Annotated in this window: 109 protein-coding genes, 5 tRNA genes and 3 pseudogenes (2 of these 117 cut by a window edge); 35 read left to right on the top strand and 82 right to left on the bottom strand. The window is 71.9% G+C overall.

Annotation, left to right across the window (positions count from 1 at the left end; translation table 11 throughout):
* Nucleotides 1-187, bottom strand: partial view of a TIGR02611 family protein gene (locus KWI83_RS07335; protein WP_218513455.1) — the beginning only. 266 nt of this gene lie to the left of the window's left edge; 187 of the gene's 453 nt are visible here — the first part of the coding sequence; it begins with the start codon at nt 185-187; its stop codon lies off the left edge, out of view.
* Nucleotides 188-378: 191 nt separating this feature from the next.
* Between KWI83_RS07335 and KWI83_RS07330 the strand changes: the two genes are divergently transcribed.
* Entirely contained in the window at nt 379-792 is a 414-nt protein-coding gene (locus KWI83_RS07330; RefSeq protein WP_004002642.1) for an SsgA family sporulation/cell division regulator, read from the top strand.
* 372 nt (nt 793-1,164) lie between these two features.
* On the top strand, nt 1,165-1,725 hold the full coding sequence (locus KWI83_RS07325) for a CGNR zinc finger domain-containing protein (RefSeq protein ID WP_218513454.1): 561 nt from the start codon (nt 1,165-1,167) through the stop codon (nt 1,723-1,725).
* A gap of 81 nt (nt 1,726-1,806) precedes the next feature.
* On the opposite strand, the gene KWI83_RS07320 is transcribed toward KWI83_RS07325, so the two are convergent.
* Together KWI83_RS07320 and KWI83_RS07315 are read right to left on the bottom strand one after the other, a co-directional pair.
* The gene (locus KWI83_RS07320; protein ID WP_189699665.1) at nt 1,807-1,959 is read right to left on the bottom strand and encodes a hypothetical protein; all 153 of its coding nucleotides are present in this window, start codon (nt 1,957-1,959) and stop codon (nt 1,807-1,809) included.
* Nucleotides 1,960-2,119: 160 nt separating this feature from the next.
* On the bottom strand, nt 2,120-2,566 hold the full coding sequence (locus KWI83_RS07315; RefSeq protein ID WP_218513453.1) for a hypothetical protein: 447 nt from the start codon (nt 2,564-2,566) through the stop codon (nt 2,120-2,122).
* Nucleotides 2,567-2,790: 224 nt separating this feature from the next.
* Between KWI83_RS07315 and KWI83_RS07310 the strand changes: the two genes are divergently transcribed.
* A complete protein-coding gene (locus tag KWI83_RS07310) occupies nt 2,791-3,309 on the top strand; it encodes a DsbA family protein (protein ID WP_218513452.1) in 519 nt (172 codons plus the stop codon).
* Nucleotides 3,310-3,361: 52 nt separating this feature from the next.
* On the opposite strand, the gene KWI83_RS07305 is transcribed toward KWI83_RS07310, so the two are convergent.
* The 3 genes from KWI83_RS07305 to KWI83_RS07295 are packed head-to-tail and all read right to left on the bottom strand — an operon-like array spanning nt 3,362 to nt 6,186.
* Nucleotides 3,362-4,186, bottom strand: a complete 825-nt coding sequence (locus KWI83_RS07305; RefSeq protein ID WP_218513451.1) for a GNAT family N-acetyltransferase — start codon at nt 4,184-4,186, stop codon at nt 3,362-3,364.
* Nucleotides 4,187-4,240: 54 nt separating this feature from the next.
* Nucleotides 4,241-5,062, bottom strand: a complete 822-nt coding sequence (locus KWI83_RS07300) for an aminotransferase class IV (RefSeq protein ID WP_218513450.1) — start codon at nt 5,060-5,062, stop codon at nt 4,241-4,243.
* Entirely contained in the window at nt 5,059-6,186 is a 1,128-nt protein-coding gene (locus KWI83_RS07295; protein ID WP_308121995.1) for a chorismate-binding protein, read from the bottom strand. The genes KWI83_RS07300 and KWI83_RS07295 overlap by 4 nt, the downstream gene beginning before the upstream one ends.
* 178 nt (nt 6,187-6,364) lie before the next feature.
* On the opposite strand from KWI83_RS07295, the gene KWI83_RS07290 reads away from it, so the two are divergent.
* From KWI83_RS07290 to KWI83_RS07270, 5 genes are all read left to right on the top strand, one after another.
* Nucleotides 6,365-6,437: transfer RNA gene (locus KWI83_RS07290), tRNA-Gly, on the top strand.
* A 38-nt stretch (nt 6,438-6,475) separates the two neighbouring features.
* Nucleotides 6,476-6,549 (top strand) — tRNA-Cys (locus tag KWI83_RS07285).
* Between the two features lies 1 nt (nt 6,550).
* Nucleotides 6,551-6,622: transfer RNA gene (locus KWI83_RS07280), tRNA-Val, on the top strand.
* 26 nt (nt 6,623-6,648) lie between these two features.
* Nucleotides 6,649-6,720 (top strand) — tRNA-Val (locus KWI83_RS07275).
* A gap of 46 nt (nt 6,721-6,766) precedes the next feature.
* A tRNA-Val gene (locus tag KWI83_RS07270) sits at nt 6,767-6,838 on the top strand.
* A gap of 81 nt (nt 6,839-6,919) precedes the next feature.
* Here the strand turns inward: KWI83_RS07270 and KWI83_RS07265 are convergent.
* From KWI83_RS07265 to KWI83_RS07250, 4 genes are all read right to left on the bottom strand, one after another.
* The gene (locus tag KWI83_RS07265; RefSeq protein ID WP_218513449.1) at nt 6,920-7,210 is read right to left on the bottom strand and encodes a zf-TFIIB domain-containing protein; all 291 of its coding nucleotides are present in this window, start codon (nt 7,208-7,210) and stop codon (nt 6,920-6,922) included.
* An 80-nt stretch (nt 7,211-7,290) separates the two neighbouring features.
* Entirely contained in the window at nt 7,291-8,229 is a 939-nt protein-coding gene (locus KWI83_RS07260) for an aminoglycoside phosphotransferase family protein (RefSeq protein WP_218513448.1), read from the bottom strand.
* Nucleotides 8,230-8,487: 258 nt separating this feature from the next.
* On the bottom strand, nt 8,488-8,694 hold the full coding sequence (locus KWI83_RS07255) for a hypothetical protein (protein ID WP_171117481.1): 207 nt from the start codon (nt 8,692-8,694) through the stop codon (nt 8,488-8,490).
* A 204-nt stretch (nt 8,695-8,898) separates the two neighbouring features.
* Nucleotides 8,899-9,168, bottom strand: a complete 270-nt coding sequence (locus KWI83_RS07250) for a hypothetical protein (protein ID WP_141309333.1) — start codon at nt 9,166-9,168, stop codon at nt 8,899-8,901.
* A gap of 196 nt (nt 9,169-9,364) precedes the next feature.
* Between KWI83_RS07250 and KWI83_RS07245 the strand changes: the two genes are divergently transcribed.
* Nucleotides 9,365-10,762: a serine/threonine-protein kinase gene (locus tag KWI83_RS07245; protein ID WP_218513595.1), complete on the top strand. Its 1,398-nt coding sequence runs from the start codon at nt 9,365-9,367 to the stop codon at nt 10,760-10,762.
* Nucleotides 10,763-10,765: 3 nt separating this feature from the next.
* On the opposite strand, the pseudogene KWI83_RS07240 reads toward KWI83_RS07245, so the two are convergent.
* The 11 genes and pseudogenes from KWI83_RS07240 to KWI83_RS07190 form a co-directional block, all read right to left on the bottom strand.
* Nucleotides 10,766-11,099: pseudogene (locus KWI83_RS07240) on the bottom strand (TrmH family RNA methyltransferase); the annotation flags it as partial.
* A 127-nt stretch (nt 11,100-11,226) separates the two neighbouring features.
* Complete coding sequence (locus KWI83_RS07235) at nt 11,227-12,156, bottom strand: thiamine pyrophosphate-dependent enzyme (RefSeq protein WP_218513447.1); 930 nt, start codon at nt 12,154-12,156, stop codon at nt 11,227-11,229.
* Nucleotides 12,157-12,336: 180 nt separating this feature from the next.
* Nucleotides 12,337-12,561: pseudogene (locus tag KWI83_RS40210) on the bottom strand (thiamine pyrophosphate-binding protein); the annotation flags it as partial.
* Between the two features lie 114 nt (nt 12,562-12,675).
* Complete coding sequence (locus KWI83_RS07225) at nt 12,676-13,506, bottom strand: RNA methyltransferase (protein ID WP_218513446.1); 831 nt, start codon at nt 13,504-13,506, stop codon at nt 12,676-12,678.
* 64 nt (nt 13,507-13,570) lie between these two features.
* On the bottom strand, nt 13,571-14,803 hold the full coding sequence (gene cobA, locus KWI83_RS07220) for a uroporphyrinogen-III C-methyltransferase (RefSeq protein WP_218513445.1): 1,233 nt from the start codon (nt 14,801-14,803) through the stop codon (nt 13,571-13,573).
* A 146-nt stretch (nt 14,804-14,949) separates the two neighbouring features.
* The gene (gene cobT, locus KWI83_RS07215) at nt 14,950-18,669 is read right to left on the bottom strand and encodes a nicotinate-nucleotide--dimethylbenzimidazole phosphoribosyltransferase (protein WP_218513444.1); all 3,720 of its coding nucleotides are present in this window, start codon (nt 18,667-18,669) and stop codon (nt 14,950-14,952) included.
* 364 nt (nt 18,670-19,033) lie between these two features.
* A complete protein-coding gene (gene cbiE, locus KWI83_RS07210; protein WP_218513443.1) occupies nt 19,034-20,245 on the bottom strand; it encodes a precorrin-6y C5,15-methyltransferase (decarboxylating) subunit CbiE in 1,212 nt (403 codons plus the stop codon).
* A 115-nt stretch (nt 20,246-20,360) separates the two neighbouring features.
* A complete protein-coding gene (locus tag KWI83_RS07205) occupies nt 20,361-20,999 on the bottom strand; it encodes a GNAT family N-acetyltransferase (RefSeq protein ID WP_218513442.1) in 639 nt (212 codons plus the stop codon).
* A gap of 135 nt (nt 21,000-21,134) precedes the next feature.
* The gene (locus KWI83_RS07200; RefSeq protein ID WP_218513441.1) at nt 21,135-21,956 is read right to left on the bottom strand and encodes a MetQ/NlpA family ABC transporter substrate-binding protein; all 822 of its coding nucleotides are present in this window, start codon (nt 21,954-21,956) and stop codon (nt 21,135-21,137) included.
* A 60-nt stretch (nt 21,957-22,016) separates the two neighbouring features.
* Nucleotides 22,017-22,754, bottom strand: a complete 738-nt coding sequence (locus tag KWI83_RS07195) for a methionine ABC transporter permease (RefSeq protein ID WP_218513440.1) — start codon at nt 22,752-22,754, stop codon at nt 22,017-22,019.
* Nucleotides 22,751-23,785: a methionine ABC transporter ATP-binding protein gene (locus KWI83_RS07190; protein ID WP_218513439.1), complete on the bottom strand. Its 1,035-nt coding sequence runs from the start codon at nt 23,783-23,785 to the stop codon at nt 22,751-22,753. The genes KWI83_RS07195 and KWI83_RS07190 overlap by 4 nt, the downstream gene beginning before the upstream one ends.
* A gap of 395 nt (nt 23,786-24,180) precedes the next feature.
* Between KWI83_RS07190 and KWI83_RS07185 the strand changes: the two genes are divergently transcribed.
* Nucleotides 24,181-24,540, top strand: coding sequence for a hypothetical protein (locus tag KWI83_RS07185; protein ID WP_218513438.1), 360 nt, complete (start codon nt 24,181-24,183; stop codon nt 24,538-24,540).
* A complete protein-coding gene (locus tag KWI83_RS07180; RefSeq protein WP_218513437.1) occupies nt 24,521-24,955 on the top strand; it encodes a hypothetical protein in 435 nt (144 codons plus the stop codon). The genes KWI83_RS07185 and KWI83_RS07180 overlap by 20 nt, the downstream gene beginning before the upstream one ends.
* A gap of 70 nt (nt 24,956-25,025) precedes the next feature.
* Here the strand turns inward: KWI83_RS07180 and KWI83_RS07175 are convergent, their stop codons facing one another.
* The 3 genes from KWI83_RS07175 to KWI83_RS07165 form a co-directional block, all read right to left on the bottom strand.
* Nucleotides 25,026-25,523, bottom strand: coding sequence for a GNAT family N-acetyltransferase (locus tag KWI83_RS07175; protein WP_218513436.1), 498 nt, complete (start codon nt 25,521-25,523; stop codon nt 25,026-25,028).
* A gap of 43 nt (nt 25,524-25,566) precedes the next feature.
* The gene (locus tag KWI83_RS07170; protein ID WP_218513435.1) at nt 25,567-26,073 is read right to left on the bottom strand and encodes a sigma-70 family RNA polymerase sigma factor; all 507 of its coding nucleotides are present in this window, start codon (nt 26,071-26,073) and stop codon (nt 25,567-25,569) included.
* 75 nt (nt 26,074-26,148) lie between these two features.
* A complete protein-coding gene (locus tag KWI83_RS07165; RefSeq protein WP_218513434.1) occupies nt 26,149-27,321 on the bottom strand; it encodes a glycerophosphodiester phosphodiesterase in 1,173 nt (390 codons plus the stop codon).
* 377 nt (nt 27,322-27,698) lie between these two features.
* On the opposite strand from KWI83_RS07165, the gene KWI83_RS07160 reads away from it, so the two are divergent.
* Complete coding sequence (locus tag KWI83_RS07160; RefSeq protein WP_218513433.1) at nt 27,699-28,373, top strand: 1-acyl-sn-glycerol-3-phosphate acyltransferase; 675 nt, start codon at nt 27,699-27,701, stop codon at nt 28,371-28,373.
* Nucleotides 28,374-28,784: 411 nt separating this feature from the next.
* Here KWI83_RS07160 and KWI83_RS07155 read toward each other — a convergent pair whose 3' ends face one another.
* Nucleotides 28,785-29,288 carry a hypothetical protein gene (locus KWI83_RS07155; RefSeq protein WP_256361902.1) on the bottom strand — a complete coding sequence of 168 codons (504 nt, stop codon included), beginning with the start codon at nt 29,286-29,288 and terminating at the stop codon, nt 28,785-28,787.
* A gap of 126 nt (nt 29,289-29,414) precedes the next feature.
* On the opposite strand from KWI83_RS07155, the gene KWI83_RS07150 reads away from it, so the two are divergent.
* The gene (locus KWI83_RS07150) at nt 29,415-29,705 is read left to right on the top strand and encodes a hypothetical protein (protein ID WP_218513601.1); all 291 of its coding nucleotides are present in this window, start codon (nt 29,415-29,417) and stop codon (nt 29,703-29,705) included.
* Between the two features lie 80 nt (nt 29,706-29,785).
* Here KWI83_RS07150 and KWI83_RS07145 read toward each other — a convergent pair whose 3' ends face one another.
* From KWI83_RS07145 to KWI83_RS07125, 5 genes and pseudogenes are all read right to left on the bottom strand, one after another.
* The gene (locus tag KWI83_RS07145; RefSeq protein WP_218513432.1) at nt 29,786-31,318 is read right to left on the bottom strand and encodes an MFS transporter; all 1,533 of its coding nucleotides are present in this window, start codon (nt 31,316-31,318) and stop codon (nt 29,786-29,788) included.
* Nucleotides 31,315-31,866 carry a TetR/AcrR family transcriptional regulator gene (locus tag KWI83_RS07140; protein WP_218513431.1) on the bottom strand — a complete coding sequence of 184 codons (552 nt, stop codon included), beginning with the start codon at nt 31,864-31,866 and terminating at the stop codon, nt 31,315-31,317. Before KWI83_RS07140 ends, KWI83_RS07145 begins: the two co-directional genes overlap by 4 nt.
* Nucleotides 31,867-31,945: 79 nt before the next feature.
* The gene (locus tag KWI83_RS07135; protein WP_218513430.1) at nt 31,946-32,917 is read right to left on the bottom strand and encodes an aldo/keto reductase; all 972 of its coding nucleotides are present in this window, start codon (nt 32,915-32,917) and stop codon (nt 31,946-31,948) included.
* A 157-nt stretch (nt 32,918-33,074) separates the two neighbouring features.
* A pseudogene (gene argH / locus KWI83_RS07130) lies at nt 33,075-34,499 on the bottom strand (argininosuccinate lyase); the annotation flags it as partial.
* Nucleotides 34,500-34,597: 98 nt separating this feature from the next.
* Nucleotides 34,598-35,791, bottom strand: coding sequence for an argininosuccinate synthase (locus KWI83_RS07125; RefSeq protein ID WP_218513429.1), 1,194 nt, complete (start codon nt 35,789-35,791; stop codon nt 34,598-34,600).
* A gap of 177 nt (nt 35,792-35,968) precedes the next feature.
* Between KWI83_RS07125 and KWI83_RS07120 the strand changes: the two genes are divergently transcribed.
* From KWI83_RS07120 to KWI83_RS07095, 6 genes are all read left to right on the top strand, one after another.
* Entirely contained in the window at nt 35,969-36,796 is an 828-nt protein-coding gene (locus KWI83_RS07120) for a hypothetical protein (RefSeq protein ID WP_218513428.1), read from the top strand.
* 113 nt (nt 36,797-36,909) lie between these two features.
* On the top strand, nt 36,910-37,491 hold the full coding sequence (locus tag KWI83_RS07115) for a pyridoxamine 5'-phosphate oxidase family protein (RefSeq protein ID WP_218513427.1): 582 nt from the start codon (nt 36,910-36,912) through the stop codon (nt 37,489-37,491).
* Nucleotides 37,492-37,558: 67 nt separating this feature from the next.
* Nucleotides 37,559-38,260: a L,D-transpeptidase gene (locus KWI83_RS07110; RefSeq protein WP_218513426.1), complete on the top strand. Its 702-nt coding sequence runs from the start codon at nt 37,559-37,561 to the stop codon at nt 38,258-38,260.
* A gap of 79 nt (nt 38,261-38,339) precedes the next feature.
* Nucleotides 38,340-39,722 (top strand): ferric reductase-like transmembrane domain-containing protein, encoded by a 1,383-nt coding sequence (locus tag KWI83_RS07105; RefSeq protein WP_218513425.1) that lies wholly within the window; start codon nt 38,340-38,342, stop codon nt 39,720-39,722.
* 28 nt (nt 39,723-39,750) lie between these two features.
* Nucleotides 39,751-40,518, top strand: coding sequence for an FMN-binding protein (locus KWI83_RS07100; RefSeq protein ID WP_218513424.1), 768 nt, complete (start codon nt 39,751-39,753; stop codon nt 40,516-40,518).
* Nucleotides 40,519-40,573: 55 nt separating this feature from the next.
* Nucleotides 40,574-41,311, top strand: coding sequence for an FAD:protein FMN transferase (locus KWI83_RS07095; RefSeq protein WP_256361939.1), 738 nt, complete (start codon nt 40,574-40,576; stop codon nt 41,309-41,311).
* A gap of 494 nt (nt 41,312-41,805) precedes the next feature.
* On the opposite strand, the gene KWI83_RS07090 is transcribed toward KWI83_RS07095, so the two are convergent.
* A complete protein-coding gene (locus tag KWI83_RS07090; RefSeq protein WP_218513422.1) occupies nt 41,806-42,642 on the bottom strand; it encodes a class I SAM-dependent methyltransferase in 837 nt (278 codons plus the stop codon).
* Nucleotides 42,643-42,724: 82 nt separating this feature from the next.
* Between KWI83_RS07090 and KWI83_RS07085 the strand changes: the two genes are divergently transcribed.
* On the top strand, nt 42,725-43,210 hold the full coding sequence (locus KWI83_RS07085; RefSeq protein ID WP_218513421.1) for a helix-turn-helix domain-containing protein: 486 nt from the start codon (nt 42,725-42,727) through the stop codon (nt 43,208-43,210).
* On the opposite strand, the gene KWI83_RS07080 is transcribed toward KWI83_RS07085, so the two are convergent.
* The 6 genes from KWI83_RS07080 to KWI83_RS07055 form a co-directional block, all read right to left on the bottom strand.
* Nucleotides 43,140-43,685: an arginine repressor gene (locus KWI83_RS07080; RefSeq protein WP_218513420.1), complete on the bottom strand. Its 546-nt coding sequence runs from the start codon at nt 43,683-43,685 to the stop codon at nt 43,140-43,142. The two genes, KWI83_RS07085 and KWI83_RS07080, sit on opposite strands and share 71 nt — an antisense overlap.
* A 7-nt stretch (nt 43,686-43,692) precedes the next feature.
* The gene (locus tag KWI83_RS07075; protein ID WP_218513419.1) at nt 43,693-44,892 is read right to left on the bottom strand and encodes an acetylornithine transaminase; all 1,200 of its coding nucleotides are present in this window, start codon (nt 44,890-44,892) and stop codon (nt 43,693-43,695) included.
* Nucleotides 44,889-45,797: an acetylglutamate kinase gene (argB, locus tag KWI83_RS07070; protein ID WP_218513418.1), complete on the bottom strand. Its 909-nt coding sequence runs from the start codon at nt 45,795-45,797 to the stop codon at nt 44,889-44,891. Before argB ends, KWI83_RS07075 begins: the two co-directional genes overlap by 4 nt.
* Nucleotides 45,794-46,945: a bifunctional glutamate N-acetyltransferase/amino-acid acetyltransferase ArgJ gene (gene argJ / locus KWI83_RS07065; RefSeq protein ID WP_218513417.1), complete on the bottom strand. Its 1,152-nt coding sequence runs from the start codon at nt 46,943-46,945 to the stop codon at nt 45,794-45,796. The genes argB and argJ overlap by 4 nt, the downstream gene beginning before the upstream one ends.
* 88 nt (nt 46,946-47,033) lie before the next feature.
* Complete coding sequence (gene argC / locus KWI83_RS07060) at nt 47,034-48,062, bottom strand: N-acetyl-gamma-glutamyl-phosphate reductase (protein ID WP_218513416.1); 1,029 nt, start codon at nt 48,060-48,062, stop codon at nt 47,034-47,036.
* 113 nt (nt 48,063-48,175) lie between these two features.
* On the bottom strand, nt 48,176-50,650 hold the full coding sequence (locus KWI83_RS07055) for an alpha-L-arabinofuranosidase C-terminal domain-containing protein (protein ID WP_218513415.1): 2,475 nt from the start codon (nt 50,648-50,650) through the stop codon (nt 48,176-48,178).
* Nucleotides 50,651-50,813: 163 nt separating this feature from the next.
* Here KWI83_RS07055 and KWI83_RS07050 point away from each other — a divergent pair, with 163 nt between their 5' ends.
* On the top strand, nt 50,814-51,257 hold the full coding sequence (locus KWI83_RS07050) for a DUF6314 family protein (protein ID WP_218513414.1): 444 nt from the start codon (nt 50,814-50,816) through the stop codon (nt 51,255-51,257).
* Here the strand turns inward: KWI83_RS07050 and KWI83_RS07045 are convergent.
* From KWI83_RS07045 to KWI83_RS07035, 3 genes are all read right to left on the bottom strand, one after another.
* Complete coding sequence (locus tag KWI83_RS07045) at nt 51,239-51,832, bottom strand: histidine phosphatase family protein (protein ID WP_218513413.1); 594 nt, start codon at nt 51,830-51,832, stop codon at nt 51,239-51,241. The genes KWI83_RS07050 and KWI83_RS07045 overlap by 19 nt on opposite strands.
* A gap of 103 nt (nt 51,833-51,935) precedes the next feature.
* Nucleotides 51,936-52,373: a GNAT family N-acetyltransferase gene (locus KWI83_RS07040; protein WP_218513412.1), complete on the bottom strand. Its 438-nt coding sequence runs from the start codon at nt 52,371-52,373 to the stop codon at nt 51,936-51,938.
* A gap of 40 nt (nt 52,374-52,413) precedes the next feature.
* Nucleotides 52,414-53,850: a PLP-dependent aminotransferase family protein gene (locus tag KWI83_RS07035; RefSeq protein WP_218513411.1), complete on the bottom strand. Its 1,437-nt coding sequence runs from the start codon at nt 53,848-53,850 to the stop codon at nt 52,414-52,416.
* Here KWI83_RS07035 and KWI83_RS07030 point away from each other — a divergent pair.
* Both KWI83_RS07030 and KWI83_RS07025 read left to right on the top strand, forming a co-directional pair.
* On the top strand, nt 53,849-54,763 hold the full coding sequence (locus KWI83_RS07030) for a DMT family transporter (protein WP_218513410.1): 915 nt from the start codon (nt 53,849-53,851) through the stop codon (nt 54,761-54,763). The two genes, KWI83_RS07035 and KWI83_RS07030, sit on opposite strands and share 2 nt — an antisense overlap.
* Before the next feature lie 89 nt (nt 54,764-54,852).
* A complete protein-coding gene (locus KWI83_RS07025; RefSeq protein WP_171113496.1) occupies nt 54,853-55,053 on the top strand; it encodes a DUF1918 domain-containing protein in 201 nt (66 codons plus the stop codon).
* Nucleotide 55,054: 1 nt separating this feature from the next.
* Here KWI83_RS07025 and KWI83_RS07020 read toward each other — a convergent pair whose 3' ends face one another.
* Nucleotides 55,055-56,278: a glycoside hydrolase family 10 protein gene (locus tag KWI83_RS07020; RefSeq protein ID WP_218513409.1), complete on the bottom strand. Its 1,224-nt coding sequence runs from the start codon at nt 56,276-56,278 to the stop codon at nt 55,055-55,057.
* Between the two features lie 170 nt (nt 56,279-56,448).
* On the opposite strand from KWI83_RS07020, the gene KWI83_RS07015 reads away from it, so the two are divergent.
* A complete protein-coding gene (locus tag KWI83_RS07015; protein ID WP_218513408.1) occupies nt 56,449-57,324 on the top strand; it encodes a 3-hydroxybutyryl-CoA dehydrogenase in 876 nt (291 codons plus the stop codon).
* Nucleotides 57,325-57,379: 55 nt separating this feature from the next.
* Here KWI83_RS07015 and KWI83_RS07010 read toward each other — a convergent pair whose 3' ends face one another.
* From KWI83_RS07010 to infC, 10 genes are all read right to left on the bottom strand, one after another.
* Nucleotides 57,380-57,943, bottom strand: a complete 564-nt coding sequence (locus KWI83_RS07010) for an NUDIX hydrolase (protein WP_218513407.1) — start codon at nt 57,941-57,943, stop codon at nt 57,380-57,382.
* 75 nt (nt 57,944-58,018) lie between these two features.
* On the bottom strand, nt 58,019-59,359 hold the full coding sequence (locus KWI83_RS07005; RefSeq protein ID WP_218513406.1) for a transcriptional regulator: 1,341 nt from the start codon (nt 59,357-59,359) through the stop codon (nt 58,019-58,021).
* A 214-nt stretch (nt 59,360-59,573) separates the two neighbouring features.
* A complete protein-coding gene (locus KWI83_RS07000) occupies nt 59,574-60,497 on the bottom strand; it encodes a PP2C family protein-serine/threonine phosphatase (protein ID WP_218513405.1) in 924 nt (307 codons plus the stop codon).
* 231 nt (nt 60,498-60,728) lie between these two features.
* Entirely contained in the window at nt 60,729-63,245 is a 2,517-nt protein-coding gene (gene pheT / locus KWI83_RS06995) for a phenylalanine--tRNA ligase subunit beta (protein WP_218513404.1), read from the bottom strand.
* On the bottom strand, nt 63,245-64,366 hold the full coding sequence (gene pheS / locus KWI83_RS06990) for a phenylalanine--tRNA ligase subunit alpha (RefSeq protein WP_218513403.1): 1,122 nt from the start codon (nt 64,364-64,366) through the stop codon (nt 63,245-63,247). The genes pheT and pheS overlap by 1 nt, the downstream gene beginning before the upstream one ends.
* A gap of 137 nt (nt 64,367-64,503) precedes the next feature.
* Nucleotides 64,504-65,640, bottom strand: a complete 1,137-nt coding sequence (locus KWI83_RS06985; RefSeq protein ID WP_218513402.1) for an ATP-binding protein — start codon at nt 65,638-65,640, stop codon at nt 64,504-64,506.
* Nucleotides 65,641-65,693: 53 nt separating this feature from the next.
* Nucleotides 65,694-66,542: an RNA methyltransferase gene (locus KWI83_RS06980; RefSeq protein ID WP_218513401.1), complete on the bottom strand. Its 849-nt coding sequence runs from the start codon at nt 66,540-66,542 to the stop codon at nt 65,694-65,696.
* A 219-nt stretch (nt 66,543-66,761) separates the two neighbouring features.
* The gene (rplT, locus tag KWI83_RS06975) at nt 66,762-67,145 is read right to left on the bottom strand and encodes a 50S ribosomal protein L20 (RefSeq protein WP_196463978.1); all 384 of its coding nucleotides are present in this window, start codon (nt 67,143-67,145) and stop codon (nt 66,762-66,764) included.
* Between the two features lie 97 nt (nt 67,146-67,242).
* Entirely contained in the window at nt 67,243-67,437 is a 195-nt protein-coding gene (gene rpmI, locus KWI83_RS06970; protein ID WP_007829094.1) for a 50S ribosomal protein L35, read from the bottom strand.
* Nucleotides 67,438-67,546: 109 nt separating this feature from the next.
* Nucleotides 67,547-68,185 (bottom strand): translation initiation factor IF-3, encoded by a 639-nt coding sequence (infC, locus tag KWI83_RS06965; RefSeq protein WP_141309452.1) that lies wholly within the window; start codon nt 68,183-68,185, stop codon nt 67,547-67,549.
* Nucleotides 68,186-68,571: 386 nt separating this feature from the next.
* On the opposite strand from infC, the gene KWI83_RS06960 reads away from it, so the two are divergent.
* Nucleotides 68,572-68,919, top strand: coding sequence for a DUF1844 domain-containing protein (locus KWI83_RS06960; RefSeq protein ID WP_256361900.1), 348 nt, complete (start codon nt 68,572-68,574; stop codon nt 68,917-68,919).
* 4 nt (nt 68,920-68,923) lie between these two features.
* Here the strand turns inward: KWI83_RS06960 and KWI83_RS06955 are convergent, their stop codons facing one another.
* Nucleotides 68,924-69,658: an SseB family protein gene (locus KWI83_RS06955; RefSeq protein WP_218513399.1), complete on the bottom strand. Its 735-nt coding sequence runs from the start codon at nt 69,656-69,658 to the stop codon at nt 68,924-68,926.
* A 149-nt stretch (nt 69,659-69,807) separates the two neighbouring features.
* Here KWI83_RS06955 and KWI83_RS06950 point away from each other — a divergent pair, with 149 nt between their 5' ends.
* Nucleotides 69,808-70,902, top strand: coding sequence for a serine hydrolase (locus KWI83_RS06950; RefSeq protein ID WP_218513398.1), 1,095 nt, complete (start codon nt 69,808-69,810; stop codon nt 70,900-70,902).
* Nucleotides 70,899-71,297: a hypothetical protein gene (locus tag KWI83_RS06945; RefSeq protein WP_218513397.1), complete on the top strand. Its 399-nt coding sequence runs from the start codon at nt 70,899-70,901 to the stop codon at nt 71,295-71,297. Before KWI83_RS06950 ends, KWI83_RS06945 begins: the two co-directional genes overlap by 4 nt.
* A gap of 147 nt (nt 71,298-71,444) precedes the next feature.
* On the opposite strand, the gene mycP is transcribed toward KWI83_RS06945, so the two are convergent.
* Together mycP and KWI83_RS06935 are read right to left on the bottom strand one after the other, a co-directional pair.
* A complete protein-coding gene (gene mycP / locus KWI83_RS06940) occupies nt 71,445-72,617 on the bottom strand; it encodes a type VII secretion-associated serine protease mycosin (protein ID WP_218513396.1) in 1,173 nt (390 codons plus the stop codon).
* Entirely contained in the window at nt 72,614-73,960 is a 1,347-nt protein-coding gene (locus KWI83_RS06935; protein WP_218513395.1) for a hypothetical protein, read from the bottom strand. Before KWI83_RS06935 ends, mycP begins: the two co-directional genes overlap by 4 nt.
* A gap of 180 nt (nt 73,961-74,140) precedes the next feature.
* Here KWI83_RS06935 and KWI83_RS06930 point away from each other — a divergent pair, with 180 nt between their 5' ends.
* Entirely contained in the window at nt 74,141-75,343 is a 1,203-nt protein-coding gene (locus KWI83_RS06930) for an amino acid deaminase/aldolase (RefSeq protein ID WP_218513394.1), read from the top strand.
* A gap of 4 nt (nt 75,344-75,347) precedes the next feature.
* Here KWI83_RS06930 and KWI83_RS06925 read toward each other — a convergent pair whose 3' ends face one another.
* From KWI83_RS06925 to KWI83_RS06910, 4 genes are read right to left on the bottom strand one after another with little or no spacing between them, the layout of a single operon-like run.
* Entirely contained in the window at nt 75,348-76,244 is an 897-nt protein-coding gene (locus KWI83_RS06925; protein ID WP_218513594.1) for a DUF2510 domain-containing protein, read from the bottom strand.
* 47 nt (nt 76,245-76,291) lie between these two features.
* On the bottom strand, nt 76,292-77,083 hold the full coding sequence (locus KWI83_RS06920) for a 3-oxoacyl-ACP reductase (protein ID WP_218513393.1): 792 nt from the start codon (nt 77,081-77,083) through the stop codon (nt 76,292-76,294).
* Complete coding sequence (locus KWI83_RS06915) at nt 77,080-78,453, bottom strand: aldehyde dehydrogenase (RefSeq protein ID WP_256361899.1); 1,374 nt, start codon at nt 78,451-78,453, stop codon at nt 77,080-77,082. The genes KWI83_RS06920 and KWI83_RS06915 overlap by 4 nt, the downstream gene beginning before the upstream one ends.
* A gap of 8 nt (nt 78,454-78,461) precedes the next feature.
* Complete coding sequence (locus tag KWI83_RS06910; protein WP_218513391.1) at nt 78,462-79,820, bottom strand: glutamine synthetase family protein; 1,359 nt, start codon at nt 79,818-79,820, stop codon at nt 78,462-78,464.
* 108 nt (nt 79,821-79,928) lie between these two features.
* Between KWI83_RS06910 and KWI83_RS06905 the strand changes: the two genes are divergently transcribed.
* Both KWI83_RS06905 and KWI83_RS06900 read left to right on the top strand, forming a co-directional pair.
* A complete protein-coding gene (locus tag KWI83_RS06905; RefSeq protein ID WP_218513390.1) occupies nt 79,929-80,663 on the top strand; it encodes a FadR/GntR family transcriptional regulator in 735 nt (244 codons plus the stop codon).
* Between the two features lie 91 nt (nt 80,664-80,754).
* Nucleotides 80,755-81,438: a gamma-glutamyl-gamma-aminobutyrate hydrolase family protein gene (locus KWI83_RS06900; RefSeq protein WP_218513389.1), complete on the top strand. Its 684-nt coding sequence runs from the start codon at nt 80,755-80,757 to the stop codon at nt 81,436-81,438.
* A gap of 117 nt (nt 81,439-81,555) precedes the next feature.
* Here the strand turns inward: KWI83_RS06900 and KWI83_RS06895 are convergent, their stop codons facing one another.
* On the bottom strand, nt 81,556-82,521 hold the full coding sequence (locus KWI83_RS06895; protein WP_218513388.1) for a LysR family transcriptional regulator: 966 nt from the start codon (nt 82,519-82,521) through the stop codon (nt 81,556-81,558).
* A gap of 70 nt (nt 82,522-82,591) precedes the next feature.
* Here KWI83_RS06895 and KWI83_RS06890 point away from each other — a divergent pair, with 70 nt between their 5' ends.
* Nucleotides 82,592-83,731 (top strand): TDT family transporter, encoded by a 1,140-nt coding sequence (locus tag KWI83_RS06890; RefSeq protein WP_218513387.1) that lies wholly within the window; start codon nt 82,592-82,594, stop codon nt 83,729-83,731.
* On the opposite strand, the gene KWI83_RS06885 is transcribed toward KWI83_RS06890, so the two are convergent.
* From KWI83_RS06885 to KWI83_RS06870, 4 genes are all read right to left on the bottom strand, one after another.
* A complete protein-coding gene (locus tag KWI83_RS06885) occupies nt 83,643-84,362 on the bottom strand; it encodes a helical backbone metal receptor (protein ID WP_218513386.1) in 720 nt (239 codons plus the stop codon). The two genes, KWI83_RS06890 and KWI83_RS06885, sit on opposite strands and share 89 nt — an antisense overlap.
* 2 nt (nt 84,363-84,364) lie before the next feature.
* Nucleotides 84,365-84,931 (bottom strand): helix-turn-helix domain-containing protein, encoded by a 567-nt coding sequence (locus tag KWI83_RS06880; protein ID WP_218513385.1) that lies wholly within the window; start codon nt 84,929-84,931, stop codon nt 84,365-84,367.
* Between the two features lie 567 nt (nt 84,932-85,498).
* Nucleotides 85,499-87,319, bottom strand: a complete 1,821-nt coding sequence (locus KWI83_RS06875) for an ABC transporter permease/substrate binding protein (protein WP_218513384.1) — start codon at nt 87,317-87,319, stop codon at nt 85,499-85,501.
* A complete protein-coding gene (locus KWI83_RS06870) occupies nt 87,312-88,388 on the bottom strand; it encodes a glycine betaine/L-proline ABC transporter ATP-binding protein (protein WP_218513383.1) in 1,077 nt (358 codons plus the stop codon). The genes KWI83_RS06875 and KWI83_RS06870 overlap by 8 nt, the downstream gene beginning before the upstream one ends.
* A 194-nt stretch (nt 88,389-88,582) precedes the next feature.
* Here KWI83_RS06870 and KWI83_RS06865 point away from each other — a divergent pair, with 194 nt between their 5' ends.
* From KWI83_RS06865 to KWI83_RS06855, 3 genes are all read left to right on the top strand, one after another.
* Nucleotides 88,583-89,512, top strand: a complete 930-nt coding sequence (locus tag KWI83_RS06865) for a 5'-3' exonuclease (protein ID WP_256361935.1) — start codon at nt 88,583-88,585, stop codon at nt 89,510-89,512.
* A gap of 127 nt (nt 89,513-89,639) precedes the next feature.
* Nucleotides 89,640-90,494 (top strand): siderophore-interacting protein, encoded by an 855-nt coding sequence (locus tag KWI83_RS06860; protein ID WP_218513382.1) that lies wholly within the window; start codon nt 89,640-89,642, stop codon nt 90,492-90,494.
* Between the two features lie 63 nt (nt 90,495-90,557).
* Complete coding sequence (locus KWI83_RS06855) at nt 90,558-91,505, top strand: RluA family pseudouridine synthase (protein ID WP_218513381.1); 948 nt, start codon at nt 90,558-90,560, stop codon at nt 91,503-91,505.
* Here KWI83_RS06855 and KWI83_RS06850 read toward each other — a convergent pair.
* From KWI83_RS06850 to KWI83_RS06775, 16 genes are all read right to left on the bottom strand, one after another.
* Nucleotides 91,499-93,013 (bottom strand): cytochrome P450, encoded by a 1,515-nt coding sequence (locus KWI83_RS06850; protein ID WP_218513380.1) that lies wholly within the window; start codon nt 93,011-93,013, stop codon nt 91,499-91,501. The two genes, KWI83_RS06855 and KWI83_RS06850, sit on opposite strands and share 7 nt — an antisense overlap.
* Before the next feature lie 70 nt (nt 93,014-93,083).
* Nucleotides 93,084-93,704, bottom strand: coding sequence for an ATP/GTP-binding protein (locus KWI83_RS06845; RefSeq protein WP_218513379.1), 621 nt, complete (start codon nt 93,702-93,704; stop codon nt 93,084-93,086).
* Nucleotides 93,685-94,140: a DUF742 domain-containing protein gene (locus tag KWI83_RS06840; RefSeq protein WP_218513378.1), complete on the bottom strand. Its 456-nt coding sequence runs from the start codon at nt 94,138-94,140 to the stop codon at nt 93,685-93,687. The genes KWI83_RS06845 and KWI83_RS06840 overlap by 20 nt, the downstream gene beginning before the upstream one ends.
* Nucleotides 94,137-94,544 (bottom strand): roadblock/LC7 domain-containing protein, encoded by a 408-nt coding sequence (locus KWI83_RS06835; protein ID WP_141309447.1) that lies wholly within the window; start codon nt 94,542-94,544, stop codon nt 94,137-94,139. The genes KWI83_RS06840 and KWI83_RS06835 overlap by 4 nt, the downstream gene beginning before the upstream one ends.
* Nucleotides 94,541-96,142: a sensor histidine kinase KdpD gene (locus tag KWI83_RS06830; RefSeq protein ID WP_218513377.1), complete on the bottom strand. Its 1,602-nt coding sequence runs from the start codon at nt 96,140-96,142 to the stop codon at nt 94,541-94,543. The genes KWI83_RS06835 and KWI83_RS06830 overlap by 4 nt, the downstream gene beginning before the upstream one ends.
* Nucleotides 96,143-96,544: 402 nt before the next feature.
* Nucleotides 96,545-99,394, bottom strand: a complete 2,850-nt coding sequence (locus KWI83_RS06825; protein ID WP_218513376.1) for an RNA helicase — start codon at nt 99,392-99,394, stop codon at nt 96,545-96,547.
* A 78-nt stretch (nt 99,395-99,472) separates the two neighbouring features.
* Nucleotides 99,473-100,435, bottom strand: coding sequence for a twin-arginine translocase subunit TatC (gene tatC, locus KWI83_RS06820; RefSeq protein ID WP_218513375.1), 963 nt, complete (start codon nt 100,433-100,435; stop codon nt 99,473-99,475).
* A gap of 48 nt (nt 100,436-100,483) precedes the next feature.
* Nucleotides 100,484-100,771, bottom strand: a complete 288-nt coding sequence (gene tatA / locus KWI83_RS06815; protein ID WP_218513374.1) for a Sec-independent protein translocase subunit TatA — start codon at nt 100,769-100,771, stop codon at nt 100,484-100,486.
* A gap of 261 nt (nt 100,772-101,032) precedes the next feature.
* Nucleotides 101,033-101,227: a hypothetical protein gene (locus KWI83_RS06810; protein WP_218513373.1), complete on the bottom strand. Its 195-nt coding sequence runs from the start codon at nt 101,225-101,227 to the stop codon at nt 101,033-101,035.
* A gap of 56 nt (nt 101,228-101,283) precedes the next feature.
* Nucleotides 101,284-101,574, bottom strand: coding sequence for a hypothetical protein (locus KWI83_RS06805; RefSeq protein WP_218513372.1), 291 nt, complete (start codon nt 101,572-101,574; stop codon nt 101,284-101,286).
* Complete coding sequence (locus KWI83_RS06800) at nt 101,571-102,620, bottom strand: YafY family protein (RefSeq protein ID WP_218513371.1); 1,050 nt, start codon at nt 102,618-102,620, stop codon at nt 101,571-101,573. Before KWI83_RS06800 ends, KWI83_RS06805 begins: the two co-directional genes overlap by 4 nt.
* A gap of 18 nt (nt 102,621-102,638) precedes the next feature.
* On the bottom strand, nt 102,639-103,592 hold the full coding sequence (locus KWI83_RS06795; RefSeq protein ID WP_218513370.1) for a YafY family protein: 954 nt from the start codon (nt 103,590-103,592) through the stop codon (nt 102,639-102,641).
* Nucleotides 103,593-103,721: 129 nt separating this feature from the next.
* A complete protein-coding gene (locus KWI83_RS06790; protein ID WP_004002537.1) occupies nt 103,722-104,093 on the bottom strand; it encodes an FKBP-type peptidyl-prolyl cis-trans isomerase in 372 nt (123 codons plus the stop codon).
* Between the two features lie 60 nt (nt 104,094-104,153).
* Entirely contained in the window at nt 104,154-105,155 is a 1,002-nt protein-coding gene (locus KWI83_RS06785; RefSeq protein WP_218513369.1) for an FKBP-type peptidyl-prolyl cis-trans isomerase, read from the bottom strand.
* Between the two features lie 127 nt (nt 105,156-105,282).
* Complete coding sequence (pafA, locus tag KWI83_RS06780; protein WP_218513368.1) at nt 105,283-106,644, bottom strand: Pup--protein ligase; 1,362 nt, start codon at nt 106,642-106,644, stop codon at nt 105,283-105,285.
* Nucleotides 106,645-106,653: 9 nt separating this feature from the next.
* Complete coding sequence (locus KWI83_RS06775; RefSeq protein ID WP_218513367.1) at nt 106,654-107,913, bottom strand: MFS transporter; 1,260 nt, start codon at nt 107,911-107,913, stop codon at nt 106,654-106,656.
* 113 nt (nt 107,914-108,026) lie between these two features.
* Between KWI83_RS06775 and KWI83_RS06770 the strand changes: the two genes are divergently transcribed.
* On the top strand, nt 108,027-109,037 hold the full coding sequence (locus KWI83_RS06770; RefSeq protein WP_218513366.1) for a LacI family DNA-binding transcriptional regulator: 1,011 nt from the start codon (nt 108,027-108,029) through the stop codon (nt 109,035-109,037).
* A gap of 56 nt (nt 109,038-109,093) precedes the next feature.
* Here KWI83_RS06770 and prcA read toward each other — a convergent pair whose 3' ends face one another.
* The 3 genes in view from prcA to KWI83_RS40205 are tightly spaced (at most 59 nt apart) and all read right to left on the bottom strand, a layout consistent with a single transcriptional unit that may run on beyond the window.
* Entirely contained in the window at nt 109,094-109,843 is a 750-nt protein-coding gene (prcA, locus tag KWI83_RS06765) for a proteasome subunit alpha (protein ID WP_171113417.1), read from the bottom strand.
* Nucleotides 109,844-109,902: 59 nt separating this feature from the next.
* Entirely contained in the window at nt 109,903-110,748 is an 846-nt protein-coding gene (prcB, locus tag KWI83_RS06760) for a proteasome subunit beta (RefSeq protein ID WP_218513365.1), read from the bottom strand.
* Nucleotides 110,700-110,802, bottom strand: partial view of an endonuclease VII domain-containing protein gene (locus KWI83_RS40205; RefSeq protein ID WP_374106280.1) — the 3' portion only. The gene runs 170 nt beyond the window's last position; the window shows 103 of its 273 coding nt (coding positions 171-273); its start codon lies off the right edge, out of view — the gene reads right to left on this strand; it ends in the stop codon at nt 110,700-110,702. Before KWI83_RS40205 ends, prcB begins: the two co-directional genes overlap by 49 nt.

The following is a 110,802-nucleotide window of genomic DNA, read 5'->3' as shown; positions in this document are numbered from 1 at the left end:
TGCCGGTGATCACCACCCCGAGCCCGACGAGGAAGACCCCCACCTGCCAGCTGACGTGGAGCAGACGTCGCGCCTTGATGAATTCCGGCGCCCTCGAACCGAGCTCCCGCTCGCTCTGCACCCCGTCCGTCCCCGTCTCGTTCGCAGCCATGGCGACCTCGCCAGGCTTGCTACTCCCCGTATTCATACGGCCAAACCCTACCTGAACGATTCCAGTCACCGGAATGGGCGCACCCGGCGAACAGGTTCTCGGCCGGAAGAGTTACGTAAAGGCACGCAAAACCCTCAGAGGGGTTTACAACGGCACCGTAGGTGGCATGTCGATTTCGCCGACGTGCGAATCCCCGAGCGCACACTGAGCGAAAGGCCCTGGCGCTTATGAACACCACGGTCAGCTGCGAGCTGCACCTGCGCCTCGTTGTGTCGAGCGAGTCCTCCCTGCCTGTCCCCGCAGGCCTGCGGTACGACACGGCCGACCCCTACGCCGTGCACGCCACCTTCCACACCGGAGCCGAGGAGACCGTCGAGTGGGTGTTCGCCCGCGACCTCCTCGCCGAGGGGCTTCACCGGCCCACAGGAACCGGCGACGTCCGCGTCTGGCCCTCCCGCAGCCATGGTCAGGGCGTCGTCTGCATCGCCCTGAGCTCCCCCGAGGGGGAGGCGCTGCTGGAGGCCCCCGCGCGGGCCCTGGAGTCGTTCCTGAAGCGAACCGACGCCGCCGTGCCGCCGGGCACGGAGCACCGGCACTTCGACCTTGACCAGGAGCTCTCGCACATCCTGGCGGAAAGCTAGGGCGAGACCCACACCAAACTGCCCGGCCGTCCACTCGGGGAGACGGCCCGGGCCTGCCCCAAGGCGCCCAGGACAACCGCATACGGCACGCACCGGCGCCGCCACCGCGCATCCATGCGGAGGCGGCGCCGGTATGCGTGATGCGTCCGGTCCAGGCGCCCCTGTGAGGGGTGGTCGCTCTTCTGGGACCTGGCCGCCCCTGTGGAGGCCGTGGCGGCTCCGCTGCGGCCGTCGGGAACCGCAGCACGCCCCCGTCGCGTTCTACGGGCAAGCGCGGGCGGCTGCGGCCGCAGGCGATGGGACGGCGCCGGGAGCCACTACCATCGGCCAGCATCGGCGGGCGCCCGCCCACCCCAGGCCAGGGAGCGAAACGTGCTGATCACCCACGACACCCGGTGCGCGCTCGACACCGTGGTCGATCTGGTGAACACCGCACCGGAGGACGAGACGACGCCGGACGGGCTGGCGGACGTCGCGGCTCTCGCGGATTTCGTACGAAAGCACGAGATCAGCGATGTCGGGGTGCTCTCGGAGTTCGACCTCTCGGCGGTGCGCAAGATCCGTGGCCGGTTCGCCGGGATCTTCGCGGCCCCGGACGTCCGCACCGCGGCCGGGATGATCAACGAGTTGGTCGCCGCCGCCGGCACCACGCCCCGCCTCACGGACCACGACGGCTACGACTGGCACGTGCACTACTTCGCGCCCGGCGCCTCCGTCGCCGACCACCTGGCCGCCGACTGCGGGATGGCGCTGGCCTTCTTCGTCGTCGCCGGCGAGCGTGAGCGGCTGCGGCGCTGCGAGGCCCCCGACTGCCGACGCGCCTTCGTCGATCTCTCCCGCAACCGCTCGCGGCGTTACTGCGACAGCCGCACCTGCGGAAACCGTCTGCACGTGGCCGCCTACCGGGCGCGCCGCAAGGAGGCGGCGGGCTGACCCCCGGCATCTGAGCCGGTCAGCGGGACATCGATGCCGACGCGGTTCCCGGCGGATGGCGCCGGGGACCGCGCGTACGGCTCACAGCAGGAACAGATCGTGCAACGCAGCCATGAGCAGCAGACACCCGATCACCGCAAGGAAGATCATCAGCGGTGGCTGGGAAAGGGCGAAGAGGCACCCGCGCGGCTCGTCCTTCGGCGGCGCGGCATCGCTCTGTGTCGTGTCCAGCATCTCGCGGCGATGATGGCGCAGGGTGCACCCCCGGCGCGATCAAGACGCACGAAGATGCGGGACTTCGCCGATTTCCGTGATCACCTGCACGTCTGTGGCGCGAGCCGGACAGGTTCCGATCATCCCAAGGATTGGGTCGTTTCAGTCCGGCATGCGGACGTCATATGCCGTGCTTCTTGAGGATGGCCTCGATGTCGCTGAAGTCGTCCGCGGCATCCGTACCGGACGCGGCGTGCGGCTTGGTCCGGGGCCTGGCCGTCGGGCGGGACGCCGGGCCGAGGGAGGGCGCCGAGGCCTGCGGAGCCACCGGGTCGTGCTGGGCCGCCGCGCCCACCGCGCGCCCCTTGCGGCCGCGTCGGCGCTCCACCGCCCGTGTGGTGGCGAACAGCAGCCAGGCACCGCCGAGCACACCGAAGCCCGCCCAGGCCACGGGGCTGAAGGCGGTGTCCGCGGCCCACTGCACGACACCGGTCATCACCAGGCCGAGCGGGACCAGCGCGTAGGCCGCGATGCGGGCCGCCGTGAGGAAACGCTTGCGGAACGCCGTCACCGCCGCGATGCCCAGGCCGGCCGCGGCAACGGCGGAACACACGGTCTCGGCAATCATCCGGTCCTCCAGGCAGGCTCGGGCGGGCGGGGCGCCTCGCCCCTTCCATCCTGCACCCCTCGCGCCCCGACAGGCCATGCCCCGCCCGGACATCAGGGACATCTCCGGGTCGGCTGCTCCGCAGGTGCCGGTGGGCGCGTAGGACTCGGGGGGCGTATGGGGGTCGTACCCACGGCCACCGGAGCCGATTGGGTCCGGCGCGCCGGTGCTGGGAGACTGGGCCCATGAACGACGCCTCCCCCGCCCGCCCCGCGCCCGTCCTCGACGTCTGGTGCGAACTCCACTGCCCGGACTGCCGTAGCGCCCTGGCCGATCTCCGTGCCCTGCGCGCCCGGTACGGCGACCGGCTCGAACTGCGGCTGCGGCACTTCCCGCTGGACAAGCACCAGCACGCCTTCGCCGCCGCACAGGCGGCCGAGGAGGCCGCGGAGCAGGGGCAGGGGTGGCCGTATGTCGAGGCGGTGCTGGAACGGGTCGAGGAGCTGGACCGTAAGGGAGAACCCTTCCTGGTCGAGGTGGCCCGGGAACTCGGCCTGGACGCCGAGGAGTTCGACACCGCGCTGATCGACGGTCGGCACATCCTGATCGTGGACGCCGACCAGGCCGAGGGGAAGGCGATCGGCGTGACCGGCACTCCGACGTATGTGATCGGCGGCGAGCGCCTGGACGGCGGCAAGAGTCAGGAGGGGCTGCGCGAGCGCATCGTGGAGATCGCCGACCGGCTGCTGGCCGAGCAGGAGTGACGCCCGCGATCTTCAGTCCGTGACCTTCAGACTGGGACCATCAGACGCGACCTCAGAGCAGGTCCTTGTACAGGGTGTACCGCATCGTCGCGTACCCGAGTGACTCGTAGAGCCGCTCGGCCGGGGTGTTGCCCGCGAAGACGTTGAGGCGGAGGACGCGCCGACCGGCGGCGATCGCCTGACGCTCGGCCAGCAGCATGAGCGTACGGCCGTGTCCTCGGCCGCGGTGTTCCGGCCGGGTCTCGACGTCGAAGACGTAGGCCTTGTCCTCCTGCAGTGCCAGCCACAGGGTGCCCACCGGCGTCCCCTCCTGTTCCAGGACGCTGAACAACATGTCGGCGGTGGCCACCCCGTCCGGCAGAAGCTGCTCGTGGTCCCGTCGCGCCTTGGCATGCGCCTCGGCCTCGGGCACGCCCGCCTCGATCCAGGTGCGCGCGTACTGCTCCGACTCGTGCACCTGCCATGCCGCGAACTCGGCCTCGGTCATGGGCCGCGCGCGACGGTCCGCGGGCAGTTCGGGCGGGGTGTCGCCGAGGTGCTTCTCCATGCCGCGGTTGCGCAGGACGTATCCCAGTGCCGTGGCGAGCCGGAGGCCCGCCTCGGCGTCGCCGGGGACGACCGCCTCGATCTGCCGGCAGCCCCAGCCGCGCGCCACCTCCTCCGCGGCGAGCGCGGCGACCGTGCCCCGGCCGCGCCGACGGTCCGGCTCCTCTATGCGCAGGTCGAGGATCCGCGCCACCGAGTCGCCGAAGGCAGGTGACGTGCCGAGGTGTATCGCGCCGACGGGACGGCTGTTCACGCACACCTGGTAGTGGCGGGAACGCGTCCCGTCGGCCGCGCGCTGAAGCGGCTCGGTCGGCCGCAGGGTGGTGGTCATCAGGGGTGTTCTACCCGGTCCGGACCCCCACGTGTGCTGAATATGTCCGGCGTTCTACGGGTCGAGGTCGTCGCCCGACCGCTCCTCGAAGATCCGCATGGCCTTCGCGGTCACCGGCCCCGGGGCGCCCGGCAGTTCGCGGTCGTCGACGCGGTGGACGGCCTGGACGTCACGCAGGGTGGACGTCAGGAAGACCTCGTCGGCCCGTTCCAGCACGTCCAGCGGCAGGTCGGTCTCCTTGGCGCCGGTCCACTCGACCGTCAGTGCGCGCGTGATGCCCGCGAGGCAGCCGGAGGCGAGCGGCGGGGTGTGGATCTCGCCGTCGAGGACGACGAAGACGTTCGAGCCGGTGCCCTCGCAGAGCTGCCCGACGGTGTTGGCGAACAGCGCCTCGGAGGCGCCCTGTTCGTGGGCGCGGGCCAGGGCGACGACGTTCTCGGCGTACGAGGTGGTCTTCAGGCCGGTGAGGGCGCCGCGCTCGTTGCGGGTCCAGGGGACGGTGATCACGGCCGTGGAGTCGGGACGGCGCCGGGTCTCGCCGAGGGCGACGACCAGGGTCGGGCCGTGCTCGCCGCGGTCGGAGCCGAGCGGGCCGTGGCCGCCGGTGTACGTGATGCGCAGTCGGCCCAGCGGCATGGGGTTGGCGTCCAGGACGGCGGCGCAGGCGCGGCGGACCTCGTCGTGGTCGGGGTCGGGCAGGCCCAGGCCGCGGGCCGAGCGGGTCAGCCGGTCGAGGTGGCGGGTGAGCGCGAACGGCGTGCCGTCGACCGCCTTCACCGTCTCGAAGATGCCGTCGCCCACGGTCAGCCCGTGGTCGAAGACCGAGACGCGGGCGGATTCGATGTCCTGCAGCCCGCCGTCGAGCCAGATCTTCACTGGTCCCCACCTCGCATGTCCGTGCCGGGGACCTGGCTGCGGCCCGGGGTCCGGGGGTTGTCCCCCGGATGGACACAGCACGATTGCGGTCCCTCTCCACTCACCTCGTACGCTCCCGACGCTACCGCGAGCAGCCGGGCGGCCTTCAGTTCGGTCTCCCGCCACTCCCTCTCGGGGTCCGACCCCCAGGTGATACCCGCGCCCGTGCCGAAGCGCAGCACCCCCTCGGCCCGGTCGATCCAGAAGGTGCGGATCCCGACGGCCAGCTCGCCGGTCCCCCGGTCGGCGTCGACCCAGCCGATGCCGCCGCAGTACGGCCCCCGGGGTGCCGTCTCCAGGGCGTCGATGATCCGCAGGGCGCTCGACTTGGGCGCGCCGGTGACCGAGCCGGGCGGGAAGGCGGCGGCGAGGAGCTCCGGCCAGCCCGCGTCGGAGCGCAGCTCGCCGCGCACGGTGGACACGAGGTGGACCAGCCCGGGGTGCTTCTCCACGGCGCACAGATCGGGGACGGTCACCGTGCCGGAGACGCAGACGCGGCCGAGGTCGTTGCGGACCAGGTCCACGATCATGACGTTCTCGGCGTAGTCCTTCTCCAGCAGGTCCGCCTCGGTGCGGCCGGTGCCCTTGATCGGGCCCGACTCGACGATCCGGCCCGCGCGGCGCAGGAAGAGCTCGGGGGACGCGCTCGCTATCTCCACGCCGTGCCCGGGCAGGCGGATCGTTCCGGCGTACGGCGCCGGGTTGCCGCGGGCCAGCAGCGCGGTGAGGGCGTCGGGGTCGGCGCCCGGGGCAATGGGCGCGGACAGGACGCGGCAGAGGTTCACCTGATAGACCTCGCCGGTCGCGATGTGCTGCCGTATCCGGCGTACTCCCGCCGTGTACGAGGCGCGGTCGAGGGACGACGTCCAGTCGTCGACGGCCGGGCCGTGCCAGGCGCCCGGTGCGGGGGCGGGCACCGGTTCCTCTCGTACGTCCGCGAAGCGCGCGCAGGTCAGACGGCCCTCGAAGTCGGCGGCGACGGCCCAGAAACCGGTCGAGTCCAGGGCCGTGGGGTCGCTGGTGACGTCGAGGAGGCCGGTGGCGACGCGGTTGCCGAAGCGGGCGAGAGGAGGGAGATCGAGCACGTTGTCGAGTCTATGGTGGGTGTCCCGCAGGTGGCCGTGCCGTGTCCTTTCCGGCGGTCCGGCCACGCCCGTGACCAGGTGCAGCGCAGCACGCTGCACAAACGCGTTTTTGTACTGGCCCCGGAATCCGCTAGAGTTCAACACGTCGCCGGGACGCGGAAGCGGACCGAAACGACAGGCGGACGTAGCTCAGTTGGTAGAGCGCAACCTTGCCAAGGTTGAGGTCGCGAGTTCGAGCCTCGTCGTCCGCTCGCAGGAAGAGGGGATCCTCGTGGTCCCCTACACTCCTGGTGGAGTGGCCGAGAGGCGAGGCAACGGCCTGCAAAGCCGTCTACACGGGTTCAAATCCCGTCTCCACCTCCAAGGACGATTAGCTCAGCGGGAGAGCGCTTCCCTGACACGGAAGAGGTCACTGGTTCAATCCCAGTATCGTCCACTGGATCTTCTCGAAGGTCCCTACCCGCGCGATTAGCTCAGCGGGAGAGCGCTTCCCTGACACGGAAGAGGTCACTGGTTCAATCCCAGTATCGCGCACGCAGTGCCCGTGATCGGCTCCATGGCGTGACGATCGTGGTCCCGAGGACGATTAGCTCAGCGGGAGAGCGCTTCCCTGACACGGAAGAGGTCACTGGTTCAATCCCAGTATCGTCCACACACCCCGAAGCCCCCGGCCCTTCCGGCCGGGGGCTTCGGGGTGTGTGCGGGCCGGTCAGCCGGAGACCGGCGTCCGCGCTCAGCTGGAGAACAGCATGTGGCCGAAGCTCTTGTGGCGGCGGTGGCCGTGGTGGTGGCCGCCGTGGTGCCCGCCGTGCGGGGCGCCCCAGGCGGGCGCGGGCGGGGCCGGGTACGCCTGCGCGGCGGGCGGGGGCGGCGGGGCGGGCTGGGACCACTGGGACTCCAGCCGGGTCAGGGCCTCCAGCTCGCCGTAGTCCAGGAAGATTCCACGGCAGTTCGCGCACTGCTCGATCTGGACGCCGTTGCGGTTGTACGTGTGCATGGGCGCGTGACACTTCGGACACTGCATGGTCGCCTCAACTCCTCGCCGGTCGGTCCTGCTTCGCGTATCGCCAGGACAGACTCTGTCCGGCTGCGGTCGGTTGCACCCTACTTCGCGGCGTTCCGGGGCAACTGGGCGGGGACGGAAGCCATTCGGGCACAGGCGTCCACGAGGGACCGCTCCACCTCGTCCAGGGGACGGTCCGCCGTCAGGGCCTTGGTTATGGCCCGGGCGGCGGCCTGGACGGTGAGGGCGCGGGCCGGGACGTCCAGGGCGGGCCAGGGATCGCCGTCCGGCGGGACGGCGGGGCCGCCGGACGCCCGGTAGGCGGTCAGGAAGCGGGTCCACTCGTCGGCGGGGAGCAGTCCGCAGGCGTACCAGGCGGCCGGGCGGGCCAGGTCCCAGGCCGCCGGGCCCACGCCGAGGTCGTCGATGTCGATCAGCAGCCAGGGGCCGGTGGGTGTGGGGTGGCGGACGAGCTGGCCGAGGTGGAGGTCGCCGTGGCAGAGGGTGCCGGTGTCCGGGAGAGCGCCTTCGTGGCGGGCCCAGGCGGGGAGGGTGGCCCAGGCGTGCAGTACGGCGGTGGTGGCGGGGTGCGGGACGGCCGCGCGGAGGCGGGCGATCGCGTGGGCGGCCTTCGCGGGGCCGCGCATCGCAGGGAGCGGGACGGGAGGCGGGGTGCGGTGCAGGCGGGCGAGGAGGGTGGCCGCGGCCTCCCAGGGGGCGGCGTCCGGGGTGTCGGGGTCGACCGGGATGCCGTACGGCCAGAAGGTCACCAGTCTGCCGTGCAGGGTGACGGGCGTCGGGGTGAGCGGGGGCAGCAGTACGCCGGGTGCGCTGACGGCCGTCGCGAGGCGGGCGGCGAGTTCGGCGGGGTCGGTGTCCGGGGCGTGTGCCTTGGCGACAGTACCGGCGTGCCGGACGACCGTGGCGTCGGCGCGATCGGCGAGGGTGACCTCCGCTCCGCAGGCGCAGGTGTCGGCGTGCGGGTGGGCCGCGGTCCTGACTCGGGCGGCCAGGACGGAGAGGAGGGGTGGTGCGGTCACGGGGCTTCCTTGGAGCGGGGTGGGTGCTGGGAGGGTACGTCGGTGGGGGCGGGCCTCTGGCGCGCCGGTGCCGGATGTTGCCGACGGGCGGCCCCCGTACCGGCCCGCCCCTCTCCCGGAAAGCAGCCCCGGACCAAAGCAATGCCGGCGCAGCTCCCCAGCTGCGCCGGCATTTTGCCGTCCGCCGCACCCCCGTCCCCACGGGGTTATGGGTGGATGTCCCCGCCCGGACCGCTCTTCCGGGCCTGGGGTCGCCGCTCAGCGCCCCAGCATCACGCCCACGGACGACGCCTGTGTGGCCACTGTCTCCCAGCCGTCGAAGACGACGAGGAGCAGGACCGCCAGGGGAAGAGCCATGACCGTTGCCACCAAGGGGTGGCGGCGGCCCGTGCGGCGCGGGCGGAACGCGGCGTGCGCCTTGCGCCCCTGCTCGCGGATCAGCGTCCGCGGTGCCGTGTAGGCCATGGTCCCTCTCCTGACCGTGCTCAGTTGTCGTTGGCAGCGGCGGGCGTCTGACCTCGGGGGACGAGTGCTGCACCCGCCGCTTGACCTCAAATCTAGGTGCGCGAGGGGTGCCGGGCGTCATGCCCTCGTACCGATTGGCGGGCCTCCCGGAGGATGAGCCATGGCGTGGGGAGTACTCCCCTGGGTGGAGAAGCAGGCCCGGTTCTAGGGGTCTTCCCGGAGGGGGCGCCCGGTGTGTCCGGGCTTTTCCGAGCTGTCCTCGCGGGGCACCGGCTGCTCGACCAGGGCCAGCACCCGGTTCGCCATGAACCGCGCCGTACGGACCACAACGCCGGTCCTCGTGACTTCGCTCACTTCCACGACACCTCGGCGTACCGCCGTCTCCACTCGGCGACCCGCCCTGCTCGCCACCACCTCGTACGTACGTGTCGTGTCACCGGCGTCCACGACTATCTCCACCCGGTCACCCTTCACGGACCCAATCCCCCTTCTGCGTCGGACGGTTGGCAGCGCCGACGGCGCAAAGGCGCCCTGTCGGCACGCTCCCTGACCATCCCTCAAGTCTCGCATCCGGCACTGACAATCCATCCGGCCGAGAGGGCGCGGCCTCTGCGCGCAGGCGGCCACGGAAACGTAAGCTGTGCCACGTCACACGGACCGGGCAGCGGGGATGAACATGGCGATGATGCGCCTGAGGCGCGAGGACCCGCGCGTCGTCGGCTCGTTCAGGCTGCACAGACGGCTCGGCGCGGGCGGGATGGGCGTGGTCTACCTGGGCTCCGACAAGAAGGGGCAGCGGGTCGCACTGAAGGTGATCCGGCCCGACCTGGCGGAGGATCAGGAGTTCCGGTCGCGGTTCGCCCGCGAGGTCTCCGCGGCGCGGCGGATCCGCGGCGGCTGCACCGCGCGGCTCGTCGCGGCGGACCTGGAGGCGGACCGGCCGTGGTTCGCCACCCAGTACGTGCCCGGTCCCTCCCTGCACGACAAGGTCGCCGACGAGGGGCCGCTGAGCGCCGCCGATGTCGCCGCGGTCGGTGCCGCCCTGTCGGAGGGGCTGGTCGCGGTGCACGAGGCCGGGGTCGTCCACCGGGACCTGAAACCGTCCAACATCCTGCTCTCCCCCAAGGGCCCCCGGATCATCGACTTCGGCATCGCCTGGGCGACCGGGGCCTCCACGCTCACCCATGTCGGCACGGCCGTCGGCTCGCCCGGCTTTCTCGCGCCAGAGCAGGTGCGCGGCGCCGCGGTCACGCCGGCCACGGACGTGTTCTCGCTGGGCGCCACCCTGGCGTACGCCTCGACCGGCGACTCGCCCTTCGGGCACGGCAGTTCCGAGGTGATGCTGTACCGGGTCGTCCACGAGGAGCCCCAGCTGCACGGCGTACCGGACGCGCTCGCTCCCCTCGTACGGGCCTGTCTGGCGAAGGACCCCGAGGAGCGGCCCAGCACGCTGGAGCTGTCGCTGCGGCTGAAGGAGATCGCCGCCCGTGAGGCGCACGGCCTGATCGAGGGGCGGCCGCCCGCGCCGCGCAGCGGCGAGGCGGACTGGCCGACCGGGCGGCTCGCCGACACCTACCCCGACCGCGCCCCGCGCCGTCAGCAGGGCGGGCCGCTGACTCCGGCGCCCCGGAGCGCGGGCAGCTCGCGCGGTCCCGCTCCGGAGCGGGGCGGGGCTCCGGCCCGGGGTGGCGGTACCCCCTCCCGCAACGGCGGTACGCCGTCCCGGTCCGGGGCGCGGCCCACACCCGTCTCGCGGAACACGCCGGCGCGCAACACGACCCGCTCCGGCAGCGGCAGCCGTACGACACCGCGCGGCGCCGCCGGTCGTCCGGCGCCGCGGCCCACCGGGACCGGGCGGCGGCCGGCCAATCCGCGGCTGCTGCGGCAGCGGCTGTTCGTGTTCGTGGTCGTGACGCTGCTCGTGGCGCTCGGCATTGGTGTGGTGCAGGGCTGCCAGGGGGCGGCGCGCGGGCTCGGCGACGAGCGGGGCCGCGTGGTCGAGCGGCAGGAGCACGTGCGGTCGGACTTGTCCGAGCGGTACGAGTCGACGACCGAGGCGTCCCCGTAGGGCCTACGGCCACGGGCGGCCCGTCGCGACCGCGTAGAACGCGACCGCGGCCGCCGCTCCCCCGTTGAGCGAGTCGACGCCGTGGGACATCGGGGGTGCGGACCCACTCGTCGGCGGCGACCAGGTCCTGCGTGGACAGGCCGTCGCCCTCGGCGCCGCGCATGAGGGCCATGCGGTCCGTGCGGTGCGGGGCGGCCTCGTCGAGGGCCTGGCCTTCTCGTCGGGGGTGAGGGCGAGCAGCGTGAAACCGGCCTCGCGGACCGACGACAGGCCCTTGGGCCAGGTGTCCCAGGCGGGCGTACGGCACGGAGAAGACCGCACCCGTGGAGACCTTGACCCAGTTCGTCACGGCCGTGGCGCTCGTCGGCCTCCGGCGAACCCGAGGGGCCCGCCGGTCACCCGGTACGGACACCGGCGCCCGCTCGACGCGCGGTCCAGCGGCCGCGCCCGTGCGTCGGGCGTTCTCAGTCCCGGACCGAACCGGGCGAGCCGCCGAGCAGCAGTGGCCACACGCCGGGCATCTCGGCCACCGGGACCTCGATGAGCGAGGGTCCCGGTTCGCTGAGGCATTCCTTGAGGGCCCCGGCGAGCCGGGCCGGGGTCTCCGCCCGGAGCGCGGGCACCGAGAACGACTCCGCCAGGCGCACGAAGTCGGGGCTGGTCAGGTCGCTGCCGATGAACCGGCCCTCGAACTCGTCCGCCGGGATGCGCCGGACGTTGCCGTACGCGTTGTCGTTGAAGACGACCGCCTTCACACCCAGCGCCGACGGGTAGCCGTAGCCAGGGTGCCCTGGTAGCCGGGCGTGAGGGAGGTTCCCGGGCGGTGCACGGGGTAGCCGACGGCGGCCGGATAGCCCACCTGGGTCAGCTCGTTGACCAGGAAGCCGTCGTCCGGGATCGCCTCGCGCAGTGCGCGGACGTACGACCACTGGGGTTCGACGCTCTCGACCTTCCGCCGTCCGGGCGTCGGCGCACAGGGTGAGGTCGGCCCGGCGGGGCGGCCCGAGGTCGGCCGGGTCCGCGTCGACGAGGACGACGGCCGCTCCGGGGGCGGTCGGCAGGGCCGTGCCGCGTGGGGACACGAAGCGGCTGCCCACGACCAGCACCACGTCCGCCGACGGCAGCTGCCGCGGTGCCGCGAGGCTGGAGAAGGCCAGCCGGTGGTGGGCCGGGACGGCGCCGCCCGCGTTGCGGCTCATGACGACCGGAGCGGACCGTTTCTCGGCCAGGGCGGTCAGGGCGGCGCCGGCCCGCGGGGCGAGCACGGCGGCGACCTCCGCGAGGACGCCCTGCTCCGATCCCGAGGGCTCCCCGACCTCGTCGGCCACGCCGGGCCGGCCGTCGTCCCGTCCCTGACTGGCAGGCTCCCAGTCCGTCTCCGCCCGCGCGGTCAAGACGTCTGCCGGGACGGACAGGGCACCGGCCTCGGGCGGCCGGACCGTGACTGCTGTAGCGCCCGGTGTACGAGTCCGGGGATCCGGGCCGGGTCGCCGGCTCGCGCCGACCATTTGGTGACCGGGGCCAGGCACCGTCCTGGCCCGGCAGTTCGTGCAGCATGCCAGGCCCCGGCCGGCCAGCGGTGACGGTATGTCGGCCGCCGCGCACAGCATCGGCGAGGAGCACGCGTACCCGGTGGCCACCGCGGGCAGGGCGCTGAGCACCCCCGGTCCGGGGACCACGAGGCAGACGCCGGGCCGCCCGGTGTTCCGTGCGTATGCCTGCGCCATGTGGGCCGCGCCCCGCTCATGGCGGGCCGCGACGTACTCGATCGGCCCTCCGGCTGCCCGGGCCCGGCCCAGGGCGTCCAGGAGGACGCTTGAGTCCCCTGGCCACCGGGGTTCTATGGCCCCCCATATGTCCCCCGCGCTGCGTGGGGGCGGCGCTGGGAGAACGCGTTTTCGCTGGGTTGGTGCCTACCGGAGCCTCGTCGCGTAGAAGGCCACGGCGGAGGCCGCGGCGACGTTGAGGGAGTCCACCCCCGCGGACATGGGGATGCGGACCCATTCATCGGCCGCGCGCAGGGCGTCGATCGACAGTCCGTCGCCTTCGGTGCCGAGCATCAGGACCAGCTTCTCGTACCGGCGGGCGGCCAGTTCGTCAATCGTGATCGACTTCTCCGAGAGACACAGGGCAGCTGTCACGAAGCCGTGCTGACGGAACAGCTCGACGTCCTTCGGCCAAGAGGTCAGCCGGGTCCAGGGGACGTGGAAGACAGCGCCCATCGACACCTTCACGGCCCGCCGGTACAGGGGGTCGGCGCAGCGTGGTGTGAGGAAGACGGCGTCCAGGCCCAGAGCAGCCGCGTTGCGGAAGGCGGCCCCCAGATTCGCGTGATCCACTATGTCCTCGAAGACGGCGACGCGCTGACCCGCACCTTTCCCCACGCGGCGGGCGGACCGGAGCAGCTCGGCGGCCGTGGGCAGGGGCTTGCGCTGCATGGAGGCGAGGGCGCCGCGGTGCACGTGGTAGCCGGTGACCTGTTCGGCGAGCTCGGGACTGACCGCGTAGACGGGGGCCGGGAGTTCGTCGATGACGTCGCGCATGACGTCGACCCACTTGGCGGACAGCAGCATCGACCGCATCTCGTAGCCCGCGTCCTTCGCCCGCCGGATGACCTTCTCGCCCTCGGCGATGAACAGGCCCTCGGCGGGTTCGCGTTTGCGGCGCAGTTCGACGTCGGTCAGACCCGTGTAGTCGCGCAGGCGCGGGTCGTCGGGATCCTCGACGGTGATGAGATCGGCCACAGGGTGATACTGCCTTGTCGTGCGTACGGTGCCAACGGCTCGGACCGGGTTGTGTTACCCCGGGTTACGCCGAGGTCTGCGGTCCTACGGTGACGACCTCGCCGATGACGATGACCGCGGGCGGCTTGACCTCCTGCTCGCGGACCGTCTGGGCGACCGTCGCCAGCGTCGCGTCGACCCGGCGCTGCGCCGCGGTCGTGCCCTCCTGGACCAGGGCGACGGGCGTCTCGGCGGGCTTGCCGTGCGCGACGAGCGTCTCGGCGATCTTGCCGATCTTGTCGACGCCCATGAGGATCACCAGCGTGCCGGTGAGCTTGGCCAGGGACGGCCAGTCGACGAGGGAGCGCTCGTCGTCGGGGGCGACATGGCCGCTGACCACGGTGAACTCATGGGCGACCCCGCGGTGGGTGACCGGGATGCCCGCCGCGCCGGGGACCGAGATGGAGCTGGAGATGCCGGGGACGACCGTGCACGGGATCCCGGCCTCGGCGAGGGCCTGGGCCTCCTCCATGCCACGGCCGAAGACGAAGGGGTCGCCGCCCTTGAGGCGTACGACGGACTTGCCCTGCTTGGCGTGTTCGATCAGGGCGTTGTTGATGGCCTCCTGGGCCATGTAGCGGCCGTACGGGATCTTCGCCGCGTCGATCACCTCGACGTGCGGGGGCAGCTCGGCGAGCAGGTCGCGGGGGCCGAGGCGGTCGGCGATGACGACGTCGGCCTCGGCGAGCAGGCGGCGGCCGCGGACCGTGATCAGGTCCGGGTCTCCGGGACCGCCGCCGACCAGGGCGACGCCCGGGGTGCGGGTGCGGTGGTGCGGGGCGACGAGGGTGCCGTCGCGGAGGCCCTCGACGACCGCGTCGCGGATGGCGGCGGTGTGGCGGGGGTCGCGGGACTTGGTGTCGGTCGTGAGGACCGCGACGGTGACGCCCTCGCTGTGGCCGGTGGCGGGGGTCCAGGCGGTCGCCGCGTCGGCGTCGTCGGAGCGGACGCACCAGACGCGGTGGCGTTCCGCCTCCGCCGAGGCACGGGTGTTCGCCTCGTGGTCGCTGGTGGCGATCAGGGCGTACCAGGCGTCGGCGAGATCGCCTTCGGCGTAGGGCCGCCGCTCCCAGGTGAGCTCCCCCGCGTCCGCCATCGCTTCCACCGAGGGGGTGGCCTCCGGGGACACGAGGAGGATGTCCGCGCCGGCCGCGATCAGTGCGGGCAGGCGGCGCTGGGCGACCTGGCCGCCGCCGAGGACGACCACGCGACGGCCGGTGAGGCGAAGGCCTACGGGGTAGGCGGGGTGTTCGGCCATGAGGGTGCGGCTCCTCGTGCGGGCGTGCGGTGGGTGCTACGGCTCTGGAGCAGCCCTGACGTGCGGATTTTAGAGTGCGTTCAGCGTACGGCCGGGGTCGGGTGGGCGCGACGGAGCGCCCACCCCGCCCGCCTCGGCCGGGGGACCTACTTCTCGGTGACCCCCGCCGAATCGAACGTCGCCACCTCGTGCATCGCCCGGGCCGTGCTCTGCACCAGCGGCAGGGCCAGCAGGGCGCCCGTGCCCTCGCCGAGGCGGAGGTCGAGGTCGACCAGGGGGCGCAGGCCCAGCTTGTTCAGGGCGGCCACGTGGCCGGGCTCCGCGCTGCGGTGGCCCGCGATGCAGGCCGCGAGCACCTCGGGGGCGATGGTCCGGGCGACCAGGGCCGCGGCACCGGCGCTGACGCCGTCCAGGATCACCGGCGTACGCAGGGACGCGCCGCCGAGGAGCAGGCCGACGATGGCGGCGTGTTCCAGGCCGCCGATCGCGGCGAGGACGCCGATGGGGTCGGCCGGGTCCGGCTGGTGGAGTTCGATGGCCCGGCGGACGACCTCGGTCTTGCGGGCCAGGGTCTCGTCGTTGATGCCGGTGCCCCGGCCCGTGACCTCCGCCGGGTCGACGCCCGTGAAGACCGAGATGAGGGCGGCGGACGCGGTGGTGTTGGCGATGCCCATCTCACCCGTGAGCAGGGCCTTGTTGCCGGCCGCCACCAGGTCGCGGGCCGTCTCGATGCCCACCTCGATGGCCTGCTTGGCCTCCTCGCGGGTCATCGCGGGGCCGGTGGTCATGTCGGCCGTGCCCGGACGGACCTTGCGCGGCAGCAGACCCGGAGTGGACGGAAGCTCCGCGGCGACACCCACGTCGACGATGCAGACCTCGGCGCCCACCTGGTTGGCGAAGGCGTTGCAGACCGCTCCCCCGCCGAGGAAGTTGGCCACCATCTGCGCGGTGACCTCCTGTGGCCAGGGGGTGACGCCCTGGGCGTGCACCCCGTGGTCGCCCGCGAAGATCGCGACGGCGGCGGGTTCCGGGATCGGCGGCGGGCACTGCCGGGACAGGCCGGACAGCTGGGCCGAGATGATCTCCAGCATGCCGAGCGCGCCGGCCGGCTTGGTCATCCGCTTCTGCCGCTCCCAGGCCTCGCCGAGCGCCTTGGCGTCCAGCGGGCGGATCTGGGCGACGGTCTCGGCGAGCAGGTCGTGCGGCTCCTCGCCGGGCAGGGCGCGGCGGCCGTACGTCTCCTCGTGGACCACCCAGGACAGCGGGCGGCGCTTGGACCAGCCCGCCTGCATCAGCTCGGGCTCCTCCGGGAACTCGTCGACGTACCCGACGCACAGGTACGCCACGACCTCCAGGTGCTCGGGCAGGCCGAGGGTGCGGACCATCTCGCGCTCGTCGAAGAAGCTGACCCAGCCGACGCCGAGGCCCTCGGCGCGCGCGGCGAGCCAGAGGTTCTCGACCGCGAGCGCGGAGGAGTACGGCGCCATCTGCGGCTGGGTGTGGCGGCCGAGGGTGTGGCGGCCGCCGCGCGTGGCGTCGGCGGTGACGACGATGTTCACCGGCGTGTCGAGGATAGCCTCGATCTTCAGTTCCTTGAACTGCTTCGCCCGGCCCTTCGGCAGCGACTTGGCGTAGGCCTCGCGCTGGCGCATGGCCAGTTCGTGCATCGTGCGCCGGGTCTCGGCGGAGCGGATGACGACGAAGTCCCAGGGCTGCGAGTGGCCGACCGAGGGCGCGGTGTGGGCGGCCTCCAGGACGCGGAGCAGCACCTCGTGCGGGATGGGGTCGCTGCGGAAGCCGTTGCGGATGTCACGCCGCTCGCGCATGACCTTCAGTACCGCCTCGCGCTCGGCGTCGTCGTAGGCGGGCGCGGCCGGGCCAGTGGACTGTCGGGCTTCGGCCACGGGGGCCGTGCTCGTTTCTTGCGGGCCTTGCCGGTCTTCCTGGTCTTCCCGGTCGTCCTGATCGGCAGCCCGGGTTTCCAGGTCCTCCGCGTTCTGCACCAGTTGTACGGGGTCGGGGGCCGGGGTCTCGTCCGGTGCGGTCGGCGCAGGCGTGTGGTCGGCGTCGCGGGGGGCGGGGACCGTGGCCACGGCTTCCGGCTGCGCCGGGAGCTCGGGAGCCTGCTCCTGGGTCGGGAGGACGATCGGGTGCGGTGGGGTGGGCGCGAGGTGCGGGGTGGTCGGCACCGAGCCCTCCACCGGGACGAACTGGCCCAGCGGCTGCTCCGGCTGGGGCGCCGGGGTGACGTCGGGCGCGGTGTTCTGCGGCTGTTCCTCGGCGGGCGCGACGGGTTCCGGTTCGGGGTCGATGTACTCGTGGTGCGGGACCGGCTGCGTGAGGGGCTCGTCCACGGCCGGGGCCACGCCCTGCGCTTCCATGTCCACGGCGGCGGGCTGCTCGGGCTCGGGGGCGGGCGCAGCCTCGGGAGCTGGTGCCGGGACGGCCACGGAGGCGGGCGCGGCCTCGGGAGCTGGTGCCGGGACGGCCTCAGGGGTGGGCGCGGGCTCGGGAGCGAGCGCGGCCTCGGGAGCTGGTGCCGGGACGGCCACGGAGGCGGGCGCGGCCTCGAAGGCGAGCGCGGGCGCGGGCTCGGCCACCCCTGCGTCCTGGGCCTGCACCGCCTCAGCAGCCGCTGCCTCCTCGGCGACGCCGTCAGCAGGCGCGCTCTCCGGGACCTCGGGAAGCTGCTCCGGCTCGGGATCGGTCGCAGGCTCAGCGATCGGCTCCGCTTCCTCCGCGGCGGCCGGGGTGCCCGGGGTTTCCCCGGCGTCCGACGGCAGTGCCTGCGCGTCAGCGGCGCCGGTGTCCGCAGGCACCTCCGCGGGAACCGCCGCGTCGTCGCCCGCCCCCGCGTCAGGGCCGAACGCCTGGTCGGCAGCGGCCCCCGCCTCCCCGGCGTAAGCCTCACCCTGCCCGGAAGCCCCGGACGCCACAGCCTCCGAAGCGATCCGCGCCACCGCGGCCTGCGCCGCACCCACCGGCTCCGGCCCGCCCTGCGCCTGCACCTCGGCCTGGGCCTGCACCTCGCCCTGCGCCTGCACCTCGCCCTGCGCCTGCACCTCGGCCTGGGCCTGCACCTCGCCCTGCGCCTGCACCTCGCCCTGCGCCTGCACCTCGGCCTGTGCGTGCGTCTCAGCCGGTGCGTGCAGCTCAGCCGGTACGTGCAGCTCAGCCGGTACGTGCAGCTCAGCCGGTACGTGCGTCTCCGCCTGGACCTGCGCCTGTGCCTGCACATCCGCGTGGGTCTGCCCCTGCGCCCGCCCCGCCGGAACAACCGTTTCCGCAGGCGTCACCTCCGCGCCCACCGGCGTCTGCGTCGCCGCAGGCTGCGTCGCGGCAGCCTGGGCACCACCCCACGGCACCGCGCCCTGCGGCACCGCCCCCTGCGGCGGCATCTCGCGCACGCGCGGGACGTCGAGGTACTCGGGCCCGGTGGTGGGCGGCCCCGGCTGCCGTACCGGCGCTCCCGCGGGGCCGCGGTCGGCGAGGGAGCGGACCGGGCTGGCGGAGGTGTTGGGGATCGGCGGGCCCAGGTGCAGCGGGCGGCGGGGCGCGGGAGCGGGCGACGGCGGAGGCGGCGTCGGGCCCGGCAGGCGGACGCCGGTCAGGTCGACCGAGCCGCTGTCGCGGCCGGACATCTCGTGCGCGCCGGGCTCGTGGACGGCCTCCACGACCGGCTCGGGCGGGGGCGGGGCCACCTCGTTGCCCCAGGCGCCCTGCGCGCCGGGCAGCAGCAGGTCCTCGTCCTCGGCGGGGGTCTCGGACAGGTAGCTGTACGCGCCGGGAACGGTGACACCCGGCTGTTCCACCGGGCCTGCGTTCTCCGGCAGCCCCTCACCCGGGACCTGGCCGGTGTCGGTCATGCGTACCCCTCGCCCATCGATTGATGCTCCTACGACCAGCTCACCCGGAACGGCGCACCGACCGCCCCGCCGTGAAGAACGAGCGTGCGTGCCCAGCGGCACGAACGACCCGCCGGAAAAGGCGACAAAGCCATTCAGTGGCATTGTCGCGGCCCTTCCGCCGTCACGTCAGCTTCATTCGCGACGGCCCGCTGTGGACTGCGCCACGTTGCGCGTCCTCGGGTTCTGCCGTACCACACCCAGCCCAAAACGGGCGTGTTTTCCGGACATTGACCGACGAAGCGCCGGGCGTCCGAGTGCGGTACAACGATCGGCCAGCCTACCGCGCGCGGTACGACAACCGGATCACGGGGACGGGGCGGGATCAGGACGCGCGGTCCGGCAGCACGCCGCTGAGCAGGAACGCCACGCTCCGCTCCTTCTCCGTCCAGGCCCGGGTGTCGAGTTCCACGGACTGCAGCAGGGCGCACTCGACCTCGTAGCCGTGCTCGGTGAGGTCACGGCCGATGAGTTCGGCCGCGTCGCGGGTGGCGGCGTGGGTGACGATGCGCTGGGGGCGGCGGTCGGCGACCGCGGAGACCACGGCCGCTCCCCCGCCGCCGACGCGGACCACGTCGGGTTCGGGCAGGTTCTCCAGGACGTGCGGGGCGGTGCCGTGCACGACCTGGAGCTGGACCGCGAAGCGGCGTGCGGCGGCGTCGGTACGGGCACAGGCGCCGAGGTCCCGGTCGACGGCGATGACGGCGGCGCCGGCGCGGGCGGCCTCGGTGGCGAAGGCGCCGCTGCCGCAGCCGATGTCCCAGACGAGGTCGCCGACGCGGGGTCCGAGCCGGGCGAGTTGGGCCGCGCGGAGCAGCTCGGTCTCGCCCTCGCCCGGTTCACCGTCGTACGCCTCGGGGGGCAGGGTCCAGCCGCGCGGGCCCGCGCCCGGGCCGCGTCCGGCGATCCAGCCGCCGCCCTCCTGTGCCCCGGCCGGGCCGCCGATGACGATGACGACGTTCGGGTCGCGCCAGGTGTGGTCGGCGGCCTTGTCGGAGGTGACGACGGTGACCTGCTCGCGGCCGGTGCCGAGTTCCTCGCAGATGACGAACGTGCGGTGGATGCCGTCGAGGAGCAGGCCGAGTTCGGCGGGGCCGGCGCCGGGTGAGGTGAGGACCGCCACCTTGGTGTGGGCGCGGCATACGTTCACCGCGCGGCGCAGGGTGCGGGGGTGTGCGACGACCACGTGGGCGTCGTCCCAGGGCATGCCCGCACGGGCGAAGGCGGCGGCCACGGAGGAGACGGCGGGGACGACTTCGACCTCCAGGCCGAACTCGGGTGCGCGCAGGGTCCGTACGACGCCGAAGAACCCGGGGTCGCCGTCGGCGAGCACCACCGCGGTGCCGCGATGGGCGGCGATCCGGCGGGCGGCGAGGGCGAGGCTGCCCAGACGGATGCGCTCGGCGGTGGGCGGCACCTCGGGCAGTGCCAGGTGGTGGGCGGCACCGGCCACCAGGGTGGCGGCGCCCAGGGCGGCGCGTGCCGCGGCGGTCAGCGGAGAGCCGTCCCAGCCGATCACCGTGACCCGGTCGGCCATCGTCGTCAGTCTCCAGGGGGTCTGCGCAGGTAGTCGGGGGCAGCCCGCGGGCGGGCGGGCTCCGTGAGAGTACCTGGTGCCACCCGGGCGCGCTCGGGCGGCGTCCCCGGCGCCCTCAGTTCCAGTCCGAGTACGACGTGAAACCGCCGGTGTCGGCCAGCTGGTCCCCCGCACCCTCGATGTCCTCGGGCAGCAGGCTCCACACGATGTAGTCGGTGCGCACCTCGGCCCAGGCACCGTCGTGGGTGCGGGTGCGCGCTATGCAGGCGCCCCGCAGCACCCCCTCGCTGATGCAGCCGATCTTCTGGGCGACCTGCTGGGAGGCCGTGTTGTCGGCGGCCGTGCGCAGTTCGATGCGTTCGAATTTCTGGTCGCCGAACAGCCATTGGGCCGTGGCCAGGGCGGCCTCGGAGGCATAGCCCTCGCCGCGGGCCCAGGGGGCGATGATGTACGACATCTCGGTGGAGCGCACATGCCAGTTCGTCCTGCCGAGCTGGATGATGCCGACCAGGCGCTGGGTGAGGAACTCGGTGACGGCGAGGGCAAGGCCGCGCCCCTCGGCGCGCTCACTGCGGGCGTACTCGGTGATCCAGGCGCGGGCGCCGTCCTCGGTGAAGGGCTGCTGCACGTCGGTCCAGGCGACGACCTGCTCGTCGTTCATCATCTCGGCCAGGGCGGGGGTGTCGTCCTCGTCGAGGGGACGCAGCACCAACCGCTCCGTGCTGATGGAGATGGTGGGGAAGGCGCTCGTCATGAAGCCGCTCCGTAACCTTCGAACCGTCAGAACCTGCTGAACTGCCCAGCATGCAGCATGAAAGCACTGAACCACACACCCGGGGTCCACTCCGTGTGATCGGGTGAACCCCGGTTGCGCACGAAAGCGCCTGGCTCAGAAGGACGCGATGACCGAGCCGTCGTACTCGTCCTCGATGAACTTCCTGACCTCGGCGGAGGTGAGGAGCTGCGCGAGCTTCTTCAGGCGCGGGTCGTCCTCGTCGCCCTCCTTCACGGCGAGGAAGTTGCCGTACGGGTTGTCCTTGGCGGACTCCAGGACGAGGGCGTCCCCGGCGGGCTTGAGGTCGGCCTCGATGGCGTAGTTGCCGTTGACGACCGCGGCGTCCACGTCGTCCAGGGAGCGCGGGGTCTGGGCCGCCTCCAGTTCCTTGAACTTGAGGTTCTTCGGGTTCTCGGTGATGTCCGCGGGGGTCGCTTCGTTGCCCACGCCGTCCTTGAGGGTGATCAGGCCGTTGTCGGCGAGCAGCTTCAGTGCCCGCGCCTCGTTGACCGTGTCGTTGGGGACGGCGATCGTCGCACCGCTCTTCAGGGCGTCGACGCTCTTGACCTTGTGGGAGTAGAGGCCGAGCGGCTCCAGGTGGACCGTGACGACGGGCACGATGTGGGTGCCGTTCTTCTTGTTGAAGTCGTCGAGGTACGGCTGGTTCTGGAAGTAGTTGGCGTCGACCGAGCCGTCCTCCGTCGCCGTGTTCGGCGTGACGTAGTCGGTGAACTCCTTGACCTCCAGGTCGAGGCCGGCCTTCTGCGCCAGGTTGTCCCTGACGTAGGTGAGGATCTCGGCGTGCGGGGTCGGGCTGGCGGCGACGACGAGCGGGCCGTCGCCGGAGCCGGAGGCGGAGGCGCCGCAGGCGGTGAGCCCGAAGGTGAGCGCTCCGGTGGCGAGGGCTGCGGCGGTGATCTTGGCGGTGTTACGCACGAAAAGTGCCTTTCCTGGTGGGTGGTGCGCCCCGTCGTGGGTGGACGGGGGGGTCTTGGGTTACGCGACCTTGCGGACGTCGGCCGCGGCCTGCTCCTTCGCCTTCAGCAGGCGGAGCTTGGGGCCGGGACCGGAGCGGCCGCCGCGGCGGTGCAGGGAGCGGGCGGCGTAGTCGCCGGCGAACTGGATGAGGGAGATGACGACGGCGAGGACCGCCACGGTGATCCACATCAGGCCGGTCTCGAAGCGCTGGTAGCCGTAGCGGACGGCGAGGTCGCCGAGGCCGCCGCCACCGACCGTGCCGGCCATGGCGGAGTAGCCGATCAGGGCGATGACCGTGGTCGTCGTGGAGGCGATCAGGGACGGCAGCGCCTCGGGGACGAGGACCTTGCGGACGATGGTCCAGGTGTTGCCGCCCATCGACTGGACGGCCTCGACCAGCCCGTGGTCCACCTCGCGGACGGCGGTCTCGACGAGGCGGGCGAAGAACGGGATGCCGCCGATGGCCAGCGGCACGATCGCGGCCTCGCTGCCGATGGTGGTGCCGGTGACCCAGCGGGTGAAGCTCATCAGCGCGACCATCAGGATGATGAACGGCATCGAGCGGCCGACGTTCACGATCTGCCCGATGACCTTGTTCACCACCGTGTTCTGCAACAGGCCGCCCTTGTCGGTGAGGACGAGCAGGACGCCGATGGGGAGTCCGGCGACGACGGCGATCAGGGTGGACCAGCCGACCATGACCAGCGTCTCCGTACACGCCTGCTCCAGCAGTGGCTGCATTTCGGACCAGGTCACTGGGCACCTTCCTTCACCAGCACCGGCTCGGCGCCGACGACGTCGATCTGCAGGCCCTGTTCGCGCAGGAACCCGATCGGCACGACGTTGTCCTCGTAGCGGCCGGGCAGTTCGATGCGCATCCGGCCGACCTGGAGGCCGCCGACGGTGTCGATGGCGGCGCCGAGGATGGAGACGTCGATGGTGTAGGTGCGGGCCAGCTGGGAGATGACCGGCTGGGTGGCGGACTCGCCGTGGAAGGTGATGTCGAGGACCGTCCTGTCGTCGGCGGTGGCCTCGCCGCCGACCGGGAAGAGGGCGGAGGCCAGTTCCGAGCCCGGGGTGGCGAGCAGCTCGCTGACCGTGCCGGACTCGACGATGCGGCCCTTGTCCATCAGGGCGGCCGAGTCGCAGATGCTCTTGACGACGTCCATCTCGTGCGTGATGAGCAGGACGGTCAGGCCGAGCTGCCGGTTCAGGTCGCGCAGCAGCTTCAGGATCGAGCGGGTGGTCTCCGGGTCGAGGGCGCTGGTGGCCTCGTCGGAGAGCAGCACTTTGGGGTCGCCGGCCAGGGCGCGGGCGATGCCGACGCGCTGCTTCTGGCCGCCGGAGAGCTGGGCGGGGTAGGCCTTGGCCTTGTCGGCGAGGCCCACCAGGTCGAGCAGTTCCAGCGCCTTGAGGGAACGCGCCCTGCCTGCCGTGCCGAGGATTTCCAGCGGCAGCTCGATGTTCTCCTGGACGGTCCGGGAGGACAGCAGGTTGAAGTGCTGGAAGACCATGCCGATACGGCTGCGCGCGCGGCGGAGTTCCCGGCTCGCGCGCGGGCCGCGCCCCGCGAGGGCGGTGAGGTCCTGGCCGGCGACGGTGACCGTGCCGGAGGTGGGGCGCTCCAGAAGGTTGACGCAGCGGATGAGCGAGGACTTGCCGGCGCCGGACTGGCCGATGACGCCGTACACCTCGCCTTCGCGGACGTGCAGATCGACGCCGTCCAGGGCGGTGATCTCGCGGCCGCGTGAGCGATAGACCTTGGTGAGGCCCGATGTGGTGATCACGTGGGTTTCCGTCACTGTCGAGTATGCGGGCGTGGGTGTGCCCTGGTACGGGAGGGAAGAAGTGCGCGATGGGGGTCCCCCCCCCACGCCGTTGAGGCAGCGGGGGAAGGCGGGTCACGTACGGCGGACGGCGTACGGACATGCCACGGCGGCTCGCTTCGGGGCGCGAGACTCAGGGGATGCGGGGGCCCTCTAGCAGGCGCACATTCGACGACACATACAGCGAGCACCGGGCGTCATGGTCGCCTCGGTCGCAGGGATGCGGCTGCTCGTCGTGGTCATGCGATCAGTAAAGCAGACGTGTGAACGGGACCAGGAATCGCTGTCCGCATTGCGGACAGTGGTGGACCGGGGGCGGCCGCATCAGGCCTTTTGGCCCGTAATAGGGTCGCTGCATGCTTGATGCCCTGACGGTGGCGATCGCGGTCGCCGCGCTGTTGCTCGGCGCCTGGTGCGGTTGGGCCGCGTACCGTGACCAGCCGACCAAGGACTGGCACTTCATCGGGATGGCCGTGGTGTCGGTGCTGGCGCTGGTGCAGCTGGTGGTCGGCGTGGTGCTGCTGGCGCGCGGTGAGCGGCCGGAGCAGGGGACGACCATCTTCGTGGCGTATCTGCTGGGGGCGTTCGCGTGTGTCCCGGCCGCGGGGTTCATGTCGCTGGCCGAGCGCTCCAAGTGGGGTTCGGTGACGGTTGCCGCCGGCGGTGTGGTGCTGGCTGTCCTGGAGGTGCGGCTCTATGACATCTGGGGAGGCTGAGGTGGCCACGACGGGCAGGACGCGGCTGATCGGTGGGCCCGGGGTGCTGCTCGTCTGGCTGTACGGGGTGATGGTGGTGGGGGCCGTGTCGCGGTCCGTCTACCAGATCGCCACCGAGTTCGACCGGGCGCCGCTCGCTTACGCGCTGTCGGCGGTGGCGGGGGTGGTGTACGGGTTCATCACGTACACGCTGGTGCGGGGCGGGGAGACGGCCCGCAGGGCGGCGCAAGTGTGCTGCGCCGCCGAGCTGGTGGGTGTGCTGGTTGTCGGCACGTGGACGCTGGTCGAGCCGTCTGCGTTTCCGGACGCGACCGTGTGGTCCGACTTCGGGATGGGGTATTTGTTCATTCCGGTTTTGTTGCCGGTTTCCGCTTTGTGGTGGTTGCGGAAAGCGCGCAGCGAGCAGCCGGGTTGAGCGTCGTTGGCGGGTGCGGGTTGTCTGCGGCTTGGCGCGCAGTTCCCCGCGCCCCTGACGGCGTTGCAGCTCAGGCCGTTGTCGCGTAGGGGCCCGCCTGCTTTTCGAGGACGACCATCGGGACGCCGTCCGTGCCCTCTGACGTGCCCACCGTCTCGTAACCCACCTTGCGGTACAGGCGGAGGTTGCCCTCGCTGCGGTGGCCCGTGTGGAGGCGGAACTTCTTGGCGCCGCGCTGCTGCGCGAGGGCCGACTCCGCCGCGCCGAGGAGGCGGGCGCCGATGCCGTGGCCCTGGAGGCGGGGGTGGACGCAGAGGCGGCTGATGGAGGCCGCGCCGTCCTCGGTGATCGCGCCGCGCACCGAGCCGACCACCTCGTCGCCGAGCCGGGCCACGAAGACGCAGTCCTCGGCGACTTCCCGGCGGACCGAGTCGAGGGGCTGGACGAGCGGGTCGATGCGGTAGTTGCCGTACAGCGCCGCCTCGCTCTGGAAGCACAGGTACTGCAGCTTGAAGATCTGCTCGACGTCCTGGTCGGTCGCCTCGGAGATGGTCACGCTCATGCCCATGTGTGCACGCCTCCCGCTCACCTGTTGCCGTTGTCCCTCACTCCTATCCCCGTGCTCCGCGAGCCGCAACCTCCGAGGCGAGCAGTCGCCGCAGACATCCCAGACATCTGGAACGTTCCGGCCCGAGGCTCCCCTGTGAGATACCCAACTCCCCCGCGATCTCCCGGTATGTGAGGTCCTTGGGGGACATCAGGGCTTCCAGGAGGGCGGGGCAGCGGCCGGGCAGCCGGCGCACCGCCGCGCGCAGGGCCCGGGCACGGGCCGCGGTGAGGGCGAGCTGTTCGGGGGTGTGCGCGGCCTCGTCGGCGGGTTCGGTCTCGTACGGCCGTTCGCGCCGGGTCGTACGTCGGGAGCGGCGGGCCTCGAAGCGGACGGCGCGGCGCAGCCAGCGCTCGGGGTCGGGGGGCGGGCCGCCGGCGTCGAGGAGTTCCAGGAGGCGGAGCCAGACCGCCTGTTCCAGGTCGCCGGGCTCGGTGCCGGCGGCGTGCGCCTCGGCGGAGGCCTCGGCGGCGAGCAGGGGGCGCAGTGAGACGAGCAGGTCGTGCGTCATATGCGGCACGACGCGGCCGCCCGGGCGGTGGGTTGCCCGGGCGGCCGGTTGTCACCCCGACCGGGGTGGGACGGCTCAGTCGTTGACGAAGTCCTCGCGGGCCAGCAGGCCGGTGTCCGGCTGGTCGGTGAAGATGCCGTCGATGCCGGTCGCGAAGTACGCCTGGTAGGCCCCGAACACATCGCCGTAGGCGTCCTCGCCGGTGCCCTCGCGGAAGTCCGCGGGCAGGAACGGGTTCTCGTTGCGCAGCGTCCAGGGGTGCAGCTTGAGGCCGACCTTGTGGGCGTCGGCGACGAGGGTGGTCGGCCGGGTGAGGTTGCCCGCGCGGTCCCTCGGGATGATCAGGTCGAGGGTGGGGCCGATGCCCTGGGCGTAGGAGGCGATCTCGCGCAGGCCGGCCGGCTTGATCAGGTCGGCGACGGTGCGCGGGTCACCGTTCTCGACGAAGTCCCAGGGGCGGGTGTCGGCGCCGGACAGGAGGACGACGAGCGGGTTGTCGACCAGCTTGTGCAGGCGCTGGATGCTGGTCGGCTCGAAGGACTGCAGGATGACCGGCGAGTTCCAGCGGTCCTTGCGGTACTTGCGCAGCAGCTTGGCGACCCGCTCCTCCATGGAGAGGCCGAGCCCCCGGAAGTAGGTGGGGTGCTTGAGCTCGGGGTAGATCCAGACCTGCTTGCCGCGCTTGCGGGTCTGCTCGTCCTGCCACCGGAGCACCTCTTCGAAGGTGGGGATGTCCCAGCGGCCGTTGTAGAGGGTGTTGTGCGGGCGGTTGGCCGGGATGCGCTCGGTGGCGCGCAGGGTCTTCAGCTCGGCGAGGGTGAAGTCCTCGGTGAACCAGCCGGTGGTGGAGACGCCGTCCAGGACCTTGGTGGTCCTGCGGTCGGCGAACTCGGGGTGGTCGGCGACGTCCGTGGTGCCGCCGATCTCGGGCTCGTGCCGGCAGACGAGGTGACCGTCCTTGGTGGGCACCAGGTCGCCGGCCTCGACGACGTCGGCGCCCATGTCGAGGGCCAGCTGGTACGAGCCGAGGGTGTGCTCGGGACGGTAGCCGCTGGCGCCGCGGTGGGCGACGATCGTCGGCACGGGCAGGCTCTTCATTCCGCGGCCTCCATGACGCGCATCGGCTCTCGCCGTGCCGGACAGACCGAGGACGGCTCCGCCCGCGCCGAGCACGGCAGCACCGAGGAGCGCCCGCCGCCCGGTGTGCGCCTGTTCCTGCGGCTGCTCGTTCGACTTCTGCGTTCCCATCAGCGGCCTCCCTGCCGTGCATGTCGTCGGTGCTGGCAGATCGTAGGGGTGTCGATGTGTCAGCCGGGAGGCGTCATTTCGAACGCGTGGCTGACGATGGATGTCGTATGAGGACCGTATGCCGAGTGGGTGTGACGCGCCGTGGGGTAGCCGGTCGGTACCGCCTCCGCGCGATGTCGGTCACATCGTCGCCGCCGGGTTACGCGTAGGCTGCGGCATGCCACCGCAGGTGAACGTACGTCAACAGTGCGTAAGACCTCGGTGAACCCGATGTCCCCGATGTGCGTTTGCCCGGGGGCCGCGAGTATCGTCCTCACCTGCACAGACTCATAAGACTGAACAGACTCGTACCGAATCCGTTGATACCGGAGGGCCCGTTGTCCCGCTTCGCGCTCATCAAGGCAGTGCTCGGACCGATCATGCGCCTGATGTTCCGCCCCCGGGTGGAGGGTGTGGAGCATATTCCGGGCGACGGCCCGGTGATCCTGGCCGGCAACCACCTCACGTTCATCGACTCGATGATCCTGCCGCTGGTCTGCGACCGTCAGGTGTTCTTCATCGGCAAGGACGAGTACGTCACCGGCAAGGGCCTCAAGGGCCGGCTCATGGCGTGGTTCTTCACCGGCGTCGGCATGATCCCGGTCGACCGCGACGGCGGCAAGGGCGGGGTCGCGGCGCTGATGACCGGCCGCCGGATCCTGGAGGAGGGCAAGGTCTTCGGCATCTACCCCGAGGGCACCCGCTCCCCCGACGGCCGCCTGTACCGGGGGCGCACCGGCATCGCCCGGCTCACCCTGATGACGGGCGCGCCCGTCGTCCCGTTCGCCATGATCGGCACGGACCGGATCCAGCCGGGCGGTGCGGGCTTCCCCCGGCCGTGCCGGGTGACGGTCCGCTTCGGTGAGGCGATGGAGTTCTCCCGGTACGACGGGATGGACCGGGACCGGTATGTGCTGCGGGCCGTGACGGACTCCGTGATGACGGAGGTCATGCGGCTGTCCGGGCAGGAGTACGTGGACATGTACGCTACAAAGGCCAAAGAGGCGGCGTAGCTCCCGAGGTGCTCTGGAGGTGCGCGTCCTGCGGAGGCCCCCGTTGCCGTGGCCGGCGCCGGGTGCGGGGAACCAGAGCACGAACGTCGCAGGACCGCGCGGCAACGGCTTGGAGGTCCCCCGGCGACCGCGCGGCCGCCGGAGCGGAGGGCGGTTCGGAGTCACCGAGGGCCCCGGCCGCGTACCCGGCGGCACCGCTGCCAGGACGGCGGCGAAGAGGGTCGCGGCGAAGAGGCGGGGGGTGCGGCCGGGAGGCGGGGCCGGTGGCGGGACGGCGGGCGCCGTTGCCGGTGAGGCGGGCGGGCCGGGGAACGAGGGTGCCCTCCCGGCCAGGAACGCGGGCCCGCGCGGGGCACCGAGGCCGGGGCGGGAGCTGGGATCGGTCACGGTCCTGCCTCCTTGGGTCGGTGGTCACGGAATCCGGGAGAACCACAGCAAGGACGTGGCTGCGGCGAGCAGCGCCGTGAGCAGCCCCGCCGCCACGAGCCACTGCCAGATCTCCCGTTCCTCGGTGCGATGGCCGACGGAGCTGCCGATGTCCTCGTAGACCGCCTGGAGCTCCTCCCCGGTCGCCGTCTCGTGGAAGGCGCCGCCGGTCGTCGAGGCGAGCCGTTCCAGGGCGGGGCCGTCACGGGGACCGGCACGCTTCGCCGGACGGGAGGGTGATCGTGCCGCCTTCCGTGCCGTAGGCGATGGTCGACAGCGGGATGCGGTCGGCCGCCGCCTCCCGGGCCGCCGACTCCACGAGCGGCCCGTGGTGTTGGAGCCGTCGGACAGGAGCACGATGTGGGCGGGCGGTGGCTCCGTCCCGGCCCGTTCGTCGAGGGCACGGACCGCGTCCCGGGCGGCGACGACGGCGTCGCCGATCGCCGTGCCCGCACCGGTGGTCAGCCGCTGGATCGCCGAGCGCAGCACCTCGCGATCGGGTGGTCGGCGGCACCGCGACCGTGGCGGAGCCGCTGAACGGCACGAGTCCCGCGTTGAACCGCTCCGGCAGCCGGTCCACGAACGCCAGCGCGGCCTGCTGGGCGGGCGCAGGGCGTGCAGCGCGTCGGCGAGGGTGTGCTCGGGAACGCCGGGCGCGACGCGGGGGCGGTCGAGGGGGCGGTGGTGCTGCCGTCCTTCCAGGGGCAGTCCTCCCGGTCCGCCGCGCCGCCCTCCTCGACGACGAACGCGATCTGCTCGCGCGGCGCCCTGTCACCGTCGTCGGCGAGGCCCGCTGTGGCCGGGACGGAGACGGTGACGATCGCTTTCTTCGTACGACGTGTCATGGTCGGTGGCTCCTTCAGCCGTGGGAACGACATCGGGTACGGAACCAAGACCATCAGGTGAAGCCGAAGACGAACCTAAAGGCGTTTCTCGAAGGCGTTCTTGAAGGCGGTACTTGGAGGCGGTTCCTGAAGGCGGTACGGCTACGGGTGCTCGACCGCGCCTTCCAGCTTCTGTCCCCGTAGCAGGAACCACGCGGCCACCGCGGCCGCGAGCAGCACCACGGCGCCCACGCCCGACGCGAGCGTCAGGCCGTCGACGAAGGACTGGCGGGCCGCGTCCAGCAGCGCACCGGACGTGTGGGCGGGCAGGCCCGCGGCGACCTCGACGGCTCCGCCCAGCGACTCGTGCGCGGCCTCCGGGGTGCCCGCCGGTGCGGCGAAGCCCCGGTAGACGCCGGTCACGATCGAGCCGAGCAGGGCGATTCCGAGGGCGGCGCCGAGTTCGTACGCCGTCTCGGACACGGCCGACGCGGCGCCCGCCTGCTCCTTGGGCACGGACGCGAGGATCACGTCGGCGGTCACCGTGAACGAGAACCCGGCACCGACACCGACGACCAGCAGCGCGGCCCCGAGCAGCGGATACCCGGTGTTCTGGCCGAGCAGGGTCAGCGCGCCCAGCGCCAGGCCGACGGCGGCGAGTCCGCCCGCCACCACGGCCCGCACCGAGAACCGGCGGGCCGCCCGCCCGGCGACCAGACCGGCCGCCACCGCACCGAGCGCGGCGGGCAGTTCGGCCAGACCCGCCTCGAACGGGCGTCTGCCCTGGACCAGTTGCAGGAACTGCGACAGGAAGAAGACCAGGCCGGACAGGCCGAGGATGGTCAGCAGGTCGGCGAGCACCGCCCCGCTGAAGCCGCGGTTGCGGAACAGGCGCATGTCCAGCAGCGGGGCCGGGAGGGTGAGCTGACGCCGTACGAAGCCGTAGAGGGCGGCGGCACCCAGCAGGCCCGCGGCGAGCGTCCCCCAGCCGAACCCGTGGGAGGCGGCTTCCTTGATCGCGTACACCGCACCGATCATGCCGATCAGCGACAGCAGGACGCTGAGCAGGTCCCAGGGGCCGGGGCGGGCGTTCTTCGACTCGGGGAGCAGCTTGATTCCGACGAGGACGAGGACCGCCATCACGGGCAGGTTGATCAGGAAGACGGAGCCCCACCAGAAGTGCTCCAGCAGGAAACCACCGGCGATCGGACCGACCGCCGTACCGGCGGACGCGGTGGCGCCCCAGATGCCGATGGCGAGGCTGCGCTCGCGCGGGTCGTGGAAGAGGTTGCGGATCAGGGCGAGCGTGGCCGGCATCAGGGTCGCGCCCGCCACACCGAGCAGCGCCCGGGCCACGATCAGCAGCTCCGGCGTGGTCGCGTAGGCGTTGAGCACGGAGACCGCGCCGAACGCCGTGGCGCCGACCAGCAGGATGCGCTTGCGGCCGATGCGGTCGCCGAGGCTGCCCATGGAGACGAGCAGACCGGCGATGACGAAGGAGTAGACGTCACCGATCCACAGCAGCTGGGTGCCGGACGGATTGAGGTCTTCGCTGATGTACGGGGTCGCGAGGCCGAGCACGGTGGCGTCGACGGCCACCAGCAGCACGGCGAGCACGAGCACGGACAGCGCCAGCCAGCGGCCGGGGCGCTTCACCGCCTCGTTCGCGCTGGCCGACTGCAGGGTGCTGGTCATGATTCCTCTCTCCGTGTCGCACCGCCGAGCAGCAGCTCGACGATCATGTTCTGGAAGTCGTTCGCGGCGACCTTGCCGTCATGCACCGACCAGGCCCCGGCGGCGATCAGGCCGTAGAGGGCCTCGGTGAGCCAGGCGGGGGTCAGGTCGATGCGGAACTCGCCGCTGTCCTGGCCGCGCCGGAACAGTGCCGAGACCCGGGCGTCGAGCCGGGCCCACCCCGCGTTCTGCTCCTCGCCCTCGAACAGCTGGTTCTCGGTGTAGAGGAAGGAGAGGAGTCCGGCCGCGGGCTCGATCTCCCGCACCAGTCGCCGTACGGCGTCGCTCGCGCTGCCCTCGTCCAGCCGGGCGGTGTCCAGCGCGGCCTCGCACTCCGCGAGGCCGAGCGCCTCCAGCGCCCGGACCAGCGCGTCGCGCCCGGCGAAGTGGCGGTGCAGCGTGGCCCGGCTGATCCCGGCGGCCTTGGCGACCTCGTCCATGGTCGCGGTGGATTTACGGGTCAGCAGGGCTGCGGCGCTGCGCAGTACGTGCTCTCGGTCGACGGTCATGAGACAACCATAGCCCGCATGAGACAGATTTGTCTCATGCCGGGCATGCGTGTCTCACAACGTCGGTGCTTGCGCATCCTCAGTGCCAGGGCAGCTGCCCGCGCCGCTCCCAGTAAGCCCCCGGCTCCTCGACGAGCGTGGCGAGCCGCGCCAGCTGGTTCTCGTCGAGGTCCACGACGGCGGCGTGCAGGTTCGAGGCGAGCTGCACGGTGGTCGCGGCGCCGGAGAGGACCACACCGGCCCAGGGCTGGCGCAGGATCAGGGCGAGGGCGATGGCGTCGCAGCCGAGTGACGTCTCCGCCGCCACGGCCTTCAGCGCGTCCGGCGCATGGGGCTCGGCGAGCCGCCCGTTGGCCATGCCCTCCTTGACGATCACCGTGAGCCCGGCGTCGTGGGCCTCGGCGAGGGCGGGGGCGGCCGAGGTCTCCAGGGCGTTGTAGGTGGACTGGACGGTACGGAAGAGGCGTTCGCCGTCGACCGTCACCTCCAGCGCGGCGCGGACGGCGTCGGCCTGCGCGGGGCCGGTGGTGGAGAAGCCGATGGTCAGGCCCTGGGCGGCGGCCTCGGCGAGCCTGGCGTGCAGGTCCTTGTCGGTGAGGGCGGGGCTGTCCGGGGTCACCGAGTGGATCTGGTAGAGGTCGAGCCGGTCGCCGAGCAGCTCGGTGCTCTCGGCGCGCTGCCGCTCGAAGGTGGCCAGGCTGTGGTCCTTGACCTCGTGCCGCTCCGCGTCGGTGGACCAGTCGGCGGTGTAGGTGTAGCCCCACTTGCTGCCGACGACGATGTCGTCGATCTCCGGGTGGGCGTTCAGCCAGTCGGCGAGGAACTCCTCGGAGCGGCCGTAGGAGCGGGCGACGTCGAAGTAGCGCACGCCCTGGGCGTAGGCGGCGTCCAGGAGCTCGTGGGTGCGGGTGCGCAGCGTCTCGACGCTGCGGTCCTCTCCGAGGTCCTGGTCTCGGCCCAGGTTGATGTAGCCGGGGCGGCCGACTGCGGCGAGGCCGAGGCCGAGGTGGCAGGTGGCGGTCGTTACTGAGGCCAGGCGGGCGAAGGGCATCGCGGGCTCCGTCGGGTCGGCTCCGGTACGGCTTGCGACCAACGTAACCCGTGATGACCTTCGGTGAAGGGGCGGCGCCTCAGAGCTCGGGTCGTGCTGTGCGGTGGCGGGTGCGGGGTGTGTGTGGCTCGTCGCGCAGTTCCCCGCGCCCCTGGGGACGCTTCCCTGCTGCCCACTGGTGCTGGGCCGCCACGTCCGCCTTCACCTCCGCCAGTTGCACCGCTACCGCACTGGGCGCCGTACCTCCGCGGCCGTCGCGGGACGCGAGGGCGCCCGGGACGTTGAGGACCGAGCGGACCTCCGGGGTGAGGTGGGCGGAGATCTTCGCGAACTGCTCGTCGGTCAGCTCGTCCAGTTCCTTGCCCTCGGCCTCGGCGACCTTCACGCACTCACCGGCCACCTCGTGCGCGACCCGGAACGGCACGCCCTGCTTGACCAGCCACTCCGCGATGTCCGTGGCGAGCGAGAACCCGGCCGGGGCCAGCTCCTCCATGCGCTCGCGGTGCACGGTGAGCGTGGCCATCATGCCGGTGAAGGCAGGCAGCAGGATCTCCAGCTGGTCGATGGAGTCGAAGACCGGCTCCTTGTCCTCCTGCAGGTCGCGGTTGTACGCGAGCGGGAGGGCCTTGAGGGTGGCCAGCAGGCCGGTCAGGTTGCCGATCAGGCGGCCGGACTTGCCGCGCGCCAGCTCCGCGATGTCCGGGTTCTTCTTCTGCGGCATGATCGACGAGCCGGTGGAGAAGGCGTCGTGCAGGGTCACGAAGGAGAACTCCTTCGTGTTCCAGATGATGACCTCCTCGGCGATCCGGGAGAGGTTCACGCCGATCATCGCGGTGACGAAGGCGAACTCGGCGACGAAGTCACGGGAGGCCGTGCCGTCGATGGAGTTGGCGGCGCTGCCGTGCTCGAAGCCGAGGTCCTTGGCGACCGCCTCCGGGTCCAGGCCGAGGGAGGAGCCCGCCAGGGCGCCCGAGCCGTACGGCGACACGGCCGTCCGCTCGTCCCACTGGCGCAGGCGTTCGGCGTCCCGGGACAGGGACTGCACATGCGCGAGGACATGGTGGGCGAAGAGAACCGGCTGGGCGTGCTGGAGGTGGGTGCGGCCGGGCATCGCCACGTCCGGGTGGGCCTCGGCAAGGCCGATCAGGGCGTCCTGGAGGTCGGCGATCAGGCCGCCGATGGTGCGGGCGTGGTCGCGCAGGTACATCCGGAAGAGGGTCGCGACCTGGTCGTTCCTCGACCGTCCCGCGCGCAGCTTGCCGCCGAGGTCGGGGCCGAGGCGCTCCAGCAGGCCACGCTCCAGGGCGGTGTGGACGTCCTCGTCGGCGATCGTGCCCACGAACGAACCGTCGGCGACATCGGCTTCGAGCTGGTCGAGCCCGGCGGTCATCCGGGTCAGCTCGTCGTCGGTGAGCAGCCCCGCCTTGTGCAGCACGCGCGCGTGCGCCCGCGAACCGGCGATGTCGTAGGGTGCGAGCCGCCAGTCGAAGTGGACGGACGCGGACAGCTTCGCCAGGGCCTCGGCGGGACCGTCGGCGAACCGGCCGCCCCAGAGCCGTACGTCACCGCTGTTGCTGCTCACTTGCGTTGCTCCTCAAGGCTGTCGATGTGCGACCGCCTCCCCGGCCCGGGGGCCGAGGAGGCGGCTGTCAGGCTGGTGCGTGCGAGGTGCCGTCGGGCTCAGGCGAGGTCGCGCTTGGCGGCGATCTTCGACGACATGCTGTAGATGTCGATGAAGCCCTTCGCCGCGGACTGGTCGAACGTGTCGCCCGTGTCGTAGGTCGCGAGGTTGAAGTCGTACAGCGACGCCTCCGAGCGCCGGCCGGTGACGACCGCGCGGCCGCCGTGCAGGGTCATCCGGATGTCTCCGGAGACGTGCTGGTTGGCCTCGTTGATGAAGCCGTCCAGGGCGCGCTTGAGCGGGGAGAACCACAGGCCGTCGTAGACCAGCTCGCCCCAGCGCTGCTCGACCTGCCGCTTGTAACGGGCCAGCTCGCGCTCGACGGTGACGTTCTCCAGCTCCTGGTGGGCGGTGATCAGGGCGATCGCGCCGGGAGCCTCGTACACCTCGCGGGACTTGATGCCGACGAGGCGGTCCTCGACCATGTCGATCCGGCCGATGCCCTGGGCGCCGGCGCGCTCGTTGAGCTGCTGGACGGCCTGCAGCACGGTGACGGGCTTGCCGTCGATGGCGACCGGGACGCCCTCCTTGAAGGTGATGATCACCTCGTCGGCGTCACGCGGGGTGGCCGGGTTCTGGGTGTACTCGTAGATGTCCTCGATCGGGGCGTTCCAGATGTCCTCCAGGAAGCCCGTCTCGACGGCCCGTCCGAAGACGTTCTGGTCGATGGAGTACGGGGACTTCTTGGTGGTCGCGATCGGGAGGTTCTTCTCCTCGCAGAACGCGATGGCCTTGTCGCGGGTCATCGCGTAGTCCCGGACCGGGGCGATGCACTTCAGGTCGGGGGCGAGGGCGACGATGCCGGCCTCGAAGCGGACCTGGTCGTTGCCCTTGCCGGTGCAGCCGTGGGCGACCGTGGTGGCGCCGTGCTTCTTGGCGGCGGCGACGAGGTGCTTGACGATCGTCGGCCGGGAGAGGGCGGAGACCAGCGGGTAGCGGTCCATGTAGAGGGCGTTGGCCTTGATCGCCGGGAGGCAGTACTCCTCGGCGAACTCGTCCTTGGCGTCCGCGACCTCGGCCTCTACGGCACCGCAGGCGAGCGCGCGCTTGCGGATGACGTCCAGGTCCTCGCCGCCCTGACCGACGTCCACGGCAACGGCGATGACCTCGGCGCCGGTCTCCTCGGCGATCCAGCCGATGGCGACGGAGGTGTCCAGACCGCCGGAGTAGGCGAGTACGACGCGCTCGGTCACGGGTTTCTCCTCACACTGCATTCGCTGACATGCATGAGTATGCAGAAGTCTGCATGGTTCGTCAATCTCGGGGAGCATTGAACGCGGGAAACCGCTTTCCCGTACCTCTCGCTGAACGCAGGCGCCGCGTTTGTGAACGAGACACACCAGACACCCCGACCCGAGTGAGGCATCCGCATGTCCAGGGCTCTTCCGAAGTACAGCAAGCGCCGCGTCGCGTTCATCGGCGGCGCGGCCGCGGTGGCGCTGTCCGGCGCGGTGATCGCCGGTTCCGCCCTCGCGGGGGAGACGTCCCAGAAGGCACAGGCCACGACCAAGGCCTCGCCCGGCACCATCAGCTGCCCGGCGGTGGCGCCCAGCCTCCCGGCGGTCCCCGCCTCCGCGCAGGCCGAGGTCAACCGCAACCTCGCCCTCCTCGACACCCAGATCGCCGAGGCCAACAAGCGCCTGCGGGAAACCGTCGGGCAGGGCGGACCCAACTTCGTCCAGAACGCCATCCTCGGCCCGCTGAAGGACAAGCGGGTCGCCACCATCAACCGCATCGCCACCGCGATCGGCCGCACCGCCGCCCGGCCGCAGGGCCTGGACTCGCTCGCCCCCTGCACGCTCGGCGCGGGCGGCGCGACGAACAACACCGGCGGCAACGCGGCCCCGCCCACCCCGGCCGCAAGCCAGGCGACCGGCGGCAACACCGGCAGCGGCAACACCGGCGCGGGCACCATCTCCTGCCCGGCCGTGGCGCCCAGCCTCCCGGCGGTCCCCGCCTCCGCGCAGGCCGAGGTCAACCGCAACCTCGCCCTCCTCGACACCCAGATCGCCGAGGCCAACAAGCGCCTGCGGGAAACCGTCGGGCAGGGCGGACCCAACTTCGTCCAGAACGCCATCCTCGGCCCGCTCGCCTCCAAGCGCTCGGCGACGATCGACCGGATCGCCATCTCCATCGGCCGTACGGCCGCCAAGCCCCAGGGACTCGGCTCTCTGGCCGCCTGCACGCTCACCCGGTGACGTGACAGGCACTGTGGCCGCCCCGTTGGAGCGCCGGCCGGGGCGGCCACGGTGAAGGATCCGTACGGATATCCCTTAGGCAGGCGAACTAATTTCGCGGATAATCACTTGCCATGGGAAAAACGTATGAACGCATAGACGGCAGACTCCGTTCGTTCATCGAGGAGCAGCCTCTCTTCTTCACCGCGACCGCCCCGCTCTCCGGCGACGGCACGGTCAACCTCTCCCCCAAGGGCCTCAAGGGCTCGTTCGTGGTGCTCGACGAACAGACCGTCGCCTACCTGGACTTCGCCGGTTCCAACGCCGAGACGGTCGCGCATCTGCGGGAGAACGGGCGGATCACCCTCATGTGGTGCGCGTTCCAGGGCCCGCCGAACATCGTCCGGGTGCACGGGCGCGGCGAGCCGGTGTTCCGTGACGACCCGCGCTTCGGTGAGCTGCTCGCCCGCTTCCCGGACATCGACCCGAGCCCGCACGGGCTGCGCGCGATCATCGTCGTGACGGCCGAACTCGTCCGGGACAGCTGCGGTTTCGCGGTGCCGCTGATGACGTACGACGGTGATCGCGAGCTGCACGCCCGGCGCTTCGCGCGCGAGGACACCGCGTCGCTGAGCGCGTACTTCGCGGGCAAGGAGCACATCGCCACGAGCCTGGACGGGCTGCCCGGGGTGCCGCTGCCGCTCCAGGAGATCTGACGGAACCCCAAAGCCCGAACGGACCATCCGAACTGCCGGTGCGCGAAGCCCCCGTTAGCGTCGGGGCATGCGCCCCGCACTCGCCGCCGCCGTGTCCGTCCTCGTCTGCGCCTGCCTCCTCGGCGCCGCCCCCGCCGAGGGGACCACGCTGCCCGACCGCATGGCCGACACCGGCCCCGGCAGTCAGCTGATCACCGCCGTGGCGCCGAAGGCGGGCTCGACGACGGGGACGGTGACCTGGTGGGACCGGCGGGACGGACGCTGGGTCAGCGCCGGTGAGGCACCGGCCCGGTTCGGGGCGAACGGGCTCGTCGAGGGGGCGGCGCGCAGGCAGGGCACGGACACCACACCGACGGGGCTGTTCACCCTGCCGTACGCCTTCGGCATCAAGGCGGCGCCGAGCGGGACGACGTACAAGTACCGGCTGGTGCGCGAGGACTCCTGGTGGTGCCAGGACGACGACTCCCGCTCCTACAACCGCTGGACCGAGCCCCGCCCCGCCGACTGCCGGGCGCAGGAAGCCGAGCACCTGATGTCGTACGGGCCGCTGTACGCCCATGCGCTGGTCATCGGCTTCAACTACCACCAGCCGGTGCGCGGGCGCGGGGCCGGGATCTTTCTGCACGTCAGCGGGAAGGGGCCGACGGCGGGTTGTGTGTCGGTGCCGGAGGACGCCATGCGGCGGATCCTGCTGTGGGCGAAGGCGCGGGGCAGGCCGCACATCGCGGTGGGGACGGAGAGCGGGCGCACCGCGATCACCCGGTACTGACTGAACACACGGCCGCCACCGCGCGTATCTCTGGGACAAGGGACCACGACGATCCGTTGCCCCCGTCCCCGGAGGAACCGTGACCACCACGCTCGCAGGCGGCCGCGCCGCCCGGCGCCAGACCATGCGCCGCATCCGCCCGCGCCGCTCCCCCGCCGTCCCGCTGCTGATCGCCGTGTGGGCCGGTGCGGCCGCGGTGCTGTGGCTGTGGTGGCAGAACACCCCGTCCGTCGCCGACACCACCGGGCAGATCCTCAACGCCGGCCGGATCACCGGGCTGCTCGCCGGATACCTGATGGCGCTCGTGGTGCTCCAGATGGCCCGGGTGCCCGCGCTGGAGCGGCGGGTGGGCTCCGACCGGGTGGCGCGCTGGCACGCGATGACCGGACGCTACACCCTCTGCCTGATCGTCGCGCACGTCTTCCTCATCATGTGGGGCTACGCCCTGCAAGCCGGTAAGACCCTCGGTGACGTCGTCCAGCAGACGATCGACTCCGTCAACCAGCTGCCGGACATGGGCAAGGCCGCCATCGGTACCGGCCTGCTGGTGCTCATCGGCCTCGTCTCGATCGGCCCGATCCGCCGCAGGATGCCCTACGACACCTGGTACCACGTCCATCTGATGACGTACGCGGCGGTCTATCTGACCTTCTGGCACCAGATCAGCACCGGCAACGACTTCGCCGTCGAACCCGCCGCGAAGACGTTCTGGTACGGGCTGTACGGGGCGGTCACCGCGCTGGTGGTGTGGTTCCGGGTCATCACTCCGATCAGGCTCAACGTCAGGCACCGGATGCGGGTCGAGGCGGTCATCGAGGAGACGCCGGGGATCGTTTCCGTGCTGATCAGCGGGCGGAAGCTGCACCGGATGGGCGCGGAGGCCGGGCAGTTCTTCCGGTGGCGGTTCCTGGCGCCGGGCATGCGGTTCAGCTCCCACCCGTACTCGCTGTCGGCGGCGCCCCGCCCCGGCATGCTGCGGATCACCGTGAAGGCGATCGGCGACCACAGCGCCCGGCTGCGCGAGCTGGAGCCCGGCACGCGGGTGTGGGCAGAGGGGCCGTACGGCGCGCTGACCGCCCAGCGCCGCAGCCGCGGCAAGGTGCTGCTGGTCGCGGGCGGCGTCGGGATCACGCCGATGCGGGCGCTGTTCGAGACGCTGCCGGGCGCGGCCGGTGACATCACCCTGCTGTACCGGGCCAACAGCACCCAGGACCTGGCCCTGTGGGACGAGCTGGCGAAGATCGCCGACGAGCGGGGCGCCCGGCTGATGTACGCGGTCAACAGCCCGGACGGGGCGCGCCCCGACATCTCCGCGGAGTCGCTGCAGCGGAAGATCCCGGACATCGACCACCACGACGTCTTCCTGTGCGGGCCGCCCGGCTTCGCACAGTCCGTGTACGAGGCACTGCGCGGCGCGGGGGTCCCCGCCCGCCGTATCCATCACGAGTCGTTCGAGATGTGAGCGACGGGTCATCAGGAGACCGGCCATCATGAAGAAGAGCCACCCCATCCGGCGTGCCGTGCTCGCCACCGCCGCCACCGTGTCCGGCATCGTGCTGCTGCTGTCGCTGAAGCCGGCGACCGACCCCGGCTCCGCCGCGGCGGCGGGCGGTGCGGCACCCCCCGCGGGGGCTGCGGCGCCCCAGGGCGGAGCGCAGGCCGCGGGCACCGCCACGGTGACCGGCGCCGTGGCCGAGACCCAGTACGGTCCGGTGCAGGTCCGGCTGACCGTGAGCAACGGCAAGATCACCCAGGCGGAGGCGGTGCAGGCGCCCAGCGGCGGCCAGAGCAGCCAGATCACCGCCGACGCCGTACCCCAGCTCAACCAGGCCGCCGTCGCGGCGCAGAGCGCCGAGATCGACGCGGTGTCGGGGGCGACGTACACCAGCACCGGCTACAGGGAGTCCCTCCAGTCGGCCCTCGACCAGGCCCGGGCGAGCGGCAGCGGCTCCGCCGACCAGGGCGGCTCGGGCAGCGCCCAGGCCGCGCGGACGGTCACCGGGGCCGTCGCCCAGACCCAGTACGGGCCCGTCCAGGTCCGGATCACCGTCAGCGGCGGCAAGATCACCCAGGCGGAAGCGGTGCAGGCGCCCAGCGGCGGCCAGAGCAGCCAGATCACCGCCGACGCCGTACCCCAGCTCAACCAGGCCGCCGTCGCGGCGGGCAGCGCCGACATCGACGCCGTGTCCGGGGCCACGTACACCAGCAGTGGGTACCGGCAGTCGCTGCAGTCGGCCCTGGACCAGGCCGGTGGCTGAGCCGGTGGTGGAATCCGCACAGGCTCCCGCCGCGGAACGCCGGGCGGAGGAGGTGATGGGGACCGTCTTCTCCTTCGACGTCCGCGGCGGGGATCCCGCTGCCGTGCGGGCGGCCCTCGACGAGGCCGTCGCCGGACTGCACCGGGTCGACGCGGTGTTCAGCACCTACCGCGAGGACAGCCAGATCTCCCGGCTGGGCCGTGGGGAGGTGACCGTCGGGGAGTGCGATCCCGAGGTCGCCGAGGTGCTGGAGCTGGCCGCCGAGGCGGAGCGGGTCAGCGAGGGGTGGTTCAGCTCGACGTACGAGGGCCGACTGGACCCGACCGGGATCGTGAAGGGCTGGGCCGTCGAGCGGGCGGCGCGGCGGCTGGCGGCTGCCGGGGTGAGCGGGGTCAGCGTCAACGGCGGCGGGGACGTGCAGCTGCTCGGCGTGCCCGGCGCACAGCGGCCCTGGCGGGTCGGCGTGTCGGATCCGCTGCGGCCCGGTGGGCTGGCGGCGGTCGTCTCCGCGGCCGGCGCCGAGGAACTGGCCGTGGCCACGTCCGGCACGGCCGAGCGCGGCGCCCACATCGTCGACCCGCGCACCCGAAAGTCCGCGGTGACGGACCTGCTCGCGGTGACGGTCGTCGCCCCCCGCCTGACCTGGGCGGACTGCTGGGCGACGGCCGCCTTCGCGATGGGCGCGCGCAACGGGCTGGCCTGGCTGGAGTCCCTGCCGGACGTGGAGGCGCTGCTGATCACGGCGGGGGACGAGGTGTGGTGCACGGGTGGGCTGGCCGGATGGCTGGGGTGAGTCACGTCGCTTACGCCGACGCCCTGAGTCAGCCAGCACGCGGCCGCCAGCCCGACCTACGTTCCCGCGCGAACGCAAAGCCGGGTGGCTGAGGATACGTCCCTTACGTCGACGCCCCCACCGCCAGCACACGGCCGTCACCCGGACCTCGGTCCCCCACACGAACGCAAAGCCGGATGGCTAACGGTAAGTCACGTCCGTTACGCCGACGTCCCCAACAGCCAGCACGCAGCCGCCAGCCCGACCCCGACCTCCCGCACGAACGCCAAGCCGGATGGCCGAGGATGAGCCACGTCCCTTACACCGACGCCCCCAACAGCCAACACGCAGCCGCCAGCCCGACCCCGACCCCCCGCACGAACGCCAAGCCGGATGGCCGAGGATGAGCCACGTCCCTTACGCCGACGCCCCCACCAGCCAACACGCAGCCGCCAGCCCGACCCCGACCCCCCGCACGAACGCCAAGCCGGATGGCCGAGGATGAGCCACGTCCCTTACGCCGACGCCCCCACCAGCCAACACGCGGCCGTGAACCTGACCTCCGTCCCCTGCACGTACGGGGCGAAGGCGGTGTGGAGGGTCTGGACGACCTTGGCCCGTGTCGGCTCGTCCACCTCGTGCAGGACGCGGCCCACGGGGCCGAGCAGCGTGAAGTAGCGCTCCAGTTCCTTCTGTGGCATCGCACACGGCACGTCGAGCGGCTCGACGGCGATCCCCGTCCAGCCGCTCTCCTCCAGCACGCTCCGCACCCGCTCCGCCCGCGCGAAGGCGAACTGGCCCGGCGCGTCCGGGTCACGGGGCGGCAGGTTCGGCAACAGCGGCGCCGCGGCCCGCTCGGCCGTCGTCATGAACGGGTTCTCCTCGGGGCCGCGCCAGACGATGAGCCTCAGTCCCGCGCCGGGCCGCGCGGCGCGCCGCAGGTTCGCGAACGCGGCGGCGAAGTCGTCGAAGAACATCACGCCGAACCGCGAGATGACGAGGTCGAACCCGGCCGGTTCGAAGGCGTGGGTCCCGGCGTCGGCCTGGACGAAGCCGGCGGGCACGCCCTCCCGCTCGGCGCGCGCCCGGGCCGCCTCGATCATCGGCTCGGCGATGTCGACGCCGACACAGCTGCCCTCCGGGCCGGTTCGCCGTGCCGCGGCGACGGTCGTGGCGCCCGTGCCGCAGCCGACGTCGAGGACGTGCGCGCCGGGGCCGACCGGCTCGGCGAGCAGCGGCTCGAACGGCCTGAACAGCTCGTCGAGCACGTCCTGTGCCGCGACCCAGTTACGCCCCGCCACCCCGCTCCACAGCGCCTTCGGTGCCTGCTCGTCCCCGTGTTCGGCGGTCATGACCGTCTCCCTTCGATCGCCCTTGAACAGCCCGTGGCTGTAGCCGTACGGTGCCAGTTCAAGTCGACTTGAGGTCAACGGCATGGATGATCCGGACATAGCGGCAGTGGCGCGGCGCTCCGGCGTGCCCGCCTCCACGCTGCGTTTCTACGAGGAGAAGGGCCTGATCGCCTCGACCGGCAGACGGGCCGGCCGGCGTGTCTTCGATCCCGGCGTGTTGCAGCGGCTGGCGCTGATCGCGATGGGCCGCGCCGCCGGTTTCTCGCTCGACGAGATCGCGCTGATGTTCGCGCCGGACGGTCGGCCCCGGATCGACCGGGGGACGCTGAGGGCGAAGGCGGACGAGCTGGACGAGACGATCCGCCATCTGAGCGCCATGCGGGACGGGCTGCGGCACGCGGCGGACTGCCCGGCGCCGAGCCACATGGAATGCCCGACCTTCCGCCGCCTGCTGCGGGCGGCGGAGTCGGGTGCGATGAGGGCGCCGGAGGGCGGGCTCAGTGGCCGTTCTGCGCCAGCCGCAGCAGGTGGTCGGCGAGCGCCTGTCCCCCGTCCGGCTGACGGCTGATCAGCAGCAGCGTGTCGTCCCCGGCGATCGTGCCGAGGATGTCGTGCAGCTCCGCCTGGTCGATCGCCGAGGCGAGGAACTGGGCCGCACCCGGCGGGGTGCGCAGGACCACCAGGTTGGCGGACGCCTCCGCGGAGATCAGCAGCTCCTGGGACAGCCGCCGCATCCGCTCCTCCTTCGCCGACTCCCCCAGCGGCGCGCGCGGCGTGCGGAAGCCGCCCTCGCTGGGCACCGCGTAGATGAGGTCGCCGTCGGTGTTGCGGATCTTCACCGCGTTCAGCTCGTCCAGGTCCCGGGAGAGCGTCGCCTGGGTGACGGTCAGCCCGTCGTCGGCGAGCAGCTTCGCCAACTGGCTCTGGGAGCGGACCGGTTGCCGGTTGAGGATGTCCACGATCCGGCGGTGGCGTGCGGTGCGGGTCTGCGGCACGGCAGGCCCGTTGACCCCCGCCTGTCCGTGGTCCTGCGGGTGGCTCATCGTCGTCTCATTCTCCGGCTCGTCCGTCCCCGTGACTTGCGTCGAGGACACCGGGCAGCGCCCGGAGCAGCGCCTCCACCTCGTCGTCGCCGAGGTTCAGCGGCGGCATGAGCCGTACGACATCGGGGGCGGGCGCGTTCACCAGGAATCCGGCGTCCTGAGCCGCCTGCTGCACCTGTGGCGCGAGCGGCTTGGTGAGCACGATACCCAGGAGGAGGCCCGCACCCCGGACATGGCCGATCAATCCATGGTTCAGAGCCTCGATTCCGTCCCGCAACGTGGCGCTCTGCCGCTTGACGTTCTCCAGCAGTCCCTCGGTCGCGATGGCGTCGAGTACGGCGAGTCCGGCGGCGCAGGCGACGGGGTTGCCGCCGAAGGTCGTGCCGTGCTGACCGGGCTGGAGCAGCTCGGCCGCCCGCCCGAACGCCACCGTGGCGCCCAGCGGCAGCCCGCCGCCGAGGCCCTTGGCGAGCGTGACGACGTCCGGCAGGACACCCTCGTGCGCCTGGTACTCGAACCAGTGTCCGGTCCGCCCGATGCCGGTCTGCACCTCGTCGAGCACCAGCAGCGATCCGGTGGCGGCGGTGATCGCACGGGCCGCCTTCAGATACCCGGCGGGCGGCACCACGACCCCGTTCTCGCCCTGGATCGGCTCGATGACGACGAGCGCCGTCTCCTCGGTGACCGCGGCGGCCAGCGCCTGCGCGTCGCCGTACGGGACGTGCGTGACGTCACCGGGCAGCGGCAGGAACGGGCCCTGCTTGGCGGGCTGGCCGGTGAGGGCGAGGGCGCCCATGGTGCGGCCGTGGAAGCCGCCCTCGGTGGCGACCATGTGGGTCCGCCCGGTCAGCCGGCCGATCTTGAAGGCACCCTCGTTGGCCTCGGCGCCGGAGTTGCAGAAGAAGACCTTGCCGTCCCGGCCGAACAGCTGCAGCAGCCGCTCGGCGAGCGCGACGGGCGGCTCGGCGACGAACAGGTTGGAGACGTGCCCCAGGGACGCGATCTGCTGGCTGACCGCCTCGACGACCCCGGGGTGCGCGTGCCCCAGCGCGTTGACCGCGATACCGCCGACGAAGTCGACGTACTCCTTGCCGTCGGCGTCCCACACCTTGGCGCCCGCGCCGCGCACGAGCGGCAGTCGCGGGGTGCCGTAGTTGTTCATGAGCGCGCCCTGCCACCGGGCGGTCAGTTCCTGGTTGGCACTCATACGGCGTCCCCCTCGTGTGCGTCCGGCACGACCATCGTGCCGATGCCCTCGTCGGTGAAGATCTCCAGCAGGATCGAGTGCTGGACCCGGCCGTCGATGACGCGGGCGTTGCGCACCCCGTTGCGCACGGCGTGCAGACAGCCCTCCATCTTCGGCACCATGCCGGACGACAGCTCCGGCAGCAGCTTCTCCAGCTGGGAGGCGGTGAGGCGGCTGATCACCTCGTCGCTGTTGGGCCAGTCCTCGTAGAGTCCCTCGACGTCCGTGAGGACCATGAGGGTCTCGGCGCCGAGAGCGGCGGCCAGTGCGGCTGCCGCCGTGTCGGCATTGACGTTGTAGACATGGTGGTCGTCCTGGCTGCGGGCGATCGACGACACGACCGGGATCCGGCCGTCCGCGAGCAGGGCCTCGATCGCGCCGGTGTCGATGTCGGTGATCTCGCCGACCCGCCCGATGTCGACGAGTGCGCCGTCGATCCGGGGCTGGTGCTTGGTGGCGGTCATGGTGTGGGCGTCCTCGCCGGTGAGGCCGACGGCGAGCGGCCCGTGCCGGTTGAGCAGCCCGACCAGCTCGCGCTGCACCTGCCCGGCCAGCACCATGCGTACGACGTCCATGGCGTCCTCGGTGGTGACGCGCAGGCCCGCCTTGAACTCGCTGACGATGCCGTGCCGGTCGAGCGCCCGACTGATCTGGGGGCCGCCGCCGTGCACGACGACCGGCTTCAGCCCGGCGTGCCGCAGGAAGACGACGTCCTGGGCGAAGGCGGCCTTCAGCTCCTCGTTCACCATGGCGTTGCCGCCGAACTTGATGACGACCGTCTTGCCGTGGTGCCGGGTCAGCCAGGGCAGCGCCTCGATGAGGATCTGCGCCTTGGGCAGCGCGGTGTGTTTACGCGTCGTGGTCATGAGGAGTAGGCGCTGTTCTCGTGGACGTAGTCGGCGGTGAGGTCGTTGGTCCAGATGGTGGCGGTCTCGGACCCGGCGGCGAGGTCGGCGACGATGTGCACCTCCCGGTAGCGCATGTCGACCTTCTCGCGGTCCTCGCCGACGGAGCCGTTCTTGCAGACCCAGACGCCGTTGATGGCGACGCCCAGCCGGTCGGGCTCGAAGGCGGCGGATGTCGTACCGATGGCGGAGAGCACGCGGCCCCAGTTGGGGTCCTCGCCGTGGACGGCGCACTTGAGGAGGTTGTTGCGGGCGATGGAACGGCCCACCTCGACGGCGTCGTCCTCGGTCGCGGCGTTGACCACCTCGACCTTGATGTCCTTGCTGGCGCCCTCGGCGTCCCGGATCAGCTGCCGCCCGAGGTCGTCGCAGACCTGCCGTACGGCCGCGGCGAACTCCTCGTACTCCGGGGCGACCCCGGACGCGCCGGAGGCCAGCAGCAGCACGGTGTCGTTGGTGGACATGCAGCCGTCGGAGTCGACGCGGTCGAAGGTGACCCGGGTGGCCGCGCGCAGGGCCTTGTCCAGCGTCTCGCTGTCCAGGTCGGCGTCCGTGGTGAGGACGACGAGCATGGTGGCGAGGCCGGGGGCGAGCATGCCCGCCCCCTTCGCCATGCCGCCGACCGTCCAGCCGTCCCTGGTGACGACGGACGTCTTGTGGACGGTGTCGGTGGTCTTGATGGCGATGGCCGCCTTCTCGCCGCCGTGCTCGGAGAGCTGGGCGGCGGCGGTCTCGACACCGGGGAGCAGCTTGTCCATCGGCAGAAGTACGCCGATCAGTCCCGTCGAGCAGACGGCGACCTCGATGGCGCCCCGGCCGAGCACCTCGGCGACCTTCTCGGCGGTGGCGTGCGTGTCCTGGAAGCCCTTCGGCCCCGTGCAGGCGTTGGCGCCACCGGAGTTGAGGACGACCGCGGACACCTGGCCGCTCTTCAGCACCTGCTCCGACCACAGCACGGACGCGGCCTTGACGCGGTTGGAGGTGAAGACGCCCGCGGCGGCGCGGCGGGGCCCGTCGTTGACCACGAGGGCCAGGTCCGGGGTGCCGTTCTCCTTGATGCCTGCTGCGATGCCGGAGGCGGTGAAGCCCTTGGCAGCGGTGACGCTCACTGTGTCTCCTTGTTCGTTTCTCCGCCCGTGCAGCGCAGAGGCGCGGCTTTCGTCGTTGTCTGCGGCCCGGCGGCTGCACGTGCGTCACTCACGGCGCGACTCCGATCGTCGAAAGCCCCGTGGTCTCGTCGAACCCCAGGGCGAGGTTCATGCTCTGGACGGCACCGCCCGCGGTGCCCTTGGTCAGGTTGTCGATGGCGCTGATCGCGATGATCCGCCCCGCGGCCTCGTCGTACGTGACCTGCACCTGAACGGCGTTCGAACCGTGGACGGAGGCCGTGGCGGGCCACTGGCCCTCGGGGAGCAGGTGGACGAAGGGCTCGTCGGCGAAGGCCTTGTCGTAGGCGGCGCGGGCGGACTCGGCGGTGACGCCGGGCTTCGCCTTGGCGCTGCAGGTGGCGAGGATGCCGCGCGGCATGGGCGCGAGGGTCGGGGTGAAGGAGACGGAGACCCGCTCGCCCGCCGCCACGCTGAGGTTCTGGATCATCTCGGGCGTGTGCCGGTGCACTCCGCCGACGCCGTACGGCGACATGGACCCCATGACCTCGGAGCCGAGCAGATGTGGCTTGGGCGCCTTGCCCGCGCCCGAGGTGCCGGACGCGGCGACGATCACGGCCTCGGGCTCGGCCAGCCCCGCACCGTACGCCGGGAACAGCGCGAGGGAGACGGCCGTGGGGTAGCAACCGGGCACCGCGATGCGCTTGGACCCCTCCAGCGCGGCGCGGCAGCCCGGCAGTTCGGGGAGGCCGTAGGGCCAGGTCCCGGCGTGCGGGGAGCCGTAGAACTTCTCCCAGTCACCGGCGTCCTGCAGCCGGAAGTCGGCGCCCATGTCGACCACGAGGACCTCCGGGCCGAGCTGCTCGGCGACGGCGGCGGACTGCCCGTGCGGCAGCGCGAGGAACACCACGTCGTGCCCGGCGAGCACCTCGGCCGACGTCTCGCTCAGCACCCGGTCGGCCAGCGGCAGCAGATGCGGCTGGAGCGCGCCGAGCCGCTGGCCGGCGTTGGAGTTGCCGGTCAGGGCGCCGATCTCGACCTCGGGGTGCATCAGGAGCAGACGCAGCAGCTCTCCGCCCGCGTATCCGCTCGCTCCGGCCACCGCCGCACGTATCGTCATGGACCCTCCTCCTGGATGGCATGACTATACGTTTCGCTGCACGTTTATGCAATCTCGCCACCTGGGAAGCGCGGGCGGCCCGGGCGTACCGCGAGCCCGGGCCGCCCGGGAGGTCACCGCTGCTTGATCCGCAGGAAGGTGACGGAGTTCGCAGGGAAGGTGTACGTGAACTTCTCCGCGACCCCGGAGAAGGTGGACCGCACCGGGGTGACCGGCGTGTCCGTCTCGGTGTTCACCTCCTCCGGCGCGGCGGCCAGCGTGGTCACCCGGGCCCTGGAGGCGACCTTGGCGCCGCCCAGGTCGATGGCGGTGCGGGCGGCCGAGGACTGGGCGTTGACGACCTTGACGATCAGGTCACCGGTGCGGTCGTCCTCGGTGACGACCTGGCGGAACGGCTCGGCGGGCTTGTTGTCGGTGAAGCTGCCCCACTCCTTGCCGTCGAGGTAGAGGGTGACCTGACGGCCGCGCACCTTGATGTCGATGTCGTAGGCCCGGCCCGTCTCGATCGACCCGGCCTTGGAGACGATGGTCGACTTGCCGCCGTCCACGGCCTTCTCGACGGCGGACTGGGTGTTGTTCCAGCCGCCCAGGTTCCACCAGTAGTAGTTGCCGGTGTCCTTCACGCCGAAGGCGACCAGGAAGCCCTCGTTGCCGGACTTCTTGGTGGCCTTCACGTGCAGGTCGTAGTCCTGCCAGGCCGGGTCGCCGGTGGTGACCATGGTGTTCTCGGCGGCGGCGTCGGTCTGGACGTAGGCCCCGTCCTGGATGCTCCAGCTGCCGCCGCCGACGTGCTTCCACTTCGAGGCGTCACCGGAGAAGTCGTCGCTGAGCAGCGTGGTGCCGTCGGCGGCCGTGACCTTGACGTCGTCGTACGCCGCGCTGGTCGCCCACGTGGACAGGCCGACGGCGCCGGAGATGGGGCCGCTGACGTCCGGTGTGGAGGTCGCCGTCGACGGTACGACGCGGTCGCCGACGTTGGTCATGAACAGCTTCTGGACCTCGTAGTTGGCCGAGCCCCAGGACGCGCGGTTGTTGAACCAGATCATGTCCGGGCGCCACTGCACATAGTCCTCGTTCGCCAGCAGCGGGGCGTACGAGGCGAGCTTGACGACGTCCGCGTTGCGCTCCAGGCCGGTCATGTACGCGGCCTCGGCGAGGGCGTTCTTCCAGGCGTTGCCCTGGGAGGCGTACTCACCGAGGAAGACCTTGGGGCCCTTCCGGTCGTAGCTGTCGTAGCGGTCGTTGTTCTGCAGGAACCACTCCGGGCTGTTGTAGTAGTGCTCGTCGACCATGTCGACGTTGCCCTCGCGGTTGAGCTTCCAGGCGGTGTCGAAGGTCGTGCCCGTGTCGTCCGGGCCGGAGTTGGAGATGACCGTGATGTCCGGGTACTTGGCCTCGATCGCGGCGCGGAACTTCTGGAAGCGGGCGAAGAACTCGTTGGGGAGGTTCTCCTCGTTGCCGACGCCGATGTGGGTGAGGCGGAAGGGCTTCGGGTGGCCCATCCCGGCGCGCACCTTGCCCCATGTCGAGTTCGCCGGGCCGTTGGCGAACTCGATCAGGTCGAGGGTGTCCTGGATGTGCCGCTCCAGCAGCGCCTCGTCGTCGGTGGCCCGGTTCTGGCCGCAGCCGGTCACCAGGGCGGGGACGACGGGCAGCGGCATGGCGCCGATGTCCTCGGCGAAGCGGAAGTACTCGTAGTAGCCGAGGCCGTAGCTCTGGTTGTAGCCCCAGAAGTTGGCGTTCGTCGCCCGCTGCTCGACCGGGCCGATGGTGTCCTTCCACTGGTACGACCGCTTGCGCTGCCAGCCGGACGCCTCGCTGTAGTCCTCCATGGAGCCGGTGTTGACCAGGCAGCCGCCGGGGAAGCGGACGAAGGCGGGGTCGAGGGCCTCGATCTTCTCGGCGAGGTCCTTGCGCAGGCCGTTCGGCTGCCTCTTGTAGGTGTCGCGCGGGAACAGCGACACCATGTCGAGGGCGGCGGCCTCGGTGGCGGCGACGGTGAGACGGCCGCGGCTGCTGGTGCGGGTCGCGGTGAAGGTGGCGGTGTACTTCTTCCAGGCGCCCTTCGCGGCCACCTGGCGGGCACTGGCCAGCTCGCCTGCGGCGTCCTTGAGGGAGACGGTGAGCGTGGTGCCGGACGCGGCGCGGGCCCACACCGAGAAGTCGTACTTCTTGCCCTTCTCGACCCGGATACCTGTGTTGTACCCGGCGTTGGTCACGGCCGAGGCGGCGCCCAGGGAGAGGTAGTTGCGGTTGCGCTCGTTGAGCCGTCCGTCGTCGTCGACCACCTGCGCCGCGCCGCTGACCGCCCAGGAGGTCAGCGGGGTGTAGGAGCCGTTGTCGGCGGTGGAGTACTCGAAGGAGCGGTTCTGCACGAGTTCGGCATACAGGCCGCCGTCGGCGGCCCGGTTGATGTCCTCGAAGAAGACGCCGTACATCGTGTCGTCGATGGTCGCGCCCGTCGCCGCCGGGTCGAGGGTGATCTCGTAGTCGACGACGGCTTCGGCGTGCGCGGGAGCGGGGACCATGGCGGCGGCCACCAGACAGGCGGTGACCGTCAGGCCGAGTCTCCAGCGGGTGCGTGACATGAATACTCCGCGGCTCGGTGGGAGGTGCCTGAACAGAGAACTGATCGCATGAGGGTGTTCGATATATCGGACGATGGTCAGCACTTCGAACGGCAAGATAGGGAGGGGGCGGGGGCGCGTCAATGGGTCGCGCAGCATCGGACGGGACGGAGAGCAGGACGGGATGGGCGAGTTCTGGCCGGTGCCGGATGTCCTGGCGTATCTGGCCGGGCGCTGGCGGGTGACGCGGTCGGTGCGGGATCTCGCGAGCGGGGACGACGGGCGGTTCGAGGGAACGACGGTCTTCGCGTCACTTCAGGACGGCGGTCTGCTGCACGAGGAGTCCGGCACGTTCGTCTGGCAGGGCGTGGCCCGGCCCGCCGCGCGGACGCTGCGCTTCCTGCCCGGACCGTCGCGCGGGACGGCGGACGTCCGCTTCGCCGACGGCCGCCCCTTCCACGACCTCGACCTCACCACCGGCCGGCACCTCGCAGACCACCCTTGCTCGGCCGACCTCTACCAGGGCGAGTTCACCGTCCGGGACGCGGACCACTGGCGGACGGTGTGGCGGGTGCGCGGCCCGGCGAAGGACCTCGTCCTGACGACGGACTACGCGCGCAGCGCCTGAGCCGGGCCGCCTTCGAACCGCAGGTTCCAGCGCCCCGCGCGGCCCGTGACGGTGGTCGTGGACAGGGAGCAGACGTCGATGCTCCAGTACATCGAGGGCGGTGCCTTCAGGGCGTAGACCAGGGCCGCGCGGATCACCGAGGGCTCGGCCACGGCGACGATCCGGCAGCCGTCCTCGACCGGCCGGGTGTCCAGCCAGCCGCCGACGCGGCCGATGAAGGCGAGCAGTGACTCACCGCCGTGCGGTGTGGAGCGGGGGTCGGCGAGCCAGGCGTCCACCGCCTCCGGCTCCCGGGCCATCGCCTCCCCCAGCGTGAGCCCGCGCCAGCGGCCCATGTCGCAGTCGCGCAGGGCGAGTTGCGCCAGCGGGGCGTAGCCGAGGGCGTCGCCGGTGGCGCGGCTGCGGGGAGTGGGCGAGCAGTAGCGCAGCTCGGCCGCCGCCAGTGGCACCAGGTCGCGGGCGACGCGCTGCACCTCGTCCCAGCCCGCCTGGTCCAGCGGCCGGTCGTCCTCGAAGCGTTCCGCGAGCAGCGGGGCGCTGCGCGCGGCGGCGACGAACGTGACCCGAAGTGCCATGCGGGGATCGTGTGCCCGGAGAGTGAGCAGGTCAAGAGGCGTTACGCGTGAGTTATGGAGGCGCCGCGAATCCTTACCGGAAGGTCAGGATCAGCCGGACAACTCACTCGAAATACAGCGCCATCCATTCCTCCGGCCGCGCCAGCGGCGCGAACCCGAGCTTCTCGTACACGCCGTGCGCATCGTGCGTGGCCAGCAGTATGCGGCGCAGCCCGTGCGGCCGCAGATGCTCGCGGACGGCCTCGACGAGCGCCGTGCCGATGCCCTTGCCGCGCACCGACGGATCGACGTACACGTCGCACAGCCACGCGAAGGTCGCCAGATCGGTGACGACCCGCGCATACGCGACCTGCTCCCCCGAAACGGTTGCGTACACCCCGAAGTTGAGCGACCCGGCGACGGCCCGGTCCTGCTGCTCCCGTGGCCGCCCGATCGCCCAGTACGCGTCGGTGGACAGCCACCTGTGCACGCGCTCGGCGTCGATGCGGTCGGAGTCGGTGGAGATCTCGTAGCCCTCGGCGAGGGGCGGCAGGTCGGTCATGGCGGGATGCTCGCAGGGCGGGCGCGCGGGCGTCGACCGGTTATCCCAGGACCTCGTCACAGGCGGTACGCAGCCGTCGTACCCCCTCCGTGATCTCCCCCGTCCCCGCCACCGCCGCGAAGCTCAGGCGGACGTGTCCCGCCGGGGGTTCGGCGCTGAAGTAGGGGCGGCCGGGGGCGAGGGCCACGCCGGCGCGGAGGGCGGCCGCGGTGAAGGCGGGCTCGTCGGTGCCGTCGGGGAGGCGGAGCCAGAGGTGGTAGCCGCCCGAGGGGATGTGCGGGAGGGTGAGTTCGGGCAGGTACAGGCCGAGCGCCGCCGTCATCGCGTCTCTGCGGGCCTTCAGTTCCGTCGAGACGGTGCGCAGATGGCGGGGCCAGGCGGGCGAGCCGACCAGCTCCAGGGCCGCCTCCTGCAGCGGCCGGGGCACGAAGAAGGTGTCGACCACCTGGATGGCCCGCAGCCGCTCCAGCACCGGCCCGCGCGCAGCCAGGGCGCTCACCCGGAAGCTCGGCGAGGTCGCCTTGGTGAGCGAGCAGACGTGCACCACCACGCCGTCCGGGTCGTCGGCGGCCAGCGGACGCGGCAACGGCCCGGCGTCCGCGTGCACCAGCCGTCGCACGAAGTCGTCCTCGATCACGAACGCCCCGGCCGCCCGCGCGATGCGCAGCACCTCACCGCGCCGCTGGGGGGCGAGGACCGCGCCGGTGGGGTTCTGGAACAGCGGCTGGCAGACGAAGACCCGCGCCCCGGTCGCCCGGAACGCGTCGGCGAGCAGCGCGGGCCTGACCCCGTCCGCGTCCACCGGCACCGGCACGGGGCGCAGGCCCGCCGCGCGGGCGATCGCCAGCATGCCCGGGTACGTCGGTGACTCCACCAGCACCGGCGCGCCGGGCGGGGCCAGGGCACGCAGGGCCGTCGTCAGCGCCGACTGGCCGCCCGACGTGATCAGCACCTCGGCGGCCGTGACGGTGTCGCCGATGCTGCGCGCGAACCACTCGCGCAGCTCCGGCAGCCCCTCCAGCGGCGGCCGCCCCCACGCGCCCGGACGCCGGCCGGCCCGGGACAGCGCGGCCGCCATGGCCTTCTCCGGCTGGAGCGACGGATGCAGATAGCCGCCGTTGAACTCGGTCACCCCCGGCGGCGGCACGGCGAGCGAGACGGTGACCCCGGAGGCGTCCACGGTGCGCGGTACGACGTCGGCGGCGCTGTCCGCGCTGAGCGCCACCTCCTGCCACGAGGTGTCGCCCGCGGGAGCGCCCCCGGCATGCGGAAGTGCGCGGAAGGCACCGGCGCCCGGCCGGGTCACCACCAGCCCCTCGGCAACAAGGTGGGCGAGGGCCCGCGAGACGGTCACCGGGCTCACCCGGAACCGTTCCACGAGGGCCCGGCTGGACGGGAGCTTTCCACCGGGAGAGTAGTGGTCGAGCTCCCGTCGCAGTTGGTCTGCCAGTTCCTTGACACTGCTACTCTGTTGCATGAGACCAGAGAGTAGCGCTATCGCGCCGAGCCGGATAGCGGTCAGCGGCGCACCGAAGGCCACCCTCGGCACCCTCCAGGCCGCCCTCGGCGTCACCGTCTTCTCGCTCACGTTCCCGGCCACCGCCTGGGGCCTGGAGGGCTTCGGGCCCTGGTCGCTGGTCGCCGTACGCACCGCGCTCGCGGCGCTGATCGCGGGCGCGTGCCTGCTGGCCCTGCGGGTTCCGCTGCCCGCCCGGCAGCACTGGCCCGGCCTCGCGGTCGTCGCGGGCGGTGTCGTCTTCGGTTTCCCGCTGCTCACCACGCTCGCCCTGCAGACGTCGACCACCGCCCACGCCGCCGTCGTGGTCGGCCTGCTGCCGTTGACGACGGCGCTGCTGTCCGCCCTGCGCGTCGGCAGCCGTCCCTCCCGCACCTTCTGGGCGGCGGCGCTGGTCGGCGCGGCGGCGGTACTGGCGTTCACGGTCCAGCAGAGCGGCGGCGCCCTGTCCACCGCCGACCTGTATCTCTTCGCGGCACTGCTGGTGTGCGCCGCCGGCTACACCGAGGGCGGGCGGCTGGCGCGGGTCATGCCGGGCTGGCAGGTGATCGGCTGGGCGCTGGTGCTGTGTCTGCCGCTCACCGTGCCCGCCACCGCGTTGACCCTGTCGTACGAACCCGTGCAGCTCACCTTGCACAGCGTGACGGGAGTGCTCTGGGTCGCGGCGGGCTCGCAGTTCCTGGGGCTGGTCGTCTGGTACCGGGGCATGGCGGCCATCGGCATCCCCAAGGCCAGCCAGTTGCAGTTGGCCCAGCCGCTGCTCACACTGGTGTGGTCGGTGCTGCTGCTGGGCGAGCACCTGACAGTGGCCGCCCCGTTGACGGCCGCGGCCGTGCTCGTCTGCATCGCCGTCACGCAACGGGCGCGGGGTTGAGTGGCGTTCGCGCCGGTACCGACCGGCGCCGTCCGCCGTAGACTCAAAGTCATGGACCGCTGCTCCCGCACATCGTGAGGAGGCCCCAGATGCGCGCAAGCGTGGGCGACCAGCTTGTCCAGCACGGCAGGGTGGTCGGACAGCACGACAAGGTCGGCGAGATCGTCGAAGTGCTGGGCCAGAAGGGCGAACCCCCGTACCGCGTCCGTTTCCAGGACGGGCACGAGGGACTGTGCTCACCCGGCCCCGACACCGAGATCCGGCACAGGGAAACCACCCCCGGGCAGTGATTCAGCGCGGGGGCGTCGCCGGCCGCTGGTAGTGGTCGGCGACCACCCGCGCCATGGCCCCGTGGTCGTCCGCCGCCATCTCGCCGGCGGCGAAGAAGACATGCCCGCGCACCTCCGGGAAGTCCCGGGCGTACGTCAGGTGCCGGGACAGCTCGGCCGGATCCTGCCAGGCCGCGGGCTGCCCCGGGACACCGGCCTTGTACAGCGCCTCCCCCACGTACAGCTGTGTCCCGGTGCCCCGCGCCACCTCCGCCCACCAGGGCACGAGCTTGGCGTAGTCGGCGGCGGAGTTGCCGATGTGCCAGTACAGCTGCGGGCAGATGTAGTCGACCCAGTTCTCCCGCACCCACCTGCGGGTGTCCGCGTAGATCTCGTCGTACGACTGCAGCGCCCGCGTGTCCGAGCCGCGCGGGTCGGTGGAGGCGTTGCGCCACACCCCGAAGGGGCTGATCCCGAAGCGGGTGCCGGGGCGGATCTGCTTGATGCGGGCCGCCATGTCGCGCACCAGCCGGTTGATGTTGTCCCGCCGCCAGTCGGCGCGGTGGGAGAAGGCGCCGCCGTGGGTGTCGTAGGCCTCGTCGTCGTCGAAGGCATGGCCTGCGATCGGGTACGGGTAGAAGTAGTCGTCGAAGTGGACGGCGTCGACCGGGTACTTCGCCACCGCGTGCAGCATCGCGTCCAGCACGAAGGTACGGACCTCCGGCAGCCCCGGGTTGTAGTAGAGCTTGCCGCCGTACGGCACCACCCACTCGGGGTGCCGCCGGGCCGGGTGGGAGGCGACGAGGCGGCTCCGGTCGGCGTGCACGGCGACGCGCAGCGGGTTGAACCAGGCGTGCAACTGGAGCCCCCGGGCGTGCGCCTCGGCGACGGCCGTGCCGAGCGGGTCCCAGCCGGGGTCCCGGCCCTGGGTGCCGGTGAGGTACTGCGACCACGGCTCGTACGGCGACGGCCACAGCGCGTCGGCCGTCGGCCGCACCTGGAGGATCACCGTGTTCAGCCGGAGCCGGGCCGCCGTGTCGAGGTGGGCGAGCAACTCTGTGCGCTGCTGTGCGGCGGTCAGGCCCGCGCGCGACGGCCAGTCCCGGTTGGTCACGGTGGCCAGCCACACCCCGCGCATCTCGGTGGCGGCGTGCGTCCGTCGCGCGGGGGCGGCACTCGCGTCGCCCGCCATCACCAGCGTCGACAGTGCGGCCAGCGCGAACGCCCGACGTGACAGCCGTCCCATGAACAAACACCCCATACCCTGCGGATCCGCTCGGTCACGGATCGTCTCCGCGGCACAGCATGCCCCGACCCCGGCGATCGATCATCGATACTTACGGGTAACGTGCACGAACGGAGCAGGCACCGAACCCGGCGGACCTGCCGGAGGCGTAGATCAGCGAAGGGGACGATGTGACGGGCATCCCAGCGGGAGATATCGCGCGCGTCGGAGTGGTGGGCTGCGGCCAGATGGGAGCGGGCATCGCCGAGGTGTGCGCCCGCGCCGGACTGGACGTGAAGGTCGCCGAGACCACCGGCGAGGCCCTGGAGATCGGCCGTACCCGGCTGTTCAACTCCCTGTCCAAGGCGGCCGAGCGGGGCAAGATCAGCGAGGCGGAGCAGGAGGCGACGCAGGCGCGCCTGAGCTTCACCACCAACCTCGGCGAGTTCGCCGACCGCGACCTGGTGATCGAGGCCGTCGTCGAGAACGAGCAGGTCAAGACCGAGATCTTCCAGGTGCTCGACCAGGTGGTGACCCGTCCGGACGCGATCCTGGCCTCGAACACCTCCTCCATCCCGCTGGTGAAGCTGGCGGTCGCCACCTCGCGTCCCGACCAGGTCATCGGCATCCACTTCTTCAACCCGGCCCCGGTGCAGCAGCTGGTCGAGCTGATCCCGGCGCTGACCACCTCCGAGGGCACGCTGGGCCGGGCCCAGCTGTTCGCCGAGAAGACGCTGGGCAAGCACAGCATCCGCGCCCAGGACCGCTCCGGCTTCGTGGTGAACGCGCTGCTGATCCCCTACCTGCTCTCCGCGATCCGGATGTTCGAGTCGGGCATCGCCAGCCGCGAGGACATCGACAACGGCATGGAGCTCGGCTGCGCCCACCCGATGGGCCCGCTGCGGCTGTCCGACCTGATCGGTCTGGACACGGTGACCTCGGTGGCGCAGAGCATGTACGAGGAGTACAAGGAGCCGCTCTACGCCGCTCCCCCGCTGCTCCAGCGGATGGTCGACGCGGGGCGGCTGGGCCGCAAGAGCGGCTCGGGCTTCTACACGTACGGCTGAACACGGACCGCGACGCTTGTCGGGCCCGGCACCGTGGGGTGCCGGGCCGATTCGTTCACACACCGTGTGCGCGTGAGGGCAACGTGTCCTGGCCGAGCCTGAGGTGGTGCAGTAACAGCAGCGCGGCGGCCATATTGGCGGCCGGGACCTCGCCGCGGGCGACCAGGTCGGGGACGATCTTGAGGGGCACCCACTCCCTGCGGTCCGACTCGAAGTCGTCCACCGGGTGTCCGACGTACTCGCCCTCGTCGGCCCAGTAGATGTGGTGCCGGGCGTCGGTGAGGCCGTTGGACGGCTCCACGCTCATCAGGTGCCGCAGCGGTCCCGGCCGCCAGCCCGTCTCCTCCTCCAGCTCCCGGGCGGCCGCGCCCGCGATGTCCTCGCCGTCCTCGACGACACCCGCCGCCAGTTCCCACCCCCAGCTGTCGGTGATGAAGCGGTGCCGCCACAGGAGCAGGACCTCGTTCGCCTCGTTCACCACCGTGGCCACCGCGACCGGCCGCAGCCGTATCAGGAAGTGGTCGAGGTGTCGGCCGTCCGGCAGCTCCACATCCGCGAGGTTGACGCTGAACCAGCGGTTTTCATAGACAGTTTGTTCACTCTGTTTCGTCCACTGCACGGTTCTGCCACCTTCCGTCGAGTAAGGGGCAATATCGCAGCAGGGACTCTGAGGTGTCGGTGCTCGAGCGCCGGTTTACAGCGGTACGCGCAGGGCGCCGTCGATGAGTTCGGCGGCCTCGGCCGTGCCCGCGCCGCCGCTGCGCGCCAGGTGCTCGCGCACCGCCCGGAGTCTGTCACGCAGCCGCTGGGACTCCATGCCGCGGGCCTGCTCGGCCATCCGCACCGCCGTGGCCACCGCCTTCTCCGCGTTGCCCTGGCGCAGTTCGATGGTGCTGAGCATGGCGAGCCGGTGCACCCGGCCCCGGTCGTGCGCCGGGGTGTCCACGGCGGCCGCGGCATGCTCCCCGGCGGCGGCCAGCTCGCCGAGGCTGAGCAGCGCCTCCGCCACCTGGACGTTGACCAGGCCCGGCTGGACATAGCCGGTCTCGTCCGGTTCGTACCCGCGCCGGATGCGTTCGGCGGCCTGCTCGGCCCGCCGGATGCAGGACAGGGCGCTCGTGCCGTCGCCGAGGTGGGCGTACGCCTTCGCCTGCATCGCGTACAGGTCGGAGGCGAGGGCCGGGGTGATCTGCTTTCCGGCGGCGCGCAGCGCGGCCTCGGCGAAGGCGACGGCCTGGCGGTACTCCTTCATGAACAGCGACTGGTTGACCAGCAGCGCGATCACATAGGCGCCGAGTCCGCGGTCGCCGCTGGCCTTGGCGAGCCGGAGCGCCTGGTGGAAGTAGCGCTGGGCGAGGCCGTGCGCGTCGGAGTCGTACGCGCAGATGCCCGCGATCGCGACCAGCCCGCCCGTGGCCCGGTGCAGTTGTCGCCCCGTGGCGTCGGTGTAGCTGCCGCGCAGCAGCGGCGCGGTCTCGGCGTTGAGGAAGCCGACGATCCGGGCGCGGGTCGCGACGCCGCCGGCCTTGCGGTACATCTGCTCGTAGTGGGCGCGGGCGGCGCGCAGCATCTCGATGTCGGCCTGGGTGACCCGGTGGCGACCGCCACGGGAGACGTCCACGTCCTCCGGCGGGTTCTCCCACTCCCACACCGGCATCACGGCGGGCGTCCCGGTCACCGCGGGCGCGCCGAGCACGTGCGGGCGCTGCTGTTCGTCGGAGCGCCACAGGGCGGTGGCGCGCTCGACGAACCCGGACAGCGAACCGGCGTGCGGGGTGGCGGGCTGGTCCGGGACGCCGAGGCCGATGTCGTCGAGGGTGACGGGCCGGTGCAGGCGGGCGGCGAGCACCTCGCAGATCAGGTCGGGCACCTGCCCGCGCGGCCGCTGGCCCTTCAACCACCGTGCCACGGCGGTGTGTTCGTAGCGCAGCACGAGTCCGCGCACGCGACCGGCCTGGTTCACATGGGCCGCGAGACCGGCGTGCGAGATCCCCGCCTCGTCCAGGATCGCGTCGAGCAGAGTGTTGGGCTGCATGGGAGGCCCCCCGGGTGGCTCGGTGTCGACAGCGTAGTGAATCCGGCTTCACACGGGGTGTGAACGGAACGCGCGAATCCGCGCTGTGCGCGCGCTGTTGCGGAGAGTTTCCAACCGGTTGACTGAAATGCCTCGAAAGAGGCCGGCCGGGCCGCCGGCTCCCCCTCGTACAGTGCGGCGGCCCTGCCGGGGGCTGGGCGGTGGGACCGTGGGGCTAACGTCGCGTTGTCGGCTGCGGGTGCGTGGGGGCTTGTCGCGCAGTTCCCCGCGCCCCTGGAGGGCGGCTGAGGTGACGTTCGTTGCGCAGCACCAGGAGGGCTACGTCATCGGGTGGGCTGCCGCTGGTATGGCGTAACAGGCGCGTGAATACGGTGCCCAGGACGGACGCCGGCGAGTTCGCACCGTTGCGTACGGACTCCGTCAGCACGTCCGGCAGGGGGAAGAAGCGGCCGTGCGCGTCCCGGGCGTCCTCGGCGCCGTCCGTGTAGAGCAACAGGGCCTCACCGGGGCGCAGTTCGCCGTGGCGTACGGCGGGCAGGTCGGCCGGCAGCGGGAACGGCCCGAGCGGCGGCAGAGGCTCGGCCCGGGCAAAGGGCTCGACCCCGGTCTCGCGCAGCCGGTACGGCCAGGGATGCCCGCAGTTGAGCGCCCGTACCTCGCCGTTCTCGCCGATCTCCAGCAGCAGGACGGTGACGAACTCCTCGGCCTGCTCCACGCGCGAACGCTCGCGCAGATGCCGGGCCAGCGCACGATCCAGCCTGCGCAGCACCCGGCCGAGTTCCGGCTCGTCGTGCACGGCCTCACGGAAACTGCCCAGCAAGGCGGCGACCGTCGCGATCGCGTCGAGTCCGTGCCCCCGTACGTCGCCCATCACGACCCGCACACCGTGCTCGGTGGCGATGACCTCGTACAGATCACCGCCGACGCTGGAACCACGCTCGGCGGTCAGCTGGGCCGCGGCGACGTTCAGCCCGTCGATGCGTGGGGGCAGCGGCCGTAACAGCGCGCTCTGTGCGGCACCCGCGACCCGGCGGGCCTGTCTGAGTTCACGCAGCAGCGTCCGGCGGACATGGAGGACGAGCCCGGTGCCGACGGCGAAGAACACGGCGGGCAGCCCGAGGGCCCTGATACGGATCATGCCAGTGGCCCCCCATGTAGGCCGTGACAGCGCAGACCGACCTCGAAAGGCCGGTCCGATTCTGTCCACGCATGGCCCTGGCTGGACCAGATCACCGGAACAAGCCACCCGAACGAGTGAGATGCCCGATGGGGGGCGTGGGGGGCATGCCCCCCCACAAGGCGCGCGGGGAACTGCGCGGCCAGCCACGACCGACCCGCAGCCGACCGACTACCGCAGCTCCCCGCTGCCTCACCCGCGAAGAACGGCCCCAGTACGCTCCGCGGCCAACGCCACCGCCGCCTCCCGCGCAGCCGACGCCTCATCAACAGTCAGCGTCCGGTCCGCCGCGCGGAACCGCAGCGCGTACGCCAGCGACTTCCTGCCCTCACCGAGCTGCTCGGCGTTCTCGTACACGTCGAACAGCCGGATGGCCTCCAGCAGTTCACCGGCACCCTCACGCAGCGCGGCCTCGACCTCGGCGTGCGGGACCGGCAGGTCGACGACGAGCGCGACGTCCTGCGTGGCCACCGGGAAGGTGGAGATGCTCGGCGCCTGCGGGGTGCCGTCGCCGACCTGCTCCAGGGCGTCCAGGTTCAGCTCCATCGCGCAGGTGCGCGCGGGCAGGCCCAGCGCCTTCAGGACGCGCGGGTGCAGCTCACCGGCGTGGCCGACGACCCGCTCGGTGCCGTCGGCGGCGACCACGAGCTCGGCGCAGCGGCCCGGGTGCCACGGCCCGTACCGGCCCTTGCGCACGACGAGCTCGGCACCCGCCTCGCGGGCCACCGTACGCGCCGCCTCGACGGCGTCGGCCCAGTCGCCCGGGCGGCCCCTGCCCCACCAGCCGGCCTGCTCGCGGGCGCCCGCGAGGACGACGGCGACATGGCGTGGCTGCTCGGGCAGCGCGGCGTTGAGCGCGGCGATCTCCTCGTCGGTCGGGCGACGGTCGACCGGCAGATGCCCGGCGGTGCCGCCCCGCTCCGCGCGCGGCAGGAAGACGAGCCCGGTCTCGAACAGGGCGAGGTCGTGCGAGCCCCGGCCGTCGTTGCGGCGCAGCGCGCCGAGCAGACCCGGCAGCAGCGACGTACGAAGGGCGGGCTCCTCGTCGTTGAGCGGGTTGACCAGCTTGACCACGCGGCGGGCGGGGTCGGCGGCGTCGAGGCCGAGCTGGTCGAAGATCTGCTCGCTGACGAAGGGGTAGCTGGGCGCCTCGACGTACCCGGCACCGGCCAGCGCCCGCCCGACCCGGCGGTGCAGCCGCTGCCGGTGGGTCAGGCCCCGGCCCGACGGGGGCTTGGGCAGCGTGGAGGGCAGGTTCTCGTAGCCCTCCAGGCGGATGACCTCCTCGGCGAGATCGTTCTGCTCCAGGAGGTCGGGCCGCCAGGACGGGACGGTGACGATCAGCTCGTCCTGCCCGTACACGTCACAGCCGATCTGCTGCAGCCGCCGTACGACGGTCTCGCGGCCGTACTCGACGCCCGCGACCTTGTCCGGGTGGTCGGCCGGGACCGTGATGGTGTGCGGCGCGGACGGGGCCACGACCTCGGTGACACCGGCGTCGGCGGTGCCGCCCGCGAGCAGCACCAGCAGGTCGACCGTGCGCTGCGCGGCGGCGGAGGCGGCCTGCGGGTCGACGCCCCGCTCGAAGCGGCGGGAGGCCTCGGAGGACAGCTTGTGGCGGCGGGCCGTGCGTGCGACGGACACCGCGTCGAAGTGCGCGGCCTCGATCACGACGTCGGTCGTGGCGCCCTCGGTGTCCTCGTGATCCGCGATCTCCGTGTGGGCGCCGCCCATGACGCCCGCGAGCCCGATCGGGCCGCGGTCGTCGGTGATCACCAGGTCCTCGGCGTGCAGGGTCCGCTCGACGCCGTCGAGAGTGACGATCTTCTCGCCCTCTTCGGCCCGGCGGACGCCGATGGGGCCCTGGACCAGCTTGCGGTCGTAGGCGTGCAGCGGCTGGCCGAGCTCCATCATCACGTAGTTGGTGACGTCGACGGCGAGCGAGATCGGGCGCATGCCGACCTTCTGCAGCCTGCGCTTCAGCCAGATCGGGGAGCGGGCCTCGGGGTGCAGGCCGGACACCGTGCGGGCGGTGAAGCGGTCGCAGCCCATCGGCTCGGAGACCGTCACCGGGTAGCCGTAGGCGTTCGGCGCCGGTACGTCGAGCAGGGCCGGGTCGCGCAGGGGCAGGCCGTAGGCGATGGCGGCCTCGCGGGCGACGCCGCGGATGGACAGGCAGTCGCCGCGGTTGGCGGTGACGGCGATGTCCAGCACCTCGTCGACCAGCTCCAGCAGCTCGATCGCGTCCTTGCCGACCTCGGTCTCCGGCGGCAGCACGATGATGCCGTGGGTGCCGTCGTCGCCCATGCCCAGCTCGCCGCTGGAGCAGATCATGCCGTGCGAGACGCGGCCGTAGGTCTTGCGCGCGCTGATCGCGAAGCCGCCGGGCAGCACGGCGCCCGGGAGGACGACCACGACCTTGTCGCCGACCTGGAAGTTGCGGGCGCCGCAGATGAGCTCCTGGGGCTCGCCGGTGCCGTTGGCCTGGCCGACGTCGACGGTGCAGAAGCGGATCGGCTTCTTGAACTCCGTCAGCTCCTCGATGGTCAGCACCTGGCCGACGACCAGGGGGCCCTTGAGGCCGTCGCCGAGCTGCTCGACGGTCTCGACCTCCAGACCGGCCGAAATGAGCTTGGCCTGCACGTCACGACCGGTCTCCGTCTCCGGCAGGTCGACGTACTCCCGCAGCCAAGAAAGCGGGACCCGCATCAGATCTCCATCCCGAACGGCCGGGTGAACCGGACGTCGCCCTCGACCATGTCTCGCATGTCCTCGACGTTGTGGCGGAACATCAGCATCCGCTCGATGCCGAACCCGAAGGCGAAGCCGCTGTACTTCTCCGGGTCGACGCCGCAGGCGGTGAGCACCCGCGGGTTGACCATGCCGCAGCCGCCGAGCTCGATCCAGCCCTCGGACGAGCAGATGCGGCAGGGCCGGTCGGGGTTGCCGACGGACTCGCCGCGGCAGACGTAGCACACCATGTCCATCTCGGCGGACGGCTCGGTGAAGGGGAAGAAGTTCGGCCTGAGCCGGGTCTTCATGCCCGCGCCGAACAGCGACTGGACCATGTGGTCGAGGGTGCCCTTGAGGTCGGCCATGGTCAGGCCCTCGTCGACGGCGAGCAGCTCGACCTGGTGGAAGACCGGGGTGTGCGTGGCGTCCAGCTCGTCGGTGCGGTACACGCGGCCGGGGCAGATCACGTACACCGGCAGCTCGCGCTCCAGCAGGGACCGGATCTGCACGGGCGAGGTGTGGGTGCGCAGCACGACACCGGAGTCGCCGGAGCCGTCCGGGCCCTCGACGAAGAAGGTGTCGGCCTCGCCGCGCGCGGGGTGGTCCGGGCCGATGTTGAGGGCGTCGAAGTTGAACCACTCGGCCTCGACCTGCGGGCCCTCGGCGACCTCGTAGCCCATGGCCACGAAGATGTCCTCGATGCGCTCGGAGAGCGTGGTCAGCGGGTGGCGGGCGCCGGCCGGGACGCGGTCGTACGGCAGGGTGACGTCCACCGCCTCCTCGACCAGCACCCGGGCGTCCCGCTCGGCCTCCAGCTCGGCCTGGCGGGCGGCCAGGGCCTTGTTGACGGCGCCCCGGGCCTGGCCCACGCGCTTGCCGGCCTCGGCCTTGGCGTGCGGGGGCAGGGCGCCGATCTCGCGGTTGGCCAGCGCCAGCGGGGAGGTGCCGCCGGTGTGGGCGACCTTGGCCTCCTGGAGCGCGTCGAGGGAGTCCGCGGCGGCGAAGGCGGCGAGCGCCTCGTCCCGCATGCGCTCGATCTCTTCCGGTTTCAACGTCTCGACCTCGACAGGGTCGTACGACTTATTGGGTGCCGACATCTCTTCCCGTGCTTCCGGTTGGCTGGCTGAAGGTCCCCGTCACCGGCTCGTGGACGTTTCGTCACGGTTTTTGGGACACATGGGTGCCAAAGGCCGAGTCTAACGGGGTTGGGGAACGCGAATGCGCCCGTGGTGCCTCAGGCCATGAAGGCCGGTGCGCCCACGGGCAACGTAAATCGGAACTCGGCGCCGCCGCCGAGGGCGCGGCCGACCGTGATGGTGCCGCCGTGGGCCTCGACGATGCCCTTGACGATGTACAGCCCGAGGCCCGTGCCGCCGCGCTTGCTGCCCCGCCAGAAGCGGGTGAAGACGCGGTTCATGGACTCCTCCGGGATGCCGGTGCCCTCGTCGCTCACGGTGACCGACGTACCGATGTCCTCTCCTTCGCGCGGGGACGCGGTGGGCGTGATGTCAATCGTGACGGTTCCCTCGCCGTGCCGCACGGCATTTTCGATGAGGTTGCTGAGTACCTGGTCGATCTTGTCGGGGTCGGCCCACAGCGCGGGCAGCGGCTGCTCGACGCGGAGCAGGAACCGGTCGGCGGGCAGGCCCGCGGCGACGTACGCCTGGATGTGCCGGCCGACGGCGGCACCGATGTCGACGGGCTGGCGGCGCACCTCGAGCCTGCCACTGTCGATCCGTGAGATGTCCAGCAGTTCGGCGATGAGCCGGGTGACGCGGTCGGCGTCGGCGTCGACGGTCTCCAGCATCAGCCGTTTCTGGTCGTCCGTGAACCGCTCCCACTTGGCCAGCAGCGTGGCCGTGAACCCCTTGACGGAGGTGAGCGGCGAGCGCAGCTCGTGGGCGACGGTGGCGATCAGCTCGGCGTGAGAGCGCTCGGTGCGGCGGCGGGCCTCGGTGTCCCGCAGGGAGACGACGACGCGGCGGACGGGGCCGCTGGGTCGGGTACGGACGTACCGCGCCGAGACGAGCACCTCACGCCCGCCCGGCAGCAGCAGGTTCCGCTCGGGCTGCCGCACGCGGGTGGCGAGGCCGCCGTAGGGGTCGGTCAGCTGCCACCAGCGCCTGCCTTCCAGGTCCTCTAACGGCAGCGCCTTGTCGAGCCGCCGGCCGAGGACGTCGGTGGCGGCGACGGCGGTGATGCGTTCGGCGGCGGCGTTGAAGCAGATCACACGGCCGTGCTCGTCGGCGACGACGAGGCCGTCGGGCAGTTCGTCGGGGTCGATGCCGAGTTCGGCGAGATCGCCGTACCGGGACGCGGGCGGGCGCCTCACGTCCCGTTCCCCCGGAGCGCTGCTCGTGCCGACGCTCATCCGCGTACCCCACCTCTCAGACGGCGCAGGAGGCCCCCGAGCTGGTCACCCTACTAGCTGTCGGTGACGGAGCGGCAACCTCCGGGGGCGCGCTGTGCACGGGCCGACGCGTAGAGGCATACGGCCGCGGCGGTGGCGAGGTTCAGGCTCTCGGCCTTCCCGTGGATCGGGACGCGCACGACGGCGTCCGCGAGCGCGCGGGTCTCCTCGGGCAGGCCCCAGGCCTCGTTGCCGAAGACCCAGGCGGTCGGCCCGCCCATGGTTCCCTTGTCGAGCTCGTCGTCGAGGTCGTGCTCCCCGGCCCCGTCGGCGGCGAGGATCCGCACCCCGGCCTCCTTCAGCCCCGCCACGGCCCGCTCGACGGGCACCCCGACGGCGACCGGCAGATGGAACAGCGACCCGACGGAGGCGCGCACGGCCTTGGGGTTGTACAGGTCGACGGAGGCGTCGGTCAGGACGACGGCCTCGGCACCGGCGGCGTCCGCGCAGCGCAGCACGGTCCCGGCGTTCCCGGGGTCCCGCACGTGCGCGAGCACGGCGACGAGCCGGGGCCGGGCGGCGAGGATCTCCTCGAACGGCGTGTCCAGGAACCGGCAGATCCCGACCAGCCCCTGCGGGGTCACGGTCGTGGAGATGTCGGCGATGACCTGCTCGGAGGCGAGGTGCACCCGGGCGCCGGTGTCCCGGGCCTCGCCGACGATGTCGGCGTACCGTTCGGCCGCCTCGACGGTCGCGAACAGCTCCACGAGCGTCCCCGGCCGCGCCCCGGCCTCCCGCACGGCCTGCGGCCCCTCCGCGAGAAACAGCCGCTCCTTGCCCCGAAAGTTCCGCTTGGCCAGCCGCCGGGCGGCGGAGACGCGGGGGGAACGGGGGGAGATCAGCTCGGGGCTGGCGGGGGGCATTTTCTGTACCACCTTCGGTGCTTTCTCTCCGCCGCAGCGGATCACGTACGTCTCTCCGCTGCGACGGCGATCGGCCACGACGGCGGATCCGGGGGCCCCACGCTCTTAAGGCCGTGGGGGAGGTGCCGAACCAACCGTCACTCACACAGCAACGGACCCGCAGGCACAACCCACGGGTCCGTCCAGTCACGTCGGCATCGGCTCAGGCCAGCGCCAGCGTCACGCAGCCTTCGGCGCGTTGACATCCGCCGGCAGCGCCTTCTGCGCGGCCTCGACGAGCGCGGCGAACGCGGTGGCGTCGTTCACGGCGAGCTCGGCCAGGATCTTGCGGTCGACCTCGATGTTCGCGGCCTTCAGACCCTGGATGAAGCGGTTGTACGTGATGCCGTTGGCGCGGGCAGCGGCGTTGATGCGCTGGATCCACAGCTGGCGGAAGTCACCCTTGCGCTTCTTGCGGTCGTTGTAGTTGTAGACCAGCGAGTGGGTGACCTGCTCCTTGGCCTTGCGGTACAGGCGCGAGCGCTGACCGCGGTAGCCGGAGGCCTGCTCGAGGATCGCCCGGCGCTTCTTGTGGGCGTTGACTGCCCGCTTGACGCGTGCCACTTGTTAACTCCTTGTAGCGGGGCCGTGGTTGTCCTCACACGGCCCGGAATCGATTGGGTCCCGGTCCAGACGTACGGCGCTCAGTCGCGCCGTCGCGTCACTTGCCGAGAAGCTTCTTGATCTTCTTGGCGTCGCCCGGGGCCATCTCGGCGTTGCCGGTGAGGCGACGCGTCAGACGGGACGACTTGTGCTCGAGCAGGTGGCGCTTGCCGGCGCGCTCACGGAGCACCTTGCCGGAGCCGGTGACCTTGAAGCGCTTGCTGGCACCGCTGTGCGACTTGTTCTTCGGCATAGCGCCGTTCTCTCCTCGTCGGTGGCGCTCCGGTGCCCGGTCACGAAAACCGGGCACGGTGGAGCGTCGCTCTTGTTTCGGTTACATCCTGGGACTGTCGTCCCCGGGATCACGCCTCGGCGGGCTCCTCGGCGGGGGCCTCGGCATCGGCGGGGTTCTGCGAGCGACCGGGGTTGGCCTTCGCGGACGCCTTGCGGGCCTCCTGTGCCTGGCGAGCCTCGGCCATCGCCTCGGTCTTCTTCTTGTGCGGACCGAGGACCATGATCATGTTGCGGCCGTCCTGCTTCGGGTTCGACTCCACGAAACCGAGGTCCTGGACGTCCTCCGCGAGCCGCTGCAGCAGTCGGTAGCCCAGCTCGGGCCGGGACTGCTCGCGACCACGGAACATGATCGTGATCTTGACCTTGTCGCCCTGCTTGAGGAACCGGACGACGTGACCCTTCTTGGTGTCGTAGTCGTGCGGGTCGATCTTCGGCCGGAGCTTCATCTCCTTGATGACCGTGTGCGCCTGGTTCTTGCGCGCCTCACGGGCCTTCATGGCCGACTCGTACTTGAACTTCCCGTAGTCCATGAGCTTGCACACGGGCGGACGGGCGTTCGCCGCGACCTCGACCAGGTCGAGGTCGTACTCCTGGGCAAGCTCCAGTGCCTTCGCGAGCGGCACGATGCCGACCTGCTCGCCACTGGGACCGACAAGTCGCACCTCGGGAACGCGAATCCGGTCGTTGATGCGGGGCTCGGCGCTGATGGATCCTCCTCGGTAGCACCACGCGACGGTCTGGCGGACAGCCGCGTAACGTCTGTGTTCGTTAGACCTAACCGCGCCGAAGCAGAAAAAATGCCCCGGACGATCACAGGCGGGGCTCCTCGAACTACCGGAGCGTCCGCCGCGGTGACCGCGGGGCGCACTTTCGGGCGGGTGCCGCCGCTGGGGACGGGGCCGCCTGACCGGTGACCCGCCGCCCCGGAGGGCGGTCAGGTGGGAGTTCGAAAGCCTCCACTTGTGGGCCGGACTCGTGAGCTGTGAGGCATACGTGTCCGACCGGTCGTTACACAAGGTTAGCAGCTCGGCCCCGGAACGGCTAACCGAGGCCCACTGGGGGAGGTCGCCGCCCTGCCCCTATGGTGAACGACATGAGTGAAGAGACGCCCGACTTCAACGCCATGACCCGCGACATCGCCGAGGTCCCCGCGGTCGAGGTGATCGTGACGGTCGCCGTCAACCTGATGAGCGCGGCCGCGGTGAAGCTCGGTCTGACCGAGGAGGGCGAGAAGCACAAGGACCTGGACGAGGCCCGCAAGCTGATCCACGCCCTCGCGGGGCTGCTGGACGCGAGCACGACCGAGATCAGCTCGTTCCACGCGGCCCCGCTGCGGGACGGCCTGAAGTCCCTCCAGCTGGCGTTCCGCGAGGCGTCCCTCGTCCCCGACGAGCCGGGCCAGGGCCCGGGCGAGAAGTACACGGGCCCGGTCTACGGCTAGTTCGCTAATCACCTCGTACGTACAGGGGCTCGCCCGGTGGCGTGGTCCCGGCCGGCAGCAGTGCCAGGTCGAGGCCGCGCACCAGGCGGGCCCTCAGTGTTTCGTCGACGGCCATCCGCCGCGCCACCGCCTTGGCGGCCTCGGCGGGGGCGGCGGCCGGATCCAGAACGAGCGCCAGGGTGCCGTCCGCCTGTCCGGGTCCGAGGTGGGCGCGGAGCACCGCGGGCTCGGCGGCCACGGCGGCCCGTACCGCGGCGACGACCGCGGGGTCGGCGAGCGGGTCGGTGCTCGTCCGCCCCTCCGCCAGCGCCAGCAGCGCGGGCCCGGTCAGCTCGAACGGCACGGGCCCGGCCAGGTCCAGCACGACCGTGTCCGCCTTCTCGTGCGCGGCCGCCTGCAGGGCCTGGTGCAGCGGTACGGCCACGGGGCGCGCCTGCGGGTCCCAGCGGGCCAGCGCGTCGGTGGACGTGAAGGCGGGCAGAGCGGTGCGGCCGCCGGCCTTCAGAGTGGGTACGGCCATGTCGCTGGTCTTCTCGCGGCGCAGCCCGTTCTCGTCCTCCTCGACCTCGCCGAGCACGGCGACCACGGGGACGAGCAGCCGGGCACCCTTCAGCGCGGCCAGCACGGGTCCCACGGCGGTGCGGTCCTCGGCCCAGGCCGCGAGCGCCGCGCTCAGCCGGGGGTCGGCGGAGCCGTCGTCGTCGGAGAAGCGGGGGTCGGGAATGTTCTTGTTCGCCACGGTCACCGACCCTATAGGGGGGATGCTGCTGGGCTTGTGCGGGTCCGGTAACGCGGCCGTGACCCCGCTCACCGGTTTCTCAGCCGTCCCTGACACAGATCCAACGTCCGCCTAACGGCTCGCACAGTCACCGCGCCCAGCATCGCGGCATGAAGTCTCGCAGCGCCCGCCGCGCCCTGCTCTGCGCCGCCGTCGTGTCCGCCGTCGCCCTGGGCGGTACGGCGGCGGGGACGGCGTATGTGAAGGCGCGGGCGCACCCCGGGGGGCGGGCCGTATCGTCGGCCGTGACACCGTCGGCCTCGGCGTCGGCGAGCGGGGAGGCAGCGGTGGAACCTGTGGCACGGCCGACGGTGGACCGTGACGCGCGGCTGGCCGAGGCCATGGCGGAGGTGCCGGTCGAGGACGGGGCCGAGGTGTCGGTGGCGGTACTGGACGTGGACTCCGGAGAGAGCGCCTCGTACGGCGACGGTGTCTTCGACACGGCGAGCATCGTGAAGGTGGACATCCTGGCGGCACTGCTGCTCCAGGCACAGGACGCGGGCCGTGCGCTGACGGCGACGGAGAAGTCGTACGCCTCCGCGATGATCGAGCGCAGCGACAACGACTCCGCGTCGGCGCTGTGGCGGACGATCGGCCGGGCGGAGGGGCTGGACGCCGCGAACGAGCGGTTCGGGCTGACCGGGACCGAGGGCGGGGACGGGATGCTGTGGGGGCTGACCCAGACCACGGCGGCCGACCAGCTCGCCCTGTTGCGGCAGGTGTTCGGGCAGGACTCGGAGCTGAGCGCGGCCGCGCGGTCGTATCTCCAGGGGCTGATGGGGCAGATCGCCGTGGGTCAGCGGTGGGGGGTGTCGGCGGCCGGGGACGGTTCGGCGTGGGCCCTGAAGAACGGCTGGCTGCCGCGGACCGCGACCGGCCTGTGGGACATCAACAGCGTCGGCCGGGTGACCGTCGACGGCCGTGACGTCCTGGTGGCCGTGCTGTCGGACGGCAACGCGACGAAGGAGAAGGGCATCTCACTGGTCGAGGCGGCGGCACGGGCGGCCGTGTCGGGGGTCAGCGGCGAGGCGGCCTCAGCCACGGCATCCGCGACCGTCGGCCAGCCGGTCGAGGCGCCGCAGCGAGCTGGCGCCGACGGCCCGGCCACGGCGGACCATGTCTGCCTTCACCGGCCAGACGACCTCAACCACCGCATCCGCAACCCCCAGCCAGCCCGTCGAGGCGGGCGGCGCGGACGGCCGTGACCGCCTTCACCGACCAGACGACCCCAACCACCGCATCCGCAACCCCCAACCAGCCCGTCGAGGCCGCGGCGCGGGCGGCCGTGACCGTCATCACCGGCCGAGCGGCCTCAACCACCGCATCCGCAACCCCCAACCAGCCCGTCGAGGCCGCGGCGCGGGCGGCCGTGACCGTCATCACCGGCCGAGCGGCCTCAACCACCGCATCCGCAACCCCCAGCCAGCCCGTCGAGGCGGGCGGCGCGGGCGGCCGTGACCGCCTTCACCGGCCAGACGACCCCAGCCACCGCATCCGCAACCCCAACCAGCCCGTCGAGGCGGCGGCGCGGGCGGCCGTGTCGGGGGTCAGCGGCGAGGGGGCGGTCGCGGGCGTCGGTCGGTGGGAGGTCGTGCGGTGACGTCCGGGTACGCGGAAGAGGGAACGGCCGTTGGGAGGCCGCGCCGAGCGGCCGCGGGGAGTGCCGCGACGGGCCGTCGATCGTCTGCGGGGCCGTCGTGGCTGGTCGCGCAGTTGCCCGCCCCCTGCAGGGCGCTGCCGGACCCGCTCAGAAGCCGTCGTACTCCCGGCGGGCCCGCCACAGCACCACCGCCGCCACCAGCAGTACGCCGCCCACGCTGCCGGCGAGGGGGGCCGCCCAGCTCGCGGTGTCGTCGTCGGAGCGGGCGGTGTCGGGGCCGGGGCCGAAGTACTTCTCGCCGTACGACGCCGAGCGCAGGCCCTCGGGCTTGAGGCGCCCGGCCTCCTCGATGGCGGCGGCGGGGTCGACGAAGCCGAAGCCGCGGGAGTCGTCGCGGCCGTCGGCCGGGGCGTCGCGGGCGGTGTCCTCCAGGAGCCGTTTGATCTGGGCCGGGGTCAGGCCGGGGTGGGCGGCCCTGACGAGGGCGACGGCGCCGGAGACGAAGGCGGCGGCCGCGCTGGTGCCCCAGCCCTCGTAGTACTTGCGGTCGGGGTCGGCGATCACGACGTCGACGCCGGGGGCGCTGACCGTGGCGTACCAGCGGCGGGTGGAGAAGGAGGCTCGGGTGCCGAACTTGTCGACGGCGGTCGCGGCGATCACGCCCGGGTAGGCGGCCGGGTAGGAGATGTGGTCGCCCTTCTCGCCGCCGTTGCCGGCCGAGGCGACCACGACCGAGCCCTTCTTCAGGGCGTACTGGACGGCCTCGTCCTCGGCGGGTTCTGGGTGCGCGGAGGCGGAGTCGTCGCCGAGGGAGAGGTTGATGACGTCGGCGCCTTGGTCGGCGGCCCAGCGGATGCCGTCGGCGAGGGCGTTGCCGCGGGTCTTGCGGGCCTTGGCGCGGGCCGGGTCGCCGTCCTCCAAAATGACGCGGACGGGGATGATCTTCGCCTCCGGCGCGATGCCCATGACGCCTTCGGAGTTGCCGACGCCGTGGCCGTGTCCGGCGATGATCCCGGCCATGGCGGTGCCGTGCCGGGCCCACGCCCGGTCTCCGCGGCCGGCGCCGAAGCCGACCATGTCCTTGGTGGGCAGGACGTTGCCGGCCAGGTCGGGATGCTCGTCGTCGACGCCGGTGTCCAGGACGGCGACGGTGACGCCCGCGCCCTTGGTGGTCTGCCAGGCCTCCTCGGTGTGCAGGGCCTGCAGCGCCCACTGCTGGGCGCGGATGCCGTCGGCGTGCGCGGCGGTGGGCGGGACCAGGGCGACGGAGGCGGCGAGCAGGACGCTGAGCAGTGCTGCCCTGCGGGTCGTGGGCTTCATGAGGGCTGTTCCGAGGACGAGGTGACGGACTTGCGCAGGCTGCGTTCCACGCGGTCGGCGAGGCCCTTCGCCTCGTGCCCGAGGCCCGCCTGGGCGACGGCGGTGGTGGCGCCCGAACGCATCGCCTCCGCGGCGGGCTGCGGCTCGTCGACGGTCCGGGCGTCGGCCCAGCCGGAGACGGCGTACACGACGACCGGGGCGTCGGTGAGCACGGAGACCGTCCAGGAGGCCCGCTGCTCGTCCCCGAAGTCCGCGGCGACGGTGTCTTTCGCGGCGTACGGGCGGGGCATCAGGTCGGTGCGCCGGCCCAGGCCCTCCTTCTCGAAGCGGGCGTCCAACGAGCGCATCCCGGTGGCGTCGGCCTTGGTGAAGAGCAGGCCGACGGTGGTGACGTAGCTCTGGGTGGCGTCGGTGTAGGTGGCGCGCAGCAGGCGCTCGCAGCCGACCGGGGCGAGCGCCCGGCGCAGCAGCGGGTCGAAGGCGTCGGCGCAGCCGCTGTCCGGGGCGACGGCGATCCGCGTCCAGATCCGGTCGGCTCGGCCGGGCCCGGCGCCACGGCCCTGCACGGTGGGCGGGAACAGCTGGTCGACCGGCACGCTGTGCCACAGGCTCCCGGCGGCCGCGAAGGCCCCGCGCTCGCCGCCCTCCCCGGATCCCCCGGCGAGCCAACTCCCGGCCACCGCACCGCCGATGAGCCCGGCCCCGAGGACGAGGCAGACGGCTGCCGCGAGGGTGCGCCGCCGGACCAGCGCGCCGGACATGCCGGGCCGCGCGTGGTCGTCGAACGCCTCGGGCTCGCCGAAGGTGACCACGGGCCGCCCCGAGCCGAACGTCCCACCGGACGTGTGCGGGGCGCTCCAGGAGTGGGCGGGGTGGGGGGTCACGGGGGTGGTGGACTCCAGCGAGGCGGTGATGGGGATGCGCCGGGTCTCCGCGGGCATGGGGCGCAGGCGCCGGGTGGTCTCCGCGGGGTTCTCGGCGGGTGCCGCGGCGGGGCGGTGACTCGGACGCGGGGGTACGACGCTCTGGGCGGGCGTCCGCGGGGTGGCTGCGGGGCGTCCGGGCGGCGTCGGGCGCCGGGACGGGCGCGGCGGGGTGTCCGGAAAGCGGGCCGAGGCGGGGGGCGGGGGTGGGATGAGTGGGCCGGTGTCCTGACTGTGCGGGGCACGGAGGGCCGGGAAGCGGGTGCCGTTGCCGGGCGACGACGAGCCGCGGTCCCTCTCCCGCTCCGCCGGTGTCTGCCGCTCACCGTCCTTCGCGGGCCGATCGGCGTTCCCCTGCGCGGCCTTCGGCGGCTGCGCCGGGCGGGGAGGCGTCGGGGTGTGCTGTGCTTCCGTGCTCATGCACCCCCCGTTTCCTCGCGCCCGTGCCCGTCTCCTCGTACGCGGGCGCCGTCGTTCCTCCGTGCGTGCGCGTCACTCTACGGGTTGCTCCCGCCGATGCGGGAACCAGTCCACAAGCCCGGGGCATCTGCCCGGAACATCCCCCTACCCTGCGGTAATCCTGTCTGGCAGGCTTCGTTCATGACTGCGCGCGCCGCCGACCGGGCCCGTTACGACCGGGCCACCGCCCATCTCGACGCCCCTGTTGCGATCGTGGACCTGGACGCCTTCGACGCCAACGCGGACGACATGGTCCGCCGCGCGGGCGGGAAGCCGATCCGCGTCGCCAGCAAGTCCGTACGCTGCCGTGCCCTGCTGGAGCGTGTCCTGGCCAGGGACGGCTTCGCGGGGATCATGTCGTTCACGCTCGCCGAGTCCCTGTGGCTGGCCCGCTCCGGTTTCGAGGACGTCCTCCTCGCCTATCCGTCGGCCGACCGGACGGGCTTCGCCGAACTCACCTCCGACCCCAAGCTCGCCGCCGCCGTCACGGTGATGGTCGACGACCCCGCCCAGCTGGCCTTCATCGACGGGGCGCGGGACGGCGGCCGTGAAGTCGTGCGGGTCTGCCTGGAGTTGGACACCTCTCTGAAGCTGCTCGGCGGGCGGGTGCGCGTCGGGGCCCGCCGCTCGCCGCTGCACTCCCCCGCCGATGTCGCCGACATGGCCCGGTTGGTGGTCCGGCGGCCGGGGTTCGAGGTCGTGGGGATCATGGCGTACGAGGGGCACATCGCCGGTGTCGGGGACGCGATCGCGGGACGGCCGGTGCGCTCGCGGGCGGTGCGGCTGATGCAGGCGGCGGCCCGGCGGGAGCTGGCGGAGCGGCGCGCGGCCGTGGTGCGTGCGGTGCGGGCCGTGGTGCCGGGGCTTCGGTTCGTCAACGGCGGCGGTACGGGCAGTGTGCAGCACACCGCCGCGGAGGACGCGGTCACCGAGATCGGCGCCGGGTCGGGGCTGTACGTGCCGCGGCTGTTCGACAACTACACGTCGTTCAGCGGGCGTCCGGCGGCGCTGTTCGCGCAGCCGGTGGTGCGCAGGCCCGGCGTCGGGGTGGTGACCGTCCTCGGCGGCGGCTATCCGGCGTCCGGCGCGGCCGGGGTGGACCGGCTGCCGGTGCCGTATCTCCCGGATGGGTTGCGGTACGACCCCCAGGAGGGCGCCGGTGAGGTGCAGACGCCGCTGCTGGGCTCCCCGGCCGACGACCTGCTGATCGGCGACAAGGTGTGGTTCCGGCACGCGAAGGCCGGTGAGCTGTGCGAGCGGTTCGACACGCTGCATCTGGTCGAGGGGGACCGGGTGACGGCGACCGTGCCGACGTATCGCGGGGAGGGCCGCACGTTCCTCTGACCGGTCAGCCGGTCGGGCCGACACTGGCGCCCACCCCGCCGCCGGTGTCCGCGTCGCCGACCGGCCGGATGCCGTCGGTGATGCGGTCCATGTCGGCGAGCGGCGGCCCGTCCGGACCGGCGTCGAACACATAGCGCACGATGACCGGTGCCTCGGTTCCCACGCTGGAGTGGAAGGCGAGGGACTGCACATAACCGCCGGGCCCCTCGGCGGTGTCGACCCGCCAGCGCACGAAGTACCCGGCGCGGCCCGCCACCGCGACCGGCCCGGACCTGACGACCTGGTGCGACTCGATGCCGCCGTAGGGGCGCCGGCCGACGAGGTCACGGTCGTAGGCCTCGTCGGCGGCGTCCGCGATGTCCGCCTTGGCGAGGGCCTCCGGGGACGTCTCGTCGGTGTCGGTGGCCGTGCGGGAGATGACCAGGCCGTGTCGGCAGATTCCGGCGTCGCCCGGGCAGTCGTACGTCCCGTCGGTGGTCATCATGACGTTGTCCACGCTGATGTTCTCGGGCCGGACCCAGCCGTCGAGCAACGGCAGCGTGATGCCGTTGAGTTCGTCGACGACGACGGTCGGGTCGTCGGGCGAGGGTGCCGGGGAGGTGGTGGGGGCCGCTGTGGGCGTGGTGCTCGGCGGGGCGGTGTTCGCCTGCGGGCCGCCGCCGTTGTCGTCGTCGGGGCTGAGGACGACCGCACCTGTGACGAGGGCGGCCACCAGGAGCGCCCCTGCGGCGGTGAGGGCGACGATCCTCGCGCGCGGGGACGATGCGGCGCCGCCGACGGCCGGGGAGGGCGGGCCGGGCGGCTCGGGCGGGCGCCGGTGCTCGGTCCAGGCCGTGCCGTCCCACCAGCGCTCGACGTGCGGGGCGGACGGATCGCGGTACCAGCCGGGCGGGGGTGTCATGCTCACCCCCGCACTGTAGGCGGATGTCCACGGGGTTCCACAGGCTTCTACAGCGGCGTGACGTACGCCCCGGAGATGCCCCCGTCCACCAGGAAGTCGGTGGCGTTGACGAAGGAGGAGTCGTCGCTGGCGAGGAACGCGACGGCGGCGGCGATCTCGTCGGCCTCGGCGAACCGGCCGAGCGGGATGTGCACCAGGCGGCGCGCGGCGCGCTCCGGGTCCTTGGCGAACAGCTCCTGCAGCAGCGGCGTGTTGACCGGGCCGGGGCAGAGCGCGTTGACGCGGATGCCCTCGCGGGCGAACTGCACGCCGAGTTCGCGGGACAGGGCGAGGACGCCGCCCTTGGACGCGGTGTACGAGATCTGCGAGGTGGCCGCGCCCATCCGGGCCACGAAGGACGCGGTGTTGATGATGGAGCCCTTGCCCTGGCGGCGCATGTAGGGGATGGCGGCCTTGCAGCACAGGTAGACGGAGGTGAGGTTGACCTCCTGGACGCGCTTCCAGGCCTCCAGGCCGGTCTCCAGGATGGAGTCGTCGTCGGGCGGGGAGATGCCGGCGTTGTTGAAGGCGATGTCGACGCTGCCGTACGTCTCGTACGCCGTCCGGAACAGCGCCTCGACCTGCTCCGGGTCGGTGACGTCGACGTTGACGAAGATCCCGCCGACCTCTTCGGCGGCCGCCTTGCCGCGCGTCTCGTCGACGTCACCGCAGACGACGTGCGCGCCCTCGGAGGCGAGCCGGCGGGCGGAGGCGAGACCGATGCCGCTGCCGGCTCCGGTGACGACGGCGGTACGGCCGACGAGGCGGCGGCAGACGGCTTCCTGGGGTGCTTCGGTCACTGTGCGGGGCCTTCCGTGCTGATGAAGACGTTCTTGGTCTCGGTGAACGCGGCGAGCGCGTCCGGTCCCAGCTCGCGGCCGATGCCGGACTGCTTGAAGCCGCCGAACGGGGTCCAGTAGCGCACGCTGGAGTGGGAGTTGACGGACAGGTTGCCCGCCCGGACGGCCTGCGAGACACGCAGCGCGCGGCCGACGTCCCGGGTCCAGATGGAGCCGGAGAGGCCGTAGTCGGTGGCGTTGGCGAGGCGGATCGCGTCGGCCTCGTCGTCGAAGGGCAGGACGACGGCGACGGGGCCGAAGACCTCCTCGACGGCCACGCGCGCCACCGGGCTGACACCGGTGAGGACGGTGGGCGGGAACCAGAAGCCGGGGCCCTCGGGGGCCTTGCCGCGGATGCCGGGGGCGTCCGGGTCGACGAACGAGCGGACGCGGTCCAGCTGGGTTCTGGAGATCAGCGGGCCCATGTCGGTGGTCTCGTCCGATGGGTCGCCGACGCGCACGGCCTCGATCGCCGGGCTCAGCAGCTCCAGGAAGCGGTCGTACGCCGTCCGCTGTACGAGGATGCGGGTGCGGGCGCAGCAGTCCTGGCCGGAGTTGTCGAGGAAGGACATGGGTGCGGCGGCCGCGGCGGCTTCGAGGTCGGCGTCGGCGAAGACGATGTTGGGGCTCTTGCCGCCGAGTTCGAGGGTGACGCGCTTGAGAAGCTCCGAACCCTTCGCCAACACCCGTTTGCCCACAGCCGTTGACCCGGTGAAGACGATCTTCGCGACGCCCGGGTGCTCGACCAGCGCGTTGCCCGCGACGGGACCGCGGCCGGGGAGCACCTGGAACAGGCCTTCGGGAAGCCCTGCCTCCTGGGCGAGTTCGGCGAGGCGGAGTGCCGTCAGCGGAGTCGTCTCGGCGGGCTTGAGGATCACCGCGTTGCCGGCCGCGAGCGCCGGAGCCGTGCCCCAGGCCGCGATCGGCATCGGGAAGTTCCAGGGTGCGATGACGCCGACGACGCCGAGCGGTTCGAGGATCGTGACGTCGAGGCCGCCCGGGACCGGGATCTGACGGCCGGTGAGCCGCTCCACTCCCCCGGCCGCGTAGTCCAGCAGGTCGCGGACGTTGCCCGCCTCCCAGCGGGCGTTGCCGACTGTGTGCCCGGCCTCACGGACCTCCAGTTGCGCGAGTTCTTCGAGGTGTTCGTCGACGGTGACCGCGAAGCGGCGCAGCAGCCGGGCGCGGTCGGCGGGGGCGAGGGCGGCCCAGTCGGCCTGCGCGCGGGTGGCGCGTACGACCGCCACGTGGACGTCGGCCTCGGACGCCGCCGGGATCGTGGCGACGACCTCCTCGGTCGCCGGGTTCAGTACCTGGAGCTGGTCGGACAAGAAGGGCCTCACATGCGTTCGAAGGAGCGGCGCAGCTCCCAGTCGGTCACCGCGGCGTCGAAGGCCTCCAGCTCGACCCGCGCCATGTTGCGGTAGTGGGCGACGACCTCGCCGCCGAAGGCCGCCTTGGCGATCGGGCTGTTCTCCCAGAGCTCGGCGGCCTCGCGCAGCGTGCTCGGCACGTGCGCGAAGTCGGCGGTGTAGGCGTTGCCGGGGCACGGCTCGGGCAGCTCCAGCTTCTGCTCGATCCCGTGCAGGCCCGCCGCCACCATCCCCGCCACCGCGAGGTGCGGGTTGACGTCACCGCCGGGCACCCGGTTCTCGAACCGCAGGGAGCGGCCGTGGCCGACGACCCGCAGCGCGCACGTGCGGTTGTCGTGCCCCCAGGCGACGGCGGTCGGCGCGAAGGAGCCCGGCTGGAAACGCTTGTACGAGTTGATGTGCGGCGCGTAGAGCAGCGAGAAGTCCCGCAGCGCGGCGAGCTGCCCGGCGAGGAAGTGCCGCATGACCTCGGACATGCCGTCGTCGCCGGGCATCACGCTGCGGCCCTGGTCGTCGGCCAGCGACAGATGGATGTGGCAGGAGTTGCCCTCGCGCTCGTTGTACTTGGCCATGAAGGTGATCGACATGCCCTCCTGGGCGGCGATCTCCTTGGCGCCGGTCTTGTAGATCGCGTGCTGGTCGCAGGTGACCAGGGCCTCGGCGTAGCGGAAGGCGATCTCGTGCTGGCCGGGGTTGCACTCGCCCTTGGCGGACTCGACGGTCATACCGGCGCCGGCCATCTCGTTGCGGATGCGGCGCAGCAGGGGCTCGATGCGGCCGGTGCCGAGGACCGAGTAGTCGATGTTGTACTGGTTGGCCGGGGTGAGGCCCCGGTAACCGGCGTCCCAGGCCTGTTCGTAGGTTTCCTTGAAGACGATGAACTCCAGCTCGGTGCCCACCTGGGCGGTGAGGCCGAGTCCGGCGAGGCGCTGAAGCTGGCGGCGCAGGATCTGCCGGGGCGCGGCCACGACCGGGGAGCCGTCGGCCCAGGCGAGGTCGGCGACGACCATGGCGGTGCCCTTGTTCCAGGGGACGCGGCGCAGGGTGCTCAGGTCGGGGTGCATGGCGAAGTCGCCGTACCCGCGGTCCCAGGAGGACATCTCGTAGCCGTCGACGGTGTTCATCTCGGTGTCGACGGCGAGGAGGTAGTTGCAGCCCTCCGTGCCGTGCTCCAGCACCTCGTCGAGGAAGAAGCGCGCGGCGAACCGCTTGCCCTGCAGCCGCCCCTGCATGTCGGGGAAGGCCAGGACGACGGTGTCGATCTCACCGCCCGCGACGAGGGCGTGCAGCTCCTCGACGCTGAGCGGGGGTGTGCGGTCTGCCACGGGAAGGGCCTCCTTCGGGCTTCTTCGGGCTTCAGCGCGCTGTGTCGGCCGGGCCGAGAGTCATAAGGTATTGCTGAGAACCATTGCTTGGGAAGGGGGCACGGCCATATGTCGGTGGATCCGGTGGGCGATGCGGGCGACCCGCTGACGCCGGTGCTGCGGCCGGTCCGCGCCGGCAACGGCTTCGAGGAGGCGCTGGAGCAGATCCTGCAGGTGCTGCGGCTCGGCCTGGTACCCGGCGGTGAGCGGCTGCCCGCCGAGCGGGAGCTGGCGGAGCGGCTCGGGATCAGCCGGGTGACGCTGCGTGAGGTGCTGAAGGTGCTCCAGGACCAGGGGCTTGTTGAGGCGCGGCGCGGGCGGTACGGCGGAACGTTCGTGCTGCCCCGCACGGACGGCGGCGGCCAGGACGAGCTGCGCCGCCGGGTCGCCGGGGTCGACATCGAGGACGTGCTGCGCTTCCGGGAGGTGCTGGAGGTGGGCGCGGCCGGGCTGTGCGCGGCGCACGGGCTCACCGACGAGCAGGCGGAGCGGCTGCGCGCCGCGCTGGCCCGCACCCATGACGCGCCCCTCACCGACTACCGGCGCCTGGACACGCTGCTCCACCTCACGCTCGCCGAACTGTGCGGCTCGCCGACGCTCACCGCGCGGTACGCGGCGGTACGGGCCACGGTGAACGACCTGCTGGACTGCATCCCGCTGCTGGTGCGCAACCTGGAGCACTCCCAGCGCCAGCACACGGCGCTGGTGGAGGCGGTGCTCGACCGGGACGCGGACGGGGCGCGGGAGGTCATGCGGGAGCACTGCGCGGGGACGGCGGCGCTGTTGCGGGGATTCCTCACGTGAGATGCGGGGCTTCCTCACGTGAGGCCTTGCGCGGTGCGGGGCCCGACGGCAAAGGTATGAAGGCGATCCATTGAGGGCAGCGGGAGGACGTATGACCGGCAGACCGCTGATCGGCGTCAGCACGTATCTGGAGGCCGGGGCGCGCTGGGGCGTGTGGGAGCTGGACGCGGCGCTGCTGCCGGCCGGGTATCCGCGGCTGGTGCAGCGGGCGGGCGGCCTGGCCGCGATGCTGCCGCCGGACGCGCCCGACCATGCGGCGGCGACGGTTTCCCGCCTCGACGGTCTGGTGATCGCGGGCGGGCCGGACGTCGACCCGTCCCGCTACGGCGCGGAACGCGACGCCCGTTGCGGGCCCCCGGCGCGGGAGCGGGACGCCTGGGAACTCGCGTTGATCGAGGCCGCGTTGGCGGCGCGGGTGCCGCTGCTGGGCATCTGCCGGGGGATGCAGCTGCTGAACGTCGCCCTGGGCGGGACGCTCGTGCAGCACCTGGACGGGCATGCGGAGGTGGTCGGGGTCTTCGGGCGTCACGCCGTCAAGCCGGTGCCGGGGACGTTGTACGCCGGTGTCGTGCCGGAGGAGACCTCTGTTCCGACGTATCACCATCAGTCCGTGGATCGCCTCGGTACGGGGCTGGTGGCTTCGGCGCACGCGGTGGACGGGACCGTGGAGGCTGTTGAACTGCCCGGGGAGCATTGGGTGTTGGGGGTGCAGTGGCATCCGGAGATGGGGGAGGATGTGCGGGTGATGCGGGCGTTGGTGGAGGCGGCCGGTTAGCTGGCGGCGCGCCTCGCGGGTGCGGCTTTTATGTGGCTGGTCGCGCAGTTCGCCGCGCCCCTTGGGGGTCCTTGCACTATGCCCGCCCTGATCGGACGCTCATAGTGCAAGGACCCCTTAGGGCGTTGTCCTCCCGCCTGTTTTCGATTTCCGCGTCAGGCCCAGCAGCTCCCGCGCGGGGCCCGCCGGGCGGTGGCCCGTTCGCCATACCGCCCGCAGGTCGCGCCGCAGGCGTACGCCGTCCACGGGGACGTTCACCAGGCGCCGGGTCGCCAGTTCCTCGCCGACCGCCAGTTCGCTGAGCACCGCGGGTCCCGCTCCCCCGACCGCCGAGGCCTTCACGGCCGTGGTGGAGGAGAGCTCGATCAGCGGGCGGGCCAGGCCGCCGAGCGCCGCGTCCAGCACCTGGCGGGTGCCCGAGCCCTTCTCGCGCAGGACCAGCGGGGTCGCCGCCAGTTCGTCCGCCGACAGCGGGCGGCGCCGACGGGCCCAGGGGTGACCGGGTGCCGTCACGACGACGAGGTGGTCGTGGCCGACGACCACCGAGTCCAGTCCCGCCGGGACCGTCAGCCCCTCCACGAAGCCCAGGTCGGCCTCGTCGGACAGCAGCCGCTCGGCGACGGCCGCCGAGTTGCCCGCGAGCAGCGACACCGCCGTGTCGGGGCGTCCCGCGCGCAGCGCCAGCAGCCAGCCCGGCAGCAGATACTCGGCGATGGTCATGCTCGCCGCGACCCGCAGCCGCGAGTCCCGCCGGTCCCGCAGTGCCTGCGCCCCCGCGTCGAAGGCCTCCGCCGCCTCCACGACCCGCCGCGCCCAGTCCGTCACCAGCACACCGGTGTCGGTGAGCCGGGAGCCGCGGGGTGAGCGGTCCACCAGCGCCACCCCCAACTGCCGCTCCATGGAACGGATCCGGCTGCTCGCCGCCGGCTGGGTGATGCCGACCTCCCGGGCCGCCGCGCCGAGGCTGCCCAGCCGCGCCACGGCCAGCAGCAGCTCCAGCGCCCCGAGATCCGGCACCCGGTGCGCCAGCGAACCCGCGCCCGGGGGCGTCCGCCCGTTCTGCTGTCCCTCCGACCTGCTCATAACCCCACCTTATGCCCCCATAGAGACGTGGTCCCTGGTGGCAGCCCCGGACCGGCGCCACCGTGAGCGCATGGTCACCGCCGCCCACCCCGTGTCACGCCCCACCCGGCGTGTCCCCGCCGTCCGTCACCTCGGACCGAACTGGTACGCGTCCGTCATGGGCACCGCCATCGTCGCCACCGCCGGCGCGGCGCTCCCCGTGCACCTCCCGGGGCTGCGCACCGCCTGCACGGCCGTCTGGGCCCTCTCCCTGGTCCTCCTGGCGGCCCTGCTCGCCGCCCGCGCCCTGCACTGGACCCACCACCGCGACCAGGCGCGCGCCCACCTCCTGGACCCGGCGACGGCCCCCTTCTACGGCTGCCTGGCCATGGCCCTGCTGGCGGTCGGCGGCGGCACGATCACCGTCGGGCGGGACTGGATCGGCACCGGGGCGGCGGTGGCGCTCGACGCCGTGCTGTTCACGGCCGGGACGGTCCTCGGGCTGGCGGCCGCCGTCGCCGTCCCGTACCTGATGGCCGTACACCACCGGCCGGATCCCGGGCAGGCCACTCCCGTGTGGCTGCTGCCACTGGTCGCGCCCATGGTGTCCGCGGCCCTCGGGCCGCTGCTCGTGCCGTATCTGCCGCCCGGGCAGGCCCGGGAGATCCTGCTGCGGGCCTGCGTGGCGCTGTTCGGGCTGAGTCTGCTCGCCACCCTGCTCATGCTGCCGGTGATCTTCGCCCGGCTGCTCACCGGCGGGCCGCTGCCGCTCGCCCTCACCCCGACCCTGTTCCTGGTGCTGGGCCCGCTCGGGCAGTCCACGACGGCGGTCGCCCATGTCGCGGACGCGGCGCCCTACGGCGGGAGTGTCCTGGTCGTGCTGTACGGGCTGCCCGTGATGGGTTTCGCGCTGTTGTGGTTCGCGCTGGCGACCGTGCTGGTGCTGAGGGCCCGCCGACAGGGCATGGGCTTCGCGATGACGTGGTGGGCGTTCACCTTCCCCGTCGGCACCTGCGTGACCGGCGCGGAGGCCCTGGGACGGCACACCGGGCTCGTCGCCTTCGGCTGGCTCGCGATCGGTCTGTACGGCGTCCTGGTCGCCGCCTGGGCCGTCGTCGCCGTACGGACGGCGCGCGGGCTGGTCAGCGGAGAGCTGCTCGCAGGGCCTCGGCCAGCACCCGTGGCGCCTCGGCCAGTGACGGTCCGTACCACGTCAGGTGCCGGCCGCTGACCAGCGCGCAGGGCAGGCCCTCGAAGGACTCCGGGCCGTCGTCGGCGGTGAAGCGGTAGGGCTCGTCCGGCAGGACGACCACGTCGGGGGCCGCGGCGCGCAGCTCGTCGAGCGGGATGCGCGGGTAGCGGTCGGCGTGGCCCGCGCAGCGGTGGTCGACGCCGAGGCGGGCCAGGACGTCGCCCGCGAAGGTGTCGCGGCCCAGCACCATCCAGGGCCGCCGCCAGATCGGGACGACGGCCGTTCTGCGCGGGTCCAGGACGGGTGGCCGCGTCCAGGCCGCCTCCGCGTCCCGCAGCCACGCCGGGCGCGGATCGGCCCCGCAGGCGTCCAGCACCCGCGCCAGCTCCCGGAAGGCCTGCGGCACGTCCCGCACCTCGGTCACCAGCACCTCGACACCGGCCGAGCGCAGGGCGTCGAGGTCGGGGGCGCGGTTCTCCTCCTCGTTGGCGATCACCAGGTCGGGGGCGAGTGCCAGGACGCGGTCGGCCTTGGGATTCTTGGTGCCACCGACGCGGGGGACGTCGAGGTCCGCCGGATGGGTGCACCAGTCCGTGGCGCCGACCAGGACGCCGGGGGCGGACACCGCCACGGCCTCCGTGAGGGAAGGCACCAGCGAGACGACGCGCACGGCTACCGGTGCCGGTCCCGCACGGCCTCGATGTGCTCGGCGACGGCGACGACGAGCACGCGCGTGTCCGGCACGGTCGCCCGCCAGCGGTGCCGCACACCGCCCGTGAGGTACAGGGTGTCGCCGCGGCCCAGACGGTAGGCGCGGCCCTCCGCCTCGATCTCCACGGCGCCGTCGGCGACGTACATCAACTGGTCGTTGCGGTACTGGAATTCACGGCCCGCCTCGTGGTCGCCGGTGAACTCCGAGGCCTGCATCTGGTGATGACCGCGCACCAGGGAACGGACCTGCGGGTGCGGTCCCGGCTCGGCGTCCCCGGCGCGCACCACGTCGACGCTGCACGCCGGGTCGGCGGCGGCGAGGAGTTCGACGGCGGTGGTGCGCAGGGCGTCGGCGACCTTCTCCAGAGAGGTCTGGCTGGGCCGTGCGCGGTCGTTCTCGACCTGGCTCAGGAAGGGGACCGACAGGCCGCTGCGCTCGGCCACGACGGCGAGGGTGAGCTCCAGGGCACGACGGCGCCGCCGCACGGCCGCGCCCACCCGAAGGGGCTGCTCTTTGTGGTCGCCCATCGCTCCGGCTCCCTCCTTCGCTCGTCGGTCGGTCCGTGTACGCCGCTGTCCGGGCGCACTCCTTTCTGATGAGTTCTCTGCACCCTACGCATGTTCGGCAAACCGTTTCATGCGCCCGTCACACAGCCGTCACCCAGCGTGGCCCGCGACCCCACAGTTCGCGCCACTGGATCAGCCTCCCGGGCGGCACCCGCCGCACGCTCCTCCTTCGGGGCGAACGGGCTGACCAGCGGGCCGGAGCCGTCCTCGGCCGCAGGTCGCGCGGATGCGTCCGCGACCCTGACCGTCGATCAGTACGAGCCTGACGCTGTTCGGTTCAATGCGCGAGCGGTCCCCCATGTTCCCACGGCGTGCCAGAGCCCACCAGGCGGCCGGGTGCCGCGCAAGTGGGGGTCGGCTTCGTGAAGTTGACGGCCGGGTTCTGGCGGTGGCGTAGCGCTGCGTGGTTGTCCGGATCCTTTTCGTACGGACGGTGCACCTCGGGTGGCCGTCATGCCACGAGGGGTGGGCGCGGCCGCACACGCGCGCGTGCGTGTACGTCGCTGCCCACCCCTGGAGCCGGTCAGGTCACCCGGCCGCCTGCCTCTGCCCCTCGCCCACCGGGGCCCACTCGTCGACCAGCCCGGGGTGCTGCCTGAGCCAGGCGCGCACGGCGTCCTGCTCCTTGCCCTTGCCGGCCTTCTGGATCTGCGCCTCCAGGCCGGTCAGCTGCTCCTCCGTCATGGAGAAGTTCCGCAGCCACTCGCCGACCTCGGGGTTGTCCTCGGCGAAGCCCTTGCGGGCGAGCGTGTGCACGCCGTCGCCCTTGCCCCAGGCGCCCTTGGGGTCCTTGAGCTTCTTCAGGTCGTAGTCGCTGTACGCCCAGTGCGGCGACCAGAGCGTGACGACGATCGGCTGCTTCTTGGCGTACGCCCGCTTGAGCTCGGCGAGCATCGCGGGCGTGGAGCCGTCGACGACGTCGTACGCGTTCTCCAGCCCGTACTCCTTGAGCACCTTGTCCTTGAGCAGCCCCATCATTCCGGCGCTCGGCTCGATGCCGACGATCTTGCCGTCGAAGTCGGAGGCGTGGTTCTTCAGGTCGTCCAGGGAGTTCACGTCCTTCATGTACGACGGGACGGTCAGCTCCAGGGAGGTGGGTCCGTACCACGAGCCGAGGTCGTCGAGCTGCTCGCCGTACTTCTTCCAGTACTCGGCGTGCGTGGTCGGCAGCCAGGAGTCGGTCTGGAAGTCGATCTGGCCGGTGGCGAGGCCGGTGTAGAGCGGGCCGGCGGCGTACTGCGTGGTGGTGACGTCGAAGCCGCGCCGCTCCAGGATCTCCTTCCACAGGTACGTCGTGGCGATGCCCTCGTCCCAGGGGATGTAGCCGAGCTTGATCTCCCTGCCCTTGCCGACGTTCGTGGCGGAGGCCTCGGCGGTGCCGGTCGAGGAACCGAAGACGCCCATGCCGCCGCCGATCAGGGCGAGGACGACCACGCCGACGACCGCGACGACCGGGCGGGGGCGGTAGTGCCACACCCGGCGGTTGCCCGTGGCGCGGGCCCGGGCGGCGGCGCGGCGGCCGAGCGGGGAGATCTGCTCACCGAGCGCGCCGGTGATCCGGTCCAGGTAGATGGCGAGGACGACGATGCCGAGGCCCGCCTCGAAGCCGAGGCCGATGTCGAGCTGGCCGATCGCCTCGTTGACGGCGCCGCCGAGACCGCCGGTGCCGACCATGCCGGCGATGACGACCATCGACAGGCCGAGCATGATGACCTGGTTGACGCCCGCCATGATGGTCGGCAGGGCGAGCGGCAGCTGCACGCGCAGCAGGGTGTCGCGGGGCGTGGTGCCGAACGCCTCGGCGGCCTCGACGAGTTCGGCGTCGACCTGACGGATGCCCAGCTCGGTCATCCGGACGCCGGGCGCGAGCGCGAAGATCAGGGTGGCGATCACACCGGCCGGCACGCCCATGCCGAAGAACAGGATCGCCGGGATCAGCAGGACCATCGACGGCATCGTCTGGAGCAGGTCCAGGACAGGCCGGACGAGGGCGCTGACGGTCTTGGAGCGGGCGGCCCAGATGCCCAGCGGGACGGAGATCGCCAGGGCGATCACGGTCGCGACGATCACCAGGGACAGGGTCGACATGGCCCGGTCCCACAGGTCGAGCGAGTCGATCAGGGCGAAGCCCGCGAAGGCCAGGACGCCGCCCAGCAGGCCGCGCAGCCACCAGGCGAGCACCGCGAGGATGCCGGCCAGGAGCAGCGGCTCGGGGGCGGTGAGGACGTCGCTGATGCCGTTGTACATGCCCTCGACGACGGCCTTGACCGCGTCGAAGAGCCAGGAGAGATGGTTGACGAGCCAGTCGACGCCGGAGTCGACCCAGTCGCCGAGATGAAGCCTAGGCATGGGCGGTCGCCTTCCCGTCCGGGTTGTCGCAGGGCGCGGGGCCGGCCGTCTCGTCGCCGAGGAAGCCGATCAGCCGCTGCCGCGGTACGACACCGACGACCCGGTTCGCCTGGTCCACCACCGAGACGCGGTGCGACAGGCGGGCGCTGATCGCGCACAGCTCCACGAACGGTGTCTCGCGGGTCGCGGTCTCGCAGGCGCAGAGGGGGGCGTCGGCGGTGACCGACGGGTCCATGAGCGCGCCCGCGGTCAGCACGCGGGAGCGGTCGACGTCCTGGATGAAGGAGGCCACGTAGTCGGTGCCGGGGCGCAGCAGGATGTCCTCGGCGCTGCCGGTCTGCACGATCCGGCCGTCGCGCATGACGGCGATCCGGTCGCCGAGGCGCATGGCCTCGTTCAGGTCGTGGGTGATGAAGACGATGGTCTTCTTCAGCGTCCGCTGCAGCTGAAGCAGCTGGTCCTGCATGTCGCGGCGGATCAGCGGGTCCAGCGCGCTGAAGGACTCGTCCATCAGCAGCAGGTCGGCGTCGGTGGCGAGCGCGCGGGCGAGACCGACGCGCTGCTGCATGCCGCCGGACAGCTCGTCGGGCCAGGCCTCCGCCCAGCCGTCCAGTCCGCACAGAGCCAGCGCCTCGCCGGCGCGGCGCTCGCGCTCGGCGCGGGGCACGCCCTGCACGGCCAGGCCGTAGGCGGCGTTCTCCAGCACGCTGCGGTGCGGGAACAGCGCGAAGTGCTGGAAGACCATGCTGATCTTCTTCGCCCGGACCTCGCGCAGTTCGCGGTCGGAGAGCGCGGTCAGGTCCTGGCCGTCGAAACGGACCGTTCCGGCGGTGGGCTCCAGCAACCCGTTGAGCATGCGCAGCAGTGTGGACTTGCCGGAGCCCGACAGGCCCATGACGACGAAGATCCCGCCCGGTTCCACGGTGAAGGAGGCGTCGATCACGGCGGCGGTGGCGCCGTCGGCCCGCAACTCCTCCCGGTCGGCCCCGGCGCGGAGCCTGTCCACTGCCTCGTCCGGTCTTCTGCCGAACACCTTGTAGAGATGCTGGGCCTCAAGCCTGGCTGACACGCGTGCCTCTCGTCTCGACGGCAAGGGAGGGAGACGAAGGGCCGCAAAACAATTGAAAATGCAACCGGCATCGCTCCGAGGCGGCGCATGCCCAGACGCGTCCGAGGCAAACACCGCAGTGATCCGGTTCACAGCACGTTCACGACGACCACGCCCCCGGCCGCGCCGGGTGGCTGTCAGTGGGGTACGGCATGATGCGGGACGTGACCGGACGACTGATGCTCCTCGACACCGCCTCGCTCTACTTCCGCGCCTACTTCGGCGTCCCGGACTCCGTGAAGGCGCCGGACGGCACGCCGGTGAACGCCGTGCGCGGACTGCTCGACTTCATCGACCGGCTGGTCAGGGACCACCACCCCGAGCACCTGGTGGCGTGCATGGACGCCGACTGGCGCCCGAAGTGGCGGGTCGAGCTGATCCCGTCGTACAAGGCGCACCGGGTCGCCGAGGAGCACGAGGTCGGGCCGGACATGGAGGAGGTGCCGGACACGCTGTCTCCGCAGGTGCCGGTCATCGAGGCGGTCCTCGACGCGCTGGGCATCGCGCGGGTGGGGGTCGAGGGGTACGAGGCGGACGACGTCATCGGCACCTTCACCGCGCAGGCCACCGGCCCGGTCGACATCGTCACCGGCGACCGGGACCTGTACCAACTGGTGGACGACGCTCGTGGCGTGCGGGTGCTGTACCCGCTGAAGGGCGTGGGCACCCTGCAGCTCACGGACGAGGCGTGGCTGCGCGAGAAGTATGGCGTCGACGGCAGCGGGTACGCGGATCTGGCCCTGCTGCGCGGCGACCCCAGCGACGGTCTGCCGGGCGTGCCGGGCATCGGCGAGAAGACGGCCGCGAAGCTGCTCGCCGAGTTCGGCGACCTGGCCGGGATCCTGGCCGCGGTCGACGACCGCAAGGCGAAGCTGACGCCGACCCAGCGCAAGCGGCTGGACGAGGCGCGGCCCTACCTGGCGGTGGCGCCGACGGTCGTGCGGGTGGCCTGCGACGTGCCGCTCCCGGACGTCGACACGGCGCTGCCGCGCACGCCGCGCGACCCGGCGGCACTGGAGGCGCTGTCGGGGCGCTGGGGGCTCGGCGGCGCGCTGCAGCGGCTGCTCACCACGCTCGAATCGTGACGATTCCGGCAACTCGGACTCATACACTTGAACGCCGAAGAAGACGCACTTGAACAGCTGAGAGGCATCAGTGGGACGGAAGTGCTAGCTTAGGTAAGCCTAAGCTATTCGGATCAGGGAGGCCGTCATGGCAGAACGTCCGGCCCGCCAGCCGCGCAGGGCTCATTCCGCCCAGGTCGTCCGCACCGAGCGGCTGACCCCTCACATGCAGCGGGTGGTGCTCGGCGGCGACGGCCTCGCCGAGTTCACGGCGGGTACGTGCACCGACCACTATGTGAAGCTGCTGTTCCCCCCGGCCGAGGGCGTGACCTACCCGGAGCCCTTCGACCTGCAGCGGATCCGCGAGGAGCTGCCCCGCGAACAGTGGCCGGTCACCCGGACGTACACCGTGCGCGCCTGGGACCCCGAACTGCGCGAGCTGACGCTGGACTTCGTGCTCCACGGCGACGAGGGCCTGGCCGGTCCCTGGGCGATGCGCGCCCGGCCCGGCGACACCCTGCGCTTCACGGGCCCCGGCGGCGCCTACGCCCCCGACGCGAGCGCCGACTGGCATCTGCTCGCCGGTGACGAGAGCGCGCTGCCCGCGATCGCGGCCGCCCTGGAGTCGCTTCCCGACGGCGCCGAGGTCCGGGCCTTCGTGGAGGTCGCCGGGCCCGAGGAGGAGCAGAAGATCGACTCCGACGCGGAGGTCGTCTGGCTGCACCGCGGCGAGCGTCCCATCGGTGAGGCGCTGGTCGAGGCGGTCCGGGCGCTGGAGTTCCCCGAGGGCCGGGTGCACGCGTTCGTGCACGGCGAGGCGGCGTTCGTGAAGGAGCTGCGCGCACTGCTGCGCGTGGAGCGCCAGATCCCGCGCGAGGACCTGTCCATCTCCGGCTACTGGCGGCTCGGCCACAACGAGGACGGCTGGCAGGCGTCCAAGCGGGAGTGGAACGCCCGGATCGAGGCGGAGCAGGAGGCCACCGGGGCGACGGCGGCCGCATAGGCGTACGCGACGGTCACGCGGGCCCCCGCAGCCGCCCCGGGTGAGCGCTTACGCTGGACGGCGATGAGACGCAGGACCCGGATTCCGCCTTCCCCGTTGCCACAGCGTGACGGTGTGGACCCGGTGCGGGTGCGGCTGCCCTTCGAGGGGGCGTGGGCGACCGTGCGGGAGCATCTGGTGCAGCGGCTGACGGGGGCCGGTGCCGGGGTCGTCGACGGGATGTTCCAGGCGGGACTGATCGTCGGGGCCGACGGGACGGCGGTCGCGCCGGACGCGGCGTATGTGCCGGGGATGTTCGTGTGGTTCCACCGGGAGCTGCCCGTCGAGGTGCCGGTGCCGTTTCCGCTGCAGGTCGTGCACCGCGACGAGCACATCGTCGTCGTCGACAAGCCGCACTTCCTCGCCACCACGCCGCGCGGCAGCCATGTCGCCGAGACCGCGCTCGCCCGGCTCCGCCGCGAGCTGGGCATTCCGACGCTGACCGCCGCACACCGGCTGGACCGGCTCACCGCCGGGCTGGTGCTGTTCACGGTGCGGCCCGAGGAGCGGGGCGCGTACCAGACGCTGTTCCGGGACCGGCGGGTGCGCAAGGCGTACGAGGCGGTGGCGCCGTACGACCCGGCGCTCGCCCTGCCCCGGACCGTGCGCAGCCGGATCGTGAAGGAGCGCGGGACGCTGACCGCCCGCGAGGTCGAGGGCGAACCCAACGCGGTGAGCCGTATCGAGCTGATCGAGCACCGCAGGGATCTGGCCCGCTACCGGCTGGTGCCCGGCACCGGGCAGACGCATCAGCTGCGGGTGCACATGAACGCGCTGGGCGTGCCGATCCTCGGCGATCCGCTGTATCCGGTGGTGACCGGCCCCGTGCCGGCCGGTGACTTCCGGCGCCCGCTTCAGCTGCTGGCGCGGGAGCTGGAGTTCACCGACCCGGTCACGGGGCTGGCGCACGTCTTCCGCAGCGAAAGGACGCTGACGGCCTGGTCCGGGGACCCGGAGTGGGCCGGTCAGTAACCCCGCCACCAGCGCAGGAACCGCTGCCAGACGCCCGGCGTGCGGGTGCTCGCCGTCTCGGCGTCGGGCAGGGGCTGCTGCTGCGGCGCCGCGGTGGCGGTGCCCGCCTGCTCCGGGGAGGGCTCCGGCGTGGGGGCGGGCGCCGACTCGGGTGCCGGGGCGCCGACCTGCCAGGTGCTGCGCTGGCGGGGCACCGGCTGGAGGCCGGGCTTGTCCATGACGTCCTGCGGCGGCTTGGGATCGAACCGCACCGGCAGTTCCACCAGGTGGCGTGAGGAGATGGACTCGGTCCAGGTCAGGTCCTCCTCGTCGCAGTCGAGTTCGACGTCCGGCAGCCGCATCAGCAGCGCGTCCACACCGATGTCGGCGATGGCACGGCCGATGTCCTGACCGGGGCACTCGTGCGGGCCGCCGCCGAAGGCGAGGTGGGACCGGTTGCCCTGCATGTTGGCCGTCAGGTCGGGCCGTACCTTCGGGTCGACGTTGCCCGGCGCGGGGGCGAACAGCAGCCCGTCGCCCTTGCGGATCCGCTGCCCTCCCAGCTCCGTCTCCTGCTTGGCGAAGTAGGCGAACACCGCGCTGAACGGCGGCTCGTCCCACAGGGACTGCTCGACCGCCTCGGGCACGGTCATCTGGCCGCCGTTGAGCTGGGCACGGAAGCGCGGGTCGGTGAGCACCGTGCGCAGCACGTTGGCGAGGAGGTTGGCGGTGGCCTCGTAGGCGGCGATGAGCACGACCCGCAGGTGTTCGCGGACCTCGTCGTCGCTGAGGCCGGCCGGGTGGGTGACGAGGTGGCTGGTGAAGTCGTCCTCGGGCTGCGCGCGGCGCTTGGCGGCGAGCCGGCCGAGGGCGTCCACGATGTACTGGTTGCTGGCGATCGCGGTCTCGGTGCCCTTGAGCATGTCGCGGGCGGCGTGCACGATCCGGTCGCCGTACTCGTCGGGCATGCCGAGGATCTCGCACATCACGGCCATCGGCAGATGGTCGGCGTACTGGCTGACGAGGTCGGCTTCGCCCGCCTCGCAGAACCGGTTGACGAGGATCTGGGTGTAGCGGGTGATGTGCCGGCGCAGGCTGCGGAAGTCGATGGTGGTCAGGGCGCCGGTGACCGCGCCGCGCAGCCTGAGGTGCTCGTCGCCCTCGGCGTGCGAGCAGATGGGCTGCCAGGCGATGTGCGGCATGAGGGGGTGGTCGGGCTTGACCATGCCCTCCAGCAGCGGCGTCCAGAGCCGGCTGTCCCGGGTGAACTGCGCGGGCGAGCGCACCATGTGCAGGTTCTCGGCGTGGCCGAGGACCACCCACATCGGTACGTCGTCGTGGAGCAGCACGGGCGCCACGGCACCGTGCTCGGCGCGGAGTTTCTCGTACAGGGCGCCCAGGTCCCGTGCTTCGGGGCCGTAGAGCCGGTGCAGTCCGCCGGGGCCGAGGGTGTTGTGTGCGGGGCAGCCGGGGGGCGGGCCGGCGGTGAGGTCGTCCGTGCCGGTCGTGGAGTGGGATTCAGGCGTCACAGCGAGTCGCTTTCGGAAACTGTGGGGGGACCGTTGTCTGGGGAGTGGGACCTGCGGCGGTGCGGGCGGGTCAGGTGAGCTGGCCCGTCATGGCCAGGGAGTGCAGGAAACGCATCAGCGTCATCAGCACCTCCTTGCTGGAGGCGCGGCGGCGGGCGTCGCACTCCAGGATCGGGATCTCCTCGGCCAGGTCGAGCGCCGCGCGCAGCTCCGGGATCGGGTAATGGGGGCCGTCCGGGAAGGTGTTGACGGCGACCACGAAGGGCACACCGCACTCCTCCAGCCGGCCCATGACGTCGAAGCTGACCTCCAGCCGCCGGGTGTCGAGCAGGACCACCGCGCCCAGCGCTCCCTCGAACAGCCCGTTCCACAGGAACCAGAAGCGTTCCTGGCCGGGCGTGCCGAACAGGTACAGCACGAGCTGGTCGGTGATGCTGATGCGGCCGAAGTCCATCGCCACGGTGGTGGCCGTCTTGGAGTCGGAGCCGTAGTTGTCGTCGACACCGACGCCGGCCTGCGTCATGGTCTCCTCGGTGGTCAGCGGTTTGATCTCGCTGACCGAGCCGACCATGGTCGTCTTGCCGACCCCGAAGCCGCCCACGATGACGATCTTCACCGCGGCCTGTGCCGTGTGCGGCAGATGGTCCTCGGTGCGTGGGCCCGGGATGGTGTCAGAGCTTTTGAAGTCCATGCATCACCGCTTCGAGGATGGAACGGTCAGGGAGCGCCTGGCGGACGACGGGGGCGCGTGCCTGCACGAGTTCGGCCGTCAGCATCTCGGTCAGCAGGACGGTGATCACGCTGAACGGCAGACTGAGGTAGGCCGACAACTCGGCCACGGAGAGCGGGGCGGCGCACAGCCGCAGCACCGCCGCCTGTTCCGGGCTGGTGGACGGCTTCGGCTCGGCCCGCGCCACGATCAACGTGACCAGGTCGAGTTCCGCGCGATCGCCGTCCGTCTCACCGATCACGAACAGGCGCTCGGGGTTGGAGGGCTTGCCGTCCTTGCCCGGTGTGCCGTCCGTGCTGTCGTGGCCCGCGCCGCCCGCCTGAGGGGCCGACTGCGGCTGCGGCTGGGGTGGGGGCTCCTGTCTGGTGGAGCGCCGCTTGCGTTGCGGAGGAGTCATACGGCCTTCCCGTTGCGCCTCGGCGGACTGGTCAGGTGGGGACCGATCCGGTCGACGAGGTCGCGCATCTGGGCGCTCATCAGGCCCGGTTCGGCGACGATGTTGGAGAGCACCGCGAGATAGGCGTTGGGCCCGGCGGCCATCAGGTAGAAGTAGCCGCCGTTGACCTCGATGAGGATCATGCGCATCTGGCCGTCGCTGGTCGGGATCTCGTCGGCCACGGCACTCGCCAGGCTCTGCAGTCCGGCGCAGGCCGCGGCGACCCGGTCGGCGGTGTCCGGATCGCCGCCGTGGCGGGCGATGCGCAGTCCGTCGGCGGAGAGCACCACGATCATCTGGATGCCGGGCACGCCCTTGGCGAGGTCCTGGAGCATCCAGTCGAAGTTCGCTCGGTACGCCATCAGTTGGGCTCCCTCTCGTCGTCGGCCTGGGCACGGGCCGGCTCGTTGGTCGGCTGGGTGGAGGAGGTCGGCTTCGGTCGCTTGAGCCCCTCCATGAACGCCTCGACCCACATCCCGGGCGGTGGCTGGTCCTTGTTCTCGGGCTTGGGTTCGGGGGCGCCCCACACGGGCCGGGGTTCGCGCCCCTCCCGCTCGGCGGCCTCCTTCTCGGCGCGTTCGGCGGCGTACTGCTCCCGGATCCGCTGGCTGAGCGGGGTCTTCACCCGGCTGCGGCGCTGCGGCAGACCGTTCGCGGTCCACTCGGTGACGACCGGGACGTCGTCCTCCATGGGGACCGTGGCCGGGATCTTCGGGCTGGTCGGGCGGCGCCGCTTCGGCGGGCGCTTGGGGCCCTCCAGGGCGTCCGGCGAGACGGTGGGCACCGAGGTGGCGCCGATGCCGTGGGCGAGTCCGACGCCGGGCTCGTCGGTGAGCATGTTGCTCGGCACGATGACCACGGCCCGGACCCCGCCGTACGCCGAGGAGCGCAGCGCCACCTGCATGTTGTACGCCCGGCACAGGCGGCCCACGACGGCGAGGCCGAGGCGCGGGGCGTCACCGAGGTCCTGGAGGTCGACGCCGGCCTTGGCGCGCTCCAGCATGCCCTCGATCCGGATGCGGGCCTCCTCGCTGAAGCTGACGCCGGCGTCCTCGATCTCGATGGCGACGCCGGTCTGCACCTGGACCGCGGTGACGTGCACCTTGGTGCTCGGCGGCGAGTAGCGGGTGGCGTTGTCGAAGAGCTCGGCGCAGGCGTGGATGACGGGCTCGACGTAGATGCCCTTGACGCTGATGCGGGCGATGTTGTCCAGCTTGATTCGGCGGTACTCCAGGATCCGCGACATGGCGCCGCGCAGCGTGCTGTACAGCGACACCGGCAGGGGCCACTGGCGGCCGGGGCGGCCGCCGCCGAGGACGGAGATGGAGTCGGCGAGGCGGCCGATCAGCGCGTTGCCGTGGTCGATGCGCAGCAGGTCGTCGAAGACCTCGGGGTTGCGGCCGTGGTCCTCCTCCATCTCCCGCAGCTCGTTGGCCTGTTGGTGGACGATCGCCTGCACGCGCCGGGCGATGGTGACGAAGGAGCGTGCGGCGGAGTCGCGCAGGGCTTCCTCGTGGTCCACGATGCGCATCAGCTTCTTGAGCAGCTGGCGCTGTGGGTCGGGCATGTCCCGGAAGGCCGGATCGACCAGGCTGAGTTGGCGGATCACCTCCACGGGGGAAACACCGCCGGCCATCCGTCGCAGCGCGGTGGGCACGATGTCCTCGCCGAAGCGGACCCAGTCCTCGTGGTGGGCGATGATGCGCTGTTCCAGCGACGCGCTGTGACGGGCGTGCTCGGCCTGGGCGTGCCGCAGCGCGCGGCCGCGGCGCACCGCTTCGGCCGCGGTGGCGATCACCAGGAGCGTGGCGACGGCGCCGCACAGGCCGACTGCGGTCCGGGCCGAGGGCGTCACCAGGGCGACGGCGGTTCCGGTCGCCGCGGCCATCAGTATCGCCGGGAGCAACAGCACGCGCGCATAGGGAAGTTCACGCCGTGCGGGTGGGGATTGAACACTCACCATGTGGGCCCTCTGAAAGCAGTCGGCGGGGAGTCGGGGGAGCTTGCGGGGGTATACGTCATGGGACTGTTGGGATCATCAGGATTTTTGGGAACAGGCGCACGAATACACCGCAACTCGGTGCGCTGCGGGCGAGCTTAGTCCGACCGGATCATCGCCGTGTCATATTCAGCAACCGCCTGAAACGAGACCCGCAACAGGAGTACGCTCGACTCCATTTACACGCAGAGATCACTTTCGCACACGGTGAGTGACGGCAAACAGGCATGCGACAGCAACTCACCGTGATGAGTGAATGAGCGGCTACTTGTAGACCACGGAGCAGCAACGCCCCTCAGGGGCGCGGGGAACTACCCACCCAGCCACGGCACACCCGCACCCGCACCCGCACCCGCCGAACAACCGTCACCCCACCGACGAGTAGGCGACAACCCCCCGCAGCAACCCGTCAACAGCCTTTCGCGCGTTCTTCACGACCGTCGACCCTTCAGGCGCCGCCGCCGAAATCTGCCCCAGCACGTCAATGACCTGCTTGCACCACCGCACAAAGTCCCCCGCCGGCATCTCCGCCTCGCGCAGCACCTCGTCGAGCCCCTTGCCGGATGCCCACATGTACGCGGCCCAGGCGAACCCGAGATCCGGCTCCCGCTGCCCGACCCCCTCGGTCTGCGTGATCCGGAACTCCTCCTCCAGCGCGTCCAGCCGCCCCCAGATCCGCACCATCTCACCGAGCGCGGCCCTCGCCTTGCCGGAGGGCAGCTTGGGTGCCAGCGCGTCGTCACCGACCCGCGCCTCGAACACCAACGCCGAGACACACGCGGCGAGTTCCGCCGGGGCCAGCCCCTCCCAGACGCCCTCGCGCAGACACTCACTGGCGAGCAGATCCAGCTCCCCGTACAGCCGCGCCAGCCGCTTGCCGTGCTCGGTGACCTCGTCGTCGCGCAGATAGTCCAGCTCGGTCAGCAGCGCGACGATCCGGTCGAATGTCCGGGCGATCGTGTTCGTCCGCCCCTCGATCCGCCGCTCCAGCTGCGAGGTGTCCCGCAGCAGCCGGTGGTACCGCTCGGCCCAACGGGCGTGATCCTCGCGGTCGTTGCACCCGTGACACGGATGCGCCCGCAGCGCCGCCCGCAACCGCGCGATCTCCCGGTCGTCCGCCGCCTGCGACCGCCGCTTGCGCTGCCGCTCCGGCGCGATGTGCCCGGCCTTGCTGCGCAGCGCGGACGCCAGGTCCCGCCGGGACTGCGGCGAGCGCGGGTTGAAGGACTTCGGGATCCGCATCCGCTCCAGCGCCTCCACCGGCACCGGGAAGTCGATCGACGCCAGCCGCTTGACCTGCCGCTCCGCGGTCAGCACCAACGGCCGCGGCCCGTCATGGTGGTCGAACCCCCGGTGTCCGTTGGACCGCCCGGCCGGCAGCCCCGGATCGAGCACCAGCGCCAGCCCGGCGTACTTCCCGCTCGGCACATGGATGACGTCACCCGGCCGCAGCCGCTCCAGCGCGACCGCGGCCTCGGCCCGCCGCTGTGCCGCCCCCTGCCGGGCCAACTCGGTCTCGCGGTCCTTCAGTTCGCGCCGCAGCCGCGCGTACTCCTCGAAGTCCCCGAGGTGGCAGGTCATGGACTGCTGGTAACCGGCGAGCCCTTCCTCGTTGCGCTGCACCTGACGCGAGATCCCCACGACCGACTTGTCGGCCTGGAACTGCGCGAACGACGTCTCCAGCAGCTCCCGCGACCGATGCCGCCCGAACTGCTCGACCAGGTTGACCGCCATGTTGTACGACGGCTTGAAGCTGGACCGCAGCGGATACGTCCGCGTCCCCGCCAGTCCCGCCAGGTGCTCGGGGTTCATCCCCCGCTGCCACAGCACCACGGCGTGGCCCTCGATGTCGATGCCGCGCCGCCCCGCACGCCCCGTCAACTGCGTGTACTCGCCCGGGGTGATGTCGGCGTGCTGCTCGCCGTTCCACTTGACGAGTTTCTCCAGCACGACCGACCGGGCGGGCATGTTGATGCCCAGGGCCAGCGTCTCGGTGGCGAAGACCGCCTTCACCAGCCCCCGGACGAACAGCTCCTCGACGACCTCCTTGAAGGTCGGCAGCATGCCCGCGTGGTGGGCGGCGATGCCGCGCTCCAGGCCCTCCAGCCACTCGTAGTACCCCAGCACATGCAGGTCCTCGGCCGGGATCGAGGCCGTGCGCTCCTCCACGAGCGCGCGGACCCGCTCCCGGGCCTCCTCGTTGTTCAGCCGCAGCCCGGCGTACAGGCACTGCTGGACGGCGGCCTCGCAGGCGGCGCGGCTGAAGATGAACGTGATCGCGGGCAGCAGCCCTTCCGCGTCCAGCCGTTCTATGACCTCGGGCCGGCTCGGGGTCCACACCCGCGACCGCTGCCGCCGCTCCCGCTCCCGGTCGGCCTCACGCATGGCCCGGCCCCGTCTGCGGTCCTGGAAGGACGGCCGGGTGGCCTCCATGCGGGCCATGCGCATGAGGTCGGGGTTGACGGCCTTCTTGTGGCCCTCGCCCTCCTCGAACAGGTCGTACATCCGGCGCCCGGCGAGCACGTGCTGGAACAGCGGCACGGGCCGGTGCTCGGCGACGATCACCTCGGTGTCGCCGCGGACGGTGTCGAGCCAGTCGCCGAACTCCTCGGCGTTGGACACGGTCGCGGACAGTGACACCAGGGTCACCGACTCGGGCAGGTGAATGATCACTTCCTCCCACACGGCGCCGCGGAAGCGGTCGGAGAGGTAGTGCACCTCGTCCATGACCACATAGCCGAGGCCGAGCAGGGTCTGCGAGCCCGCGTACAGCATGTTCCGCAGCACCTCGGTGGTCATCACGACCACCGGCGCGTCGGAGTTGACGCTGTTGTCGCCGGTGAGCAGGCCGACCTTCGCGATGCCGTAGCGTCGGCACAGGTCGTTGTACTTCTGGTTCGACAGCGCCTTGATGGGTGTCGTGTAGAAGCACTTTCTGCCCTGCTGCAGGGCGAGGTGGACGGCGAACTCGCCCACGATCGTCTTGCCGGAGCCGGTGGGAGCGGCCACCAGCACGCCCTTGCCCGCCTCGAGCGCCTCGCAGGCCTCGATCTGGAAGGGGTCGAGGCCGAAGTCGTACATCTCGCGGAACGACGCGAGTGCGGTGGCCTGCTCGGCAGCGCGCCTGCGTGCTGCCGCGTACCGCTCGGCCGGTGAGAGATCCTCAGTCATCGTGCTTTCGAGCGTACCGGGCCGCACTGACAACAGGACGATCATTATCCGGATCGGCTCCTGTGAATCCGGCGGTACCCGCAGCTCAGAAGCCCGCGTGGTGCAGGCCGTCACCGCGTGACGTCAGGTCACGTCGTCGTAGCCGTTGACCCGGTCCTTGCTCGGCTGCTGGGGCAGGGCGCGGCTCGCGCTGACGGTCTCCACCTCGCCGATGTCCTCAGGCGTGAGGTCCAGTTCGGAGGCCTCGTCGTCGGCGGGGCCGAGGGCCTCGCGGCGGCGTCGGCGCCGGTCGTTGAGGAGGGAGACGATCACCGCGCCGAAGTACAGGATCCAGATCGGTCCGGCCAGCGCCATCATGGTCAGCGGGTCGGTGCTGGGCGTGGCGATCGCCGCGAACACCGTGATGCCCATGATCATCGCCCGCCACCAGCCGAGCATCCGCTTGCCCGAGATGGCGCCGGTGAAGTTGAGCATGACCAGCAGCAGCGGCAGCTCGAAGGAGAGGCCGAAGACGATCACCATGCGCGTGACGAGGTCGAGCAGGTCGTCCAGCGGCAGCAGGTTGTTGACACCGAACGGCGTGAACTCGATCAGCACGTTCGCGGTGGTGGGCAGCACCCTGTAGGCGAAGTAGGCGCCGCCGAGGAAGAGCGGGAAGCCGGTGGCGACGAACGCGTAGGCGTACTTCTTCTCGTGCTTGTGCAGGCCGGGGGCGACGAAGGCCCACAGCTGGTAGAGCCAGACCGGCGAGGCCAGGACGATACCGGCCATCAGGGACACCTTGAGCGCCAGGGTGAACGGCGTGAGCAGGCCGTTGATCGTGATCTGGGCGCACGGCTCGGTGTTCCTGGCATTCTCGGCGGACGCGCGGGCCAGTTCTTCGAACGACTGCGAGCAACCGACCGAATCGAGGATCGGCTCGGTGAAGAAGTTGATGATGTCGTTGTAGAAGAAGGCGGCGACGATCGTGACGGCGACGATGGCCAGCAGTGCCTTCGCGAGCCGGTTGCGGAGCTCACGGAGGTGCTCCGCGAGGGGCATCCGCCCCTCCGGATCCTTCTCCTTCTTGCGGGCAGGCTTCAGCAACCCACGGTTCCCATCTCGTGCGGCAGGCCGGAGGTCACCGGCCCTGCGTCAGCGCTTGGTCGTGTCCGTCGGCTCGTTGACCGGGCGGGAGCTGGACACGTCACCGGGCGCGGCCTGGATGATGCGCTGAGCGGGGGGCTGCTGCTCGTCGGTGTGCGGCGGGTCGGCCGGGGCGGAGGACTTGTTGTCCTCCTTCATCGCCTTGGCCTCGCTCTTCAGGATGCGCGCGGACTTGCCGAGCGAGCGGGCCATGTCCGGAAGCTTCTTCGCGCCGAACAGCAGGATGATGACGACGAGGATGAGAATGATCTCGGGGGCTCCGAGCCTTCCGAACATAAGTCTTTACCTTCTCACCGAGGCGGGTGGATGGGGTGCTGTCCGACCGGTCGGACACCTGTCCGAACGACCGTGCTGGCAGCGATCGTAACGCCCAGGGGTGAACGTGAGGCAATCCCCGTGCGTACTCCCGGTCCACGGCCCGGGCCTCGTTCTCCGAGCCGCAACCAGCAGCGTACCTGCCGCATGGGCGGAGTTGACAGGGCGAAGCGCCTCATAGGCGCATCAAGCGCAGGAACCACAGGACGGCTCAGGGCGTGCTCACAGCGCGTCCACAGCCCGGGCCGTGCTCACCGCCGCCCGCTCCAGGTCCTCCGCGGCCCGGTTGATACGGCGGGCGGACTCCGTCACCTGCCTGCCGAGGCGCTGGGCCTCCACGAAGACCCGGACGGCGAGGACGCCGAGCACGGCGATTCCCAGGAAACCCACAGCTACCGCGAACATCGGCCAGAACATGCCCCTGAGCCTAGGGCCTGGGCTGCGGCTCGTGCGCACAGGGTGAGCGCAGCGCGCTACAGCGTGGAGTGCAGCCGCAGGGTGCGGACCCCGCCCCCGGTGAGCAGCTCGACGATCCGCTCCCCGGCCGGTTTGCGGACGGACGCGCCGCACTCGGGGCAGGTGAAGGAGTAGAAGGTCGTACGGCTGGTGGCGCCGATGGCCAGGCGCAGGGCGCCGGCGGCGAGCTCGAAGCGGCCCCGGCAGTCCGGGCAACCGGCCTTGAACACCACGGGGGTCACGCTTCTCATCCCCGCGAACGCGGACGCCACCGTCATCTCCCGCACCCCAGACGCCGACTCGCTCACAGTCCCTGCTCCTGCCTGTCGTGTCCCGTGTGGCCCGGGGGTTCGGTCCCGGGAGTCTCCGCCTCGATCCCGTCGTACGCCGCCAGCGCCTCGCGGGCCGCCTGCCGGGCGCTGTCGGCCAGCTCCCGTGGGGCGACGATCCGTCCGTCCCGGCCGAGGCGCAGGGCGAGGCGGCGCAGCGACGCCGGGTCGGGTGTGCGCAGGGTGATACGCAGCCCGCCGTCGGCAAGCTCATCCGCGCTGTCGTGCGGGTAGTACTCGGCGACCCAGCGGCCGCCGGGGCCGACCTCCACGACCACCTCCGGGTCCTCGGCCGCGGGCTGCACCAGCCCCTCGGACAGGTCCCGCAGCTCGGTCTCGGGCGGCGCGGACGGCTCGTCGAGGACCCTGATCTCGGCGACCCGGTCGAGGCGGAAGGTGCGGCGTGCCTCGGAGCGATAGCACCAGCCCTCGACATAGGTGTGACCGACGCTGACCAGGCGGATCGGGTCGACCTCGCGCTCGGTGACCTCGTCGCGGGCCGGTGAGTAGTAGCGGATCCACAGCCGGCGGCGCTCCGAGATCGCCCGGTCGACGTCGGCGAAGACACCGCCCTCGGACTCGAAGGTCACCGACAGCCGGGAGCTGGCGCCGGCCGCCTCACCGGCCGCGGCCTCCACCTTGGCGGTGGCGCGCAACAGCGCCTGCCGGTCGCTCTCGCGCAGGCCGGGCAGGGTGGACACGGCCCGGGCGGCCACCAGCAGGGCGGTCGCCTCGTCGGCGGCCAGGCGCAGCGGCTCGGCCGCTTCCGCCCCGAGAGCGGCGGGGTTGTGCCACCAGATGCGCTCGCCGTCGGTGTCGATGTCGAGCAGGTCACCGCCGCGGAAGCTGGTGCCGCACATGGGCAGCACATCGAGGTCGGAGACCAGCTCCTCCTCGGTGATGCCGAAGGCGCGGGCGACGTCCTCGACCCGGGCCCCGGGGCGCTCCTTCAGATACGTCACCAGGGACAGCATCCGCCGGGTCTGGTCGATGGCGTTCGCGGGCCTGATCGGTTTACCGGCCACTGTCTCTTCCGCTCCCCCTCAGCCCTTGGCCACGGCACGCAGCCGGTCCACCACATCGGCCCGCAGCTCGGCGGGCTCCAGGACCACCACGTCCGGCCCGAACTCCACCAGCCAGGCGTCCAGCCCGTGGCCGTACGGAATCTCCAACTCGTCCCAGCCGTCGCCGAGTTCCCGGACCGCCGTGGCCTTCGCCCGCAGGGGGTACCCGGCGCCGGAGCGCAGCCGGATCCGCGCGCTGCGGTCGGCGGTCTCGCCGGCCCACCCGGCGACGGTCTCCCGCACGGTGACGACGTCGGGGACGGGCGCGGTGTACCGGCCGCTGCGGGTGCGCACCCTGCCGGTGATCCGGGACAGCCGGAAGACCCGCTCGGCCCCGCGGTCGCGGTCCCAGCCCGCGAGGTACCAGTGGCCGCGCCAGCACTCCAGCGCCCACGGCTCCACCTGCCGGGTCTCGGGGTGGGCGGCCGTGGCCTTGCGGTACTCGAAGACGACGGGGCGGCGGTCGCGGCAGGCCAGCATCAGCGGCTCGAAGGCGGCCTCGTGCACGGGGATGCGCGGCTCCAGGGCGCCGTGCGCCTCGTAGGGGTCGACATCCTCGGGAAGCCCGGCGGCACGCAGCTTCTGCAGGGCGCCGCTGGCCGCGCCCGCCAGCCGGGCCTGCTGCCAGACCTTGGCGGCCAGGCCCAGGGCCGCGGCCTCCTCGGCGTCGAGGGTGATGGGCGGCAGGCGGTTGCTGTCGCGGCGGGCGAGGTAGCCGACCTCGCCGTCGAGGTTCTCGACGGTCTCGATGACCAGGCCCAGCTCGCGCAGGTCGTCCTTGTCCCGCTCGAACATCCGGTTGAAGGAGTCGTCGCTGCCCGCTTCGAGATAGGCCTCGATGGACTCTCGAAGCTCGCGCTTGCTGAGCGGCCGCCGCGTTCCCAGCAGACACAGCGCCAGGTTCATCAGCCGCTCGGCCTTGGCAATGGCCATCGACGCCCTTCGCCTTCCCTATGGTGCTTCCGACCGATGACCGTACCGCTCCGCGGGGCCCTGGCAAAAGCGGAGGGCCCATGCCCGAACAGGCATGGGCCCCGGATGATCGGCTCCGGTCGGTCCTGCTCAGACGCCGAGCAGGTCGACCACGAAGATCAGCGTCTCGCCGGGCTTGATCGCCGGAGTCGGGCTCTGGTTGCCGTAGGCGAGGTGGGCGGGGATGGTCAGCTGGCGGCGGCCGCCGACCTTCATGCCCTGCACGCCCTGGTCCCAGCCCTTGATGACGCGGCCCGCGCCGAGCGGGAAGCGGAACGGCGTGCCGCGGTTCCAGCTGGCGTCGAACTCCTCGCCCGTGCTGAAGGCGACACCGACGTAGTGCACGGTGACCGTCTGGCCCGCCTGCGCCACGGGGCCGTCGCCTTCCCAGATGTCCTTGATCTCCAGGTCCGCCGGGGGCTCGCCGCCCGGGAAGTCGATCTCGGGCTTGTCGATGCTCACGTCTTCAGCTCCTGCATGTCTGTGGATAGGCGAACACACACAGTCTTACATCCCGAACGATCACATCTTCGCCAGGATGTCGACCGAGAAGACCAGCGTGGAGTCCTTCTCGATGCCGCTGCCCTGCGGCGGGTTGTCCCCGTACCCCAGCTCCGGCGGGATGACGACCAGCACGCGGCTGCCGACCTTCTTGCCGGTCAGGCCCTGCGCCCAGCCCTTGACGACCTGCTGGAGGGAGAACGACGTGAGCGCCTTGCGGCTGTACGACGAGTCGAACTCCTTGCCGGTGTCCCAGAGCACGCCCTTGTACTGCACGAGCACGGTGCTGTCGGCGCCGACCTCCTCGCCGTCGCCCTCGATGACGTAGTTCGCCACCAGCTCGGTCGGCGCGTCGGTCTTGGGGATCTCGATGGAGGGCGCCTTGCCGTCGGTGTTGGTGCCGACCTTGGGCAGGTCCACGTTGTCCTGCGCGACGTCGGTGCCCTTGGCGGAGCTGCGGGCGTTGTACGTGTCCTCGATGTCGACGACGAAGACGAGCGTGTCGGTGCCCTTGATGCCCGCCTGGGCGTTGCCCTGCTCGCCGTACCCCCAGGTGGGCGGCACGGCCATCGCGACACGGCTGCCGGTCTTCTTGCCGGTCAGGCCGTAGCGCCAGCCGTCGATGATGCCGCCCTGGGCGAGCTGGATGAGCAGTGGGGTCTTGCGGTCGTAGGAGTTGTCGAAGACCTTCGCGGTGTCCCAGATCTGGCCCAGGTAGTGGGCCACGATGTAGTCGTTCTCCGCGACCGTACGGCCGCCGCCCGCGATCAGCGTCTTCACCGCGAGGTCCTTCGACGGCTCGCCGCTGCCCTTGGCCACCGTGGGCTTCTCGCCGAACTCGCTGCCCGCGGTGACCGCCGGCAGCGGACCGTCGACGATCTTCGGCGACGGCGCGGCGGAGGTCGCCGGGTCCGAGGGCGACGCGGTGTCGCTGGCCTTGCCGGAGTCGGACCCTTCGTCGCCGCATGCGGCGAGCGTGACCAGTCCAGCGGGAACGGCGATGAGAAGTGAGCGTCGGCGCACGGTGGGGGCCTCGTAATCGGTCGATCTTGCTTGATGGCGTGCGCGCAACTCTACGGCGTGAGAAGGGCGCCGCACTGGAAACGAACGGCGCCCGTGTTGCGTTCCGCTTTCACCGCAAACGCATGGCTCACATACCGGCGATCAGCTTCTCCACCCGGTCGTCCACCGAACGGAACGGGTCCTTGCACAACACCGTGCGCTGGGCCTGGTCATTGAGCTTGAGGTGGACCCAGTCGACGGTGAAGTCCCGGCGCTGTTCCTGCGCCCGCCGGATGAAGTCGCCACGCAGCCGGGCCCGAGTGGTCTGCGGCGGAACCGACTTGCCCTCGAAGATCTTCAAGTCGTTGCAGATCCGAGCGGCCTGCCCCTTCTTCTCCAGCAGGTAGTACAGGCCACGACGGCGGTGGATGTCGTGGTAGGCGAGGTCTATCTGCGCGACCCGCGGGTGCGACATGGTCATGTTGTGCTTGGCCCGGTACCGCTCCAGGAGCTTGTACTTCATGACCCAGTCGATCTCGGTGTCGATCCGGTCCAGGTCCTCGGCCTCGATCGCCTCCAGCGTACGACCCCACAGCTCCAGCACCTGCTCGACGATGCCGGTGCGGATACCGCGCCGCTCGCAGAAGTCGACGGCCTTCTCGTAGTACTCGCGCTGCACCTCCAGCGCGGAGGCCTCCCGGCCACTGGCCAGGCGCACCTTGCGCCGGCCCGTTATGTCGTGGCTGACCTCGCGGATCGCCCGGATCGGGTTCTCCAGAGTGAGGTCGCGCATCACCGTGCCCGCCTCGATCATGCGCAGCACCAGGTCGGTGGCGCCGACCTTGAGCAGCATGGTCGTCTCGGACATGTTCGAGTCGCCCACGATGACATGCAGGCGGCGGTAGCGCTCGGCGTCGGCGTGCGGTTCGTCGCGCGTGTTGATGATCGGCCGGGAGCGGGTCGTCGCCGAGGAGACGCCCTCCCAGATGTGCTCGGCGCGCTGGCTGACGCAGTACACGGCGCCGCGCGGGGTCTGCAGCACCTTGCCGGCGCCGCACAGCAGCTGCCGGGTGACGAGGAACGGAATCAGGATGTCCGCGAGCCGGGAGAACTCCCCGTGCCGGGCCACCAGATAGTTCTCGTGGCAGCCGTAGGAGTTGCCGGCGGAGTCGGTGTTGTTCTTGAAGAGGTAGACGTCGCCCGCGATTCCCTCCTCGTGCAGGCGTCGTTCCGCGTCCACCAGGAGGCCTTCGAGAATGCGCTCTCCGGCCTTGTCGTGGGTGACCAGCTCGATCACGTTGTCACATTCGGGTGTCGCGTATTCCGGGTGGGAGCCCACATCGAGATACAGGCGGGCGCCGTTCCGCAGAAAGACATTGCTGCTGCGGCCCCATGACACGACACGGCGGAAGAGGTACCGCGCCACCTCGTCAGGCGACAGACGGCGCTGTCCCCTGAACGTGCACGTGACGCCGTACTCGTTCTCCAGCCCGAAAATGCGGCGGTCCATGACTGAACATTACGCCCGATCCCCTGAACTGAAACGGGGTTCGGCAGCACGATTTGGATCATTTTCCGATGAAGCCGCAACGACCGCTGTCCTGGCGGGAGCTGCGAGTACCCGCCCCGTGGCCAGCAGAACCAGCAACGACACGGCCCCCGCCGCACCGGGCACGGCGAAGCCCCACAGCGCACCGCCCCACTCGACGACCGGCCCCGCCAGCCCCGTACCGACGGACGCGCCCACTGTGAACGTCGTCACAAGCCAGGAGAACGCCTCCGTGACGGTCCCTCGCGGAGCGTGCCGGTCGACGATGACGAACGCGCACGCGATGGCGGGCGCCAGGAAGACCCCGGCCAGCGCGGCCAGCGCCGTCATCGCGACCGGACCCGGCATCAGCAGCAGCGGCAGATAACACACCGCCAGAAGCCCGACCAGCACCCGCAGTCGCCGCTCGGGGGCACCGGCCCACTGCCGCGCCCCGTAGCCGACACCGCCGACCAGCGCGCCGAGCCCCACGGCCGCCATCAGCCAGCCGTACACCGCGTCACCGCCGCGGTCGTCCGCGTACGACACGGCGGCCACCGTGATGGAGCCGAGCGCCACGCCCACGAACAGGAACGCGCCCAGCAGGGCGAGCAGCCCCGGCGAGCGCAGCGCGCCCAGCCAGTGCGCCTCGCGCGGCGCCGACCGCCACGCGCGCGAGGGCGGCGACAGCACCACGCAGAGCGCGCCGAGGACACCGACGACGTTCAGCACCAGCAGCGCGGCCTGCGCCGACCACAGCGACACGCACAGCGTCACCAGCAGCGGCCCCACCGTGAACATCACTTCCTGCGCCACCGCGTCCATGGCGTACGCCGTGTGCACCTGGTCCTCCCGGCGCAGCACCGACGGCCACAGCGCGCGCAGCCCGCCCTCCAGCGGCGGTGTGAACAGCCCGGCGGCGCCGACGGCGACGTAGGACAGCGGCAGCGCCTCGGTGCCGCTGAAGGCGAAGACGGCCATGGCGAGCGCCGACAGCAGCGCCGCCGGCAACTGGATCCGCGGCTGCCCGTACAGGTCGACCAGCCGCCCGAGCAGGGGCTGACCGGTCGCGTTGGCGACTCCGTAGACGGCCGCCAGAGCCCCGGCCAGGCTGTACGAGCCGCCCTCGGCGCGGACGAACAGCACGATGGCGATCGCGGCGGTGGCGTTGGGCAGCCGCCCCACGAGCGTGCCGACCAGCAGCCTCGCGGCGTGTTTCGCCCTGAGGATCTCCCCGTATCCCGCGGCCATGTCCGCCCCCTCCGCTGAAGTTTTACGTATAACGTCCACTGCCATACGTACCATGTGCGCTGTTCACCGTCCAGGCGGAGCCCGGACCCCACGCCGACGAAGGAGCATGCCGAGTGGCACGAGCCGGCACCCGCCCCACCAGCCGGGACGTCGCCGAGGCCGCCGGGGTCTCACAGGCCGCCGTCTCGCTGGTGCTGGGCGAGAAGTGGCGCGGCCGCGTCTCGGAAGCGACCGCCCAGCGGGTCCGCGAGGCCGCCCGTGACCTGGGCTACCGGCCCAACCTGGCCGCCCGCAACCTCCGCCTCGGCCGCACCCGCACGGTCCTGCTGGTGGTCCCCGCCCTCACCACGGAGTTCTTCGCGGGCGTCTACACCGGAGCCGCCCGCGTCGCCGCCGAACACGGCTTCGGCGTCGTCCTCTACCCCTCCCCCGAGGGCATCGGCCCCGCCCGCGACCCCTTCGCGTCCGCCCAGGCCGCCCTCGACGGCGTCATCGCCTCCTCCATGGCCGCCGACGCCCTCACCGCCATCCGCGGCGACCAGCTGCCCCTGGTGATGCTCGACAGCGACCCGGCGGGCAGCCTGGGCGCGGCCACGGTCAACCTCGACATCGCCGACGGCGTCCGCCAGGTCGCCGACCATCTGCTCGGCCTCGGCCACCGCCGCTTTCTCCACCTGGCGGCCGACGTGCCCTCCTGGACCTTCGAGGTACGCGCCCGGGAACTCGGCGCACGCGTGGACGCCGTCCCCGGCACGACCGTGCACACGGCCCGCGCGCCCATCTCCATCGAGGGCGCCCTGACCGCCGCCGAGGCCGCGCTCCGGCGCCATCGGGCCACCGCCGTCGTCTGCGACGACGACAAGCTGGCGGCCGGCGCCTACAAGGCCGTCCGGCGGCTCGGCCTGCGCATCCCCGACGACATCTCCGTCACCGGCCTCGACGACCTCGCCCTGGCCACCGCCATCGACCCCGAGCTGACGACCGTACGCCTGGACGCCGAGCTGTTCGGGGAACGCGGGATGCGGGCCCTGCTGGCGGTCCTGGAGGGCCGGGAGCCCGACGGCGGGGACATCCCGGTCGAACTGGTCGTTCGGGGCTCCACGGCGCCGCCACCGGCCCTCTGAACGCCGGATGCCCCGGCCGTCGACGACCGGGGCATCCGAAGCGGAATGAGCTGGGGCTACTCGTCCTCGGCGGACTCGTCCTCGGCCTCCGCGGCGGACGACGCGCCGCCCGCCTCCAGCAGCCGGGCCAGCTGCCGACCGGTGATCCGCCTGAACTTGCGCTTCTGCGGACGCGTCCGGTCCAGCACCGCCACCTCCAGCCGCTCGGCGGGGATCTCCCGCTGGGTGCCGTTGGTGTCACGGGACAGGGCCTGCACGGCCAGCTTCAGCGCCTCGGCGAGGGTCATGCCGTCCTGGTGGCGCTGGTCCAGATAGCTGCTGATCTGCTCGGCGTTGCCACCGACCGCGACCGAACCGTGCTCGTCCACGATCGACCCGTCGTGCGGCAGCCGGTAGATCTGGTCCCCCTCGGGCGTCTCCCCGACCTCGGCGACGACCAGCTCCACCTCGTACGGCTTCTCGGCCGCGCTGGAGAAGATCGTGCCCAGCGTCTGCGCGTAGACGTTGGCCAGACCGCGCGCGGTCACGTCGTCCCGGTCGTAGGTGTAACCACGCAGGTCGGCGTAGCGCACGCCGCCGATGCGCAGATTCTCGTACTCGTTGTACTTACCGGCCGCCGCGAACGCGATGCGGTCATAGATCTCGCTGAACTTGTGCAGCGCGCGGGACGGGTTCTCGCCGACGAACACGATGCCGTCGGCGTACTGCAGCACGACCAGGCTGCGGCCCCGGGCGATGCCCTTGCGGGCGTACTCCGCCCGGTCGGCCATGGCCTGCTGGGGTGAGACATAGAACGGCGTCGACACCGGTTATCCGTCCCTTTCTGTGGAAGTCACTGGATCACCTCGAACAAATCGGCCGTCGGCTACAGCAGCGCGGCCCGGGGGCCGTCGGGCTGCTCCAGCCGCCGCTCCAGCACCGAGCGGGCGATCTCGGAGGCCTCGTCCTCGGTGAGCCGACGGAAGCCGTCCTCGGTGATCACGGTGACGATCGGGTAGATCCGGCGGGCGACATCGGGACCACCGGTCGCCGAGTCGTCGTCTGCCGCGTCGTACAGAGCCTGCACCACGAGCGTCGTGGCCTGCTCCTCGGTCAGGTCCTCACGGAAGAGCTTCTTCATGGCGCCGCGCGCGAAGATCGAGCCGGAGCCCGTGGCCGCGAAGCCCTGCTCCTCGGAGCGGCCGCCCGTCACGTCGTAGGAGAAGATGCGGCCCTTGCCGCGATCCAGGTCATATCCAGCAAACAAAGGCACCACGGCCAGGCCCTGCATGGCCATGCCGAGGTTGGAGCGGATCATCGTCGACAGGCGGTTCGCCTTGCCCTCCAGGGACAGCTGGGTGCCCTCGACCTTCTCGAAGTGCTCCAGCTCCAGCTGGAAGAGCTTGACCATCTCGACGGCCAGACCGGCGGTGCCCGCGATGCCGACGGCCGAGTACTCGTCGGCCGGGAACACCTTCTCGATGTCCCGCTGCGCGATGACGTTACCCATGGTGGCCCGCCGGTCACCGGCGAGCACCACGCCGCCGGGGAACGTCACGGCCACGATGGTCGTGCCGTGCGGCGCCTCGATCACGCCCTGGGTGGGCGGCAGTTGCCGGTTGCCGGGCAGCAGCTCCGGCTGGTGCTCGGACAGGAAGTCCATGAACGAGGAGGACCCAGGCGTCAGGAAGGCAGCTGGCAGACGCCCGGTGCTACGAGTGTTGGCTTCCACGCGTTTCCTTCCACATATGCAGCAGCCCGCCTTATGACGTCGGGCCGATCCTTG

This window comes from Streptomyces sp. TRM70350, assembly GCF_019219825.1.
Classification (GTDB): Bacteria; Actinomycetota; Actinomycetes; order Streptomycetales; family Streptomycetaceae; genus Streptomyces.
The sequence above is the reverse complement of the archived record's forward strand: the minus strand, read 5'-3'. Positions and strand labels throughout refer to the sequence as shown.

What these genes read in the sequence shown, in the direction of transcription:
- KWI83_RS07330 (WP_004002642.1), top strand. Translation starts at nt 379, where the DNA reads ATGAACACCACGGTCAGCTGCGAGCTGCACCTGCGCCTCGTTGTGTCG.
- KWI83_RS07320 (WP_189699665.1), bottom strand. Translation starts at nt 1,959, where the DNA reads ATGCTGGACACGACACAGAGCGATGCCGCGCCGCCGAAGGACGAGCCG.
- KWI83_RS07315 (WP_218513453.1), bottom strand. Translation starts at nt 2,566, where the DNA reads ATGATTGCCGAGACCGTGTGTTCCGCCGTTGCCGCGGCCGGCCTGGGC.
- KWI83_RS07310 (WP_218513452.1), top strand. Translation starts at nt 2,791, where the DNA reads ATGAACGACGCCTCCCCCGCCCGCCCCGCGCCCGTCCTCGACGTCTGG.
- KWI83_RS07305 (WP_218513451.1), bottom strand. Translation starts at nt 4,186, where the DNA reads ATGACCACCACCCTGCGGCCGACCGAGCCGCTTCAGCGCGCGGCCGAC.
- KWI83_RS07265 (WP_218513449.1), bottom strand. Translation starts at nt 7,210, where the DNA reads ATGCAGTGTCCGAAGTGTCACGCGCCCATGCACACGTACAACCGCAAC.
- KWI83_RS07255 (WP_171117481.1), bottom strand. Translation starts at nt 8,694, where the DNA reads ATGGCCTACACGGCACCGCGGACGCTGATCCGCGAGCAGGGGCGCAAG.
- KWI83_RS07245 (WP_218513595.1), top strand. Translation starts at nt 9,365, where the DNA reads ATGAACATGGCGATGATGCGCCTGAGGCGCGAGGACCCGCGCGTCGTC.
- cobA (WP_218513445.1), bottom strand. Translation starts at nt 14,803, where the DNA reads ATGGCCGAACACCCCGCCTACCCCGTAGGCCTTCGCCTCACCGGCCGT.
- cobT (WP_218513444.1), bottom strand. Translation starts at nt 18,669, where the DNA reads ATGACCGACACCGGCCAGGTCCCGGGTGAGGGGCTGCCGGAGAACGCA.
- cbiE (WP_218513443.1), bottom strand. Translation starts at nt 20,245, where the DNA reads ATGGCCGACCGGGTCACGGTGATCGGCTGGGACGGCTCTCCGCTGACC.
- KWI83_RS07205 (WP_218513442.1), bottom strand. Translation starts at nt 20,999, where the DNA reads ATGACGAGCGCCTTCCCCACCATCTCCATCAGCACGGAGCGGTTGGTG.
- KWI83_RS07185 (WP_218513438.1), top strand. Translation starts at nt 24,181, where the DNA reads ATGCTTGATGCCCTGACGGTGGCGATCGCGGTCGCCGCGCTGTTGCTC.
- KWI83_RS07180 (WP_218513437.1), top strand. Translation starts at nt 24,521, where the DNA reads ATGACATCTGGGGAGGCTGAGGTGGCCACGACGGGCAGGACGCGGCTG.
- KWI83_RS07175 (WP_218513436.1), bottom strand. Translation starts at nt 25,523, where the DNA reads ATGGGCATGAGCGTGACCATCTCCGAGGCGACCGACCAGGACGTCGAG.
- KWI83_RS07170 (WP_218513435.1), bottom strand. Translation starts at nt 26,073, where the DNA reads ATGACGCACGACCTGCTCGTCTCACTGCGCCCCCTGCTCGCCGCCGAG.
- KWI83_RS07165 (WP_218513434.1), bottom strand. Translation starts at nt 27,321, where the DNA reads ATGGGAACGCAGAAGTCGAACGAGCAGCCGCAGGAACAGGCGCACACC.
- KWI83_RS07145 (WP_218513432.1), bottom strand. Translation starts at nt 31,318, where the DNA reads ATGACCAGCACCCTGCAGTCGGCCAGCGCGAACGAGGCGGTGAAGCGC.
- KWI83_RS07140 (WP_218513431.1), bottom strand. Translation starts at nt 31,866, where the DNA reads ATGACCGTCGACCGAGAGCACGTACTGCGCAGCGCCGCAGCCCTGCTG.
- KWI83_RS07135 (WP_218513430.1), bottom strand. Translation starts at nt 32,917, where the DNA reads ATGCCCTTCGCCCGCCTGGCCTCAGTAACGACCGCCACCTGCCACCTC.
- KWI83_RS07120 (WP_218513428.1), top strand. Translation starts at nt 35,969, where the DNA reads ATGTCCAGGGCTCTTCCGAAGTACAGCAAGCGCCGCGTCGCGTTCATC.
- KWI83_RS07115 (WP_218513427.1), top strand. Translation starts at nt 36,910, where the DNA reads ATGGGAAAAACGTATGAACGCATAGACGGCAGACTCCGTTCGTTCATC.
- KWI83_RS07110 (WP_218513426.1), top strand. Translation starts at nt 37,559, where the DNA reads ATGCGCCCCGCACTCGCCGCCGCCGTGTCCGTCCTCGTCTGCGCCTGC.
- KWI83_RS07100 (WP_218513424.1), top strand. Translation starts at nt 39,751, where the DNA reads ATGAAGAAGAGCCACCCCATCCGGCGTGCCGTGCTCGCCACCGCCGCC.
- KWI83_RS07095 (WP_256361939.1), top strand. Translation starts at nt 40,574, where the DNA reads ATGGGGACCGTCTTCTCCTTCGACGTCCGCGGCGGGGATCCCGCTGCC.
- KWI83_RS07090 (WP_218513422.1), bottom strand. Translation starts at nt 42,642, where the DNA reads ATGACCGCCGAACACGGGGACGAGCAGGCACCGAAGGCGCTGTGGAGC.
- KWI83_RS07085 (WP_218513421.1), top strand. Translation starts at nt 42,725, where the DNA reads ATGGATGATCCGGACATAGCGGCAGTGGCGCGGCGCTCCGGCGTGCCC.
- KWI83_RS07080 (WP_218513420.1), bottom strand. Translation starts at nt 43,685, where the DNA reads ATGAGCCACCCGCAGGACCACGGACAGGCGGGGGTCAACGGGCCTGCC.
- KWI83_RS07075 (WP_218513419.1), bottom strand. Translation starts at nt 44,892, where the DNA reads ATGAGTGCCAACCAGGAACTGACCGCCCGGTGGCAGGGCGCGCTCATG.
- argB (WP_218513418.1), bottom strand. Translation starts at nt 45,797, where the DNA reads ATGACCACGACGCGTAAACACACCGCGCTGCCCAAGGCGCAGATCCTC.
- argC (WP_218513416.1), bottom strand. Translation starts at nt 48,062, where the DNA reads ATGACGATACGTGCGGCGGTGGCCGGAGCGAGCGGATACGCGGGCGGA.
- KWI83_RS07055 (WP_218513415.1), bottom strand. Translation starts at nt 50,650, where the DNA reads ATGTCACGCACCCGCTGGAGACTCGGCCTGACGGTCACCGCCTGTCTG.
- KWI83_RS07050 (WP_218513414.1), top strand. Translation starts at nt 50,814, where the DNA reads ATGGGCGAGTTCTGGCCGGTGCCGGATGTCCTGGCGTATCTGGCCGGG.
- KWI83_RS07045 (WP_218513413.1), bottom strand. Translation starts at nt 51,832, where the DNA reads ATGGCACTTCGGGTCACGTTCGTCGCCGCCGCGCGCAGCGCCCCGCTG.
- KWI83_RS07040 (WP_218513412.1), bottom strand. Translation starts at nt 52,373, where the DNA reads ATGACCGACCTGCCGCCCCTCGCCGAGGGCTACGAGATCTCCACCGAC.
- KWI83_RS07030 (WP_218513410.1), top strand. Translation starts at nt 53,849, where the DNA reads ATGAGACCAGAGAGTAGCGCTATCGCGCCGAGCCGGATAGCGGTCAGC.
- KWI83_RS07035 (WP_218513411.1), bottom strand. Translation starts at nt 53,850, where the DNA reads ATGCAACAGAGTAGCAGTGTCAAGGAACTGGCAGACCAACTGCGACGG.
- KWI83_RS07025 (WP_171113496.1), top strand. Translation starts at nt 54,853, where the DNA reads ATGCGCGCAAGCGTGGGCGACCAGCTTGTCCAGCACGGCAGGGTGGTC.
- KWI83_RS07020 (WP_218513409.1), bottom strand. Translation starts at nt 56,278, where the DNA reads ATGGGACGGCTGTCACGTCGGGCGTTCGCGCTGGCCGCACTGTCGACG.
- KWI83_RS07005 (WP_218513406.1), bottom strand. Translation starts at nt 59,359, where the DNA reads ATGCAGCCCAACACTCTGCTCGACGCGATCCTGGACGAGGCGGGGATC.
- KWI83_RS07000 (WP_218513405.1), bottom strand. Translation starts at nt 60,497, where the DNA reads ATGATCCGTATCAGGGCCCTCGGGCTGCCCGCCGTGTTCTTCGCCGTC.
- pheT (WP_218513404.1), bottom strand. Translation starts at nt 63,245, where the DNA reads ATGCGGGTCCCGCTTTCTTGGCTGCGGGAGTACGTCGACCTGCCGGAG.
- pheS (WP_218513403.1), bottom strand. Translation starts at nt 64,366, where the DNA reads ATGTCGGCACCCAATAAGTCGTACGACCCTGTCGAGGTCGAGACGTTG.
- KWI83_RS06985 (WP_218513402.1), bottom strand. Translation starts at nt 65,640, where the DNA reads ATGAGCGTCGGCACGAGCAGCGCTCCGGGGGAACGGGACGTGAGGCGC.
- KWI83_RS06980 (WP_218513401.1), bottom strand. Translation starts at nt 66,542, where the DNA reads ATGCCCCCCGCCAGCCCCGAGCTGATCTCCCCCCGTTCCCCCCGCGTC.
- rpmI (WP_007829094.1), bottom strand. Translation starts at nt 67,437, where the DNA reads ATGCCGAAGAACAAGTCGCACAGCGGTGCCAGCAAGCGCTTCAAGGTC.
- KWI83_RS06960 (WP_256361900.1), top strand. Translation starts at nt 68,572, where the DNA reads ATGAGTGAAGAGACGCCCGACTTCAACGCCATGACCCGCGACATCGCC.
- KWI83_RS06950 (WP_218513398.1), top strand. Translation starts at nt 69,808, where the DNA reads ATGAAGTCTCGCAGCGCCCGCCGCGCCCTGCTCTGCGCCGCCGTCGTG.
- mycP (WP_218513396.1), bottom strand. Translation starts at nt 72,617, where the DNA reads ATGAAGCCCACGACCCGCAGGGCAGCACTGCTCAGCGTCCTGCTCGCC.
- KWI83_RS06935 (WP_218513395.1), bottom strand. Translation starts at nt 73,960, where the DNA reads ATGAGCACGGAAGCACAGCACACCCCGACGCCTCCCCGCCCGGCGCAG.
- KWI83_RS06930 (WP_218513394.1), top strand. Translation starts at nt 74,141, where the DNA reads ATGACTGCGCGCGCCGCCGACCGGGCCCGTTACGACCGGGCCACCGCC.
- KWI83_RS06925 (WP_218513594.1), bottom strand. Translation starts at nt 76,244, where the DNA reads ATGACACCCCCGCCCGGCTGGTACCGCGATCCGTCCGCCCCGCACGTC.
- KWI83_RS06905 (WP_218513390.1), top strand. Translation starts at nt 79,929, where the DNA reads ATGTCGGTGGATCCGGTGGGCGATGCGGGCGACCCGCTGACGCCGGTG.
- KWI83_RS06900 (WP_218513389.1), top strand. Translation starts at nt 80,755, where the DNA reads ATGACCGGCAGACCGCTGATCGGCGTCAGCACGTATCTGGAGGCCGGG.
- KWI83_RS06895 (WP_218513388.1), bottom strand. Translation starts at nt 82,521, where the DNA reads ATGAGCAGGTCGGAGGGACAGCAGAACGGGCGGACGCCCCCGGGCGCG.
- KWI83_RS06890 (WP_218513387.1), top strand. Translation starts at nt 82,592, where the DNA reads ATGGTCACCGCCGCCCACCCCGTGTCACGCCCCACCCGGCGTGTCCCC.
- KWI83_RS06880 (WP_218513385.1), bottom strand. Translation starts at nt 84,931, where the DNA reads ATGGGCGACCACAAAGAGCAGCCCCTTCGGGTGGGCGCGGCCGTGCGG.
- KWI83_RS06875 (WP_218513384.1), bottom strand. Translation starts at nt 87,319, where the DNA reads ATGCCTAGGCTTCATCTCGGCGACTGGGTCGACTCCGGCGTCGACTGG.
- KWI83_RS06865 (WP_256361935.1), top strand. Translation starts at nt 88,583, where the DNA reads ATGCGGGACGTGACCGGACGACTGATGCTCCTCGACACCGCCTCGCTC.
- KWI83_RS06860 (WP_218513382.1), top strand. Translation starts at nt 89,640, where the DNA reads ATGGCAGAACGTCCGGCCCGCCAGCCGCGCAGGGCTCATTCCGCCCAG.
- KWI83_RS06855 (WP_218513381.1), top strand. Translation starts at nt 90,558, where the DNA reads ATGAGACGCAGGACCCGGATTCCGCCTTCCCCGTTGCCACAGCGTGAC.
- KWI83_RS06845 (WP_218513379.1), bottom strand. Translation starts at nt 93,704, where the DNA reads ATGGACTTCAAAAGCTCTGACACCATCCCGGGCCCACGCACCGAGGAC.
- KWI83_RS06840 (WP_218513378.1), bottom strand. Translation starts at nt 94,140, where the DNA reads ATGACTCCTCCGCAACGCAAGCGGCGCTCCACCAGACAGGAGCCCCCA.
- KWI83_RS06830 (WP_218513377.1), bottom strand. Translation starts at nt 96,142, where the DNA reads ATGGTGAGTGTTCAATCCCCACCCGCACGGCGTGAACTTCCCTATGCG.
- KWI83_RS06825 (WP_218513376.1), bottom strand. Translation starts at nt 99,394, where the DNA reads ATGATCGTCCTGTTGTCAGTGCGGCCCGGTACGCTCGAAAGCACGATG.
- tatA (WP_218513374.1), bottom strand. Translation starts at nt 100,771, where the DNA reads ATGTTCGGAAGGCTCGGAGCCCCCGAGATCATTCTCATCCTCGTCGTC.
- KWI83_RS06810 (WP_218513373.1), bottom strand. Translation starts at nt 101,227, where the DNA reads ATGTTCTGGCCGATGTTCGCGGTAGCTGTGGGTTTCCTGGGAATCGCC.
- KWI83_RS06795 (WP_218513370.1), bottom strand. Translation starts at nt 103,592, where the DNA reads ATGGCCATTGCCAAGGCCGAGCGGCTGATGAACCTGGCGCTGTGTCTG.
- pafA (WP_218513368.1), bottom strand. Translation starts at nt 106,644, where the DNA reads ATGGACCGCCGCATTTTCGGGCTGGAGAACGAGTACGGCGTCACGTGC.
- KWI83_RS06775 (WP_218513367.1), bottom strand. Translation starts at nt 107,913, where the DNA reads ATGGCCGCGGGATACGGGGAGATCCTCAGGGCGAAACACGCCGCGAGG.